Here is a 112,352-nt window from a genome sequence, read left to right on the forward strand (position 1 = left end):
GGTCGGCCGGGTGCGCCCGCCGGCCGGCGCGGGCAGCGGCAGGGCCCGCCCACCCCGGCCGGAGCGGGTGCCGGAGCCTTCGGCGGTCAGGCGCCGGGTGCCCCGCAGGGTCTGCGGGCGGCCGGCGGACCGGGCGGACCGGAGCAGGACCTCTTCGGCGGCCGTGCCGCGGTGCCCCCGCAGCGCGGCAGCGGCGCCGACCAGGGTCGGCCGCCGCAGCTGCCGCCGCGCGGCGGGCCGCGGGCCGAGCTGCCGGGCGGCAACCCGCAGCCGCGCACGCCGAGTTGGGGCGACGAGAACGCGCCGCCGCTGTCCCGGGCCTCGCTGGACGCACCGCGCGGCCATGACGAGCAGGACGACGCGGCGCAGACCTCGCGCATGCCGCGGTTCGAGGACCGTGAGGGCCCTGGTTCGACGGCGGAGATACCGGCGATACCGGCGGCCGACGCCCCGCAGGGTCCGGGCGCCACCGGCGAGTTGCCCCGCCGGAACTTCACCGGTGTGAACGGCTCCCAGAACACCGGCCCGTTGGCCCGCTCCGGCTTCGACGGCTTCGACGCCCCGCAGAACGGCGGCCGTTCGGCCCGGCCGGGCGGACCCGGCCAGCAGGGTTCGGGCCAGTTCGTCCGCTCCGATGTCTTCGGCGCGCCGACCGGTCGACAGGACGCCCCCGCCACGGGCCGGTTCGCCGCCCAGCAGCCGTACGACGGCGGTCCCGCCGGCCGGTTCGACACGCCGGGCGCTGACAACGACGGCGGCTCCACGGGTCAGTTCGGCACACCGAACCACGACAACGGCTCCACCGGACAGTTCCCGACGCCGAACCACGACGGCGCCTCCACCGGACAGTTCCGGACGCCGGACTACGACGGCGCCTCCACCGGGCAGTTCCCGGCACCGGTTCGCGACAACGGCTCCACGGGGCAGTTCCCGGCGCCGGGCTATGACAACGGCTCCACCGGGCAGCACGCGCTGCCCGTCCGGCAGAGCCAGCAGCACACGGGCCAGTTCGAGCGACCGCAGACGGACGGCCGGGGCACCGACTTCTCCGGGCAGCGCCCGCCGGCTCCGCCACGGCGCGCGCCCCGCCAGGAGCCGGAGGCGCTGCCCCCGGCGAGTGGTCCCGGTGACGGTCGTACACCGCTGTACGACAACCTGGAGACCAACTGGTTCCACGGCGGCCCGCAGGAGCGGCAGCAGGGCGACGGCTCGGCTCCGGCCGGACCGGGGCCGCAGGGCGGACCGGCTCCTGCCACGGGTCCGCAGCGTCCCGTCACCAGTTCCTGGCGCAGCTCCCCGAACGACGAACTCGTCCGGCAGGCCGAGCGGGTGCGACAGCCCGCAGCGGGCGGGGTCACCACCTCCGGCCTGCCGCGCCGGGTGCCCCGGGCGAACCTCGTCCCGGGTACGGCTCAGCAGCAACAGCACCAAAGCGGTCCGCAGGTCTCGCGCGCACCCGACGACGTGCGCGGCCGGCTGACCAATCTCCGTCGGGGTATCGCGCAGGGTCGTCAGGCCAACAACGGCCAGGGCGACAGCTTCCCGAGCCCCACTCACCAGCAGGAGCGTTAGTTGAGCCAGATGAGCCAGGCGGCACAGAACCTCAACTGGTTGATCACCAACTTCGTGGACAACACCCCCGGGGTGTCCCACACCGTCGTCGTGTCCGCCGACGGACTCCTTCTGGCGATGTCGGAAGGGTTTCCCCGGGATCGCGCCGACCAGCTCGCGGCCGTCGCCTCCGGGCTCACCTCGCTGACGGCCGGGGCCTCCCGGATCTTCGAGGGGGGCAACGTGGCGCAGACGGTCGTCGAGATGGAGCGCGGGTTCCTCTTCCTCATGTCCATCTCGGACGGCTCGTCCCTCGCCGTCCTGGCCCACCCCGAGTGCGACATCGGTCTCGTCGGCTATGAGATGGCGCTCCTCGTCGACCGCGCGGGCGCCGTTCTCACGCCCGACCTGCGCGCCGAACTACAGGGCAGTCTGCTCCACTGACCGGCCCCGGATCCACCCAGCTCACCAAATCACCGTCCGGCCGCCACAATCCCCACACCGGCCCGTCAGACGGCACGACTGACCGAACTGCTGTCCCGCCCGGAGGATTCATGACCCCGCCCACCGCCCATCATGATCCGTACGCGGAGCCGTACGGGGACGAGGGCGACCAGCCGCTGGTACGTCCGTACGCGATGACCGGCGGCCGGACCCGGCCGCGCTACCAGCTCGCCATCGAGGCGCTGATCAGCACCACGGCCGACCCGGCAGCGCTCATGGGGCTGCTCCCGGAGCACCAGCGCATCTGCCACCTGTGCCGCGAAGTGAAGTCCGTGGCCGAGGTGTCCGCGCTCCTCACCATGCCCCTGGGCGTGGCCCGGATTCTGGTCGCCGACCTCGCCGAGGCCGGCCTGGTCGCCATCCACCAGCCGGGTGGCGACGAGAACAACGGCGGTGCACCGGACGTGACACTGCTCGAAAGGGTGCTCAGTGGACTTCGCAAGCTCTGACGGGGGGCGGGCCACCACCTCCGCGAAGATCGTGGTGGCGGGTGGCTTCGGCGTCGGCAAGACGACCTTCGTCGGTGCCGTCTCCGAGATCAACCCGCTGCGCACCGAGGCCGTGATGACGTCCGCCAGCGCGGGCATCGACGACCTCACCCACACCGGGGACAAGACCACCACCACGGTGGCCATGGACTTCGGCCGCATCACGCTCGACCAGGATCTGATCCTCTACCTGTTCGGCACCCCCGGCCAGGACCGGTTCTGGTTCATGTGGGACGACCTGGTGCGCGGCGCCATCGGCGCGGTGGTCCTGGTGGACACCCGCCGGCTGGCCGACTGCTTCCCCGCGGTCGACTACTTCGAGAACAGCGGTCTGCCCTTCGTCATCACGCTCAACGGTTTTGACGGCCACCAGCCGTACACCCCCGACGAGGTCCGCGAGGCCCTGCAGATCGGGCCGGACACCCCGATCATCACGACGGACGCCCGGCACCGGGCCGACGCCAAGTCCGCGCTGATCACGCTGGTCGAACACGCGCTCATGGCACGGCTGAGGTAGCACTCAAGTCGAAAGTGACATACGGCAGTTGTCGTACATACAGTGGAGCCGGCTGTGGCCTTTGACACGGTCGGCTCCACTGTTCATAACGTTTCGGCAGAGGAATCAGATGGTATGGCCACGCGTCGCGGTCGGCCGATGCCGCTGTGCTCACAAATGCCCCGCCTTTTGACGGGGCTCGCTCTTTATGACCGTTTTATCTGCGGTTTACATCACTCGGAATCCGCGGTTCCCACTGTTTGGAAGTGCGCTGGTCGTCGTGCTGGAATGCCTGAACTGCCCTTTAGTCGAAGACGTACTCAGTAGCTGAGGGGTCGTCCCCGACCTACGGGGCGCTGAGAGACTGCGGCACGACGTAGGTGCCCGCCGCCGAGAGGTTGTTGGTCGAGTGAGGCGAAGCAAGAGCGGTCCCGAGTCGTCGGCCCGCGGCAACTTCACCCCGCCGCGCGCCGCGGCCCCCCCTCGCGCGCCCGGTCGGGAGCGGTCGGCGGCTCCCGCCCCGCGCGGCGGCCGTCTCTCTCCCCAGAACTGGCGGGTGCCGACCCGGCTGAACGCGATCCTGCTGATACCCGTGGTGGTCGGTCTCGTCATGGGCGGCTTCCAGGTGAAGAGTTCGTTCGACACCTGGCAGCAGGCGCGGGACGCGGAGAGCACCGCCCGCCTGGTCCGCGCCGCCCTCACCTATGCCGACGCCCTCTACGTCGAGCGTGATGTCACCGCGGCGCCACTGCTGCTGAACAACGACAAGAACACGGTCACCGAGGCCCGCGCCAAGACCGACCAGGCGGCCGAAGCCTTCGACCAGGCCGCGCAGAGCATGCCGCACAAGGCCGGCCTGGAGCGCCGTCTACAGCTGTTCCGCCAGGAGGAACCCAAGCTCCAGGGCCTGCGCACGAACGCCTACACCACCAAGCTCACCGGCGTGAACACCGAAGAGGGGTACGTCGGGATCGCCCACCCCCTGATGGAGTTCGCCAACGAACTCGGTCTGGGCACGGGCAGCGTCACCTCCTACGGCCGTACCGTCTACGCCATCTCGCTGACCAAGGCCGCGCTGTCGCTGGAGCGGTCCATCGGCATGCATCTGCTGGTCAAGCCCGGCCCGGACGCGCCGAATCTGGCCACCCAGCGGGTCGCCCTCTCCTCGTACGCCTACCTGGAGCGGATCGCCATCGAGGAGTACCGCGCCGGTGGCACCGAGGCGGACGCGCAGCGGCTCACCGACGCCGAGAAGAAGATCAAGGCCGACGGCGCCGCGATGGTCCAGGAGACCAAGGCCAAGGACCCGAAGTACGTGGCCCCGCCGTCCAACACGGCCACGATGGTCTCGGCCGTGGCCACGCTGGAGGACACCAGCCCGCTGGCCCGTGAGCAGCTCGCCCAGCAGGGCGTCACCGCGCAGAACTGGTGGGCGGTCAACACCCTCAAGTTCAACGGGTACCGCCAGGTCGAGGCGGACCTGTCCGACAACGCGGTGAGCGAGGCATCCCGTATCGCCACCGACGCCCGGACCTCCGCGATCGTCACGGGTGCCGCGATCGTGGTCGCCCTGCTCGTCGCGTTCATCCTGGCCGGTGCGGTCGCCCGGCAGATGAGCCGCTCGATGCGGCGGCTGCGCAACGCCGCCTTCGGCATCGCCGAGCAGCGCCTGCCGACGCTGGTCGACCAGCTCTCCCGTACCGACCCCGGCCGGGTCGACACCCGGGTCGCGCCGATCCCGATCGCCTCGACCGACGAGATCGGCGAGGTCGCCCGCGCCTTCGACCAGGTCCACCGGGAGGCCGTCCGGCTCGCCTCCGAGCAGGCCCTGCTGCGGGGCAACATCAACGCGGTCTTCACCAACCTCTCGCGCCGCAACCAGTCGCTGATCGAGGGCCAACTGACCCTGATCACCGACCTGGAGAACAACGAGGCCGACCCGGACCAGTTGCAGAACCTGTTCCGGCTGGACCACCTGGCGACCCGGATGCGCCGCAACGGCGAGAACCTCCTCGTCCTCGCCGGCGAGGAGCCCGGCCGCCGCTGGGACCAGCCGGTCCCGCTCGTCGACGTGCTGCGCGCCGCCGCCTCCGAGGTGGAGCAGTACGAGCGCATCGAACTGTCCGGGGTGCCGGAGGCCGAGATCCACGGCCGCGCGGTCACCGACCTCGTGCATCTGCTGGCCGAGTTGCTGGAGAACGCCACGACGTTCTCCTCCCCGCAGACCAAGGTTCGTGTCACCGCCACCCGGCTGCCGGACGGTCGGATCATGATCGAGATCCACGACAAGGGCATCGGGCTGACCGCCGAGGACTTCGCGGACATCAATCACAGACTGGCCAATCCGCCGACCGTGGACGCGGCGATCTCCCAGCGCATGGGCCTGTTCGTGGTCGGCCGGCTGTCCGACCGGCACGGCATCCGGGTCCAGCTGCGGCCCTCCGGCGAGCAGGCCGGCACCACCTCCCTGGTCATGCTCCCCGACGCCATCACACACGGCGGTGGCGGCGAACAGCCGCTGGACCGCGAGGAGTTCACGGTCTCGCAGATCATCCCGGAGCAGCAGCTCCCGGGCGAGAACTTCAGCCAGCCGCCGCCGCTGCCGATGCGCACCGCGGCGGAACTCGGCTTCGACGACAGCCGCTACGCCGACGTCCCCGACGACATCCGCCAACTGGACCCGGTGGGCCGCTCGCTGAAGCGCGAGGAGCGCCGCGCGGCCCTGGAGTCCCCGGCGCAGGATGCCCTGGAGTCCCCGGCACAGGCCCCGGCCCAGCCCGCCCAGGGGCAGCAGGCGACGCCCGAGGCGCCCGCCTATGCCGAGGGGTTCGACGCCCACGGCTACGACGCCGGCCGTACCGGCTACCAGGAGCAGCCCGCGGCCTACGACCCGCAGCCGGCCTACGAGGAGCCGAGCCGCACGGCGTACGACCCTCAGCCGGGCCGCACGGCGTACGACGAGCCGGGCCGCACGGCGTACGACGAGCGGTACGTCGCGCCGGGCGGCGGCCTCCCGCAGGGCGACGGCTTCGCCTCGCCCGGCGGCTACCCGGAGCCGTCGTATGCGGAGCCCGTCCAGCAGGAGCAGACCGGCACCCACGCCGCCGCGGCCGACTCCTTCGGCGGTTTCGGGGAGCCGTCCTACCAGGACGGCTGGGCGCAGCCGGACGGCTACCAGAACGGATATCCGGCCCCGTACTCCCCCGAAGCGGAATCCACGCAGGCCGGTCACGTGACGGAGCGGGACCGCGTAGGCTTCGAACATCCGGGACCGGCACCCTCCGCCGTCCACGAGCTGACCGACGCCGGGCTGCCCCGCCGCGGATCCGTCCCGAGCGGTCCGAACGACGACGGCGCGAGCGGTGCGGTGGGCGGTGCGGCGGGCGGCCATCAGGAACCGTCGGCTCCCACGCCGGAGAACAACGGTGACGGCGACTGGCGTTCGGCCAACGACGAGCGCTGGCAGCAGGCATCTCAACTGCGCAAGCCCAAGGCGGGCGGGGTCACCTCCTCCGGCCTGCCGCGGCGGGTGCCCAAGGCCAATCTGGTCGAGGGCGCCGCCGAAGCCACCCCCCAGGGAGGCCCACAGGTCTCCCGCGCCCCGGAGGACATCCGGGGCCGGCTGAGCAGACTGCGTCGGGGTGTCCAACGCGGACGCGACGCCGGCGCGGGCAGTGAAACGAACGGCCAGGGCTTCGGTCCTGGCAGCACCTACGACCAGGAGCGTTAGTGTGAGCCCGATGAGCCAGGCGGCACAGAACCTGAACTGGTTGATCACCAACTTCGTGGACAACACCCCGGGGGTGTCCCACACGGTGGTGGTCTCCGCCGACGGACTCCTTCTGGCGATGTCCGAAGGCTTCCCACGCGACCGCGCCGACCAGCTCGCGGCCGTCGCCTCCGGTCTGACGTCTCTGACGGCAGGCGCCTCCCGGATCTTCGAAGGGGGCAGCGTGAATCAGACGGTTGTGGAGATGGAGCGGGGATTCCTCTTCCTCATGTCCATCTCCGACGGCTCATCGCTCGCGGTCCTGGCACACCCGGAGGCGGACATCGGTCTCATCGGGTACGAGATGGCACTTTTGGTGGACCGGGCGGGCACGGTTCTCACCCCGGATCTCCGCGCGGAGCTTCAGGGCAGCCTTCTCAACTAACAGACAGACGGTGCGTTTTCGGGTCCCGGGGCCGTAAGGTTTCGGGACGCGGCTCCCCAGGAGCGAGTGCCCGGCACAGTCGGAGGAGGAGAAAGTGGCAACACCCCCAAGCGGTTCGTCAGCAGGCAACTGGTCGTACGGCCCTGCCCAGGACCAGGGTGACGGTTCGACGAACCGGTACAACTTCCCCTCCACCCCGAGCCATCGGCAGCCATACGCACCGCAGGGCCCCGGCCCTTCGCCGTACGACCAGCCGCCGACACCGCGCATCCAGCCGGTGCAGCCGCAGCGCCGTCCCGAGCCGGCGCCCGCCCCGGCGGCGAACAACCACTTGGTGCGTCCGTACGCCATGACCGGCGGCCGGACCCGCCCGCGGTACCAGCTCGCCATCGAGGCGCTGGTGCACACCACTGCGCAGCCGCACCAGATGCAGGGCCAGTTGCCCGAGCATCAGCGGATCTGCCACCTGTGCCGAGAGATCAAGTCGGTCGCCGAAATCTCGGCGTTGCTGACCATCCCCCTCGGCGTGGCCAGGATCCTCGTCGCCGACTTGGCGGAGGCGGGCCTGGTCGCCATCCATCAGCCCGGCGGCGACGAGAACGCCGGCGGCCAGCCAGACGTGACACTGCTCGAAAGGGTGCTCAGTGGACTTCGCAAGCTCTAGCGGCGGTCCTTCCCGCTCCACCACCTCCGCGAAAATCGTGGTGGCGGGCGGCTTCGGCGTGGGTAAGACCACGTTCGTCGGTGCTGTCTCGGAGATCAACCCGCTGCGCACAGAGGCCGTCATGACGTCCGCTTCGGCAGGCATCGACGATCTCACCCACACCGGGGACAAGACGACCACGACGGTCGCCATGGACTTCGGCCGCATCACCCTGGACCAGGATCTGATCCTCTACCTGTTCGGCACCCCCGGCCAGGACCGGTTCTGGTTCATGTGGGACGACCTGGTGCGCGGCGCCATCGGCGCGGTCGTGCTGGTCGACACCCGTCGGCTGGCCGACTGCTTCCCCGCGGTCGACTACTTCGAGAACTCGGGTCTGCCCTTCGTCATCGCCCTGAACGGCTTCGACGGCAGCCAGCCGTACTCCCCCGACGAGGTGCGCGAGGCCCTGCAGATCGGGCCGGACACCCCGATCATCACGACGGACGCCCGGCACCGCGCGGACGCCAAGTCCGCGTTGATCACTCTCGTGGAGCACGCGCTGATGGCCCGGCTCCGCTGAGCCTGTCCACCGGACCTGTTGCGGCTACTGGGCTGCCACTGGCGGTTGTACGCCGTCTGCGGGTGGTTGGTGGTTGATCGCGCGCGCGGCGGAGCCGCACATCGACACAGCCCCGCGCCCCTTTGGGGGCGCATGAAAGTGGGGCCCCTCCGGAGAGGGGCCCCACTTGGTCTTTGAGTCTGCTGAGCGGCGCAGCCTAGCCGTGCCAGCTGTGCGGGGCCCGGAAGCCGGGCTCGCGGTCCAGGCGGCGCCAGCCGGCCTTCGCACGGCCTCGGTACGCGGGGGCAGCCTCGGAGCTGCGGGCGGCTGCGCGGGCCAGCAGGATCGCCGTTATGGCGGCGACCTCTTCGGGCTCGGCATGGCCCTTCTCGACGCGGATGTCGGGAGTGTTCATGGCTGTCAGTCTCCGTGAGAGAGGTGTCCGCGGGGACAGGTGGGTCACCGCGGATCCGCCGGGGTCACTGCGGGGGGTTGCCGTGCTTGCGCGAGGGCAGGTCGGCGTGCTTGGCATGCAGCATCGCCAGGGACTTGGCCAGCACCTCGCGGGTCTCGGCCGGGTCGATGACGTCGTCGACCAGACCACGCTCAGCCGCATAGTACGGGTGCATCAGCTCGGCCTTGTACTCCTTGACCATCTTCTGCCGCATGGCCTCGGGGTCCTCGGCTCCCGCGATCTGCCGACGGAAGATGACGTTGGCCGCGCCGTCCGCACCCATCACGGCGATCTCGTTGGTGGGCCAGGCGTAGGTGAGGTCGGCACCGATGGACTGGCTGTCCATGACGATGTAGGCGCCTCCGTACGCCTTGCGGAGGATCAGCGAGATCCTCGGCACGGTCGCGTTGCAGTACGCGTACAGCAGCTTCGCACCGTGCCGGATGATCCCGCCGTGCTCCTGGTCGACACCGGGGAGGAACCCCGGGACGTCCAGGAAGGTGACGATCGGGACGTTAAAAGCGTCACACATCTGGACAAAGCGCGCAGCTTTTTCACTCGCCTCGATGTCCAGCACGCCCGCGAGCACCTGCGGCTGGTTGGCGACGATGCCGACGACCTGTCCGTCGATGCGGGCCAGCGCACAGATGATGTTGCGGGCCCAGCGCTCGTGGACCTCCACGTACTCGCCGTCGTCGACGATCTCCTCGATGACCTTGGCCATGTCGTACGGCCGGTTGCCGTCCGCCGGGACCAGGTCGAGCAGGGCATCGCTGCGCCGGTCCACCGGATCGGTCGACTCCACGCGCGGCGGGTTCTCCCGGTTGTTCTGCGGCAGCAGCGACAGGAGGTAGCGCACCTCCGCGATGCAGGTCTCCTCGTCGTCGTAGGCGAAGTGGCACACGCCGGAGGTCTCGGCGTGCACGTCCGCGCCGCCCAGGCCGTTCTGGGTGATCTCCTCGCCGGTGACCGCCTTGACCACGTCCGGCCCGGTGATGAACATCTGCGAGGTCTCCCGGACCATGAACACGAAGTCCGTCAGCGCCGGGCTGTAGGCGGCGCCGCCCGCGCACGGGCCGAGCATCACGCTGATCTGCGGGATGACCCCGGACGCCTTGGTGTTGCGCTGGAAGATGCCGCCGTAGCCGGCCAGCGCGGAGACACCCTCCTGGATCCGGGCGCCGGCGCCGTCGTTGAGGGAGACCAGCGGGGCACCGGCCGCGATGGCCATGTCCATGATCTTGTGGATCTTCGTGGCGTGGGCCTCGCCGAGCGCACCGCCGAAGATCCGGAAGTCATGGGCGTAGACGAAGACCGTACGGCCCTCCACTGTGCCCCAGCCGGTGATCACACCGTCCGTGAACGGCTTCTTGGCCTCCAGGCCGAACCCGGTCGCCCGGTGCCGGCGCAGCTGCTCGACCTCCTGGAAGGACCCCGCGTCCAGGAGCAGTTCGATCCGCTCCCGGGCGGTCAGCTTGCCCTTGGCGTGCTGCGCCTCGGTCGCCTTCTCGCTGGGGCCCGCCAGCGCCTGCGCACGGATGTCGTGCAGCTCGGCGACCCGCCCGCGCGCGTCCGTCGGTTCGCCGGCCGGCTCACCCGTCGCCTCTTCCAAAACGGTCATGTAGCGACCTTACGAAGGACAACAAGAAAAGCGAGCCGTCGACTCCGTACAGTCTCCGGCCCGTTTTCCTGGTAGCACTGAACAGAACCCCACCACCATGCAGCCGTTCCGACTGTTCAGAGGGTGTCGGGCTTGTGGAGATGACACAAAGTCGTCACCCGAGAGCCGTCTCACATTCGCACCCGGAACATGCCATCCCCGGAGTGACAGAGAGCCCCGAACGGCGGTCCGCCAAGAGCGCCTCGACGATGTCGTCGGCCCGAATGACCGACCGCGCCGACCACACCGGCCGGTCCCGGACGATCTCCGGCGGGGGCACTTGTGCGGGTGGCTCGCTCACGCGGAGCCTAGCGGTACACCGATACCGCCGGAGCGGCACACCCGCCCCCACGGAGGCGAGAACGCGTGCGACACACCGACGGATGATGTTGAACATTGAACAGAATGGGTCTACCTTCTTCCATGTCGACCTCATTGAACATTCAACATCAATGATCTCTTCATCCCCGATCTCTTCGTCCCCAAGGAGCACGACATGGGCATCTTCGGCCGCAGGAACGCCGACGAGACGACCGGCACCACCGCCGCGGCTCAGGCCGCGGTGAGCCCCGGCCTGGCCTCGGTCACCGGCGACTACACGATCGACCCGGCGCACACCACGATCGGCTTCGTCGCCCGCCACGCCATGGTCACCAACGTCAAGGGCAGCTTCACGGAACTGTCCGGCACGCTGCACCTCGACGGCGCCGACCCCGCCAGGTCGACGGCCTCGCTGGACATCACGATGGACAGCATCGAAACCGGCAACGCCGACCGCGACACCCACCTGAAGTCGGCGGACTTCTTCAGGACCGACGAGTTCCCGACGATGACCTTCCGCTCCACCAAGGCCGAGGCCCTGGGCGGGGACGACTACCGCATCACCGGCGACCTGACGATCCTCGGCGTCACCGGGCCGCTCGCCATCGACCTTGAGTTCAACGGCTCCGCCAAGGACCCCTTCGGCAACGAGCGCGTCGGCTTCGAGGGCAAGGCGGAGATCCTGCGCTCCGAGTGGGGTCTGACCTGGAACGCGGCCCTGGAGACGGGCGGTGTCCTGGTCTCCGACAAGATCAAGCTGAACTTCGACGTCTCGGCGATCAAGAACGCCTGAGACCGTCAAGTCTCCCTGCAGCCACGGAACTCAGACCACACGACTTTGCCCGGATCCCGTTCTGCCACGCCCCAGTCGTCGGCCAGCGCGGCGACGAGCAGCAGACCCCGGCCGTGTTCCGACTCCGGCCCGGTGTCCGGGGTGCGGATCTCACCGGGGCCGCTGTCGTGGACCTCGACGCGGAGGGCTCCGTCGGTCGTGAGGGTCAGGCAGAACCGGAAACAGCGGCCCGGCGGGACGCCGTGCAGGAGGGCGTTGGTGGCGAGTTCGCTCACACAGAGCAGTACGTCGTCGCTCCGCCGGGACAGGCCCCAGTCGGCGAGGGTGATACGGGTGAGGTCGCGGGCGACGGCCACCGACCTGCGGTCGCGGGGGTAGAGGGCGGTGCGGGCGTGCAGGAGTTGGGCTTGGGGATTCACGGGGCGACTGTCACAGGGGGTGACTAGAGTGGGGCAGCGAGTGAAGTCCTAGTTCTCACAACTACGACCTCACTGCGAGGAATTCGTGTGTCTACGGTGGAAGGGGGACAGCCATGCACACGGCCAAGAAGCCCAGGAAGGGCAGTTCATGGCGTGCGGTGGGGGCGGTGCTGGCGCACTTGCGGAAGCAGGCCCGGCTGACTCAGGAGCAGCTCGCCGAGCGGGCGCACATCAGCGTGGACACGGTGGCGTCCATCGAGCAGGGACGGCTGGCGTTGCAGCCGGATCGGGCCGAGCAGTTCGATGAACTGCTGGGTACCGGTGGAGTGTTGGCCGTACTGGTGGCCGAGATGCCGGTGCGGGAGAAGGTGGTGCAGTTCGCGCAGTCGTTGGTGGAGCATGAGCAGGAGGCCGTCAGCATCCTGTCGTACCAGAGCCTTGCGATTCCCGGACTGCTTCAGACCCGGGACTACTGCCGGGCCGTCTTCGACTATCGCTACCCGGCCATCGGCAGCGAGACGGCCGAGCAGTGGGTGAGTGCTCGTATGGAGCGGCAGTTGGTCTTCGAGCGGGAGCGGCCTCCCGTGTGCCACTTCATTATCGAGGAGAGCATCCTGCGACGGCAGGTCGGCGGTCCGGAGGCGATGCGGGAGCAGTTCCGCCAGATTCTGGAGTACACCGAGCCCGTCCACATGAGCTTTCAGATCATGCCGATGGATCGGGTGCCGCATGCCGGTCTCGACGGGCCGATGGTGCTTCTGGAGACGCCCGAACACGAGCGCCTGGCCTACCTGGAGGTCCAGCGTGTCAGCTTCCTCGCCGATGGTCCCGAGGAGGTCAGCGACTATCACCACAAGTATGGAATGCTGCGGTCACAGGCCCTCTCACCGGATGAGAGCGTGCGCATCATGCACGGACTGCTAGGAGACCGATGAGCACCGCACTTCAGTGGTTCAAGTCCAGCTACAGCGGCAGCGAGGGCGGCGACTGCGTCGAGGTCGCCCACGACTGGCGCAAGTCCAGCTACAGCAGCGACGCGGGCGGCAACTGCATCGAGGTCGCCCACGACTGGCGCAAGTCCAGCCACAGCAGCAACGAGGGCGGCAACTGCATAGAGGTCGCCACCCACCCCGCCGCCATCCACATCCGCGACTCCAAGAACGACCCCGTCACCGGGGCGATACTCACCGTCTCCCCCGCCACCTGGACCGCGTTCCTGAGCGCCGGTGTCGTCGGGCGTTCCTGAGCGGCGCGTCGATGCCGAGAGCGTCAGGCGGGAGATCCTGGACGAGGGCGCGGGCGGGCGGCCGTATCTGCTGCGCGACGCCCGTGTCACGGGGGCGCTGCTGCTCGACGGGGCCGAGATACGGCGTGCGGTGCGGTTCGAGGGGTGCCGGTTCGACGCGGCGGTGACGCTCGAAGGGGCGAGCACGCTTGCGTTCGAGGTGGTCGAGTGTGTGCTGTCGGGGGTGCGGGCCTCAACCGCCCGGATCGGCGGGCGACTTGATCTTCGGCGGTCGACCATCGGGCAGCCCGACGGCGTGGGCAGCGCCGTGGATCTGGTGCATGCGGACATCGCGGGCGGGCTGCGGCTCGACGGGGCCCAGCTGATCGCGCCGGGGCGGGTGGCCCTGGAGGGCGGCGGGCTTGTGATGCGGGGCGGGGTGTTCTGCGAGGACGGGTTCGTCGCGGAGGGCGAAGTCGGGTTCCCCGGGGCCGAGTTGCCGGGCGGGCTGTGGATGCGCGGGGCGCGGATCACGGTCGGGGAGGCGGATCGGTTCGCGTTCCACGGGGACAACCTCAAGGCGTCGACCGTACGGCTGTCGAAGGGGTTTCAAGCGGATGGCAGGGTGCGGTTGCGCGGGGCGCGGATAGAGGACCTCGTGACCTTCCACGAGGCCGAACTCCTGGGGCACGGCTCGTCGTTGATGTGCGTGGGAATGCGGGCCGAAGCACTCGACCTGCGGTTCGCGCGCAGACCGGCGGGGACCGTGAACCTGCGCAACGCGCACGCGACCCGCATCCAGGACCATCCGTCGACCTGGCCCGGGTCACTGGGGCTCGACGGACTGACGTACGACTGGCTCCACAGGACCGCCGACGCGCGCCGCGAGGACGTCACGAACCGGCTTGCCTGGCTGCGCCACCAGCCGGTCTACGCGCCGCAGCCGTACGAGCAACTCGCCTCCTACTACCGCCGGTCGGGGCACGAGGACGAGGCGCGGCGCGTGCTGCTCGTGCGGGAGCGGTGTCGGCGGGCGACGCTGGGCCCGGCGGGGCGGGTGTGGGGCTGGCTGCTCGACGGCGTGGTGGGGTACGGCTACCGGCCGTGGCTCGCCGGGATCTGGCTGGCGCTGCTCACGCTGCTCGGCTCGCTCGTCTTCCATGCGTCCACGCCCGTACCGAACAAGTCGGGCGGGGGCGCACCGTTCAACCCGGTCGTGTACACCCTCGATCTGCTCGTCCCCATCGGTGGACTCGGGCAGCGGGACGGCTGGCACTGGGCCGAGGCGGGCGTGCAGTCACTCGCGTACGGGCTGATCGGCGTCGGATGGATTCTGACGACGGCGGTGGTCGCGGGCGTGACGCGGACGCTCAGCAGGAACTGACCGCACGGGAACCGCACTTCCGAGAACCGCACTTCCGGGAAGTGCGGTTCCCCGAACCTAGCCGGGCCCGGACGCCCGCTCGCCGATGTCACTCGGCCGGTGCGACCCCGGCCCGCAGCAACCCGTACGTGTAAGCGTCCTCCAACGCCTGCCAGGACGCGGCGATGACGTTCTCCGCGACGCCCACCGTGGACCACTCGCCGCTGCCGTCGGACGTGGAGATCAGGACCCGGGTCGTGGACTGGGTGCCGTGCTTGCCCTCCAGGATGCGGACCTTGTAGTCGACCAGGTCCAGCTTGGCGAGCTGCGGGTAGATCTTTTCGAGGGCTACGCGCAGGGCACGGTCCAGCGCGTTGACCGGGCCGTTGCCCTCCGCCGTGGCGACAATGCGCTCCCCCTTGGCCCACAGCTTGACCGTGGCCTCGTTGGCGTGGGTGCCGTCGGGGCGGTCCTCGACGATGGCCCGCCAGGACTCGACGCGGAAGTAGCTCAGCGGCTTGCCGTCGACCTCCTCGCGGAGGAGAAGTTCGAAGGAGGCGTCGGCGGCTTCGTAGGTGTAGCCCTTCAGCTCGCGTTCCTTGACGCGCTCGACAACCCGGCCGACCAGTTCGCGGTCGCCGCCGAGGTCGATGCCGAGCTCCCGGCCCTTCAGCTCGATGGAGGCGCGACCGGCCATGTCGGAGACCAGCATGCGCATGGTGTTGCCGACCCGTTCGGGGTCGATGTGCTGGTACAGGTCCGGGTCGACCTTGATCGCGGAGGCGTGCAGGCCCGCCTTGTGGGCGAAGGCGGAGACACCGACGTACGGCTGGTGGGTGGAGGGGGTGAGGTTGACCACCTCGGCGATGGCGTGCGAGATGCGGGTCATCTCACGCAGCCGGCCCTCCGGCAGGACCTGCTTGCCGTACTTCAGTTCCAGGGCCGCGACCACCGGGAACAGGTTGGCGTTGCCGACCCGCTCGCCGTAGCCGTTCGCCGTGCACTGCACATGGGTGGCGCCGGCGTCCACGGCCGCGAGGGAGTTGGCCACCGCACAGCCCGTGTCGTCCTGGGCGTGGATGCCGAGCCGGGCGCCGGTGTCCGCGAGGACCGTGGAGACCACGGCCTGGATCTGGGCCGGGAGCATGCCGCCGTTGGTGTCGCACAGCACCACCACGTCCGCGCCGGCCTCCGCGGCAGCCCGGACGACCGCCTTCGCGTACTCGGGGTTGGCCCGGTAGCCGTCGAAGAAGTGCTCGCAGTCGACGAACACCCGGCGGCCCTGCGCGCGCAGATGCGACACGGTGTCGCGGATCATCGCCAGGTTCTCGTCCAGCGTGGTGCGCAGCGCCAGCTCCACATGCCGGTCATGCGACTTGGCGACCAGCGTGATGACCGGGGCGCCGGACTCCAGGAGCGCCCTGACCTGCGGGTCGTCGGCGGCCTTGATCCCGGCGCGACGGGTCGAGCCGAACGCGACGAGCTGGGCGTGCCGGAAGTCGATCTCCTGCTGGGCGCGGGCGAAGAACTCGGTGTCCCGGGGGTTCGCACCGGGCCACCCGCCCTCGATGAAGCCCACGCCGAAGTCGTCCAGGTGCCGTGCGATGGCGAGCTTGTCCGCGACGGTGAGGTTGATGCCCTCGCGCTGCGCGCCGTCACGCAGCGTGGTGTCGAAGACGTGGAACGAGTCGTCGAGCTCGCTGGTTTCCGTCTCGGTCATGGTCTCAAGGCTCCTGTTTGGGATCTCGGTCTTACCGGAATGACCGGCTCCACCATCCCCCCATACTCCCTCGCGCTCCGTTCCCGGCTGAAGGTGGGCCAGGAAACGAAAAAACCTCTCGCGGGTGCGAGAGGTCTGCGCGCGGGTCGAGGACGACGGTGGCCACCCGTACCTGGTCGTACGTGGTGGTCACTGCGGACCGGCGCGCCTGCTGCCAATAATCATGGCGAACGAGAGCACGGGGGCAGTGTGGCACAGTCCGCGCCCGGCTCACCGTCCGTCTCAGGATGCGGTCGTCACAGGTGCCGCCTCGCGAGATGTCACCCGGGTCAGATCCAGGTCCTTCGTCTCCCGCATGGTGAGGTACACCACGAGGGACACCGCGGCACAGCCGCCCGCGCCGGTTCGGTCGACAGGGCGGGGCCGCCCCGGACTTCGTGTCCGGGGCGGCCCCTGCGCCGCGCGTGAGGGGGGTGAGCCCGTCGGGAGGGGGCCGTCCCGGGTGGGCTCAGCCGAGCGGGTGCATCCAGCCGTGCCGGTCCGCGGTGATGCCGCGCTGGATGTCCAGGAGGGCCTGGCGGAGTTCGAGGGTGACCTTGCCGGGTTCGCCGTCCGACTGCTTCCACTCGGCGCCCGCGCGCTTGACCGTGCCGACCGGGGTGATGACGGCGGCGGTGCCGCAGGCGAACACCTCGGTGAGGGTGCCGTCCTCGGAGTCGCGCTGCCACTGCTCGACGGAGACCTTGGACTCCTCCGACTCGTAGCCGAGGTCACGGGCCACGGTCAGCAGGCTGTCGCGGGTGACACCCTCCAGGATCGAGCCACTGAGGGTCGGCGTGACGATCTTGTTGCCGTACACGAAGTACAGGTTCATGCCGCCGAGTTCCTCGACCCACTGGTGCTCGACCGCGTCGACGTAGCAGACCTGGTCGCAGCCCTCGGCCGCGGCCTCGGCCTGGGCGAGCAGGGAGGCGGCGTAGTTGCCGCCCGTCTTGGCGTCGCCCATGCCGCCCGGGACGGCGCGGACCCGGTTCTCGGAGACCCAGATGGAGACCGGTTTGACACCGCCGGCGAAGTACGCGCCGGCCGGGGAGGCGATGACGAGGAACAGATACTCGCCGGCCGGCTTCACGCCCAGGCCGACCTCGGTCGCGATCATGAAGGGCCGTAGATAGAGGGACTCCTCGCCACCGTGTGCGGGCACCCAGTCCCGGTCCTGCCGGACCAGGGCGTCACATGCCTCGATGAAGGTCTCCACCGGTAGTTCGGGCATCGCGAGCCGGCGGGCCGAACGCTGGAAGCGCTTGGCGTTCTGGTCCGGGCGGAAGGTGGCCACGGAGCCGTCGGGGCGGCGGTATGCCTTGAGTCCCTCGAAGATCTCCTGCGCGTAGTGCAGGACGTTGGTGGCCGGGTCGAGCGGGATCGGCGCGTACGGAACGAGCTGGCCGTCGTGCCAGCCCCGGCCCTCGGTCCACTTGATCGTCACCATGTGGTCGGTGAAGTGGCGGCCGAATCCGGGGTTGGCCAGAATCGCCTCCCGCTCCGCTGCGGGCAGCGGGTGGGCGGAGGGCTTGAGCTCGATCGTGGGCGTCGTCATGAGTGGTAGTCCTTCACCGGTTGTAGTGACGGGCCGCGCTCACGTCCGCCCGGCCGACGGCCGGTGCTAGGACGTCCGAGCATTCCCTCATGCCGCGGCTCCGCGTTCGATTATCTCGCGGGGCAGGGGCGGGAAGGAATCGAGGTGACTGCGGCCCAGGGGTCGATGGTGGCACCCGGCGGGGACAGGGGGAAGCCGCCGGGCGCCTGAGCCACCCGACGGCTTGATGCAGCGCGGCGGGGCTCAGCCGGCTACGCGTACCCGGAGCGCGTCGCCGATCTCCGAGGTGCTGCGGGCGGGTCCCGCGGCGCGCTCCGCGAGGTCGGCGGAGACGGCGTCCTCGATGCGGGCCGCCTCGGCTTCGTGGCCGAGGTGGCGCAGCAGCAGTGCGACGGACAGGACGGTGGCGGTGGGGTCGGCCTTGCCCTGGCCCGCGATGTCCGGCGCCGAGCCGTGGACCGGCTCGAACATGGACGGGAACGCGCCGCTCGGGTTGATGTTGCCGGAGGCGGCCACGCCGATGCCGCCGGAGACGGCCGCGGCGAGGTCGGTGATGATGTCGCCGAAGAGGTTGTCGGTGACGATGACGTCGAACCGCTCGGGCTGGGTGACCAGGTAGATGGTGGCGGCGTCGACGTGGATGTACTCGGTGGCGACCTCGGGGAACTCCTCGGCCACCTTGTTGAAGATGTTCGTCCACAGGTGCCCGGCGAAGGTCAGCACGTTGTTCTTGTGGACCAGCGTGAGCTTCTTGCGCGGGCGGGCCTGGGCACGGGCGAAGGCGTCGCGGACCACGCGCTCCACACCGAAGGCGGTGTTGACGGAGACCTCGGTGGCGACCTCGTGCGGGGTGCCCGTGCGGATGGTGCCGCCGTTGCCCGTGTAGGGGCCTTCGGTGCCCTCGCGGACGACGACGAAGTCGATCTCGGGCTGGCCGGCCAGCGGGGTGGCGACACCGGGAAGCAGCTTCGACGGACGCAGGTTGACGTGGTGGTCGAAGGCGAAACGGAGCTTGAGCAGGAAGCCGCGCTCCAGGACGCCGGACGGGACCGACGGGTCGCCGATCGCGCCGAGCAGGATGGCGTCGTGCTGCTTGAGCGCGTCCAGGTCGGCGTCGGTGAGGGTCTCACCGGTGGTGTGGTAGCGCCTGGCGCCGAAGTCGTACTCCTTGGTCTCCAGCTTCACATCCTGCGGAAGGACGGCGGCCAGGACCTTCAGACCTTCGGCCACGACCTCCTGGCCGATACCGTCGCCGGGGATCACTGCGAGATTGAGGCTGCGAGACATGACGGCACCCTACTCCCCGTCCCATGAGATGACATGGACTGTCCGCCATACGGACATGCGCCACTCCGACGAGTGACCGGGGCGGCGCTTTGACGGACGTTCACCCAGAAGTGGGGCAAAGGTCGGCGGCCGGTGGGAAGTTCACCGTCATGGAGACCCCCGACTTCGGTATCCCGCGGCGGCTGGCGAGCCGGCTGAGCATGGCCGAGCAGCATGAGTATCTGCGGACCCGGCTGTCCCGCCGCCGCATCCTGGTGACGGCGGGTGCGGTGGCCGGCGGGCTGCTGAGCGGCTGCTCGGGGCCGTCCGGCCCGGCGTCCACGCCCGCCTCCGGTCCCGCCGCGGCGACCTCGCGGGTCGCGGGCGCCGCGATCGCCCCGTTCGGCCGCCATCTCGCCTTCGGCGCCGACCCGAAGACCGGGATGCGGATCTCCTGGCAGGTGCCGCTGGCGGTCCGCCGGCCCTTCGTACGGGTCGGGTCGCGCCCCGACGACCTGAGCCGCCGGATCGACGCGGAGCTACGCGATCTGCACACCCCGGGCCTGGAGGGGGTGCGCCCGGCGGTCGAGCAGTACTACGTGCACGCGGCCCTGGACGGTCTGCGCCCCGGCACGACGTACTACTACGGCGTCGGCCACGACGGCTGGGACCCCGCCTCCCCCGCCCACCGCTCGACGATCGCCTCCTTCCGCACCGCGCCCGCCACCCCGGAGCGCTTTGTCTTCACGGCCTTCGGCGACCAGGGCGTGGGCAGCGGCGCGAGTGCCAACGACGACCTCCTGCTGCGCCGGCCGCCCGCCTTCCATCTGCACGCGGGCGACATCTGCTACGCGGACGCGAACGGCACCGGCAGCACGTCGGACGGTTACGACCCGCGGTACTGGGACCTGTTCCTGAAGCAGACCGAGCCGGTCGCCCGGTCCGTCCCATGGATGGTGACCACCGGCAACCACGACATGGAGGCGTGGTACTCCCCGGACGGCTACGGCGGCCAGCTCGCCCGTTTCGCCCTGCCGGACAGCGGCTTCGATCCGCACGGGACACCGGGCGCGTACGCCTTCGTCTACGGCAACGTCGGCTTCGTGGCGCTGGACGCCAACGACGTGTCGTACGAGATCCCCGCCAACCTCGGCCATACGGACGGGCGGCAGACGAAGTGGCTGGACCGCACCCTCGGTGAGCTGCGCTCGGCCCGGGACGTGGACTTCGTGGTCGTCTTCTTCCACCACTGCGCGTACTCCACCTCCGCGCACGCCTCCGACGGGGGCGTGCGGGACGCGTGGCTGCCGCTGTTCGCCCGGCACCAGGTGGACCTGGTGATCAACGGCCACAACCATGTGTACGAGCGGACCGACGCGGTGCGCGGCGGCGAGGTCGGCCGGGCGGTGCCGATCGGCGGATCCACGGATCCGACCCGGGACGGCACCGTGTACGTCACCGCGGGCGGCGGCGGCCGGAACCTCTATTCGTTCCCGTCCGGGGTCAAGGACAGCTACGAGGGGCACCTCACCCGGCACGACGCGGTGCGGAGTTTCCACTGGACGAGGTCCCGGACCACCGAGGCGGAGACGGTGGAGTGGTCGCGGGTGCGCTACACCGGCTTCTCGCTCCTTGAGGTGGAGGCTCAGCCGGGCACGGCTCCGCGGCTGACGGTGTCGGCGCTGGCGCAGAACGGCGACCGGATCGACCACTTCGAGGTGCGGCGCGGCCGGTAGGGCCGCGGCGCCCCCCCCGCGGGGGGCGCACCCCGCGGCGGGGGGGGGGCGCCCCCCCCCGGGCGCCCTTCGCCCCAGCTGGGGGGGGGGGGGGCCGGGGGGGGCCCCCCCCCCACCCCGTGCGGGTGCGGCTCCCGGCTTCGGGGGGTCAGCGCGCCGCGCGGGCCCGGTTCAGTGGCCGGTCTGGCCGCCGTTGTCGCGGCGGTCGAGGGCGCGCTGAAGGGCGGCGGCGGCGTTCTTGCGGTCGGACTCGCTCGTACGGGACACGTGGCGGACTCGGCGGCGGACGGTCGTCTCGGCCATGGGGATCGACTCCTTCGGGATACACCTGGAGTACGGAAAACGAGATACACCTGGAGTACGGAGAAAAGGGGTTACGAGACGCCGGAGGGGCGGGGAGCGGTGCCGCAGGGGTTGCCTGCACTTGCCCGGCTCACGACCGCCATTCGCTGGATCGAGCGAGACGTTCGGCTGCTACAAAACTAAGTGAGGAGCGCTCTCCTGTCTGCATAGTTAGTCGGACTTCCTACTATCTGAGACGACGGATCGGGTCACACGCCCGTGACCTGCGGATTCTCCATCCGTGAGTCAGAGCACATCCCCGTCATCCGTGAGTCAGAGCACATCCCCGTCGCGCCAGTCGAAGACCAGTTCATGGCCGGGGTCGGGCGGTGCGGCCAGTGCTGGGCGCACCAGCAGGTCGCCCTCCTCGTCCGGGAGCCGCACGATCCCGTCCGGCGAGAGGGCGTGGATCCGGCCGACCCAGGGCCGCCAGCCGCGGGGCCCGTAGAGCAGGGCGCCGTCCTCGCTCGCCGACAGCGCGCCGAGGTCGTACGCCCGGTCGACCACCCGCTCCAGGGCGCCCATCACCTGCCCGCCCAGGCCCCGGCGGCGCTCGGCGGGCCGTACCACGACGGCCTCGACGTATCCGACGCGCAGCCACCGCCCGCGGTGCCGCGCCCGCCGCATGACGACCGAGCCGTGCGCGACGATTCCGTCGTCGCCGTGCACCAGGGCGTGCATACCGCCCAGCGCGTGCTCGAAGTCCGCGTCACCGAAGTCACCGTCGAAGCCGTCGTGCAAGAGCGAGCGGACGGCGCGGAGTTCGGCGGGGGCCAGCTCGGCGGTGTGTGCGGTGCGCAGGGTGAAGGTCATGGATCAATCATCGGCCGCACGCCCGGACACCGTCAGCGCGTCGGCGATCGCCGTCCGGAAACCCTCCGGGTCGTCGGTCCACGGCAGGTGCCCGGCGTCCGGCAGGACCACCCGGCGGACCCGGGGCAGGGCCCGCTCCAGGGAGTCCACGGCGGAGCGCGGGCGGATGTCCCGGGCACCGTCGACGATCACGACGGGTACGTCGAGGGCGGCGCAGGCCGCCGCCAGTGCGGGCGTGCCCCAGGTCCGCGCGCGCTGTTCGTTCAGGCCCCGGTTGCACGCGTCGTTGATTCCGAACCACGGGTCGGCCATGCGCCGGGCGGGCTCCAGCGCCCCCTCCCGGTCCTCGAACTCGACCGACCACTGGAGCACCGCCCGCTCCCGCTCCTCGTCCTCGCCGCGGTGCGGACGGTCCGTCAGTTCCTGCCAGCGGGCCAGGCGTTCGGGGTGGTCGGCGAGCCGGGCGCGGAAGTTCTCCCGGTAGGCGGGGTGCCAGTCGGCGTCCGGGCCGATGCCGGTGCCGGCCACGTACACCAGTGTGCTCACCCGCTCCGGGTGGGCCAGCGCATAGCTCAGCGCGAGTTGCGCGCCCCAGGAGTGGCCGAGCAGCGCCATGCGCTCCAGTGCGAAGTGGTGCCGCACGGCGTCCAGGTCGGCGACGAAGCGCGCGCTCGTCCACGGTCCCGTGCAGCGCTCGGAACGTCCGCAGCCGCGCTGGTCCCAGCGGATCACCGGGGTCACGTCCGCCAGGAGCCTGGCGAGGTCGCCGAACATGTCCCACAGGCCCGGCCCGCCGTGGCACAGCACCAGCGGTGCGCCGGGCCCCGTGCGGGCCGCCCACAGACGCACCCCGTCGTCGGCCTCCACCGTCTCGCTTCTCATCCTGACCATGACAGCAGTGTGCCCCGGGCGGACAGGGTGCCCACGGCGGACAGGGAGACGGGCCGGGAAGTCTGCTCGGGGGAGGGCAGGCTTCCCGGCCCGCGTGCGGGGGGCTCGTCAGCCCATGTGCGGGTACGTGTAGTCGGTCGGCGGGACCAGCGTCTCCTTGATGGCGCGGGTCAGGGTCCAGCGCAGCAGGTTCTGCGGGGCGCCGGCCTTGTCGTCGGTGCCGGAGGCACGGCCGCCGCCGAAGGGCTGCTGGCCGACGACGGCACCGGTCGACTTGTCGTTGATGTAGAAGTTGCCCGCGGCGTAGCGGAGCTTGTCCATCGTGTACGCCGCCGCCGCACGGTCGCCCGCGATGACCGAGCCCGTGAGGGCGTAGTCGGAGACCGACTCCATCTGGGTCAGCATCGCGTCGTACGCGTCGTCCTCGTACACATGGACGGCGAGGACCGGGCCGAAGTACTCGGTACGGAAGACCTCGTTCTCCGGGTCGGTGCACTCGATGACGGTGGGGCGGACGAAGTAGCCGACCGAGTCGTCGTAGCTGCCGCCCGCCACGATCGTGCAGGCCGGGTCCTGCTGGGCGCGGTCGATCGCCGCCTTGTTCTTGGCGAAGGCCCGCTCGTCGATCACGGCGCCGATGAAGTGCGTCAGGTCGGTGACATCACCCATGGTCAGCTGGTCGACCTCGGCCGCGAACTCCTCCTTGAAGCCGGAGTTCCACAGGGACGCCGGGAGGTAGGCGCGGGAGGTGGCCGAGCACTTCTGGCCCTGGTACTCGAAGGCGCCCCGGGTCAGGGCGGTCTTGAGGACCGCGCGGTCGGCGCTCGGGTGGGCGACCAGGAAGTCCTTGCCGCCGGTCTCGCCGACCAGCCGCGGGTAGGAGCGGTACTTCTCGATGTTCTCGCCGACCGTCTTCCACAGGTACTGGAAGGTCCTGGTCGAGCCGGTGAAGTGGATGCCGGCCAGGTCGCGGTGGACCAGGGCCACCTCGGAGACCTCGACGCCGTCGCCGGTGACAAGGTTGATGACGCCCTTGGGCAGGCCCGCCTCCTCCAGGAGCCGCATCAGCAGCACGGCGGCGTGGGTCTGGGTCGGGGACGGCTTCCAGACGACGACGTTGCCCATCAGCGCGGGCGCGGTGGGCAGGTTGCCCGCGATCGCCGAGAAGTTGAACGGCGTGATCGCGTAGACGAAGCCCTCCAGCGGGCGGTGGTCGAGGCGGTTCCACACGCCCGGGGAGTTGGCCGGGGGCTGCTCGGCCAGAATCCGGCGGGCGTAGTGGACGTTGAACCGCCAGAAGTCGACCAGCTCGCACGGGGTGTCGATCTCGGCCTGCTGGACGGTCTTGGACTGGCCGAGCATGGTGGAGGCGGCGATCGTCTCGCGCCAGGGACCGGCCAGCAGCTCGGCGGCGCGCAGGATGATCGCGGCGCGGTCGTCGAAGGACATGGCACGCCAGGCGGGCGCGGCGGCCAGGGCCGCGTCGATGGCGTCCCGGGCGTCCTGCCGGGTGGCGTTGCGGAGCGTGCCGATGACCGCCTTGTGGTGGTGCGGCTGGACGACCTGGAATGCCTCGCCGCCGCCCATCCGCCGCTCGCCGCCGATGGTCATCGGCAGCTCGATCGGGTTCTCGGCCAGCTCCTTGAGCTTGGCCTCAAGACGGGCACGCTCGGGCGAGCCGGGGGCGTAGCCGTGCACCGGCTCGTTGACGGGGGTGGGGACCTGGGTCACAGCGTCCATGAGATCCGGAACTCCTTGACTTGAGCGGTGTGGTTCAGCCCTTGGTGATCATGCTGCGCGCGAAGAACCGAAGGTTGGCCGGCTTCTCCGCGAGGCGCCGCATGAAGTAGCCGTACCAGTCGGTGCCGTACGCGGTGTAGACGCGCATGCGGTGGCCCTCGGCGGCGAGCCGCAGATGCTCCTCGCTCCGGATGCCGTAGAGCATCTGGAACTCGTACTCGTCCAGCTTGCGCTCGGCCTTGCGCGCGAGCTCCTGGGCGATGGAGATCAGCCGCGGGTCGTGGGACCCGATCATCGGGTACCCCTCGCCGTCCATCAGCGTCCGCAGAATCCTGACGTACGCCTTGTCGATCTCGTGCCGCTGCTGGTAGGCGACCTCGGCGGGCTCCTTGTAGGCGCCCTTCACGAGCCGTACCCGGCTGCCGCTCGCGGCGAGCCTGCGGGCATCGGCCTCGGTGCGGAAGAGGTATGCCTGGATGACGCAGCCGGTCTGCGGGAAGTCCTGCCGCAGCTCCTCGTGGATCGCGAACATCGAGTCGAGGGTGGTGTGGTCCTCGGCGTCGAGGGTGACGGTCGTACCGATGGCGTCGGCGGCCTCCACGACGGACCGTACGTTCTTCAGCGCCCGTTCCTGGCCGCCGTCGAGGGACTGGCCGAACAGGGAGAGCTTGACGGACATCTCGACCTTCCGGCCGAGCCGAAGTTCCCGGAGGCGGCCGACCAGTTCCAGATAGGCGTCCCGGGCGGCGCCGGCCTGCTCGGGGGTGGTGATGTCCTCGCCCACGACGTCCATGGTCAGTTCGAGGCCCCGGGCGGTCAGGTCCTTGATGATCGGGACGATGTCGTCCACGGTCTCGCCGGGGATGAAGCGGTCGACGACCTGACTGGTCACCGGGGCCGCCGAGATCAGACGGCGCATCCGGTCGCTGCGCGACGCGGCGAGAATCACGGGACCCAGCACGGGGCACCTCCACAACAAAGCCGAAGCTGCCGACAGCCGACGATGTGGCTACGGCACGGAGAACCACCGTGAAAACTAAGGATCCCTCCGATCGTCGGCCATCGACAGCTGTCACGCATCCGCTCATCGGATCTCAGACAAATGTATGAAGGCGGCGCGGAAATGCGGGAGAATGCCCGGGTGACGGCGGATTACAAGGGTGACCATCAGGAACTGGTGGACGAGATCTCGGAGCTGCTGGGCGCGCCGGCGACCCTGGAGAGCCGGGACTTCGAGCTGATCGCCTTCGGCGCGTACGACAGCGAGGGCGAGCTGGACGCGTCGGCCCTCGACCCGGTCCGCACCCGGTCGATCCTGACCCGGCGCTCGACGACGGCGGTCCGCACCTGGTTCGAGGGCTTCGGCATCACCCGGGCGACCGGGCCGGTGCGCATCCCGCCCACCCCGGAGGCCGGGGTGTACCGGGGCCGTATCTGCCTGCCGGTACGCCATCGGGGTGTCGTCCTCGGGTACGTCTGGCTCCTGGACGACGATCCGGGCCCGAGCGAGCGGCAACTGGCCGCGGCGATGGCGGTCACCGCCCGGATCGGCGCGCTGCTCGCGGACGAGGCGCAGGCCGGGGCCGATCTGACCCGGGAACTGTTGGCGGTGCTGACCGCGGAGCGGGACTGGCAGCGGGACATGGCGGTGGCGGAGCTGCGCACCGCCCTGGGCGCCCGCTCGGACGGCCCGCACACGGTGGTGTGCGTGGCCCCCTGGCCGTCGCCGGATCCGGACGACGCCCCCTCGGTCCGTACGCTGCCGGGCGCGACCGCGCACTGCACGGTGCCCTGGGGCACCGCCGAGCAGTCGCTCGCGCTGCTGGTGCGGCTGCGGTCGACGGACACGGTGGGGCCGGCGGTGTCGGCGGCGGGGCGGCTGCTGGAACGGGCGGGCGGCAGGCGGCGCGGCCGGGGCGGCACGCCGGACGACACCGCGGGCGGGCGGCGGGCGGCCGGGATCGCGGCCGCCCGGACCGGGCTCACCGAACTGGGGGTCGCCTGGCGGGAGGCGGTCGGGGCGGCCCGCGCGGCGCTGGCCGAGCCGGGGCTCGGGCCGGTCGCCGAATGGGCGCGCATCGGACCGTACCGCCTGCTGACCTCCCTGCCGCACGAAGCGGCGCGGGATCCGGCGGTCGCCCCGCTGCTCGTCCCCGCCCACCAGGAACTGGCACGCACCGCCGAGGTGTTCCTCGACTGCGCGGGCCAGGCAGGCCGCACGGCCGCCGAACTGGGCATCCACCGCCAGACCCTCTACTACCGGCTGTCCCGGATCGAGCATCTGACAGGGCTGGACCTGGACGACGGCGAGGACCGACTGCTCCTGCACATGACACTGAAGGGGGCGCGCCTCTGAGCAGGTAGCGCCCTGAAGGGGCGCGGGGAACTGCGCGATCAACCACGACGGCGCCGCGGCCGACCGCGGAGGGTGTGGGGCTGTGCCCCGAAAGGGGCGCGGGGCTGTGTCGATATGCGGCTCCGCCGCGATGGGGGTCCCCCTGTTCGAGCGAAGCCGAGAACTAGGGGGAGCGACCAGCCACAACAGTGCCGCAGACGACCGACGGCACATCGCGGCGCTTCCAGCGGAGCGCTCGGCGCAAGGAAAACGCCGGACGGGCTGACCAGGTCAGCCCGTCCGGCGTTCGAGGACGAGACCGTTCGGGCCGAAGCGGGGCCCGGGGGGCGCCAACCCCCGACGGCGACTGCGGCCGTACGGCCACTTCGGGCAGTCGGCCGGCTCAGACCAGGTTCACCGAGCGGGCGAACGTCGCTCCGATCTCCGCCGCGACCTCCGCCAGCACACCCGCACCCACCGTGTCGTCCACGGTCAGCACGGCCAGCGCCTCGCCGCCCGCCGCGGCGCGGGCCACCTGCATGCCGGCGATGTTGATGCCCGCCTCGCCGAGGATGCGGCCGACGGTGCCGACGACACCCGGACGGTCGTCGTACCGCAGCACGACCATGTGGTCGGCGAGGGCGAGGTCGACGTCGTACTCACCGACGGCGACGATCTTCTGCGCGTTCTTCGGGCCGGCCAGCGTGCCGGAGACCGACACCTCCTCGCCACCCGCGAGCGTGCCACGCACGGTGACGACGTTACGGTGATCCGTCGACTCGGAGCTGGTGGTCAGGCGCACCTCGACGCCCCGCTCCTGGGCGAACAGCGGCGCGTTCACATACGACACCGTCTCGGCGACGACATCCTCGAAGACACCCTTGAGGGCGCTCAGCTCCAGCACCTTCACATCGTGCTGGGTGATCTCGCCGTACACCTCGACGTCGAGCCGGACGGCGACCTCGCCGGCCAGCGCGGTGAAGATCCGGCCGAGGCGCTCGGCGAGCGGCAGGCCGGGCTTGACGTCCTCGGCGATGACACCGCCCTGCACATTCACCGCGTCGGGGACCAGCTCACCGGCGAGGGCCAGGCGCACCGACCTGGCGACCGCGATGCCCGCCTTCTCCTGGGCCTCGTCGGTGGAGGCGCCGAGGTGCGGGGTGCACACGACCTGGTCGAACTGGAACAGCGGGGAGTCCGTGCACGGCTCCTTGGCGTACACGTCGAGGCCGGCTCCGGCGATCCGGCCCTCCTTCAGCGCCGCGTACAGCGCCTCCTCGTCGACGATGCCGCCGCGCGCCGCGTTGACGATGCGCACGCTCGGCTTGACCTTGCGCAGCGCCTCCTCGCCGATCAGCCCGAGGGTCTCGGGGGTCTTCGGCAGGTGCACGGTGATGAAGTCGGACACCTCCAGCAGCTCGTCCAGGGACAGCACCCTCACACCCATCTGGGCGGCCCGGGCGGGCTGGACGTAGGGGTCGTACGCGACGACCTTCATGCCGAAGGCGGACATGCGCTGCGCGACGAGCGCGCCGATGCGGCCGAGGCCCACGACGCCGAGCGTCTTCTCGGCCAGCTCGACACCGGTGTACTTGCTGCGCTTCCACTCGCCGTTCTTCAGCGCGGCGTTGGCCTGCGGGATGTTGCGGGCGGTGGCGACGATCAGGCCGCAGGCCAGCTCGGCCGCGGTGACGATGTTGGAGGTGGGGGCGTTGACGACCATCACGCCGGCCTTGGTGGCGGCGGAGACGTCGACGTTGTCCAGGCCGACGCCGGCTCGCGCGACGACCTTCAGCTTGCGCGCGGCGGCGATGGCCTCGGCGTCGACCTTGGTGGCGGAGCGGATCAGGATCGCGTCGACCTCGGCGATGGCGGGGAGCAGTTCGGCTCGGTCCGCGCCGCTGCAGTGCCGGATCTCGAAGTCGGGGCCGAGCGCGTCCACGGTCGCGGGCGACAGCTCTTCGGCGATGAGTACGACAGGTTTCGAGCTCACGTGAGTCCTCACAAGTCCAAAGCGTGCGGACGGCCGTCCCGACGGCCGCAGGCGGAGGAGGGGGCTAGCCGCGGAAGACGCACGACGCTGTGGGCCTGGCGCGTTGTTGTGCAGCAGTCTAGTGGCGTGGCCAAGGCCGTTCTGCGCCTCTGCGGAAGGATCACCCGTCCGGGGCTGGACGGGATGGACAACGGGGCCGGAGCGATTCGCCCCGGCCCCGTTTCATGAGGCTTACGCCTCCTCGTTCACCCAGCTCATCAGCTTGCGCAGCTGCTTGCCGGTGGTCTCCAGCAGGTGCTCGGAGTCCTGCCGCTTGTACTCGTTGTACTTCTTCAGACCGCCGTGGTACTCGTCCATCCAGTTCTTGGCGAAGGAGCCGTCCTGGATCTCGGCGAGGACCTGCTTCATCTCGGCCTTGGTGGCGTCGGTGATGATCCGCGGGCCGGTGACGTAGTCCCCCCACTCGGCGGTCTCCGAGATCGACCAGCGCATCTTCTCCAGGCCGCCCTCGTACATGAGGTCCACGATCAGCTTCAGCTCGTGCAGGCACTCGAAGTAGGCGATCTCCGGCTGGTAGCCGGCCTCGGTCAGGGTCTCGAAGCCCGCCTTGACCAGGGCCGCGGTGCCACCGCACAGGACGGCCTGCTCGCCGAACAGGTCGGTCTCGGTCTCCTCGGTGAAGGTCGTCTTGATGACGCCCGCGCGGGTGCCGCCGATACCCTTCGCGTACGACAGGGCCAGCGCGAAGGCGCCCCCGGAGGCGTCCTGCTCGACGGCGGCGATGCAGGGAACGCCGCGGCCCTCCTCGTACTGGCGGCGCACCAGGTGGCCCGGGCCCTTCGGGGCGACCATGCACACGTCCACGCCGGCCGGGGGCTTGATGAAACCGAAGCGGATGTTGAAGCCATGGCCGAAGAACAGCGCGTCGCCGTCCTTCAGGTTCGGGGCGATGGACTCCTCGTAGACCTGGCCCTGGATCGGGTCCGGCACCAGGATCATGATGACGTCGGCCTCGGCGGCGGCCTCCGCCGGCGTCACCACGCGCAGGCCCTGCTCCTCGGCCTTCGCCTTGGACTTCGAGCCCTCGTGCAGGCCGACCCGGACGTCGACACCCGAGTCACGCAGCGACAGGGCGTGCGCATGGCCCTGGCTGCCATAGCCGATGACCGCGACCTTGCGGCCCTGGATGATGGACAGGTCGGCGTCAGCGTCGTAGAACAGCTCGGCCACTTTGGGTTCTCTCCTTGGTGTGCAGGTGTTGCTTCCACCGTATGACGGTGGCGGGAAGGGACGATTCGGGGTCTCGGCATACGGGCGGCCGGTTTCCCCCGACCGCCCGATGCGTCGTTACGCCTTTATGCCGTTATGCCGACCGGTCGAGTGCGCGCAGCGACCGGTCCGTGATCGAGCGGGCGCCGCGCCCGATCGCGATGGTGCCGGACTGGACCAGTTCCTTGATGCCGAACGGCTCCAGCATCTTGAGCATGGCGGACAGCTTCTCGCCGGACCCGGTGGCCTCGACGGTCACGGCCTCCGGCGAGACGTCGACCGTCTTCGCGCGGAACAGCTGGACGATCTCGACGATCTGGGAACGCGTCTCGTTGTCGGCGCGCACCTTCACCAGAACGAGTTCGCGCTGCACCGCCTGCGCCGGCTCCAGCTCGACGATCTTCAGGACGTTGACGAGCTTGTTGAGCTGCTTGGTCACCTGCTCCAGCGGCAGTTCCTCGACGCCCACCACGATGGTGATGCGGGAGATGTCGGGGTGTTCCGTGACACCGACCGCGAGCGAGTCGATGTTGAAGCCGCGGCGGGAGAACAGGGCGGCGATCCGGGCGAGGATGCCCGGCGTGTTCTCCACCAGGACGGAGAGCGTGTGCTTGGACATGTCGGTGGTCTTCCTGGCTCAGTCGTCTTCGTTGTCGCCGAAGTCGGGGCGGACGTCCCGGGCGGCCATGATCTCGTCGTTGGAGGTGCCGGCGGCGACCATCGGCCAGACCATCGCGTCCTCGTGGACGATGAAGTCGACGACGACCGGGCGGTCGTTGACCGCGTTCGCCTCCTCGATGACCTTGTCCAGGTCCTCCGGGGACTCACAGCGGATCGCGTGGCAGCCCATCGCCTCCGACAGCTTCACGAAGTCGGGGACGCGGGTGCCCGCGCTCGGCTTGCCGTCCTCCCCCGGGCCGGAGTGCAGGACGGTGTTGGAGTACCGCTGGTTGTAGAACAGCGTCTGCCACTGGCGGACCATCCCGAGGGCGCCGTTGTTGATGATGGCGACCTTGATCGGGATGTTGTTCAGGGCGCAGGTGGTCAGCTCCTGATTGGTCATCTGGAAGCAGCCGTCGCCGTCGATCGCCCAGACCGCGCGGTCGGGCCGGCCGGCCTTGGCGCCCATCGCGGCCGGGACCGCGTAGCCCATGGTCCCGGCGCCGCCGGAGTTCAGCCAGGTGGCGGGCTTGTCGTACTCGATGAAGTGCGCGGCCCACATCTGGTGCTGGCCGACGCCCGCCGCGAAGATCGTTCCCTCGGGTGCCAGCCGGCCGATCCGCTCGATGACCTGCTGCGGGGAGAGCGAGCCGTCGGCGGGCTGGTCGTAGCCCAGCGGGTAGGTCTCGCGCCAGCGGTTGAGGTCGTTCCACCAGGCGGTGTAGTCGCCCGTGCGACCCTCGCTGTGCTCCTTCTGCACGGCCTGGACCAGATCGGCGATGACCTCGCGGGCGTCACCGACGATCGGCACGTCGGCTTCGCGGTTCTTGCCGATCTCCGCGGGGTCGATATCGGCGTGGACGATCTTGGCGTGCGGGGCGAAGCTGTCCAGCTTGCCGGTGACGCGGTCGTCGAAGCGGGCTCCGAGGGCGACGATCAGGTCGGCCTTCTGCAGAGCCGTGACAGCGGCCACCGATCCGTGCATGCCCGGCATGCCCAGGTGCAGCGGGTGGCTGTCGGGGAATGCGCCGAGCGCCATCAGGGTGGTGGTGACGGGCGCTCCGGTGAGTTCCGCGAGGACCCTCAGCTCGGTGGTGGCCTGCGCCTTGATGACGCCGCCGCCGACGTACAGGACGGGCCGCCGGGCGGAGGTGATCAGCTTGGCCGCCTCGCGGATCTGCTTGGCGTGCGGCTTGGTCACCGGGCGGTAGCCGGGCAGGTCCATGACCGGCGGCCAGGAGAAGGTGGTCTGTGCCTGGAGGGCGTCCTTGGCGATGTCGACCAGGACCGGTCCCGGCCGGCCGGTGGCGGCGATGTGGAACGCCTGCGCGATCACCCGCGGGATGTCCCCGGGGTCGGTGACCAGGAAGTTGTGCTTGGTGATCGGCATGGTGATGCCGACGATGTCCGCCTCCTGGAAGGCGTCCGTGCCGATCGCCTTGGACGCGACCTGGCCGGTGATCGCGACCAGCGGGACGGAGTCCATGTGCGCGTCGGCGATCGGCGTGACCAGGTTGGTGGCGCCGGGGCCCGAGGTGGCCATGCACACGCCGACCTTGCCGGTCGCCTGCGCGTATCCCGTGGCCGCGTGCCCGGCACCCTGCTCGTGGCGGACCAGCACATGGCGGACCCGGGTGGAGTCCATCAGCGGGTCGTAGGCGGGCAGGATCGCACCGCCGGGAATGCCGAATACGGTGTCGGCGCCGACCTCCTCAAGCGAGCGGATCAGGGACTGCGCACCCGTGACGTGCTCGATGGGCACGGACTGCTGTCCTCCGGAACGGGGCCGCGGCTGCGGATGGGGGGCCCCGGTGGCCTGCTCGGTCATCGGCATTCTCTTCTCGATGCTGAGGGTTTTTGCGAGGTTCGTGCGGTGTCGGTCTGCTGTACGGCGGGTGCCCGTGCAACAAAAAACCCCTCGTGCCGTAGGGCAAGCGAGGGGAGCGCGCCGGTGAGGTCGCTGGGGTTTCCGGATCGTCCTCCGGTGGGTCCCAGCTCAACCGACGCGCTGTCCAAGTACGAGAATTCGGGTGCGCATGGTGCGACCCTCCCCCCGGCACGCATCACGTGTCAAGTGGGTGGGACGGGAGTCTCATTATGTGAGCGTAGGGCACTTCCGCCCCCTAACACGGCGGACACACCACCGGCGAGCGCCGGTACGGTCGGCCCGTGCGGCACCGGATACTGGCCGGATCCGAGCGCCCGGCGCAGCCGGTATTCCTCCAGTGGCCCGGCGAACGCCATGCCCTGCCCATGGGTGCAGCCCATCGCACGCAACGCCACGACCTGCTCCGGAAGGTCCACGCCGTCGGCCACGGACTGCAGCCCGAGGTCGGTGGCGATCCGCAGCAGCCCACTGGTGATCTTGTGCAGCCGCGCGGACTCGATGACGCCGTCGACCAGGCTGCGGTCGAGTTTCAGCACATCGACGGGGAGTCTACGCAGGGCCGTGATCGCCGCATAGCCGCTGCCGAAGCCGTCCAGGGCGATCCGGACACCGAGCCGCCTGAGCGCACCGAGCCGACGCTCCAGCTCGTCGAGGGAGACCCGGGGGTCGGTGTCCGCCAGCTCGATCAGCAGGGACCCCGACGGCAGCCCGTGCCGGGTCAGCAGGGCCTCCACCGAGCCGTGCGGCATCGACCGGTCCAGCAGCCGCCGCGCGGACATCCGCACCGCCACGGGTACGGCGAGTCCGGTCGCGGCCCGCTCGGCGGCCTGGGCCACCGCCTCCTGAAGGATCCAGCGCTCCAGCTCCGAGGTCCGGTCGCTGTCCTCGGCCACCCGCAGAAACTCGGCCGGGGTGAACAGCACCCCCTGGGAGGAGCGCCAGCGCGCCTGGGCGGAGGCCGACATGACCCGGCCGCTGCCCAGGCACACCACCGGCTGGTGCAGCAGGGTGAACTCGCCGTCGTGCAGCGCGGCGCGCAGCCGGGTGGCCAGCTCCGCCTTCCGTACGACGTCCTGCTGCATCTGCGGCTTGTACAGCTCGACACGGCCCTTGCCTGCCGACTTGGCCCGGTACATCGCCAGGTCGGCGTTGCGCAGCAACTCGCCCGCGCCGAGGCCCGGATCAGCGAAGGCGACACCGATGGAGGCGTTGACCCGGACATCGTTGCCGTCGATGAGATACGGCTGGGAGAGGGTCGCTCTGAGGCGGTCGGCCAGCTCCAGGATGTTCCGCTCCCGGGCACCGCGGTCCCGGGTGCCGTCCCCGACGATCAGGGCCGCGAACTCGTCGCCGCCCAGCCGGGCCGCGGTGTCCCCCTGCCGGACCGCGTCCTGGAGTCTGCGGGCGGCCTGGACGAGCAGTTCGTCCCCGGCCTGGTGCCCGATCGTGTCGTTGACTGCCTTGAAGCCGTCGAGGTCGATGAAGAGGACGGCCGTGCCGTGCGGGACGGCGGCGCGGTCGGAGGCGCGGCGGCCGGACAGGGCCTGCTGCACGCGCCGGGTGAACAGGGCGCGGTTGGGCAGGTCGGTGAGCGGGTCGTGCTCCGCGCTGTGCTGCAGCTGTGCCTGTAGGCGCACTCTGTCGGTCACGTCCCGGCTGTTGAAGATGAGGCCGCCGTGGTGACGGTTGACGGTCGACTCCACATTGAGCCAGCCGCCGGCGCCGGACCGGAAGCGGCACTCGATGCGGGTGGTGGGTTCTTCGAGGGGGCCGGCGGTGAGGAAGCGACGCACCTCGTGCACCACACAGCCCAGGTCCTCCGGGTGGATGAGGGCGGCCAGTTCGCTGCCCACCAGGTCCTCCGCGGGCCGCCCGTAGACCCCGGCGGCGGCCGGGGAGACGTACCGGAGGATGCCGTTGGGCGCGGCGATCATGATGACGTCGCTCGACCCCTGCACCAGGGAGCGGAAGTGGTTCTCCTTCTGCGCCAGTTCCTGGGTGAGGGTGATGTTGTCGAGCAGCATGATGCCCTGGCGCACGACGAGCGCGAGCACCACGCAGCCGGCGGTGACGAGGACGACGTGGTCGGGGCTGCGGCCGTTGAGAACGTTGTACAGGATGCCCAGGGTGCATACCGCGGCGGCCAGATAGGGGGTGAGCGCGGACAGCGAGCCGGTGAGCGGCCGGCCGGCCGGATACCGGCTGTGCTCGTCCACCTGGCCGGGCGGCGGCAGTTGCGCGTGGTCGCCGGACCGCGGTCCTGGCGGGTGCGGGTGGACCGCGCGCGCGTGCCCGCCGCCGGACCGGTCCGGTACGTGCTGTCCCTGGCGCGGGGGCGCCGCCCAGGGGGCGTAGGCGAGCAGCAGTGAACCGGCGAACCAGCCCGCGTCGAGCAGCTGCCCGGAGCGGTAGTTGCTGTGCAGCAGCGGCGAGGTGAACAGCGCGTCGCACATCACGGTCAGGGCGAGCGCGCCGATCGCCGTGTTGACCGCCGTGCGGTTGCCCGGTGAGCGTCGGAAGTGCAGCGCGAGCACCATGCTGACCAGGACGATGTCGAGCAGCGGGTACGCCAGTGACAGCGCGGCGTGCGCCACGCTCGGCCCGTCGAACCCGGCGGCCTGCGCGAGCGCGAGACTCCAGGACAGCGTGAGCAGCGAGCCACCGATCAGCCAGGCGTCCAGCGCCAGGCACATCCAGCCCGCCTTCGACACCGGCCGCTTGGCGAGGACCAGCAGGCCCACGATGGCGGGCGGCGCGAAGCACAGGAAGAACAGGTCGGCGAAGCTGGGGCTGGGCATGGGCCGCCGCAGCACGACCTCGTACCACCCCCAGACCGTGTTGCCCAGGGCCACCATCGCCGAGGAGAGGGCGAACAGCAGCCAGGCGGTTCGAAACCGGACACGACGGCGGTGGGCGTAGACCAGACACGAGACGGCGGCGGTGCCTGCCGCCGCGGCCAGCCCGAAGTCACCCATGATCAGCGCGATTTCGCTCGAACCCCAGTCGAGCGCGGAACCGACGGCGTATCCCGCGCACAGCAGGGCCAGAACGAACTGGCGGACCACACTGGACCCGCCGCCGACGGCCGGCGGACGGGGCAGCGGCGGTCCTGCCGAGTGCTGTGTGCGCAGCGCTCCGCGCAGGGTGGTCGTCACCGAGGGTGGCGAGCTCACCGGTCCCTCCCGGTGCGTACCGATCCCGGGTCCCGGGGGTCCAGGTGCGCGTGCCTCCTGTGCCCGCTGTACCTGCGGTGGTGACTGGTGTGATGGCCGCGTCTGTGCGCCGCCGTGCGCCAGGGCCGCCGTCGGCGGCCCCGCCGCGTCGGATCGTTCGTCCATAGGCCGTGCATCGCCCGTCGCCCCCCTCACATCTCTGAAATGTCCATCCCCGGCGCCGAACGGTGCACGGCGCAGCCCCTGTCGGGACGATACACCAGTCTCGTCACTCAGGGACATAGCTCCTCTACGCTCAGTGACGGACCGTGAGATGTGCGCACCCTCCGCGTCCGAAAAGCTGCGGAGGGTGCCTGAAATGGATTACTCGTCCACCACGTCGGCCGTCACGCGCCCGTGGAGCCCGAGCCGGTGGAGCCCGTGGAGCCCGAGCCCGTGGAGCCCGTGGAGCCCGTGGAGCCCGTGGAGCCCGTGGAGCCCGTGGAGCCCGTGGAGCCCGTCGTAAGGATCACGTTGTGCAGTGACTCCCGGTTCACGAAACGGTTCAGCTGGTCCACCAGCAGCCGCTTGGCGCGCGGCAGGAAGGCCGACGTGGGCCCGCCCACGTGCGGGCTGATCAGCACGCCGGGCGCCTGCCACAGGGGATGGCCCGGCGGCAGCGGCTCCGGGTCCGTCACATCCAGGGCGGCCGTGATGCGGCGGCTCTCCAGCTCCGCGAGCAGCGCCTTGGTGTCGACGACGGGGCCGCGGGCGACGTTGACCAGCAGCGCTCCGTCCTTCATCCGCGCGAGGAAGTCGGCGTCGACCAGGCCCCGCGTGGTCTCGTTCAGCGGCGTGGACAGGATCACGACATCCGCCTGCGGAAGCAGAGCGGGCAGTTCGGTGAGCGGATGCACCGGACCGCGCTCCGAAGTGCGCCCGGAGCGCGCGACGCGCGCCACCCGCGCGAGCTCAAATGGCGCGAGCCGGTCTTCGATGGCCGCGCCGATGGAGCCGTAACCGACAATAAGGACATTCTTGTCGGCGAGGGCCGGATGGAACCCGCCGTGCCACTCCCCTCTGTCCTGGGCGCGCACGAAGTCCGGGATGCCGCGCAGCGAGGCGAGGGTCAGGGCCAGCGTCAGCTCGGCCGTGCTCGCCTCGTGCACCCCGCGCGCGTTGCACAGCAGGACGCCCGGCCGCAGCTGCCCGAGACCCGGCTGCACATGGTCGATGCCCGCGGACAGCGTCTGGACGACCTGCACACCGCTCATCTGCGGCAGCGGACGGACGCAGAGGTCGCTGGGCTTCATGTAGGGCACGACGTAGAAGACGCAGTCGGCCGGGTCCGCCGGGAACTCCTCTCCCCCGTTCCAGTACAGGTAGTCGGGCCCGTCGGGAAGCCCCTCGATCTCCTCCGACGGTATGGGCAGCCACACATCAGCAGTCATGGTCAGGAGGCTATGTCAGGCTCGGAAACAGGCAGAGGCTAGGTTGGGGACCGAAGAGGGAGGTTCACGACCAGGTGGAGCGCAGGACGATCGGCGCGGGGGCGCTCGCGGTGGGGGCCGTCGGACTCGGCTGCATGCCGATGAACTGGGCGTACAGCGGGTCGCGGCAGCGCGGGGACGAGTCGCTCAGGACCGTGCACCGGGCCCTGGACCTCGGCTCCACGCTCCTGGACACCGCCGACATGTACGGCCCGTTCACCAACGAACTGCTGATCGGCCGGGTGCTCAAGGAGCGGCGCGCGGAGGCCGTCGTGTCGACCAAGGTCGGGCTGCTGGTGGGCGAACAGCACATCGTGGCCAACGGCCGCCCCGGCTATGTGCGGCGGGCCTGCGACGCCTCGCTGCGGCGGCTGCAGACCGATGTGATCGACCTGTACCAGCTGCATCGCGCCGACCCGGAGGTCCCGGTCGAGGAGACGTGGGGCGCGATGGCGGAGCTGGTCCGGGCCGGGAAGGTTCGCGCCCTGGGCCTGTGCGCGGTGGGCGCCCGCGGTGGGCGCCGCTCGGGAACCGGGCTGCACGACGCGACGCTGCGCCAGCTCCGGCGCGTCCAGCAGGTCTTCCCGGTGAGCGCGGTGCAGGCGGAGCTGTCGGTGTGGTCGCCGGAGGCACTGGAGGCGCTGCTGCCGTGGTGCGAGGAGCGCGGCGTCGGCTTCCTCGCCGCGATGCCGCTCGGCAACGGCTTCCTGACCGGCACGCTGACCCCGGGCGAGGGCTTCGAGCCGGACGACGTGCGGGCCCGCCATCCGCGTTTCACGGCCGAGATGATGGCCGCCAACCAGCCCATCGTGGCCGGGCTGCGCCGGGTGGCCCGGCAGCACGGCGAGCACGTCACACCGGCCCAGGTGGCCCTGGCCTGGACCCTGGCGCAGGGCCGGCACGTGGTCCCGGTGCCGGGTACGAAACGGGAGCGCTGGGTGACGGAGAACGCGGCCGCCCCGTCCGTCTCCCTGACCCCGGACGACCTGACGGAACTGACCCGGCTCCCGTCGGCCCGGGGTTCCTGGGACTGACACCGCGGATGTCTTCGGGCTTATGGGAACTCGGGCGGCGTGAGCGGTGTAAGAGATAGAGAAGCCGCTGCCAAGACCGCCGCGTCGAAGGGACCATGATCGTGCAACGTCGAGCCGTGTCAGCCGTGCTGGCCGCAACCGCGCTCCTGCTGACGGCCGGCTGCTCCTCCGACGGAGGCGGCCCGCCGGGTGGGAGCGGGAGTACGACCGCGCAGGGGGCGACGTCGGGCGCCTCCCCGTCCGCTGGGTCGACCGATCCGACCCCGCCCGCCAAGGGCTCGGTGAAGGTGGTGCGGACGGTCACGGAGAACCTGAAGTCCCCCTGGGGCCTGGCTCCCCTGCCCGGCGGCGGCCTGCTCGTCTCCTCCCGGGACGACGGGACGATCACCCGGGTCGACGAGAAGACGGGCAAGCAGACCGAGCTGGGCAAGGTCTCCGGGGTGTCCCCGGCCGGCGAGGGCGGTCTCCTGGGCATCGCCCTCTCCGCCGACTACGCCTCCGACCACATGATCTACGCGTACTTCACCTCGGCCTCGGACAACCGGATCGTCCGTATGTTGTACGACGAGCGGAAGCCGGCCGGCGAACAGCTCGGCGCGCCCGACACGGTCTTCCGGGGCATCCCCAAGGGCTATATCCACAACGGCGGCCGCATCGCCTTCGGCCCGGACGGCATGCTCTACGCGGGCACGGGCGAGAGTGGCCAACGGGGTCTGTCCCAGGACCTGAAGTCCCTGGGCGGCAAGATCCTGCGGATGACCCCGGAGGGCGAGCCCGCCCCCGGCAATCCGTTCAAGGACTCCGCCGTGTACACCTACGGCCACCGCAATGTGCAGGGCCTCGCGTGGGACGACAAGCAGCGTCTGTTCGCCTCGGAGTTCGGCCAGGACACCTGGGACGAGCTGAACGCGATCAAGCCGGGCGACAACTACGGCTGGCCGGACGCCGAGGGCAAGTCGTCCGACGCCCGGTTCCACAACCCGCTGGCCCAGTGGCACACGGACGTCGCCTCCCCCAGCGGCATCGCCTATGTGAACGGTGCCATCTGGATGGCCGGACTCAGAGGCCAGCGACTGTGGCGCATCCCGCTGAAGGGCACGGAGGCCGCGGCGGAGCCGCAGGCGTTCCTGAAGGGCACCTACGGCCGGCTCCGTACGGTCGTCGCGGCGGGCGGCGACAGACTGTGGCTGGTCACGAACAACACGGACGGCAGAGGCAAGCCGAAGAAGGGAGACGACCGAATCCTGGAACTACGGGTGAAGTGAGGCCCACACCGACCGGCGCCCCGTCTCGCGTCTGCCGTCCGAAGTCCCGTCTGCCGTCCGAAGTGCCGCATGCCGCATGCCGTCTGCCGTCTGCTACGGACGTGGCCGCGCGCTGAGCCGGTCATCCACCCCGGGCGGCAGCGGCGGAAACAGCCCCAGCCGATGAGCCAGGGCCGCCGCCTCACCCCGTCCCGAGACACCGAGCTTGCCCAGGATGTTGGAGACGTGGACGCTCGCGGTCTTCGGGGAGATGAAGAGTTCCTCGGCAATCTGGCGGTTGGTGCGGCCCGCGGTGACCAGGCGGAGCACATCACGCTCCCGGCTGGTGAGGCCCAGCGCCTCGACCGGGTCGGCCGGGGCGGGCGTCCGCCGCGGGGCGCAGGTCAGGGTGAGACGGGCGCGCTGGGCGAGCAGCGCGACGGAGTCGGTGAGCGGGCGGGCGCCCAGGTGACCGGCGACGGCTCCGGCCAGCCGGAGCAGTTCGGTGGCGCGGTCCCGCTCGCCGTCCCCGCCGACGGGCGGATCTCCCGGACGTCTGCCGCCGGGTGACAGCAGGGCCGTCGCGAGCCGGTGGCGGACGCGGGCGAGATCGTAGGGCCGGTCAAGGGACTCGAAGGCGGTGACCGTCTCGGACCAGGTGTCGGGGGTGTCCTCGCCCGCGGCGCGCCGGAGTTCGGCACGGACCCATGCGTCGTGGGCGAGCCACACGGGTGCGCCGGTGGTGAGCTTCTTGGCCGCGGCGGCGATGCGGTCGAGCGCCTCGGCCCGGCCGGGTTCCGCCGCGGGCAGGGCGCGGGCGTCGGCCTCCGCGGTGGCGGCGGCCCTGACCAGCGGCCAGGCGTAGCGGTGGCTGCCGGGCGGGACGCCGGCGTCCAGGGCGCGGTGCAACTCGGCGCGGACATCGAACAGGCGGCCCTCTGCCGCGGCGACGCCGACCGCGACACGGGCCAGCGGCAGCCACTGCTGGGGCATGATGTCGTGGGTGCCGAAGTAGCCGCGGGCTGCGCCGAGTTGGCGGGCCGCCCCGGTCAGGTCACCCCGGCCCAGCGCGAGGCGCGCCAGGGACAGCGCGGCCGAGCCCAGGGGCTTGGTGCCGGGGCCGCGGCGGGTCGCGTTCGCGGCGGCGGACTCGGCCTGTCGCCAGCGGCCGAGGGCGTACTGGGACTCGGCGAGGTTGGCCCACAACCATGCCTCGGAGCCGAGCAGGCCGAACCTTTGGGTGTAGCTGATCCCTTCGTCCAGGATGGGGACGGCCTCCCGGGAGCGGCCGACCGCTTCGAGTTCGGCGGGCAGGTTCACATAGGCGCGGCCCGCGACATGGGGGTAGCCCTCCTGCACGGAACGGTCCTTGACCCGGCGCAGCTCAGCGAGCCCGGCCTCGACGTCGCCCGCGTCGACCCGGAGGGCGCCGAGGGTGATGCGCGCGTCCAGTTCGATCTCGCGGGCGCCGACCATGCGCGTGTACTCCACGGCCCGTTCGGCGGCGGCGAGGGCCTCGGGGCCCGGCTCGTGCAGCATCGACCAGTTGGCGACGCCGGCGAGCACGTCGGCGTGCACCTCGGAGGGGGGCAGTCCGCGTACCAGGTGCTCGGCGGTGGCCAGTTCGTGCCGTCCGTCGCCGCGTCCCAGTGTCTGGACGAGGTTGGAGCACTGGGTCCAGAACCAGGCGGTGCGCAGCGGTTCGTCCTCGTTCTCGAGGAGTTGCAGCGCCCGCCTGGTGATCTTCAGGGCGCGTTCGCGCTCACCGCATCTGCGTCCGGCGACGGCAGCCTCCGCCATCAGGTCGAGATAGCGCAGCGGGGTGGCGGTGGCGTCGCAGGGCGGGTACACCTCGGCGCAGTCGACGGGTCGCAGTGCGGCCCGGACCGGGTCGGGGGCGGTGTCCCACAGTTCCATCGCCCGCTCCAGGAGCCGTAGTTGCTCGCTGTAGGCGTACCGGCGGCGGGCGACGACGGAGGCGTCCAGGACGGCGGGCAGGGCCTTGGCGGGGTCGTGGGCGTGGTACCAGTGGCTGGCCAGTCGCATGACGCGTTCGTCGGCGGGGACGAGCGCCGGGTCGTTCTCCATGGCTTCGGCGTAGCGGCGGTTGAGGCGGGAGCGTTCGCCGGGCAGCAGATCGTCGGCGACGGCCTCGCGGACCAGGGAATGGCGGAAGCGGAAGCCGTCGCCGCCGGGGGCGGTGCGGAGGATGTTGGCGTTCACGGCGGCGCGCAGGGCTTCGATCAGGTCGTCCTCGGCGAGCTGGGCGACGGCGGCGAGGAGCGGGTAGGCGACCATGGCGCCGCCCTCGGCGACGATCCGGGTGACCCGCTGGGCGGTCTCGGGCAGCGCCTCCACCCGGACCAGGAGCAGGTCGCGCAGGGAGTCGGTGAGGCCGGTGCGGCAGCCCTCGCAGGCCGCGACGGCCAGTTCCTCGACGAAGAAGGCGTTGCCGTCGGAGCGTTCGAAGATCTCGTCGACCTGGGCGGGGTCCGGTTCGGCGGCGAGGATACCGGCGATCTGACGGCCGACCTCCTCGCGGTTGAAGCGGGCGAGTTCGACGCGGCGGACGGTGCGCAGCCGGTCGAGTTCGGCGAGCAGGGGGCGCAGCGGGTGGCGGCGGTGGAGGTCGTCGCTGCGGTAGGTGGCGAGGACGACGAGACGGCCGGCGCGCAGGGTGCGCAGGAGGTAGGAGAGCAGGTGGCGGGTGGAGGCGTCGGCCCAGTGCAGGTCCTCCAGAGCGAGGACGACCGTGCGGTCGGCGGCGACGTGTTCCAGCAGGCGGGCGGTGAGTTCGAAGAGACGGGCCATGCCCTCCTCGTCGTGCCGCCCCGGGGCGCGGGCGGGGGTGGCCTCGCCGAGTTCAGGCAGGAGCCGGGCCAGGTCCTCCTCCTGGCCCACGGCGGCTGCGGCGAGTTCGTCGGGCAGGGCGCTGCGCAGAGCGCGCAGGGCGGTGGAGAACGGGGCGAACGGCAGTCCGTCGGCGCCGATCTCGACGCAGCCGCCGAGTGCGACGACGGCGCCCTGACGGCCGGCGGCGGTGGCGAACTCCTCGACCAGCCGGGTCTTGCCCACGCCTGCCTCGCCGCCGACCAGGAGCGCCTGGGGTTCGCCGGCGGCGGCACGGGCGAGCGCGTCGTTCAAGGTGTGCAGTTCGTCGGTGCGGCCGACGAACACGGGGCTGACGGTCCTGGTCTCCACGGGTCCGAGCATCGCACGGCGGTCCGACAGCACGGCAGCTGTTTTCCATCGGGAGGGCGGGGGCGTTCCCAGGTCAGGCGCGGGTGGGCGGGTGGCGTGGCGGGCCGGGCGCGGTCGCCCGCGGGGCGGGAGTGGGCGGGCGTCGCCCGTGCGGACGCCCGCCCCCGCCGGGGTGCTCACGGGGTGCTCACGCGGTGCGGGGAAGCCGATGGCGGCCCGGCCGCCCGGTATCGGAAGGAGCGTCGCGGGCGGCGCGGCGGGCGGCGCGGCGTCCGCGTAGCGCCTCGCGGGCCAGGCGCTCGTGCGTGGCCCGGCGGTGCAGCTCGATGGCGCGGATCCGGTGGAGTTCGTACTCGATCATGTCGGTTCCCCTGGGAGGGTCGGGTTTCGGCATCGATTGCAGCGATGCCGCCACCTTCGTCGGCCAGGGGGCGCGGCGCATCGGGAGAGTTCCGCATCTTCCGGCGGGCGGTGGGCTCCGGAGGCGCGTAAGGGGCCTCAAGGCGCTCCGTAAGGGTGCTTACGGAGTCCCGTATACGGTGCTTACGGAGTTCCGTGCGGTGCTTACGGTATCCCAAGGCCCCTGGTGAGATGGGCTGGTTCAGCTGGTCGAGGGCAGTCCGAGGAGTGCGTCGGAGTACTTGAGGACGGCCAGCAGCAGGCCGAGGACGCCGAGCGAGACACCGGCCCAGGCGACCGACTTGATCCAGGCGGCCTGCGGCCTGCCGGGGGCGCCGAACGCGGGCCGGGCCAGCACGACGACGCCGGTGATCAGTGCCGCCAGCGCGAACGCTCCGGCCCAGAGCGCGGTGGTCTGCCAGGCGTCGCCGTAGACCGCCCGCACCTGCGTGGCGACGCTCGCCTTCGACGAGGTCTCCAGCTGGCCGATCAGGGTCTCGCGCGCCGCGGCCACGGTGCCGATCCAGCCGCCGGTCAGCGAGACGAGGCCCAGCACGGCGGAGACGACGGCTCCGGCGCCCTGGCCGACCCCGGACGGACCGTCCTCCGCCCCTTCCTCGACCGAAGCCTCGGCCGTCCCGCCGACCGTCTCCCCGGCCGTCCCGTCGGTCCGGTCTGCGGCTGCGGTCCCGGTGTCCGCGGCCTCGTCGGCCCTGCCGGTGTCCGCCACCGTCCCGTCGGTCCTGGTCTCGGTGGCCGCCACCGCCTCGTCGGCCTCGGTCTCTGTGCCGGTCACGGTCACGGTCTCGTCACCTGTCTTCGTTCCCATGCACGGCACGGTACGGACGCCATCTGAGAGGTCCCTTAATGATCGTTGTGAGCGGCACGCGCGTGTGCGGCGCGCCACTCGTCGGCGAGCACCGACCACACCTCGGTGTCGTGCCGGATGCCCCGATGGAGGTGGTTCTCGCGGAGCACCCCGTCCCGGGACATCCCCAGCCGCCGCGCGACATTGATGCTCGGCCGGTTGCCGGACGCCGCGTGCCACTCCACCCGGTGGATGCCGCGCTGCTCGACCGCCCAGTCGATGAGCACGGTCGCGGCGCGGGTGACGAGCCCGCGCCCGGCCGCGGCGGGCTCCAGCCAGCAGCCGACCTCGCAGCTGCCCTGCTGCGCGTCGAAGGTCCGGAACAGCACCCCGCCGACCAGCTTCCCGTCCAGCCAGATGCCGTGCATGCCGCCGCTGTCGGTGGTGCGCTTGTCGGCGTAGGCGGTGAGGATGTCCCGTGCGGAGTCGACGTCCGTCGCGCGGGCGCCGAAGGCGATGTACTGCCCGATGAACTCGCGGCCCCGGTCGAGGTGCGCGAGGAACTCCTCGGCGTCCCAAGGGTCCAGGGGCCGCAGTTCGGCTCCGTCGTCACCCAGGGTTATCGCGTACATCCTGATGTCGCTCCTTCTCCAGTTCCACCACGACGGCGTCGAGCCTCTCATGGGCGGCGCGGCATTCGGGCGGTTCGATGCTGATCCTGGGCAGGCGACGGTCGAGCCAGCCCGGCAGCCACCAGTTGGCGCCGCCGAGCAGGTGCATCAGGGCGGGCACCAGCAGGGTCCGCAGGACGAAGGCGTCGAGGGCGACGGCGGCGGCCAGCGCGATGCCGAACATGGCGATCACACGGTCACCGCCGAGCACGAAGGCGAGAAACACCGAGATCATGATGACGGCCGCGGAGTTGATCACGCGGCTGGTCTCGGCGAGGCCCACCCGGACGGCGCGCCGGTTGTCGCCCGTCTCCAGCCATTCCTCGTACATCCGGCTGACCAGGAAGACCTGGTAGTCCATGGAGAGCCCGAAGAGCACCGACACCATGATCACGGGAAGGAAGGGCTCGATCGGTCCGGCCCGGCCGAGCCCCAGCGGTTCGCTGCCCCAGCCCCACTGGAAGATCGCGACGACGATGCCGAAGGCGCCCGCGACGGCGGCGAGGTTCATCGCGGCGGCCTTCAACGGGATGCCGATCGACCGGAAGGCGAGCAGGAGCAGCACACAGCCGAACCCGATGACGACGCCGACGAACAGCGGCAGCTTGCCGACGATCACGCCGGCGAAGTCGTCGTAGCTCGCGGTCACTCCACCGACGTGTACGTCGAGCGAGGTGCCCTGCTCCGCGCGTGGGAGGACCTGCTGGCGCAGCCGGTCGACCAGGTCGCTGGTCTGCCGTGACTGCGGCGCGGAGTCGGGCACGACGGTCAGATACCCGGTGTCGCCCGCGGTGTTGAACCGCGCGGGTGTCACGGACGCGACGCCCGGTGTGGCGCGCAGGGTGGCGTCGAGGTTGTCGAGGGCGAGCCGGGCGTCGGCCCCGTCGACGCGTGACACCAGCGTCAGCGGTCCGTTGACGCCGGGGCCGAAACCGTCGGCGATGAGGTCGTACGCCTGCCGGGTGGTCGAGGTCCTGGGGTCGTTGCCCTGGTCGGAGGTGCCGAGGCGGAGGGTGAGGGTGGGCAGCGCGAGCAGGGTGACGACGGCGAGGGCGACCGAGCCGAGCAGCCTGGGGTGGCGTTCGACGAATGCGGACCAGCGGGCGGCGAGGCCGGTGGGCAGTTCGGGCTGCGGACCGTGCTCGGCGAGCCGCTGTCGCTCGCGTCGGCTCAGCGCGCGGTCGCCGATGAGGCGGAGCAGGGCGGGCAGCAGGGTCACGGAGGCGGCGACGGTGAGGACGACGGTCAGCGCGGCGGCGACGGCGACCCCGTTGAGGAAGCTCAGCCGCAGGATCAGCATGCCCAGCAGGGCGATGCACACGGTGGCGCCCGCGAACACGACCGCGCGTCCGGTGGTGGCGACGGCCTCGGTGGCGGCCTCGGTGACGGAGAGTCCGCGTTTCAGACCGCGGCGGTGCCGGGTGACGATGAACAGCGCGTAGTCGATGCCGACGCCGAGCCCGATGAGCAGGCCGAGCATCGGCGCGAACGCGGCGACGGTCATGGCGTGGCCGAGCAGCGCGATGGCGGCGTATGCGGTGCCGACGCCGACCAGGGCGGTGGCTATGGGCAGCAGGGAGGCGGCGAGCGAGCCGAAGGCGAGGAAGAGCACCACGGCGGCGACGACCACGCCGACCGCCTCGGCGACATGCCCGCTCGACGACTCGGTGAGCCCGATGGCGCTGCCGCCCGACTCGACCCGCAGCCCGTCCGTCTCGGCGGACTCGGCGGTGCGGACGACGGCCTCGGCCTCGGATCTGGCGATGTGCTCGACCGGCCGGTCGAAGGTGACGACGGCGTATGCGGTCCGCCCGTCGTGGCTGATCTGCCCGGTGACCTGGCCGTCGTAGGGGCTGGTGACCGAGGAGACCCCGGGCAGGTCCGCGATCTCGTCCAGGGTGCGGCTCATCGTCTGCTCGACGTCGGCGGCCCGGACGCCGCCGGATCCGGTGCGCCACACGACGGTGTCGCTGTCACCTCCCAGGCCCGGGAAGCCCGCGCTCAACAGCTCGCCGGCCCGGCCCGACTCGGTGCCGGGGACCTGATAGCTCTCGGAGTATGCGGAGCCGGTGACGGCGGCGGCAGCGGTGACGCCGCCGAAGGCGAGCAGCCAGAGCAGAACGGCGACCAGACGGTGCCGGACACACCAGCGTGCGAGGGCTGCCACGAACCTGCTCCAGGGATGATGTGCGGATCTTTGACCGGGAACGCACGTCCATGGACGAAACAGCCCGCAAAGAACACTGAGCAACAAAGGTCACTCTTGCAGCTGAAGGAGATCGTTTGTCGGGTTCGTGGGCTTCTTCACAAGCGGCGAAAACCGGGAACTTCCGCGGGTCGTCCGGTTGCGGTAGCGCCGGGACGGGTGAGTCGCGGGGGCGCCGGTGACGAAAGCGCCCTGGGGGGACGCATCGTGGCGATGCGTCCCCCCAGGGGCGGTTGCCGCACGCGGTGGCTCAGCCCTCGCCGACGCCCAGCTTCTGAAGGATCAGCTCCTTGACGCGGGCCGCGTCGGCCTGGCCGCGGGTGGCCTTCATGACCGCGCCGACCAGGGCGCCGGCCGCGGCCACCTTGCCGCCGCGGATCTTGTCCGCGATGCCCGGGTTGCCGGCGATGGCCTCGTCGACGGCCGTGCCGAGCGCCGAGTCGTCGGAGACGACCTTCAGACCGCGCCGCTCGACGACCTCGTCCGGGGTGCCCTCGCCCGCGAGGACGCCCTCGATGACCTGGCGGGCCAGCTTGTCGTTCAGGTCGCCCGAGGACACCAGCCGGGTGACGCGGGCGACCTGCTCGGGTGTGATCGCCAGCTCGTCCAGTGCCTTGCCCGACTCGTTGGCGCTGCGCGCCAGTTCGCCCATCCACCACTTGCGGGCGGAGGCGGCGTCGGCACCGGCGTCGATGGTGGCGACGATCGGGTCCAGCGCACCGGCGTTGAGGATCGCCTGCATGTCGGTGACCGAGATGCCCCACTCCGCGAGGAGGCGGCTGCGGCGGGCCAGCGGCAGCTCGGGCAGCGCGGCGCGGATCTCCTCGACCCACGCGCGCGCGGGGGCCACCGGGACCAGGTCGGGTTCCGGGAAGTACCGGTAGTCCTCGGCCTCCTCCTTCACCCGGCCCGAGGTGGTCGACCCGGTGTCCTCGTGGAAGTGCCGGGTCTCCTGCACGATCGTGCCGCCGGACGACAGCACGGCCGCGTGCCGCTGGATCTCGAAGCGCGCGGCACGCTCCACGGACCGCAGCGAGTTGACGTTCTTCGTCTCGGAGCGGGTACCGAACTTGTCGGCGCCCTTGGGCATCAGCGACAGGTTGACGTCGCAGCGCATCTGGCCCATCTCCATGCGGGCGTCGGACACGCCGAGCGCCTTGATGACCTCACGCAGCTCACGGACGTAGGCCCGGGCGACCTCGGGGGCGCGCTCGCCGGCCCCGACGATCGGCTTGGTGACGATCTCGATGAGCGGAATGCCCGCGCGGTTGTAGTCGAGCAGGGAGTGGGACGCGCCGTGGATACGGCCGGTCGCGCCACCCACGTGGGTGGACTTGCCGGTGTCCTCCTCCATGTGGGCGCGCTCGATCTCCACGCGGAAGGTCTCGCCGTCCTCCAGTTGTACGTCGAGGTAGCCGCCGAAGGCGATCGGCTCGTCGTACTGGGAGGTCTGGAAGTTCTTCGGCATGTCCGGATAGAAGTAGTTCTTCCGGGCGAAGCGGCACCATTCGGCGATCGAGCAGTTCAGCGCGAGCCCGATCCTGATCGCGGATTCGACGCCGGTCGCGTTGACGACCGGGAGCGCGCCGGGCAGGCCGAGGCAGGTCGGGCAGGTCTGCGAGTTGGGCTCGGCGCCCAGCTCGGTGGAGCACCCGCAGAACATCTTCGTCTTGGTGCCGAGTTCGACATGGACTTCGAGGCCCATGACGGGGTCGTACGACGCCAGCGCGTCCTCGTACGACACCAGGTCGGTCGTGGTGGTCACGGTGAAACTTCCCTCTCAGCCCAGCAGGACGTCGTCGTCGCCCATCCGCTTCAGCTCGCGGTAGAGGAGGGCGAGGCCGGTGACGATGGCGACGGCGGACACGGTGGCGTCGATCAGGCGCAGCGTGTCGTGCTCGGCGCGGGCCTTCTTGATCTGCTTGACGACGCCGACCGCGCCGAACGCGGTGGTGCCCATGGACAGGTACGTGCCGGACTTCGACTTCTTGAAGCCCTTGGCCTTGGACAGTGCCTTGCTCACAGCGACGGAGCCTCCTCCAGCAGCGGATGCCCCCACTGTTCCACGAAGGCGGCCTCGACGGCGGCGCCGACCTTGTACAGCCTGTCGTCCTTCATCGCCGGAGCGATGATCTGGAGGCCGACGGGCAGGTTGTCCTCCGGGGCGAGACCGCAGGGCAGCGACATGGCCGCGTTGCCCGCCAGGTTGGCCGGGATGGTGCACAGGTCGGCGAGGTACATGGCCATCGGGTCGTCGGCGCGCTCGCCGATCGCGAAGGCGGTGGTCGGGGTGGTCGGCGAGACGATCGCCTCGACCTGTTCGAAGGCCCGCTCGAAGTCGCGCGTGATGAGCGTGCGGACCTTCTGCGCGGAGCCGTAGTACGCGTCGTAGTAACCGCTCGACAGGGCATATGTGCCGAGCATGATGCGGCGCTTGACCTCGGGACCGAAGCCCGCCTCACGAGTGAGGGAGGTGACCTCCTCGGCCGAGTGACCGCCGTCGTCGCCGACCCGGAGGCCGTAGCGCAGGCCGTCGAAGCGGGCCAGGTTGGAGGAGCACTCGGACGGCGCGATCAGGTAGTACGCCGACAGGGCGAGATCGAAGGACGGGCAGTCCAGCTCGACGATCTCGGCGCCCAGCTCCTTCAGCAGCCCGACGGCCTCGTCGAAGCGCTGGATGACACCGGCCTGGTAGCCCTCGCCGCGGAACTGCTTGACCACACCGATGCGCATGCCCCGCACCGAGCCGTTGCGGGCGGCCTCGACGACCGGCGGGACCGGGGCGTCGATGGAGGTGGAGTCCATCGGGTCGTGTCCGGCGATGACCTCGTGCAGGAGGGCCGCGTCCAGCACCGTGCGGGCGCAGGGGCCGCCCTGGTCGAGGGAGGACGAGAAGGCCACCATGCCGTAGCGGGAGACGGCGCCGTACGTCGGCTTCACACCGACGGTGCCGGTGACGGCGGCCGGCTGGCGGATGGAGCCGCCGGTGTCCGTGCCGATGGCGAGCGGCGCCTGGAAGGAGGCCAGCGCGGCGCTGGAGCCGCCGCCGGAGCCACCGGGGATCCTGGTGAGATCCCAGGGGTTGCCGGTCGGTCCATAGGCGCTGTTCTCCGTCGAGGACCCCATGGCGAACTCGTCCATGTTGGTCTTGCCGAGGATCACCACGTCGGCGGCCTTCAGCCGCTGGGTGAGCGTCGCGTCGTACGGCGGGATCCAGCCTTCGAGGATCTTCGAGCCGACGGTCGTGGGGATGCCCTCGGTGGTGAAGATGTCCTTGAGCGCGAGGGGGACACCGGCCAGCGGGCCCAGCTTCTCGCCGCGCTCGCGCTTCGCGTCGACGGCGCGGGCCTGGGCGAGCGCGCCCTCGCGGTCGACGTGCAGGAAGGCGTGCACCTTCTCGTCGACGGCGTCGATGCGGCCGAGGTGGGCCTCGGTGACCGCGACGGCCGTCAGCTCGCCGGAGGCGATCTTCGCGGCGGTCTCGGCGGCCGTGAGCTTGATGATGTCCGTCATGGTCAGTCCTCCCCCAGGATCTGCGGCACCTTGAAACGCTGCTGCTCCTGGGCCGGGGCGCCGGACAGCGCCTGCGCGGGGGTGAGCGAGGGACGGACCTCGTCCGCGCGCATGACGTTGGTCAGCGGGAGCGGGTGCGAGGTCGGCGGTACGTCTTGGTCGGCGACCTCGCTGACGCGGGCGACCGCGCCGATGATGTCGTCCAGCTGGCCCGCGAAGTGGTCGAGTTCTTCGGGCTTCAGCTCCAGACGCGCCAGCCGGGCGAGGTGGGCGACCTCCTCGCGCGTGATGCCAGGCATGCAGCGATCCTCTGGGGTGAGTGCGTGCGGTTTGGGGCCAATCCTATGGGGCGGGCCCCGGTGCGCGTGAAACGGTGTGCAGGGGACCCGTCGCCAGCCCCGCCTCGCCTCCCCCGCCTCGCCTCCCCCGCCTCGCTTCCATTGCCCCCGTTCCCCTGCCTCGGTTCTCCGTACGCGAAGCGCCGGGCAGGCCGCACGCCTTCGCCGCCGTGCCCGGTCACCGGGTCGGGGCCACCGGGTCCGGCGTCACGAGGCCCGGCGTCACGGGTTGGGCGCCACCGGGTCCGGCCGTGACGAGGCCCTCGCCGGAGCGGATGTCGGCGGCACCGTCGCGCGGGAAGAACAGTTCGGCGAAGTCAGCGAAGTCGAACGGGCGGACGGGCGGACGGACGGGCGAAGGCGAACGGACGGACGACGGACGAACCGGCGGACGGACGAACCGGCGGACGGGCGACGGACGGACGGGGTCATTCGGCGGCCGGCAACGCGGCACGCGGCCGCTGCCACCCTCTGGACCCCCGCGCCCGCAGCCATGCCGTCGTCTCCTCGGGCGGCATCGCCGCTGCGACCAGCCACCCCTGTACGGCGTCGCAGCCGAGGTCCCGCAGTCGCTCCCAGGTCTCGTCGTCCTCCACGCCCTCGGCGACGACCAGAAGCCCCAGCGAATGCGCCAGGTCGACGGTGCAGCGCACGATCTCCGCGTCCTCGTTGTCCACGGCCAGCCGGGCGACGAAGGACCGGTCGATCTTCAGCTCGCTCACCGGCAGCCGACGCAGATGCACCAGCGAGGAGTACCCGGTTCCGAAGTCGTCCAGGGACATCTTCACGCCGTGCCCGGTGAGCCCGGCGAGGGTGTCGGCGGCCCGCTGCGGGTCCTCCAGCAGCACATGCTCGGTGATCTCCAGCTGGAGCGCCGCCGCGGGCACTCCGTGCCGGGCCAGCCGGGCGGCGACGGAGCCCGCGAAGCCGGGTGTGTGGACGTCACGCGGGGAGACGTTCACGGCCACCGGCACCCGCAGCCCCTGGGCCCGCCACTTGGCGACCTGCCCGAGCGCCGTCTCCAGCACGTACTCGGTCAGCTGGGGCATCAGCCCCGAGGACTCGGCGATCGCGATGAACTCGTCCGGGGGCACCTTCCCGCGCTCGGGGTGCACCCAGCGCACCAGCGCCTCCAGGCCGGCGACCTGCCCGTCGAAGCGGACCTTCGGCTGGTAGTGCAGCTGCACCTCGTGCGCTTCCAGCGCCCGGCGCAGATCGCCCAGCAGTCCGAGCCGGTCCGGGGTGTTGGAGTCCCGCTTGGACTCGTACGCCTCGACGCCCGTGCGGTCCCGCTTCGCCTGGTACATCGCCACGTCCGCGCGGCGCAGCATGCCTTCGGCGTCGAGCGCGTGGTCCGGGAAGACGGCGACGCCCGCGCTGGCCTCCAGGACGAGGGTGAGCCCGTCGAGGTCGAGCGGCGAGCTGAGCGCGGTGACGAGGCTGCGGGCGACCCGGGTGGCGGACGTCGTGGAGTCGGCGACCGGCAGTAACACGGCGAACTCGTCACCGCCGAGGCGCGCGGCCTCCGCGCCGCGCGGCAGCGCGAGGCGCAGCCGGTCGGCGATCTGGAGCAGCAGCCGGTCCCCGGCGAGATGCCCGAGGGTGTCGTTCACCGAGCGGAACCGGTCGAGGTCGATCAGCATGAGCGCGGACCGGGCGCCGATGCGTTCGGCGTCGTCGAGGGCCGTCCAGATGCGTTCCAGCAGCCACTGCCGGTTGGGCAGTCCGGTCAGCGGGTCGCGCAGCTGCTCCTCGGCCCGGGCCCGGGCGATCCACAGGGTGGAGTCGAGGGCGATCAGCGGGATGGCGAAGAGCGGGAGCAGCACCGGGTGGGCGGCCGCGACCACGCAGATCAGCGGTGCGATGCCGAGCAGCGCGACCGCGACGAGGCCCTGTCTGACCAGGGCGGTGCGGGCGACGGTGGGCAGGCCGCCGCCGCGCGGGGCGCTCAGGTACCACAGCAGGACGCGGGTGACGGCGAGGTAGGCCGTGGCGACCAGCACCACCTCGGGGACGGTGGTGAGGTTCCAGTGGTCGGGGTTCCAGGGGTCCTCGACGGTCGGTACGCGGCCGAAGGCGCCCAGCAGCAGGGCGGCGGCGCCGATGCCGAGGATGTCCACCGCGCCGTGCAGCACGCCCTGCCGCCAGCGGTGCCTGCGGGCGATGCCGACCAGGACGACGACGGTGAGGCTGACCAGGCCGGCGGGCACCCAGCCGTACAGCAGCAGGACGGCCAGGGTGAGGGCGGAGCCGGAACCGGTGCCGCCCCACCAGCGGGCCCGGCCGAGCATGACGAGGTGGCCGACGATGACGCTGGTGAGCATGGCCAGCGACCAGCCGACGGTGCCGGACGGGAAAAGGGCGTGGTGGTCGGTGAACGCCTGGTAGAAACCGGCGCCGAGCGCGAACCCGGCCGCCGCCACGACGGCGGCGGGCAGCGCGGGCCAGGCCGGTTGCTGGTGCTCGGAACCGAGCGGCACGGGGGTGCCCGCAACGCCCAGGGGCACGGCGCTCGGCTGCAACGCCGAGCGCGGTGCGGTGGCGCGTCCGGCGTCGCCCGGTCGCTGCGCGGCCCCGCCCGGCCACCGGCTCCCCCGCCAGGCGAGCGCCCTGCGGCGCAGGCGCAGCCAAGCGTCCGGGGCGGCGCTCTCGGTCGGTTCCATTCCCGTCCCTCTCACAGCCGGCGGTGCCCACGCCACGCGGCCCGACGCCCGACGTCCGTCGACGGTTCCGCATGGGAACAACCCTTCCCCGTGCTGCTTCGGGCGCACGGGGATGCCCCGACCGCAGTTGGGCACGGCAGGCGCACAGCTCAACAGTAGGCCGCGGAAGGCTTTCACGGGCAGCGGTCGTCAGTGGTTGCCCGAATGCGCCCCGGCCGCCCGCATGCATCTGGTATGCGCCGATCGGGTGGCCTTCAACCGCTACTCATCGGTGGGCAGGGCGACTTCGGCCGCCGCCTCGGGCCCTTGTGCCAGCAGGACTTCGAAGCCGTCCTCGTTCAGGACCGGCACCTTGACCTGCATGGCCTTGTCGTACTTCGATCCCGGGTTGTCACCCACGATGACGAACGAGGTCTTCTTGGAGACCGCTCCGGTCACCTTCGCGCCGCGGCTCTGCAACGCGTCCTTGGCTCCGTCGCGGGTGAACTGGTCCAGTGTCCCGGTCACGACGACGGTGAGCCCTTCCAGGGGGCGCGGGCCCTCGTCCTCGCCCGACGACTCGTCCTCCAGGGGGACTCCGGCCGCCTTCCACTTGCGGATGATCTCGCGGTGCCAGTCCTCGGCGAACCACTCCTTGAGCGCGGCGGCGATGATCGGGCCGACGCCGTCGATGCCCGCCAACTCCTCCTCGGATGCCTGCTCGATACGGTCGACGGAACGGAACTCGCGGGCGAGCGCCTGGGCGGCGACCGGTCCGACGTGGCGGATGGAGAGCCCGTTCAGGAACCGGGCGAGCGGACGCTCCTTGGCCGCCTCGATGTTCTGCAGCAGCGCGAGGGTGTTCTTCTTCGGCTCGCCCTTCTGGTTGGCGAAGACCGTGACGACCTTCTCCTGGCCCGTCTTGGGGTCCCGCTTGGGCAGTCCGCTGTCCGGGTCGAGCACATACGCCTTGATGGGCAGCAGCTGCTCCACCGTGAGGTCGAACAGGTCGCCCTCGTCGGTCAGGGGCGGGTCGGCCGGCTCCAGCGGCCGGGTGAGCGCCGCCGCGGCCACCTCGCCGAAGTTCTCGATGTCCAGGCACTCCCGGCCCGCGAGGTAGGAAACGCGCTCGCGCAACTGGGCAGGGCACGCGCGCGCGTTGGGGCAGCGCAGATCGATGTCGCCCTCCTTCATGGCGCGCAGCGGCGTGCCGCACTCCGGGCACTCGGCGGGCATCACGAACTCCCGCTCGGTGCCGTCACGCAGGTCGACGACCGGGCCGAGGATCTCCGGGATGACATCACCGGCCTTGCGGATCACCACGGTGTCACCGATCAGGACGCCCTTGGCCTTGACCACGTCCTGGTTGTGCAGGGTGGCGAACTCGACCTCGGAGCCCGCGACCGTGACCGGCTCGACCTGTGCGTACGGCGTGACGCGGCCGGTGCGACCGACGCCCACCTTGATGTCGATGAGCTTGGTGTTGACCTCCTCCGGCGCGTACTTGTACGCGATCGCCCAGCGGGGGGCGCGGGCGGTGGAGCCGAGGCGGCCCTGGAGGCGGATCTCGTCCAGCTTGACGACCACGCCGTCGATCTCGTGCTCCACGGAGTGGCGGTTCTCGCCGTAGTGGGCGATGAACTCCCGTACGCCGTCGAGGTCGTCGACCACCCGGTTGTGCGGGGAGGTGGGCAGGCCCCAGCCCCCCAGCAGGTCGTACGCCTGGGAGAGGCGGGTGAAGCCGGAGTGGCCCGCCAGGGCGCCGATGCCGTGGACGACCATGTGCAGGGGCCGGGTGGCGGTGACGCGCGGGTCCTTCTGGCGCAGTGAACCGGCGGCCGCGTTGCGCGGGTTGGCGAACGGCTTGTCGCCGGCCGCGACCAGTCGCTCGTTCAGCTCCAGGAACTTCTCCATCGGGAAGTAGACCTCGCCGCGGATCTCCACGACGTCGGGGACGCGTTCGCCGTGCAGCCGGTCCGGGATCTCGGCGATCGTACGGACGTTGGGTGTGATGTCCTCGCCGGTGCGGCCGTCGCCGCGGGTCGCCGCGCGGGTGAGCCGGCCGTGCTCGTAGGTGAGGTTGACCGCGAGGCCGTCGACCTTCAGCTCGCACAGGAAGTGGTACTCCTGCTCGCCGAGTTCGCGGTGGATGCGGTCGGCCCAGGCGGCGAGTTCCTCGTCGTTGAAGGTGTTGTCGAGGGAGAGCATGCGCTCGCGGTGCTCGACCGCGGTGAAGTCCGTCTCGTACGACCCGGCGACCTTCTGGGTCGGCGAATCGGGTGTGCGCAGCTCCGGATACTTCTCCTCCAGCGCCTCCAGGGTGCGCAGGAGCCTGTCGAACTCCGCGTCGCTGATGACGGGAGCGTCCTTCACGTAGTACCGGAAGCGGTGCTCCTCGATCTGCTCAGCGAACCGCGCGTGCTGGTCGCGTGCCTCGGCGGGCACCGTCGTCTCCGCTTGCTTGTCGCCGGCCACCGTATTGTCCTCCCGTTACTCTGGGTTGTCCGCGAGGGATCTCGCCGCCCGGACGCAGTGGGCGAGCGCCGCGCGGGCATACGCGGGGGAAGCGCCCGCGAGACCGCATGACGGGGTGAGCGTGACCGCGTCCGCGAGAAGCCCCGGAGACAGCCCCAGCCTGCGCCATAGCGTCCTGACACCCATGACGCTACCGGCAGGGTCTGACAATGGGCCGTCCGTGGCCGGCACGACACCGGCGAACAGCCGCGTGCCGCCCTCCACGGCCTCCCCGATCACCTCGTCGTCACGCTCGGTGAGGAGTGCGAAGTCGAACGAGACGGCGGCGGCGCCCGCGCGGCGCAGCAGGGCGACCGGGACGTCGGCCGCGCAGGAGTGGACGACGACGGGGCCTGCGCCGTGCGCCCCGACGGTGTCCCGCAGGGTGGCCTCCACGACCTGCCGGTCCACGGCCCGGTGGCTGCGGTAGCCGCTGGCCGTGCGGACCTGTCCGCGGAGTACGGCGGTGAGGGACGGCTCGTCGAGCTGGAGCACGAGCCGGGCGCCCGGGACGCGGCGCCGTACCTCGGCGAGGTGCAGGCGCAGGCCCTCGGCGAGCGAGGCGGCGAGGTCACGGCAGGCGCCGGGGTCGGAGAGGACGGCCTCGCCGTTCTTCAGCTCCAGGGCGGCGGCCAGGGTCCACGGGCCGACCGCCTGTACCTTGAGGTCGCCCTCGTAGCCCTGGGTGAACTCCTCCAGCGCGTCGAGGTCCTCCCCCAGCCAGGACCGCGCCCGTTTGGTGTCCCGGCCCGGACGGTCGCCGATCCGCCAGCCGCTGGGCTCCACGCGCGCGTACAGCTCGGCGAGCATTCCCGCGGTCCGCCCGATCATGTCGGCGCCGGGTCCGCGGGCGGGCAGCTCGGGCAGATGCGGGAAGTCCTCGAAGCTGCCGGTGACGGTCTTGGCCGCCTCCCGTGCGTCCGCGCCGGGCAGGGACCCGACACCGGTGGCTCCCGGAAACCTGAACTCGTTCTCACTCACCCCGGAAGGGTAAGCGCTCCGCTTGGGGCTCCCATTCCTCGCCCACCTACCCACCCGACTCGCCCCGCCGAGAAGTGCCCCCACCGGGGGGAGCACCGACCCCGGACCACTGCAGACCGCGCACGGCCCGCGCCCACCAGCCCGATCGGTGGCCGAGGAGGATGTTCCGTTCAGGTCGAAGGCGGAGGGCTGAGGGCGGCCCCCAAGAACAGGACGGGCAGGAGCGACGGCCGCCGGGCCGACACCGGAGCGGCACGAACGGGGCCGGCGCCCGGGGCGGGACGGCGGGCCCGGAGCCCGGGGCGGGGCGACGGCTCCGGCGCCGGGGCGGGGCTGATCGGGCAAGGTCCGCATTGAACAGACCCTCCGGCGTTTGAGGACTAGGCCCGTTCAGGGACGAAGCGGGGGCTCGAAGACGGCACCCCCAGAACGGGACGGGCAGGAGCGACGAACACGAGCCTGGCACCAGAGCGGCGCGAACAGGTCCGGAGCCCGGAGCGGGGCGGCGGGGCCGACGTTCGGGGCGACGCGACGGCCCGGCGTCGGGAGCGAGGCGGCGGGTTCGGCATCCGGGGTGGCGCGATGGGTTCGGCATCCGGGGTGAGGCGGGGGACGGCGTTCAGGGTGGGGGTGATGGGGCGAGGGTCGTATTGGGCAGGCCCTCCGGGCGGTGAGGACGAGGGGCGTCAGGGGCGGGGGTCGGGAGGTAGAGGCAGCCTGCTCCGGGGGGCGGGTGGTCAGAGGGCCGGGCGGACCGTCAGGTCGGTGATTGTCGCGTCCCGTGGCAGGTCCAGGGACGTCAGGATCGTCGTTGCGACCGACTCGGGGTCGATCCAGCGGGCCGGGTCGTACTCCTTGCCCTCCTGCTGGTGGACCTTGGCCTGCATGGGGCTGGCGGTGCGGCCGGGATACACGGAGGTGACCCGGACCCCGTTGCCGCGCTCCTCCTCGCGCAGGGCGTCGGCGAGCGCCTTCAGGCCGTGCTTGGAGGCGGCGTATGCGGACCAGCCGGCGTGGGCGCCCAGGCCCGCGCCGGAGTTCACGAAGACCACGTGCCCGCGGGCGGCGCGCAGCTGGGGCAGGAAGTGACGGGTCAGCTCGGCGGGCGCGACCAGGTTGACGTTGAGCTGGTGCCGCCAGGACTTGGGGGTCAGCTCGTCCACGCCCCCGAGGTCGACCACGCCCGCGACATGCAGCAGCGAGTCCACCCTCTCCGGGAGCGACTGGTGCGAGAAGGCCCAGGACAGCCGGTCCGGGTCGGCCAGGTCACCGACGAGGGTGCGCGCCCCGGGGAACTGAGCGGCAAAGTCCTTCGCACGGCCCGCGTCACGCGCGTGCAGGACGAGTTCGTCCCCGCGCGCGTGGAGGCGTCGCGCCACGGCCGCGCCGATGCCGGAACCCGCGCCCGTGATCACATGAGTAGCCATGCGGGCCATGGTCGCATCAGCGACATGTCACTCGATGCCGCGGCTCTCCTCCAGGTACGCCATCGCCCCGACCGGCTCCTGGGCGAAGAACACCAGGTCGCTCAGCGGTCGGGGCAGGAAGCCCTCGGCCTCCATGCGGCGGAACTGCTCCTGGAGACCGTCGTAGAAGCCCGCGGTGTTGAGCAGCACGACCGGCTTGTCGGTGTGCCCGTGCTTCTTCAGCTCCAGGATCTCGGTGGCCTCGTCGAGCGTCCCGGTGCCGCCCACCATGATCACCACGGCGTCGGCGTGCTCCAGCAGCAGCCGCTTTCGCTCGGCGAGGTCATGGGCGACCACCATCCGGTCCGCGGCGCGCCGCGTCTTCGCCGCCAGGAACTCCACGGAGACGCCGAGCAGCCTGCCGCCCGCCTCCTGCACGCCGTCCGCGACCACCTTCATCAGACCGACGTCGGAGCCGCCCCACACCAGCGTGTGGCCGCCCTTGCCGATCAGGGTCGCGAAGTCGCGCGCGGGGCGCGTGTAGCGGTCGTCGAGGTCGGCGGCGGAGAGGAAGACGCAGATGTTCATGGGCCTCACCGTACGCGGGAAGAAGTCGGGGCGGACGGGCGCTGTTCGGATATGGCCGAAGGACACACCATCACCATCGAACAGGGCGGGCAGCACGTGCGCGTGGTGCACGGGGACCAGGTGCTCGCCGAGACGGACCGCCCGCTGCTGCTGCGCGAGACCGGGTGTCCCGTGCGGTACTACATCCCGGCCGAGGACGTGCGCCTCGACCTTCTCACCCCGTCCGACACCCACTCCTACTGCCCCTTCAAGGGCACGGCGTCCTACTGGTCGCTGCCGGACGCGCCGGACCTCGTCTGGGGCTATCCGGAGCCCAAGCACGACGTGGCCCGGATCAAGGACCACATGTGCTTCTACGAAGTGGAAGTGTCGCCCGCTGAAGTGGCGTGACCGAAGTGTCTGACCGATGACCGGCGTGCCGGATGGCAGTCTGCACAGGCATGGACAAGCAGATGATTTCGCCTGACGGCACGCCCATCGCATACGGACGCTCGGGAGCGGGCCCTGCCGTGGTCCTGGTGAGCGGCGCGATGTCGACGGGCGGGACGCTGGCCCCGCTGGCCAAGCGGCTCGCGGACCGGTTCACCGTCGTCGTGTACGACCGCCGGGGCCGCGGCGCGAGCGGTGACACGGCGCCGTACGCCGTCGCCCGCGAGGTCGAGGACCTGGCGGCGCTGATCGAGGCGGTGGGCGGTGCGGCGGCGCTGTACGGCGTCTCGTCGGGCGGCGCGCTGGCATTGGAGGCGGCGGCGAGCGGCCTGCCGGTCCGTCGGGTCGCCGTGTACGAGCCGCCGTTCGCCCAGCCCGGCGGGGAGAAGGAACGCGCCGAGTACACCGAGCGGCTCACCGAGGCCCTCGCCCGCGGGCGGCGCGGGGACGCGGTCGAGCTGTTCCTGCGGCTCACCGGGCTGGCCGAGCAGATGATCCAGGGTGCCCGGCAGTCCCCGATGTGGGCCGACATGGAGGCGATCGCGCCGACCCTGGCGTACGACGACGCCGTCATGGGCGGCGGTGTGCTGCCGCGCGAGCGGATCGCGTCGATCGGCGTGCCGGTGCTGGCCGTGGCGGGCGGGGCGAGCCCCGACTGGCTGCGTACATCGGCCGCTCAGGCCGCGCAGACGGCCCCCAAGGGCACATTCCTCATCCTGGAGGACCAGACCCACATGATCGACCCGGACGTCCTCGCGCCGGTCCTGGCCGAGTTCTTCGCCGACTGAGCCGACTGGGTCGACTGGGTCGACTGAGCGGGCTGAGCGGGCTGAGCCGACTGAGCCGACTGAGCAGGGCGTTGGGGGGCGTGGGGGGCGGCCGACTCCGATGCCGCCGTGCCCGGCCAACGGCGCGTCACGGCCCTCCCGGCGGAGCGCTCCGGACGGACCGGCGGCACCCTCCCGGAGTCCCGGAGCCGCCGGGCCGTGGCTACACCGTCGCGGCCGACGCGCGCGTGGTCGACGCGATCGTCGCCGAGCCCACCACGCGCGTGCCGTCGTACAGGACGATCGCCTGGCCGGGGGCGACGCCGCGGACCGGCGCCGTGAACGACACCTCCAGGGCGCCGTCCACCAGTTCGGCGGTCACCTCGGTCTCGTCGCCGTGCGCGCGCAGCTGGGCCGAGTAGCCGCCGGGGCCGTCGGGGGCGGCGCCGCACCAGCGGGGCTTGATCGCGGTCAGCGCGGTGACGTCCAGGGCGGCGGCCGGGCCGACCGTCACGGTGTTGGTCACCGGGGAGATGTCGAGGACGTAACGGGGCTTGCCGTCGGGGGCCGGGGTGCCGATGCGCAGCCCCTTGCGCTGGCCGATGGTGAAGCCGTACGCGCCGTCGTGGGTGCCCACCCTGGTGCCGGACTCGTCGACGATGTCGCCCTCGGCCCTGCCGAGCCGCCGGGCGAGGAAGCCCTGGGTGTCGCCGTCGGCGATGAAGCAGATGTCGTGCGAGTCGGGCTTCCTGGCGACGGCGAGCCCGCGGGACTCGGCCTCGGCACGGATCTCGTCCTTGGTGGTCACCGTGTCGCCCAGCGGGAACATCGCGTGCGCCAGCTGCCGGTCGTCCAGCACACCGAGCACATACGACTGGTCCTTGGCCAGGTCCGAGGCGCGGTGCAGCTCCCGGGTGCCGTCGGGGAGCGTCACGACCTTCGCGTAGTGGCCGGTGCAGACCGCGTCGAAGCCCAGCGCCAGCGCCTTGTCCAGGAGCGCGGCGAACTTGATCTTCTCGTTGCAGCGCAGGCAGGGGTTGGGGGTGCGGCCGGCCTCGTACTCGGCGACGAAGTCCTCGACCACGTCCTCCCGGAAACGGTCGGCGAGATCCCAGACGTAGAACGGGATGCCGATGACGTCGGCGGCACGGCGGGCGTCGCGGGAGTCCTCGATGGTGCAGCAGCCCCGCGCGCCGGTGCGGAACGACTGCGGGTTCGCGGAGAGCGCGAGGTGGACGCCGGTCACGTCATGCCCCGCCTCGGCCGCGCGGGCGGCGGCCACGGCGGAGTCGACGCCGCCCGACATGGCGGCGAGGACGCGGAGGGGACGGGTGCGCTGCGGGATGTCAGTCATAGCCCTTCCAGAGTACGGGGACGCGGGAACCGGAGCCCGCGGGTATCCGTTGACGATCACATGGGGGAGAAGAAGCGGGATGGGGACCGGCAGCTGGGCAGGCGTGCCCTGCTGGTCGGCGGCGCGGTGGCGGCGGTGGGCACGGCCGTGCTGGCCCGCGAGGAGCTGTCGCATCTGTGGTGGCGCCTCCCGGGGATGGAGAAGCCGCGGGTGGCGGGCGCGGTGGACTTCCGGGGCGCGCGCTGGGTGGCGGCGTCCACGGCGAACTACCGGCGGGCGGACCGGCCTGCCGATTACCGGATCGACCGGGTGGTGGTCCATGTCACGCAGGGCGGCTACCGCAGCGCGGTGCGGGTCTTCCAGGACCCGGGGCACGGGGCGGCCGCGCACTACATCGTCCGCGAGGATGGCCGGATCACCCAGCTGGTGCGCGAGCTGGACGTGGCGTTCCACGCGGGGAACCGGGAGTACAACGAGCGCAGCGTCGGCATCGAGCACGAGGGCTTCGTGGAGCGCGCCTCCTCCTTCACGGACGAGATGTACGCGGCCTCCGCGCGGCTGACGGCCGCGATATGCGGGCGCTACGACATGCCGGTGGACCGGAAGCACATCATCGGTCATGTGGAGGTGCCCGGTACGGACCACACGGACCCAGGGCGCCACTGGGACTGGGACCGGTACCTGCGACTGGTGCGCGAGGCAACGACCGACCGGGGCGAGGCAACAGCAACAGCAACAGCAACAGCAACAGCAACAGCAACAGCAACAGCAACAGCAAGATGATGCCTGCCGGTGCGTTCGCTTGGGTGAAGTTGATCGGCGCGCCGGGCCTGCGGCTAGGTGAGGCCGGCTGCGCGGGCTCGTTCCACCGCGGGGCCGATGGCCTTGGCGACGGCCTCCACGTCGGCCTGTGTGGAGGTGTGGCCGAGGGAGAAACGGAGGGTGCCGCGGGCCAGGTCCGGGTCGCTGCCGGTGGCCAGCAGGACGTGGCTGGGCTGGGCGACGCCCGCGGTGCAGGCGGAGCCGGTGGAACACTCGATGCCCTGGGCGTCCAGCAGGAGCAGCAGCGAGTCGCCCTCGCAGCCGGGGAACGTGAAGTGGGCGTTGGCCGGCAGGCGGTCCACGGGGTCGCCACCGAGGATCGCGTCCGGCACCGCCGAGCGCACGGCGGCGACGAGTTCGTCGCGCAGGGCGCCGATCTCCCGGGCGAACCAGGCGCGCTGACCGGCCGCCAGCCGGCCGGCGACGGCGAAGGAGGCGATGGCGGGAACATCGAGGGTGCCGGAGCGTACATGCCGCTCCTGGCCGCCGCCGTGCAGCACGGGTACGGGGGTGTACTCACGGCCGAGGAGCAGGGCCCCGATGCCGTACGGGCCGCCGATCTTGTGACCGGAGACGGTCAGCGCGGCGAGCCCGGAGGCGGCGAAGTCGACCGGGACCTGACCGAATGCCTGCACCGCGTCGGCGTGCAGCGGGATGCCGAACTCACCCGCCACATCGGCCAGTTCACGGACCGGCAGGACGGTGCCGATCTCGTTGTTGGCCCACATGACCGTGGCCAGGGCGACGTCGTCGGGGTTGCGGGCGATGGCCTCGCGCAGGGCCTCCGGATGGACGCGGCCGTATCGGTCGACGGGGAGGTACTCGACGGTGGCACCCTGGTGTTCGCCGAGCCAGTGGACGGCGTCGAGGACCGCGTGGTGTTCGACGGGGCTGGACAGGACGCGGGTGCGGGCCGGGTCGGCGGCACGGCGGGCCCAGTACAGACCCTTGACGGCGAGGTTGTCGGCCTCGGTACCGCCGGAGGTGAAGACGACCTCGCTGGGGCGGGCGCCCAGCGCCTCGGCGAGGGTTTCCCGGGACTCCTCGACCGTGCGGCGGGCCTGCCGGCCGGAGGCGTGCAGCGAGGACGCGTTGCCGGTGACGCTCAGCTGGGCGGTGAGTGTCTCCGCCGCCTGCGGGTACATCGGGGTGGTCGCGGCGTGGTCGAGGTATGCCATGGTGAAACCGATTCTACGGCGCCTCCCCCGGCGGTCTCGGGGGGTGTCCGGCTCCTCTCAGCCAGTCAGGGACGACGGGCCCGACCCGCCCCCGACCGCTCACCCCGCGACGCCGGGACCGTGCCGCACCACGGGCGGAACCGTGCCGCACCACGGCGGGACCCTGCCGCACGACAGTGAGACTGTGCCGCACCACACCGGGACCCTGCCGCACGACGCTGGGACCGCCCCGCGACGCCGGGATCCTGCCGCACCACGGCGGAACCGTGCCGCACGCCGGAACCCTGCCCCACGGCGCCGGAACCCTGCCGCGCGTCGTCGGCGGGTGCCCGGCTCAAAAGCTCCGGGGGACCGTGCGGTCGGCCTGTGTGAAGGCCAGCAGGACCAGCAGGTCGGCGACGCCCAGGGTGCGGTCGAGGACGACGCGGCCTGGGCGGGCGGTGCCACGCCACAGGGCGACACCGGCCGACGCGATGGCGAGAGCCGAGGACGAGGTTGAGGCCGAACAGGCCAGCAGGCCGAGGATGAAGGGGGCGGCGGCCGTGCCGTCGGCGTCGTGGCGGAGCGGGACGGCGTGCAGCCGTTGCGCGCGCCGTCCGGGGGCCAGTTGGCGCGGTTCGCCGAGGAGGTGAGGAAGTGCAGGCCGAGCCGGCCAAGAAGCCGGAGGCCGCGGGCTGGAGCGACGACGGCCTGTTGATGCCGGCCCACCGCTACGTCGACCAGATGCTCAACACCGCCTCGCTGTTCCCAAAGACTCTTCAGGCGCCGGACGCGTCGGAGGCGGAGCGCGAGCGGGTCATCCGGGGGGGCGACCCGCCGACTCCCGCTGATCGGCATCGGCCAGCCGGTACTGGCGGAACTGACCCGCACCCGGCGGCGGCCCTCCCGGGCCCGGCGACCGGGGCGGGCCGCACCCCGCGGTGGCCCTACCGGGCCCGGCGACCGGAACTGACCCGCGCCCCGGGCAGCCGCGCGGACCCGGCGGCTCAGCCGGGCCCGACGCCCTCTGCCCGGTGGCGGGCCGTGGCCGAGGTCCGGTAGAGGGCCGTGACCGAGCGGGCCGCCTCCGTCAGCTCGGCGCGCACCTCGGGCGGGGCGAGCACCTCCACCCGGTCGGAGAACGCGAGCAGTTGGCGGGCGGCGCGCACCGCCGGGAACGTCAGCCGGACGGTGGCCGGGCCATCGAGGCCCGGGGTGTCCGGGCCCGAGGTGTCCGGGCCCGGGGTGTCCGGGCCCGTGTCGTCGGCGGGCCCGGTCAGCGACGGGGCGAACAGCCGCCGGAACATGTCGAGATGGTCGCGCCGCACGCGCACGGTGACCTCGATCCCGTCGGTGCGCTCCTCCACTGTGCGGCGCAACACCTCCCAGGCGTCGGCGAGTTCGACGCCGGGCCGACGGCGCACCGGTTCGTCAAGGAGTCGGGCCGAGCGCACCCGGTCGGCCCGGAAGAGCTGCGGCTTCGCCCGCCGGTCGGCGACCAGGTACCAGACCCCGGCCTTGGCGACCAGACCGTACGGGTCGACGGTGTACGTCCGCGCCTCCCGCTCCCCGCTGTGCCGGTAGCGCAGTCTGAGCCGCCGGTCGGCGAACACCGCGTCCTGTAGGACTTCCAGGTCGACCGCCTGCCGCGGCCCGCACTTCCAGCGGGTGGCGTCGACCAGGATACGTCGGCTGGCGGCCTCGGCGGCCGGCCGGTGGGGCGCCGGCAGGGCCGCCATCACCTTGCGCAACGCCGAGCCGAGGGCCGCGTCCAGGCCGAGCGCGGCATGCGCGCCCGGCGCGGCCAGGATGAACAGGGCCCGCGACTCGTCGGCGGTCAGGCCGGTGACGTCCGTACGGAATCCGGCGAGGAGCGCGATGCCGCCGTGCCGGCCGCGCTCCGCGTACACGGGGACGCCGGCGGCCGACAGGGCCTCGACATCGCGGTAGACGGTCCGCACCGACACCTCCAGCCGGTCGGCCAGTTCATGTGCGGGGACGCGGGCCCGGTTCTGCAGGAGCAGCAGGATCGACAGCAGGCGGTCGGACTTCACGCTCTCAAGGATCCCGCCAGACGAGGGACCGCCACAAATGTTGACGGCGGGTGTCAGGTTATCCGGTGATCCTGGTCGCACCGACTCACGGAAGGCACCTCATGACCAGCGACATCCCCCGGACCGCCGGACTCGACCCGCGCCCCGTCTACGCCCGCGCCACCGAGCAGGTGGCGGCGCTCATCGCGACCGTGCGGCCCGAGCAGTTGACCGGTCCGACCCCGTGCGCCGAGTTCGATGTGCGCGCCCTGCTGAGCCACATCGTCGGCGGCACCCGGCGTATCGCGGTGGTCGGCGAGGGCGGCGACGGCCTCGCGGTCGCCGCCCTCGCGGACGGCGTCCCCGACGACGGCTGGGCGGCGGCGTACGAAGAGGTCCGGATCCGGGTCCTCAAGGCATGGGAGAGCGACGAGCGGATGACGGCGCCGGTGCGGGTGCCGTGGGGCGAGGTCCCGGGGCGCGATGCGCTCTCCGGCTATGTGATGGAGATCGTGACGCACACCTGGGATCTCTCCGAGGCCCTCGGGCATCCGCGCGAACTCGCCCCGGATCTCGCCGAGTTCGCGCTGGCGATCGCGCTGCGGGTGCTGCCGGAGTCCCGGCCGCGGGGCGCGGAAACCCCGTTCGACGCGGCGGTCGCGGCTCCCGAAGAGGCCGACGCCTACGGCCGGTTGGCGGCCTGGCTGGGGCGCGAGCCGCTCAGTCGAGCCTGACCCGGGCCAGCTGCCGCGACTGGGCGACCAGTCGGTCCGTGCCGTCCCAGACCTCGGCGTCCTCCTCCAGGAAGCCCCCGGCCAGATTGCGGGTGGTGATCGACACCCGCAGCGGGCCGGGCGCCGGGCGGTGGCGCACATGCACGGTCAGCTCGACCGTGGGGACCCAGCCGGACAGGCCGAGTTCGAAGGCGGTGGGCGGCAGGGCGTCGACCGCGAGCAGCAGTGAGAAGGGGTCGGCGTCCCGGCCGTCCGCGAGGCCGAACCAGGAACGCATCTCCCCTTTGCCGGAGGGCGCGCCGAACGTCCAGCCATGGGTGGCGGGGTCCAGCTTCAGCATCAGCCGGTCGGCGATGGTCGAACCGCCGCCCAGGGGGGTCGGGCCGTCCTGGAGGTCGCGGCACTGGTCCATGGGCGGGAGCGCGGGCGGCGCCGCCGTCGTACGGACGTCGTCCGGGAGCGTGTCGAGATCGCCGTAGGAGGCGAGGACCCGGATGCGCTCGACCTCGTCGCCGCGTTCGTCGCGCTGGTAGAGGGATGCCTGGCCGGTGGAGAGGGTGCGACCGGTGCGCACGGTCTCGGTGCGCACGACGGCCGGGCCGGGCCGGGAGGCGGTCAGATAGTGCGCGGAGAGGGTGAACGGGTCGGGATGCGGAAGGGTGTCCGCGAGGGCCCGGCCGACAACGGCCAGCAGATAGCCGCCGTTGACCGCGTTGTCCACCGTCCAGCCGGCGCGGAGGCCGATGCCGTAGACGCCGGGCTCGCGCCGGGTGACGGCCGTGTCGCGGTCGAACTCGCTGTCGCCGGGCACAGCCCGCCGCTCGGATGCGATCGCTGATTCTGGCATGCTTGAACCGTACAGCATAAAACTACTAAGCGGTTGCTTTCGGGGCTCCGATCGGATCACATGACGATCCGCCTGCCAGGTGAGGTTCCGGCAATTTCTCGGTAAGTGTCCGGACACGTCCGTGACCTGGCGCCTCTCTTTCCCCTCTATGGGGACATGAGCCTCACCGGGACTCCGTTCCTCTACACGACCTTCGCGCTGAGCGTCGTCGCTCTCATACTGCCGCTCGCCCTGTGGTCGCGGACACGGGGGCCGAGGGCCCTGCGCGTCGCCGTCCGGGTGCTGATGCTGCTGTTCGCCCAGGCCACGGCCGTGACCCTGGTCTTCGTCCTGGTCAACAACTCCAACAACCTGTACGACAACTGGTCCGATCTGCTCGGCACCGGCAACCACGTGCAGCAGGCCGCCGACCTCGGCCGGGACGGCACCGGCGGGATGGCGCTCAAGCGGCTGCCCAAGGTGAAGCAGGTGTTCCAGGCGGCCGATGGCCCCGGGATGCGCGCGGCCGGCGGGGTGCGCGTGACCCAGCTCAAGGGCCAGGTGTCCGGGGTGAACGCGGAGGTCTACGTCTGGCTCCCGCCGCAGTACGGCCAACCCGCCTACCGGCACCGGAGGTTCCCCGTGGTGGAGCTGCTGCCCGGCTACCCCGGCTCGGCGAAGGCGTGGTTCGGGTCGCTGAAGGTGCACGAGCAGGTGCTGCCGCTGATGAAGAACGGCCAGGTCGCGCCGTTCATCCTGGTGGCACCGCGCACCAACCTGCTGGCCGGGGTGGACACGGGCTGCGCGAACATCCCCGGCACGGTGAACGCCGACACCTGGCTGAGCATCGACGTGCCCAAGATGGTCATGGACAACTTCCGCGCCGAGGCCGAGCCGGCCGGCTGGGCGGTCGCCGGGTACTCGGCGGGCGCGCACTGCGCGGTCAAGCTGGCCGTGGCCCACCCTGACCGCTACCGGGCCGCGGTGAGCCTGTCCGGCTACAACGACCCGATCGGCGAGCGGAACTCGCTGACGGCGCAGAGTCCGGCCATGCGCGCCCGGAACAACCCCTATCTGCTGCTGAGGAAGGCCCCCGTGCCGCCCAGGATCGCGCTCTATGTCTCCGGCGGGTCCGGCGACGGCTACCAGGCCGGTGTCGCCCTTGAGTCGGTGGCCAAGGCGCCGACGACGGTGCACGTGGTGTTCCTGCCGCGCAGCGCCGGCGGCCACACCATGGCGCTGTGGCGGCCCCAGGTGCCGACCGTGTTCCGCTGGCTGACCGTGCAGATGGGCCAGAGCCGGGTCGGCGCAGCTACTCCTCCGCCACCGTCGACCGCCGGTTCCAGGCGCGCGGCGCTCGCCAGTGGAAACGCATCGCGAGCAGGCGCAGCACAAAGGCGGTGACGGCGGCGAGCCCGCTGGTGAACGGGTTCAGCACGTCGTAGCGCAGGCACAGCACCACCAGGGTGGCGCCGACGATCGCCGGCACCGCGTACAGGTCGCGGTCCCAGCGCAGCAGGGAGGGAACCTCGTTGGCCAGCACATCGCGCAGGACGCCGCCGCCGACCGCGGTGGCCAGGCCCAGCGCCGCGGACGCGGTCAGGCCGAGCCCGTAGGCGTACGCCTTCGTCGTCCCCGCCACGCAGAACAGCCCGAGGCCCGCCGCGTCGAAGACGTTGACCGCGACCTGGATGCGCTCCACCTGGGGGTGCAGGAAGAAGACCAGCAGGGCGGCGAGCAGCGGTGTGCTGAAGTACCCGAGGTCCGTGAAGGCGGCCGGCGGGACGGCGCCGATGACCAGGTCCCGGAACAGCCCGCCGCCGAGCGCGGTGACCTCGGCGAGCACGGCGATGCCGAAGACGTCGAAGTTCTTGCGCACGGCCAGCAGCGCACCGGAGATCGCGAACACGAAGATGCCGACGACATCGAGGGTGTGCTGGACGGACGGGCTGAAGAGTTGCTGAACCACCCCGACATTCTCACCCGCGGCGGACGCGGGCCCGGCACGGCCGGGGCCGGACCGGTCCCCGCACGGGCCGGACGGGAGGACGCGCCCCGCACACCCTCCCGTCCGGCCCGTCGGCGGCCTCGACCGACCGCCCGACAATGCGCCCTTATGCGACCTTATGTGCCGTTATACGTCCTTCGACCCCGGCGTCTCGTCTGCCGCCGTCTCGTCGGCGCCGTCACGAGCGGCCTCCCGGGATCCGCCGTCGGAGGTCTCCCCGGACCCGCCCCCGGACGCGGGGGTGTCCACCGCGGAGGTGTCCACCGCGGACTCCGCCGCGCTCGGCGCGGTCGCCTTCGCCGACCCCGCGCCCGCCCCGGTGGTCTTCTCGACAGCCGCCTCCGCGGTCTCCTCGGCGGGCGCGTCCGCGCCCGCGCCCTCCCCCGACACCGCCGCCGCCACCGCGGCCGATGTCTCCGCCGACTCCTCCAGGACCGTGTCCGGGACGAGTTCCCCGGCTTCCTTCGCCGCGGACAGCAGGACCGTGTCCTGCGGCGCCTGGTCGGCGAAGTTCTCCGGGTGGTGGCAGGCGACCCGCTGACCCGGCTTCAGCTCCACGAGCTGCGGCTCGGTCGTACGACAGATCTCCGTGGCCTTCCAGCAGCGGGTGTGGAAGCGGCAGCCGCTCGGCGGGGCGATCGGCGAGGGGACGTCCCCCTTGAGCAGGATGCGCTCGCTCTTGGCGTTCCGCCGCCTCGGGTCCGGGATCGGCACGGCCGACATCAGCGCCTTGGTGTAGGGGTGCATCGGCGCCTTGTACAGCGACTCGCGGTCGGCCAGCTCCACGATCTTGCCGAGGTACATCACCGCGATCCGGTCCGAGACGTGCCGGACCACCGACAGATCGTGCGCGATGATCACGTAGGTCAGGCCCAGTTCCTGCTGGAGGTCGTCCAGGAGGTTCACGACCTGGGCCTGGATCGACACGTCGAGGGCCGATACCGGCTCGTCCGCGACGACCAGCTTCGGGTTGAGCGCGAGCGCACGGGCGATGCCGATGCGCTGGCGCTGACCGCCGGAGAACTCGTGCGGATAGCGGTTGTAGTGCTCGGGGTTGAGGCCCACGACCGACAGCAGTCGCTGCACTTCCTTCTTGATGCCGCCCTCGGGCGTGACGCCCTGGAGCTTGAAGGGAGCGCCGACGACGGTGCCGATGGTGTGGCGCGGGTTCAGCGACGAGTACGGGTCCTGGAAGATCATCTGCACATCGCGGCGCAGCGGACGCATACCGCCGACGCCGAGGTGCGTGATGTCCTTGCCCTCGAACTCGATCGTCCCGGCGGTCGGTTCGAGCAGCCGGGTGATCAGCCGGCCCATCGTCGACTTGCCGCAGCCCGACTCGCCCACCACGCCGAGCGTCTCGCCGGAGCGCACCTCGAAGTCGAGGCCGTCGACCGCGCGCACCGCACCGACCTGCCGCTGGAGCAGGCCCTTCTTGATCGGGAAGTGCTTCTGGAGCCCGGTCACCCTCAGCAGGACCTCGCCGGGGGCGGCGCCCTTGTCCCGGGTGGCCGTCCCCGCGGGCTGCGCCGCCGCACCCTCGCTCTGTGCAGGGATGCTCACTGCGTTGTTCTCTGCGTTGTCCTCTGTGTTCTCACTCACAGCTTCGGCGCAATCTCTTCGGTCCAGATCCGCTCCCGCTGCTCCTGCGACATATGGCAGGCGGCCCAGTGCCGGCTGCCGACCTCGGTCAGCTCGGGGCGGACCGTGCGGGTGGCGTTGTCCTTCGGGACATCGGCGTACGGGCAGCGCGGGTTGAAGGCGCAGCCGGACGGGACGTTGATCAGCGAGGGCGGGGCGCCCTTGACCGGGATCAGCCGCTCCTGCTGCTCTCGGTCCAGGCGGGGCATCGAGCCCAGCAGGCCCCAGGTGTAGGGGTGGCGGGGCTCGTAGAACACCGTCTCGGCCGGGCCCCGCTCGACGCAGCGGCCGCCGTACATCACCAGGATGTCGTCGGCCAGTTCGGCGACGACGCCCAGGTCGTGGGTGATGATGACGACCGCGGAGCCGAACTCCTTCTGCAGGTCCCGGATCAGGTCGAGGATCTGCGCCTGGACCGTCACGTCGAGGGCGGTGGTCGGCTCGTCCGCGATCAGCAGTTCGGGGTTGTTGACCAGCGACATCGCGATCATCGCGCGCTGGCGCATACCGCCGGAGAACTCGTGCGGGTAGCTGTCGGCCCGCTTGTCGGGCTGTGGGATGCCCACCCGGTCGAGCATCTCGACCGCACGCGTCCTGGCGGTCTTCTTGTCGACGTCGTGGTGGATCCGGTACGCCTCCACGATCTGCTGGCCGATCGTGTAGTACGGGTGCAGCGCGGACAGCGGGTCCTGGAAGATCATCGCCATCTGCCGGCCGCGCAGCTTGCGGACGTGGTCCGGGTCGGCGGACAGCAGCTCGGTGCCGTCCAGCCAGATCTCGCCGGAGATCCGCGCCTTGCGCTTGCCGTACTGGCCCGCGGTGTGCAGGCCCATGATGCCGAGCGAGGTCACCGACTTGCCGGAGCCCGACTCGCCCACGATGCCGAGGGTCTTGCCCTTCTCCAGCTGGAAGCTGAGCCCGTCGACGGACTTGACCAGGCCGTCGTCGGTCGGGAAGTGCACCTTCAGGTCCCGCACTTCCAGGAAGGCGGTGGGGCTGGGCGAGGCGGCGGTGGGCTCGCCCACGGCCGCTCCGCTCTTGCTGAGTTCGGTCATGCGAGCCTCACTCGGGGGTCGATCACGGCGTAGAGGACGTCCACGACCAGGTTGGCGATGAGCACGGCGAGCGAGGTGATCAGGACGACGCCCAGGATGATGGGCAGGTCCTGGTTCTTGATCGCGTTCAGCACGGCCTGGCCGAGGCCGGGCAGGTTGAACGTGGTCTCGGTGAGGACCGCGCCGCCGATCAGGGCGCCGAGGTCCATGCCGAGCATGGTCAGGATCGGCGTCATCGTGGAGCGCATGGCGTGCTTGCCGATGACCGTCTGCTCCCGCAGGCCCTTGGCGCGGGCCGTGCGGATGTAGTCCTCGCCGAGGACCTCCATCATGGTGGCCCGGGTGATCCGGGCGTACATCGCCGCGTAGAGGAACGCGAGACTGACCCAGGGCAGGATCATGCCGCCGAGCCAGCCGGTGAAGCTGTCCGCGAGCGGGACGTACTGGGCGTCGAGCCAGCCGAGTCCGTAGGAGAAGATCGCCAGGACCAGCAGACCGGTGAAGTAGATGGGGAGCGAGACACCCGCCAGCGCGACGACCATCGCGCCGCGGTCCCAGATGCTGCCCCGCTTGAGCGCGGAGAGGACACCCGCCGCGACGCCGAAGATCAGCCACAGGACGGCGGCGCCGAGCGCGAGACCCAGGGTCACCGGGAAGCGGTCGGTGAGCACCGGCCAGATGGCCTGCTCGCTGCGGAAGGAGTACCCGAAGCAGGGCGCGGCGCAGTGGGTGACGTCGCCGCCGGCCGCGTAGGTGCGGCCCGCGAAGATGCCCTTGAAGAACTCCCAGACCTGGACGTAGATCGGGTCGCTCAGGCCCAGCTTCACCCGCACGGCCTCGACGGCCGCGGGATCCGCCTGCTTGCCCACGAAGCTCGCGGCGATGTCGACGCCCGCCCACTTCGGGACGAGGAAGAAGATGCCGAAGACCACCATGATGATGACCACGAGCATCACTGCGGCGGCGAACAACCGCCTGATGAGGTAAGCGAGCACAGCTATCGGCCCGCCGCGGGCCGCGGGCCACCTCCGGTCTCCCCCACCGTCTTATGGACGTGGGAGCAACCCCCAGGTGGCCCGCGATCACGCGTCGCCGGCCTTCACCTGCCTTTCGTGCCTTTACGGCGGGTGTGCCGGGTTACTTCGGGTTCTTCAGGCCGAGGTTGACGAAGTCGTAGAAGCCGGCGTAGGCATCGCTGGTGTAGACGTTCGCCAGGTTGCTGGAGCGCCAGTTGATGAACTTCTCGAACACGAAGGGCAGGTAGTAGCCGCCCTCCATGACCTTGTGGTTGATCTCCGTGGCGATCTTGGCCTTGCCTGCGGCGTCCAGCGTGTTGACGTAGTCGTCGAACAGGCCGTCGATCGCCTTGTCCTTGATCAGAGCGTAGTTGTTGTTACCGCTCTCCAGGATGTACTTGCTGTTCCACAGCGGCAGACCGTAGCCCTGGACGGACGAGAAGTCCGGGCCCCAGCCCATGATGATGATGCCGTAGCCCTTCTTCTTCACGTTCGAGGGGCTGCCGATGATGCCGGGGGACTGCGAACCGTCGTACTGGTCGATCTCGGCGGTGATGCCGATCTTCTTCAGCGACGCCTGGAGCGACTGAGCGGTGGCCACCTCGACCGGCTTGTTGTTGCGGACGGCGATGGTGGTCTTGAAGCCGTTCGGCTTGCCGCAGGCTTTGAGCTCTTCCTTGGCCTTGGCGGCGTTGCCGTTCTTGTCGGCACCGGACAGCTCGTACGGGTCGTAGCTCTGGCCCTCGGAGCCGGGCACCGCCGGGGGCAGCATGTTGGTGCCGATGTCACCACCGGCGAGCGGGCCGCCGCGCGCGGTCTGCAGCGACACATGGTCGGCGCCGTAGATGACGGCCTTGCGGCAGTGGATGTCGTCGAACGGCTTCACGCTCTGCGGGAAGGACGCGTAACGGATGTAGCCGGAGACCGGGTTGTCCAGGTTGGCCTTGTGCTGCTTCAGGGCGGTGGTGCGGCCCTGCGGGGACATGCCGGTCTGGTTGAGGTCCACGTCGAGGTCACCGTTGATCAGGCGCTGGTCAAGATCGTTGGCGTTGGTGAAGAACTTGACCGTGATCTTGTCCGGGTACGCCTTGCGGACCGGGTCCGAGGACTGCTTCCACTCCGTGTTGCGGACCAGGGTGAGGTCCTTGCCCGGGTTGTAGGAGTCGAACTTGTACGGGCCCGAGGAGAACGGGTGCAGCTGGTACTTGGACTTGGTGTCCTTGTCCTGGCGGACCGGGGAGGCCGAGGTCAGGGCCAGCATGTCCTCGAAGTCCGAGTTGGCCTTCGGCAGATGGAAGACGATGGTCTTGTCGTCCGGCGTCTCGATCGCCTTCAGGCCGAGCTTGTCCGCGGACTTGTCCTTGTACGGACCCTGGTACTCACCCTTGGGGTCGAGCACCTCCTTCAGGTACGTCGGACCGCCGGAGAGCACGTCCTGTGCCCACACCCGCTCGATGCCGTACTTGACGTCCTTCGAGGTGATCGGCTTGCCGTCTTCCCACGTGATGCCGTCGCGCAGGGTGTACGTGTAGGTCTTGCCGTCGTCGCTGATCTTGGCGAGTCCGGTGGCCAGGTCCGGGGTCACCTTGGCGCCTTCCTTACCCGCGGCCGGCTTGCTGGTGACGAGCTGACGGCTGTAGTAGCGCGCGAAGTCCCACATGAAGCCGTAGTAACCGCGGGTGGTGTCCCACGAGTCGGCGTCCTGGGCACCGCCGAACCTCAGCGTGCCACCCTTCTTGGCCAGCGACGCCTGGGCGACCTTGTTGTTGGCGGCGTCGAAGCCCGCGGCGCCGCCCTTCGAGCCCTTGTCGCCGCTGTCGCCGCCGCCGCACGCTGCCGTGGTCAGCAGCGCGGCGACCACGGCGGCAGCGGCCACGGTCTGATTGCGCCGCCGTGAGGTGCGTTGGGTAGTCACGATCTCGGATCCTCCGGATGGATGGTGATGAGAGATCCCGTGTAGGAGCCACGGGTCGCTTGGGGTACGGCAGTTCAGCGAGATTCAGCGGGATCCCTTCGGGTCCAGCGCATCGCGCACGCCGTCGCCGAAGAGGTTGAAGGCAAGGACGGTGATGAAGATCGCCACGCCCGGCACCACCATGTACATGGGGTCCGAGTCGTAGTAGTCGATCGCGCTCGACAGCATCTGTCCCCAGGAGGCCGTCGGCGGCTTGACGCCCACGCCCAGGAAGCTGAGCGCCGCCTCGGTGAGGATGTTGGTGGGGATCATCATCGTCGTGTAGACGACGATAGGCGCGACGAGGTTGGGCAGCAGTTCCTTGAAGAGGATGTACAGCCGTCCCGCGCCCAGCGATCGGGCGGCCTCGACGTACTCCCGTTCGCGCAGGGACAGCGTCTGGCCGCGCACCACGCGTCCGATGTAGGGCCAGCCGAAGAAGCCGATGACCAGGATCATCACGAACACGCGCACGCTCGTACCGGTCAGCCCCAGCATCTCGCGCGGCATGACGGAGACGAGGGCGATGATGAAAAGCAGTTGCGGGAAGGCCAACAGGCCGTCCATGACCCGGCTGACGACGGAGTCGACCCAGCCGCCGAAGAAGCCCGCGAGGATGCCGAAAACGGTGCCCAGGAGCACGGCCACGACCGCGGACAGGAAGCCGACCAGCAGCGAGATGCGGGCGCCGTAGACGATGCGCGCGAAGATGTCGCGGCCGTTGACCGGCTCCACGCCCAGCAGATGGTCCCCGCTGATCCCGCCCAGCGAGCCGGTCGGGGTGCCGAACAGCGGGTCGATCAGATCCTCGTGGTAGAGGTCGGGGTCCTGCCCGACGAGGCTCGTGATCACGGGCGCGAGCAGGGAGATCGCGATGAGCACCAGGACCACGACGCCGCCCGTGAGGGCGAGCTTGTCCCGCTTGAGGCGTTCCCAGGCGATCCGCCCCAAAGAGCGTCCCTGGACGGCCTTCGTGCCGGCGCTGACTGCCGCCGCTTCCTCGGCCGCGCTCGGGGCCGCTTCCGCGGTCGGCTCGTGCAATGGTGCCGTCATCTGGCAGGGACCCCTCTCAACCGGCGGTAGCCGGCCCGCACTTGCCGCTGTGGCGGCATGATCAGTCCGTCGTACAACGGGGCAACAGACCCCTGGTGCCGGAGTCTTCAATGCCTGGGCGATCCGCTGCCAGAGTTCTCGGTGAAAGGATGCGTAAACGTGATGCTGTCTGGAGGGTTCCGTTATCCGGACAGTGGGTAACGGGGTTCGGACGGGGAGGAGTTGGGTCAACGCGACAGAGACGGACTTTTCCACCCGCTCTACACGCGAAGATCCGCTTCCTGCCGTTTCCGGCACCCGGTTTTCCGTCCGTCGGCGCCACGACGGCGCCGCGGTCAGTACCTGCCCTGGACCGGGGGATAGCCGTACCCGGCGGCCGGGGCGGGCGGCTGGGCGGCGTGCGCGTCGCGGTCGTAGAAGGGGCGGGCGCCGGCTCGCATCCACAGGACGACCGGGTCGTACGCGTCGGTCATCGCGACGGTCGACACCGGCAGCCCGTCCGGGACGGCGCCCATCGACTGCTGCATCATCGCGCGGACCGAGTCCACCGCGGGCGGCGAAGTGTCGTACACGTCCAGGCCGATGGCGAGATAGGGCGCCCCGAGGGCCGGTTGCACCCAGGCCCGGCGCAGCGAGCGGACGGCCGGGGTGCGGTGGGCGTTCTGCGCGAGCAGGGCGTAGAACTGCGGGATCTCGATGCCCGGTTCGGACAGTCGGAGCGGCCCGGACGGCTGGCGGTCCAGGCCGGTGGCGATGCGGCGCAGGTCGAGCCAGGGGACGCCGACGCCGCCGCCCGGGGCGTGCGGGTTGAGCCAGAGGCCGAAGTGTTCCGGGTAGAGGGTGCGGGCGACATCGACCCCGTCGACCACCTCGTACGAGCGGTTCCAGCCACTGGCGGACAACTCCTGGGCGGAGGTGACGCACGGGACGTAGCCGTGGCCGTCGACCTCCATGGTTCCGTACTGGGCGTCGGGGGAGCCGGCCTGGCCGTGCCACAGGAGCATCCAGACCTGGCCGGAGCCGGGCGTCGCGAGCGCGCGCAGCAGCGCCTCGTAGGCGTCGTAGCGCCCGGGCGTGACCTGGCGCAGCGTGTGCTCGACGCTGCCGCTGAGGCTCGCGCTCACCTGACTTACCGCCTCTTCTTCGAATACCCCACGTTCGGAAGACAGCTTAAGCGCCCGGCGCCCCGAGGCCCCGTGTCCGTCGACAGGCGAGGGTAGGTCGGCGGGCGCGGGTAGGTCGGCGGGCGCGGGTGCATCGGCGGCCGCGCACGCCCACGCGACACCACCGCCCACCGGGACGGTCCACTGTGGCCCGGCAGCGCCCCAAAGGGGCGCGGGGCTGTAATAAACATGCGGCTCCGCCGCGGTGGGGGTCCCCCCTGTTCGAGCGGAGCCGAGAACTTGGGGGAGCGACCAGCCACAACGCCGCCGCACCCAACCATCAACAGCACCCGATAGGGGCGCGGGGCTGTACAAATATGCGGCTCCGCCGCGGTGGGGGTCCCCCCTGTTCGAGCGGAGCCGAGAACTTGGGGGAGCAACCAGCCACAACGCCGCCGCACCCGACCGACACCCCACCACGGCCCACCCCGCGGAGCGGCTCAGTGGCCGTACTCGTAGAAGGGACGCACGTTCGTCCTCAGCCAGTCGCCCACCGGGTCCTCGGCGACGTCCAGCAGGACCAGGTTGACCGGCCAGCGCACCGGGACCTGTGCGAGGGCCCGGCCCAGTGCCGCCAGCGGCAGCGCCCGCAGATCGCCCTCGCACTGGGTGAGTTCGACGCCCACGAACAGCGCCGGATCCGCCGTCTCGACGGCCGCGAGGCACCGGCGGGCCGTGCGGACCACACCGGCCGCGGTGAACTCGGCGGAGGCGGCGGACAGGAAGTCCACCGGGTCGTCCTGCCAGTCGGGTTCGAACAGCCGTACCCGGCCGCCGCTCGCCGGTCCGTCCAGTTCGGTGCGGCCCGTCCGGCACAGTTCGGCCACCGCGTCCGGCGGAAGCGGGGCGCCGACCACGCCGCCCGGGTTGAGGGCGATGCCGACCTGCGGGGGCAGGCCGCGGGCGAACTCCGCGGCGGGGGCGATGGTGTACGACATATGGGAGCCGACGACCTGGCGGAACTGCTCCTCGGAGCTGAAGACCGGGACATGGACCTGCCCCTCGACATCCACGGTGGGCAGGTCGAGGGGCCCGCTGCGCGGGCCGCCGCCGCTCGGCAGCGGGATCCAGAGGAAGCTGCGGCCCAGGACCTCGATGATCCGGCCACCGGCCGCCGGGACACCGAGGGATGCCGAGAGCACCTCCTCCAACTCGTTGCCGGGCCAACCGCCGTGCGGGTGGGGGTGCGTCTGTGCCGGGAAGTCCGCGGGAATGTCCGCCGGGAAGTCCATCTGCCTACCGCCTGCTGGGAACCGCTGCTGTGGCTGAAAAGGCTAGCGGGTGGCGGCGAGGGGCCCGCACCGTGCGAAGCCGATCCGGTGCAGTACGTCCGCCGCGTCCCGGTCGAGCAGCACCGCCGAGCCGCAGCCCTCGGGCAACTCCCCCCGCTCCACGGCGCGCAGCAGCCGGGCCGCCGCCCTGCGGTGGCGCAGGAAGGCGTAGCGGGAGACGCCCCGGCCGCGCTCGCGCTGGCCGTCGAGCGCCGTGCCGGGCGGGACGTCGAGGAGGATCACGTGCAGGGTGCCGCCGCGGCGGCGGGCCTCGCGGGCCAGCCAGCCACGCACCCAGGACTGGGTGCCGCAGTCGTGCACCACGGCGCCCTCGCCGGTGCGCAGCGCGCGGCGCAGCGCGGCGTAGTGGGCGAGGCGGACCAGGGGGCGGTAGAGCGCGTAGGGCAGGAGGCGCGGGACACGGGCGTCCCAGCGGTCCCTGGTGTCCTGGGAGTCGATACGGATGCCGTCGACCGAGCGGTCCATCAGGGTCGACTTGCCGCTGCCGGGCAGGCCGGTGACCACGGCCAGGTCGTGTGGGCCGAAGAGGAGGGCGTGCGGGCTGCGGCCGGCCCGCGCGCGCAGGTCGCGGACCACCGGGGCCGGGCGGTCCGCGCGCTGCTCGACGGCGGGGGCGGCCCGCCGCCCAGGTAGTGCGAGGCCCGTGTTCGTGGCGTATGCCGTGGTCCTGTTCACCGTGATCGTCCTCCCCTTGGGTCCGGACATCCCCATCCCCGTCGAGTGTAAAGAGAAGGTAATGCGGAGTGCCTCACGGTGTCATGCGCGTTCTGCCACAGCCCGGTCACGGATCGGGCCTGCCGTGCGGCGGCGATGCGTGCAATGATGTGCCCGCCAACTGCATACCGGCCGTTTGAATCCGCGCGGGAGAGTTCCCAGCAGCCTCGCTGGGACGCCGAAGGAGCAAGTCCCTCCCTTGAATCTCTCAGGCCCCCGTTACCGCGCGGGCGAGGCACATCTGAAAAGCGGGCCGCCGTCCGGTGGCCCCACCCAAGGTGCAAGCCGTGATCACGCATGTGGTCAGGGCGAACCTCTCAGGTTCCGATGACAGATGGGGAGGACTCACCTCGCCTTCCCCACACCCTGGGAGACATCCGTCCGATGAGCAGTACCGCACTCCGTCATACCGCGCTGGACGCGCTGCACCGCTCGCTCGGTGCGACGATGACCGACTTCGCCGGCTGGGACATGCCCCTGCGCTACGGCTCCGAGCGCGAGGAGCATCTGGCCGTGCGCACCAAGGCCGGTCTCTTCGACCTCTCCCACATGGGCGAGATCGCGGTGACCGGTCCCGAGGCCGCCGCCCTGCTGGACTTCGCCCTGGTCGGGAACCTCACCTCGGTCGGTGTCGGCCGCGCCCGCTACACCATGATCTGCCGGGCCGACGGCGGCATCCTGGACGACCTGATCGTCTACCGGCTCGCCGAGCACGAGTACCTGGTCGTCGCGAACGCCGCCAACGCCCAGGTCGTGCTAGACGCGCTGGTGGAGCGCGGCGCCGGCTTCGATGCGGAGGTCCGCGACGACCGCGACGGCTACGCGCTGCTCGCCGTCCAGGGCCCCGAGTCCCTCGGCATCCTCGCGTCCCTGTCCCCCAAGGTCTCGACCGCGCTCGACCAGGAAGGTGCCCCCGACGCCGATCTGGCCGGCCTGAAGTACTACGCGGGCCTGCCCGGCACCGTCGCCGGCGTGCCCGCGCTGATCGCCCGCACCGGCTACACCGGCGAGGACGGCTTCGAACTGTTCGTGCGGCCCGAGCACGCCGTGGAGCTGTGGCAGGCGCTGACCGAGGCCGGCGCGGGCGTCGGCCTCGTCCCGTGCGGGCTGTCCTGCCGGGACACACTGCGTCTGGAGGCGGGCATGCCGCTGTACGGGCACGAGCTGTCGACCTCGCTCACGCCCTTCGACGCCGGGCTCGGCCGGGTGGTGAAGTTCGAGAAGGAGGGCGACTTCGTCGGGCGCGAGGCGCTGCTGGCGGCGGCCGCCCGCGCCGAGCGGAACCCGCCGCGCGTGCTGGTCGGCCTGGTCGCCGAGGGCCGCCGGGTGCCGCGCGCCGGGTACCCGGTCGTCGCGGACGGCACGGTGATCGGCGAGGTCACCTCCGGCGCCCCCTCGCCCACGCTGGGCCGGCCCATCGCCATGGCGTACGTCGACGCGGCGCACGCGGCGCCGGGCACGACGGGCGTCGGCGTGGACATCCGGGGCAGCCACGAGCCGTACGAGGTCGTGGCACTCCCCTTCTACCGGCGGCGGAAGTAGACACTGAACCCGCGGGGCAGGCGGCGGCCCCGCCCCCGCCCCCGCTGTGATGCCGGGCACACCACCCCGCGCACCTGCGCCTTCCGTCCTCCCCTCGTCATCAGCACTCCCTCGCGTACAGGAGAATTCAGGCCATGAGCAACCCCCAGCAGCTGCGCTACAGCAAGGAGCACGAGTGGCTGTCGGCCGCCGAGGACGGCGTCTCGACGGTCGGCATCACGGAGTTCGCGGCCAACGCGCTCGGCGATGTCGTCTACGCCCAGCTCCCGGAGGTCGGCTCCACCGTCACCGCGGGCGAGTCCTGCGGTGAGCTGGAGTCGACCAAGTCGGTGTCCGATCTGTACTCCCCCGTCACCGGCGAGGTCACCGAGATCAACGAGGACGTCGTGGACGACCCGTCGCTGGTCAACTCGGCCCCCTTCGAGGGCGGCTGGCTGTTCCGGGTACGTGTCGCCGCGGAGCCGGCCGAGCTGCTCTCGGCCGACGAGTACGTCGCCTTCACCGCCGGCTGAGGAGTCGAGGACCCCATGTCGTTCATGAACACCCCGCTGCACGAGCTGGACCCGGACGTGGCCGCCGCGGTCGACGCCGAGCTGCACCGTCAGCAGTCCACCCTGGAAATGATCGCCTCCGAGAACTTCGCGCCGCTCGCGGTCATGGAGGCGCAGGGCTCGGTGCTCACCAACAAGTACGCCGAGGGCTACCCGGGCCGCCGCTACTACGGCGGCTGCGAGCACGTCGACGTGACCGAGCAGATCGCCGTCGACCGGGTCAAGGAGCTGTTCGGCGCCGAGTACGCCAATGTGCAGCCCCACTCGGGCGCCTCCGCCAACCAGGCCGCACTGTTCGCGCTGGCCCAGCCCGGCGACACCATCCTCGGCCTGGACCTCGCCCACGGCGGCCATCTGACCCACGGAATGCGGCTGAACTTCTCCGGCAAGCAGTTCGACGTGGTCGCGTACCACGTGGACGAGGCCGGTCTTGTCGACATGGCCGAGGTCGAGCGGCTGGCCAAGGAGCACCGCCCCAAGGTGATCATCGCGGGCTGGTCTGCCTACCCGCGGCAGCTGGACTTCGCGGAGTTCCGCCGGATCGCCGACGAGGTCGAGGCGTATCTGTGGGTCGACATGGCCCACTTCGCGGGTCTGGTCGCCGCCGGTCTGCACCCCAACCCGGTGGAGTACGCCGATGTCGTCACCTCCACCACCCACAAGACGCTCGGCGGCCCGCGCGGCGGCATCATCCTCGCGAAGAAGGACTTCGCGAAGAAGCTGAACTCGTCCGTGTTCCCCGGCTTCCAGGGCGGCCCCCTGGAGCATGTGATCGCCGCGAAGGCGGTCTCCTTCAAGGTCGCGGCGTCACCGGAGTTCAAGGAGCGCCAGCAGCGTACGGTCGAGGGCGCCCGGATCCTCGCCGAGCGGCTGACCGCGCCGGATGCCCGCGAGGCCGGTGTGAACGTGCTGTCCGGCGGCACCGATGTGCATCTGATCCTGGTGGACCTGCGCGCCTCGGAGCTGGACGGTCAGCAGGCCGAGGACCGGCTGCACGAGGTCGGCATCACGGTCAACCGCAATGCCGTCCCGAACGACCCGCGCCCGCCGATGGTCACCTCGGGCCTGCGTATCGGCACCCCCGCGCTGGCCACCCGCGGCTTCGGGGCCGAGGACTTCGCCGAGGTCGCGGACGTCATCGCCGAGACGCTGAAGCCGTCGTACGACGCGTCCGCCCTGAAGGCGCGGGTGCGGGCGCTGGCCGCCAAGCACCCGCTCTACCCCGGCCTGGGCCAGTAGTTCCGCCCCGGGACGGGGTGCCGCGCACCCGCGTCGCCGAGCGCGGCGCCCCGTCCCGCACCATCCCTTTGGAGGAGGCACCGTGGCCATTTCGGTGTTCGACCTGTTCTCGATCGGCATCGGCCCGTCCAGCTCCCACACGGTCGGCCCGATGCGCGCGGCGCGCATGTTCGCCCGCCGGCTGCGCAACGAGGGCCTGCTCGGCTCCGTGGCGTCGGTCCGTGCCGAGCTGTACGGCTCCCTCGGCGCGACGGGCCACGGCCATGGCACGCCGAAGGCCGTGCTGCTCGGCCTGGAGGGCGCCTCCCCCCGGACGGTGCACGTGGAGGGCGCCGACCAACGGGTGGCGGACATCCGGGAGTCGGGCCGACTGCTGCTCCTCGGCGAGCACGAGATCGCCCTCGACGCCGACGCGGACCTGGTCCTGCACCGGCGCAAGGCCCTGCCGTACCACGCCAACGGCATGACCCTCGGGGCGTACGACGCCGAGGGCGCCGAGGTGCTGACCAAGACGTACTACTCGGTGGGCGGCGGCTTCGTCGTCGACGAGGACGCGGTCGGCGCGGACCGGATCAAGCTCGACGACACGGTGCTCAAGTACCCCTTCCGCACGGGCGACGAGCTGCTGCGCCTGACCCGCGGGACCGGACTGTCGATCTCCTCGCTGATGCTGGAGAACGAGCGCGCCTGGCGCACCGAGGAGGAGATCCGGGCGGGCCTGCTGGAGATCTGGCGGGTGATGCGGGAGTGCGTGGCGCACGGCCTGTCCCGCGAGGGCATCCTGCCGGGCGGCCTGAAGGTACGGCGCAGGGCCGCCGTGTCGGCCCGCCAGCTGCGCGCCGAGGGCGAACCGCTCGCCCGCGCGATGGAGTGGATCACGCTCTACGCGATGGCGGTGAACGAGGAGAACGCGGCCGGCGGGCGGGTGGTGACCGCCCCGACGAACGGCGCGGCCGGCATCATCCCGGCGGTCCTGCACTACTACCTCGACTTCGTGCCCGGCGCCGACGAGGACGGCGTGGTCCGTTTCCTGCTCGCGGCCGGCGCGATCGGCATGCTGTTCAAGGAGAACGCATCCATCTCCGGCGCCGAGGTCGGCTGCCAGGGCGAGGTCGGCTCCGCCTGTTCCATGGCGGCGGGCGCCCTCGCGGAGGTGCTGGGCGGCAGCCCCGAACAGGTCGAGAACGCCGCCGAGATCGGCATGGAGCACAACCTCGGCCTCACCTGCGACCCGGTCGGCGGCCTGGTCCAGATCCCCTGCATCGAACGCAACGGCATGGCCGCCGTCAAGGCCGTCACCGCGGCCCGCATGGCCATGCGCGGCGACGGCTCCCACAAGGTCTCCCTCGACAAGGTCATCAAGACCATGAGAGACACGGGCGCGGACATGTCCGTCAAGTACAAGGAGACGGCCCGCGGCGGGCTCGCGGTGAACATCATCGAGTGCTGAGGGGGCGGCGGCTGGTCGCTCTGCCCTTCAGGTGTCCTCAGCCGATCGGATTGTCGAACTCTCCGTCCCCCGTGCTGCATTCGGGAGCCGCAGCAACAGTGGAGGATCCCTGAACCTGGGTGGCCGTGATGTGGCTGCCGTGAATGTAGCGCCCGGATTCGGACGTGTCTGTCGCATCGGGGTTGCAGCCGAGATGCTGGAACTGGTCGGTGGATCCGGTGACGGTCAGGTTGTAGCCGTGGGGGTGGCCGCGGTCCGTGCGCAGGGTGACCGAGGCTGTCAGTCGGGCGTTGGCGGGAACGCGGAGGTGGATCCAGTTGATGCGATCGCTGGAGTCCGAGGTCCACTCCCGGCCGCTGTTCACATCCCGCAAGGTCAGCGTGTAGTCGTTCGGCTGGACCTTCTTGTCCCACTGAGCCGGCTCCATGCCGGTCGGTGTCACCACGGCCGTCAACCACTGGCTGTCCTGCTGGATGCCCTCCAGTTTCGCCGGGGAGGTAAATGTGTAGTCGTCGGGCGCGCCAGTCCGGCCGCCGTCCTGCGGTGTGTCGACGACCATGAACGAGGTGTCGTCGGCCTTGTCCCCGGTCTCGCCGTTCAGCAGCTGGGCCTGCCGCTTGGTGTACTTCTCGAACAGCCCGTAGGGACGAGTCCCGCCCTTGCGCGCGGCTCCCTCCTTCACGCGGGTCACATTCCCGTCGCACAGGTAGTTGCCGTCGTTGTCGGGCGGGCAGGTGAAGTTCACGGCGTCGAGGGGGCCGAGGGGACCCAGCGGCCCCACGGGCCCGAGGGGACCCAGCGGCCCGTTGGGTGCGAAGACGCCGCCGGCCTTCAGCTGGACGCCGCACGGGTAGTAGTTGGTCGGAGGGCTGTACGCGCTCCAGTTGTAGGCGGCCAACGGGCCCACGGGTCCCAGCGCGCCGTTCGGACCGAGGGGATCACTCAGGCTCGGCAGCTGCGGCCAGGGAAAGACCGGGTCGAGGTCCTGCCCGAGGGGACCCAGGTCGCTCAGCGGCCCCCAGGAGCCGATCGGCCCGAAGTAGCCGAGTGGGCCGTCGGCCTCATTCATCTCCTGGCATCGTTCCCGGCCGTCGTCGATCTGCCACGGGAGACGGCCGTACGGCTGGCCCGCGAGGGAGAACGGCCCGACATCGCTGAAGTCGCTCCCGAGTGCTTCGACACTGCTCGCGGTGACGTACAGCTCGTCCTGCAGCGGCTCGGCCGCCGCCCAACCAGCCTGGCCGCCGGAAGTAAGGGACACTCCCGCCGCTAAGGCCGCTAATCGCAGCCCCCATCGCGCTCGTCCGCCATGCCCCGAGGCGCTCGCGTGCCCCGTCCCTCGCGTCAGTTCCTCAGTCATGCGATCACTCCTTGTGAGTTGTGCCCGGAGTTCCGCCCCGGACCCTGAACACAACCTATGGATCAACGGTGCTCCGGCGCGAAGGCCAGGTGTTTGCCCGGGGCGAATTGGGCCATGTCGGCCGCGGCCATGGTCACCTCCGCAACCATCCTGTTCACCCCCGGGGAAGTGTCCAGCAGGTCCAGCACCAGGCGGAACGAGACCGACGCTTCCTCAATGCGAGCCGTCAACCGATCGACAGCATTGGGCAGTTGATCACCTTGGTCGAGAAAGCGGCACGCCAGGAAGCCGTGGCGCTCACGGAAGTGGCCGGTCAGCGTCGGGCTCGGCCCGGGGACCTTGTTACGCAGACGGCGCTTGGCCAGGTCGGCCAGGATTCGCGGGTCGCGTTGGCCGCCGATCAACGCCTTTGCCTGGCGCGTGCCCGGCCGGATCGCCCGTGCGACCGGAGACGACCGCAGACAGCTCGATGGCGCGATCGGCCGCGGACAGCCGCGGTCGGCCGCGTCGTCACCGGCTCGGTGACGCGCGGCGAGGTGGGCGGTGCCGGGTCAGCCGTACCACCGGCGCCTCCGGCGCGGTCGGCGGCGGGCGTACGCCACCCCGCAACTCCTGGACGCGCGCGAAGGGATCGGGCGGGTCGAGGCGGGGCATACAGCAGGCAACTCCTGTCACCCCACTGACGTGTGAGGAAGTCCCCGGGATGTTGCACGGCATCGATGTGAGCGCGTATCAGTCCTCGTCCTATGACACGGACGGCGTCTCCTTCGTCTTCATCAAGGCGACGGAGGGGCGGTCCTACGTCAATCCGAAACTCAGTGCCCAGACCGAGCGGGCCCGTGACGCGGGGCTCGTCGTCGGCTTCTATCACTTCCTGTGGCCCGGCAACCTCGGGGCCCAGGCGGAGCACTTCGTCCAGCACGCCCCGCAGAAGGCGGGCGACATCCTCGCCGTCGACTGGGAGACGACGAGCGAGGGGACGCACGCGAGCAACGCCGAGAAGGACCTGTTCCTCCGGAAGGTGAAGGACCTGCGGCCGAGCCACCGGGTCGTGCTGTACGCGGGCCGCCACTTCTGGCTGAACGTCGACACCACCTCGTACGCGGGCGACGGCCTGTGGATCGCCGACTATGTCACCGCGGGCGAGCCCCGTATCAGGGCGAAGTGGCGCTTCCACCAGTACACCAGCGAACCGCACGACAAGAACGTGGCGGACTTCGCGGACAAGGCCGCCCTGCGGGCCTGGGCCCACACATAGGTGCCGGTGTCGCGCACGGCGACGCCCTCGGCCGCCCCGTAGGAACGGCGGTCGCCGGCATGTGCGCGTCGAGCGCCCGGCGGGAGAACGGGGGCGTCCGGCCGGGCGCCCCCGTTCCGCTCAGGTCACTTGTTCAGGTAGGCCCAGAACTCGTCGAACGACAGCACCTTGTCGCCGTTGAGGTCCCGGGTCCTGATGATGGCCTCGGCCACCGCCTCGGTGACGTTCCAGTCGCCCTCCTGAGCCAGGGCGGTCTTGAACTCCGCGGCGGTGATGAAACCGTCGCCGTTCGCGTCGATCCGCTCGAAGTGCTTGCGTGCCTCGTCGATGTCCGCCACCGATCCGCCCCTTTTGTTCGTGTTTCTCGTGCCGTGTCGGCGTAGTGCCGCGGGTCAGATTAACCGCCCGCGCGCGCCCGCAGCGCGGCGACCACCCAGGCGAACTCCTCCTGGTGACGCGGGGGCTCCTGGTGTCCGGCGACGGCGGCGGCCAACTCGCGGTAACGGACGACCTGGGCGCCGAGGTCGATGCGGCGCAGCACCGCCGCGTGATCGGCGTCCTCGCCCAGCAGTTCGGTCAGCACGGCGTCGGCCTCCGGGCCCTCGGGCGTGACGCCGCGCGCCCGCGCGGCTGCGACCAGGTCGACGAGGCGCCGGAAGAACCACAGGGACGCGCCGGACGGGGTGTCCGGGCCGCGGTCGGCCGCGTTGAGCTCGATGTTCCGGCGCATCGCGGCCCGGAACTCCCGGTCCTGGAGCAGTTCGGCCAGCTCCACCCAGGCGTCGACCTGATCCGGGGTCGGGTCGTCGGGCAGGTTCACCCCGATGTGCCGCATCCGCTCCCGGATCGCGGGGTCGGCGGAGTCGAGCCCGTGGAAGGTCTCGTCCACGAACTCGTCGACGATCCGCTGCCGTTCGGCGGCCGAGAGCCGTGCCAGCTTGTTCATGAGTGTCATCTCCTCAGCGGTCGAGCCACGTCGTGCCACGGTCGACAACACCGCCCTGGTCACCCTCAGCGAACGCATCTGGGCGTCGAGGGCCGCCACATGCGCGGCCGCGACCTCCGCCACCGTCCGCTCGCCGGAGAGCACCTCGCGCACATGCGCGAGGCCCAGGCCCAGTTCGCGCAGGGTGCGGATCAGCTCCAGGCGGGCGACGGACGCGGAGTCGTAGAGCCGGTAGCCGCCCGTGGAGCGGGCCACCGGGTCGAGGACGCCCTCGTCGGACCAGTAGCGGATGGTGCGCACGGTCAGTCCGGTGGACCGGGCCAGCTCGCCGATGGTGAACAGGCCGGTGCCGTCGTACTGGGGGTCTGGGGGGTCTGACCCCGGGCGGTGCTGCATATCTGCGAGTCTGGGCCTTCCAGTGGGTGGAGACTCAAGGAGTACAAGGAGTACAAGGAGTACCGGGAGTGCGGGCGTGACACAGACCCTGCGGGACCTTCTCGACGCGGCGGCCAGGGGCGTCTTCCCGCCGGAGGACGGCGGTACGACCGTGGTGCCGCAGCACACGCACCGTCACGCGGGGGTGATCGCCTTCACCGCGCACGCCGTGGTGTTCACGGACGAGGACGAGCGGTGGGTGCGCGGGGCGCTCGACGCGGTCGACTGCGATCCGCTGGCCGCCGCCGTGCATCCGCGCTTCCTGGCGGACTTCATGGCGCGCACGGGGCGCGACCACGACACGGTCGACGCGCTGCTGGTCGGCGCCGCCCTGCCGGGTCGGCCGCCGCTCGCGCTGCGGGAGATCACGGACTGGGGTCATCCCCGGATCGCCTACGCCCGCGGGCGCCGCGACGAGGTACGCGCCTGGACCGCGGACGGCGGGGTGGTGACGCTGGGCCGCGGGGTGGCCGGGCGGCTGGAGGTGTCGGTGGAGGTGAACAAGAGGGGCGCCGCGGCGCGCCGCCGGGGGCTGGGGCGGGACCTCGTGGCGGCGGCGCTGCGGCTCGCCGACGAGCCGGTGTGGGCCCAGGTGTCGCCGGGGAACGCCCGCAGTCTGCGGGCGTTCCTGGCGGCCGGTTACCGCCCGGTGGGGGCGGAGGCGCTGCTCAGTGCCAGGGCACGTGGTGCTGCTCAGTGCCAGGGCACATAGTGCGGGTTGCTCCGGCAGTCGCTCATGATCTCGGTCTTGGTCGTCTTGTCGACCGGGCAGACGCCGATGATGTAGGTCCGCTGGATGCCGCCGGGGAAGGCGACCTCCACCTGGTCGGCCCACTTGTGGGTGTCGCCGATGGTCTTGTTCACGTCGACGCCGCCCGGAGCGTCGATGTAGTAGTTGTAGCCGGACTTGTACCAGGTCTTGTACAGGTCGTGGTCGTAGGTCGTGGAGACGTACGGCGAGGGCTGGTTGACGAGGACGTACTTCTCGACGTCGTACTGCCCGTTCACCACGTCCTTGGGCCTGAAGCCCTCCTCGAAGACGACGGACGGGGCGCGGCTGTCGCTGCGGTACAGGGTGCCGCAGGTGGTGCGCCACACCGGCTTCGGCGTGATCCGGTCGACGTCGACGCGGCGGTCGGCGGCGGCCTTGATCCGGTCCTCGAACTGGGGGCAGGCCGGGGCGGCCTGGGCGGCGGCCCGGGCGGGCGCCTTCGCGGGGGCCGGGGCGGCCGGGGCCGCGGCCGCGGTGGCGAGGACGGCGGCGAGGGAGAGGGCGGCGGCAGTGGCGCGGCGCCGTGGGCGAATGCTGGTCATGGGGTGACGATCCCGGTTCCAAGGCCCTGGAGCCGGGATCGTCACCCCTTCGGGGGCGTGTCCAACTGAGCGTGTTTCAGCGGAAGATGCCGGTGTGCCCGAGGGAGTAGCGGCCCGGCTGCGGATAGACGGCGAGTCCGTGCGGGCCGTTGCCGACCTTGATGCGGGCCAGCTGGGTGCCGGTGCGGGTGTCGATGGCGTACACCTCGGAGTTGTAGCGGCCGGACAGCCACAGCACCTTGCCGTCCGCGGAGACGCCGCCCATGTCGGGGCTGCCGCCGCCGGGCAGATGCCATTTCCCGGTGAGCCGGTCATGGCCGAAGTCGAAGAGGGAGATGGTGCCTTCGCCCCGGTTGGAGACGTACATCACGCGGGAGTCGCGGCTGACGTACAGTCCGTGGGCGCCCTTGCCGGTGGCCAGGAACCGCGGCTTGTCGAAGGTGTCGCCGTTCAGGATCCACAGCCCGTTGGCCTTCATGTCGGCGATGTAGAACAGCTTGCCGTCGGGCGACATCTTGACGTCCTGGGGCATCGCGCCCTGGAACGGCAGTTTCTGCTGCGCGACCACCTGCATCCGCGCCGTGTCGACCTTCAGCAGTTCGCCGCTGAACTCGCAGGAGACGATGAAGTAGCGGCCGTCGAGGGAGAAGTCGGCGTGGTTGACGCCGTAGCAGCTGACCGGGACGGTCTTGGCGGTCTTCATGGTGTGCGCGTCGCGGAAGACCAGTTGGCGGTCGAGGGAGGCCATGACGATCGCGTACTTGCCGTCGGGTGTGAAGTAGAGGTTGTACGGGTCGTGCACGGGGACCGGTGTGCCCGCCTTCCCGGTCCTGGGGTCGATGGGGGTCAGGGAGTTGCCCCGGTCGTTGTTGACCCACAGCGTCTTCAGGTCCCAGGAGGGGACGACGTGCTGGGGCTGGACGCCGACCGGGATCGTCTCGATGACCTTGTATGTCTTCGGGTCGATCACGGTGACGGTGTTGGAGTTGGTGTTGGGGACGTAGACCCGGGACGGGAAGTCCTTGACCGCCGGGGAGAACAGGCCGGGGCGGTCGGCGGCGTAGACGTCCTTCGGGTCGAGCACGGGCGGCATGCCGGGCAGCCCGTCGCCCTGCCGCCGCATCGGCCGGTCGGGGACGGGCACCTTGCTGGCGATCGCCGTGTCCGTGCGCTGCTCGGTCGCGCTGTCGCAGGCGGACAACAGGCTCAGGGCGGACAGGGCGGCACCGGCGGCCAGGACGCGGGCGGCGAGGGTGGGTTGCATCAGCTCAGCAGCTCCGTGGTGGTGACCGCGTGCAGTCCGCGGCGGTCGAGTTCTTGCAGGACGTCGGGGAAGGAGGTCACCGTGTCCGGGTAGCCGAAGTGCAGGCTGACCACTGATCCGCCGGTGACCTCGGCGAGGACCTTGCGGGTGACGGCGGGTGCGCCCGGGCTGGTGTAGTCGAGCGAGTCGACGTCGTACGACAGCACGTGCGGGTAGCCGGCGGCGCGGGCCAGCCGTTCGACCAGCGGGGAGGCGGTCTGGGCCCGGGACGGGCGGAACCAGCTGCCGATCGAACCGGTGAGCCGTTTCAGCCGGTCCGCGCAGCCGGTGATCTCGGCGCGGGCGTCGGGCTCGGACATGGTGTTGATCGAGATGTGCCGCTGGGTGTGGTTGCCGAGGTCGTGGCCGCCGTCGAGAATGCGGCGGGCCATCTCCGGGTGCTCGTCCAGCCAACTGCCGACGGCGAGCACGGTGACGCGGGCGCCGCGCCGTTCGGCCTCGGTGAGCAGGGCGTGGGCGAGCGCCGGGTCGCCCTGGCCGTGGAAGGTGAGGGCGACTCGCGGGTGGTCGCGCGGGCCGTGGGCGATCTGGGCGGGCTGCCGGGGGAAGGCCCGGGGTGCGGGGGCGGTGCGGGGCGTGGCCTTCGCGGGGCCGGGCGAAGGGGTGGCGGTCGTGGTGGGGCGTGGGTGTGCGGGCTGTCCGGAGCCCGCGGCGGACGCGCACCCGGCGGCGAGGACGCCGCCGGTGACGAGCCCGGCACCCGCGCGCAGCGCCCCGCGGCGGTCGGTCGTGGTCACGTGCACCATTTAAGAGGCGTGCGGTATGAAAAACGCCGATTGCGCCCAACGAGGGACAGTTGTCCGGGTCGCACCGCACTGCGCTCCGCCCACGGGCGGTGGTGGGCAGGCCGCACTGCGACCCGCCCACCGGCGGTGGCGACCGCGCCGCACTGCACTCCCCCACCCGCCATGGCGGACGCGCCGTCAGCGGTCGACCACCCGCGAGCGCGAGCATGCCGCACTGCACCCCGCCCACCGGCGGTGGCGGACGCGCCGCACCATGCTTCACCCACGCGCGGTGGCGGGCCTGCTTCACTACGCCCCACCCACCGGCAGTGGCGGGCGTGCCGTCAGCGGTCGGCCACCCCCCGCGGCGGTGGGCGTGCCGCACTGCACCCCGCCCACCGGCGGTGGCGACCGCGCCGCACCACGCTCCCCCACCCCCGCCATGGCGGACGCGCCGTCAGCGGTCGGCCACGCGCATTTCGAACCAGGTCGTCTTGCCGCGCGGCAGCAGGTCCACGCCCCATCGGTCGGACAGCTTGTCCACGAGGAACAGGCCTCGGCCGCTGATGTCCAGTTCCCGGACCGGCATCAGACAGGGCAGGCCGCGGGAGGGATCGCGGATCTCGACCCGGATCCAGCCGCGGCGGCGGCGCATGCGCAGGCCGAAGACGCGCGCGCCCGTGTGACGCACGGCGTTGCCGACGAGTTCCGAGACGAGCAGGACGGCGTCCTCGGTCAGCTTCGGGGTGAGCCCCCACTGGCGCAGGACGACGACCTGGGCGAGTCGGCGCGCGGTGGCCGCCGACTCGGGGCGGGACGACAGCGGGACCTCGGTCTCGGCGGGATTGCCGAACAAGTCGAGTGCCTTGAGCGCCTGTTCGTCCTCGACCGCAGGCGACCAGCGCGCCGTGGTCGCACGGCCGTGTCCCCGCGGCTGATCGATGCCCTCCAGCCCCGCCATGCCCCCATCATGGCCGCCGTGGCAGCCGTCCGTGGCCGTTCCACCGGAATACACCCCTGGAGAACTTCCCGTTTCCGACATTCGTTCGGCATATGCCAAGGACATTTCAGGGCTGGTGGCAGCCCGGTTGACCTGCGGAGACGATTCACTCCCGGGCAAGAGACATGCCTCCTCGACAAGGCAGGCTTAAGGCTGTCTTAAGCCTGCCATAACCCGCCCCGCCGAGGGACCCGGATGAGACATCGCGTCAACTGCAAGTGTTACCGCGGGAAATCCTCAGAGGAACCTGGCCTTGCCCGGACCGTCCTCCACAAAGCTGCGCATGCCCCGCTCGCGGTCCTCGGTGGCGAACAGCCCCGCGAACCATGTCCGTTCGACGGCGAGCCCGGTGTCGAGGTCCGCCTCAAGGCCGGTGTCGATCGACTCCTTCGCCGCGCGCAGCGCGATCGCCGGTCCCTGCGCCAGCCTCGCGGCCCAGGCGTACGCCTCGGCGTAGACATCGGCGGCCGGGACGACCCGGTCCACCAGGCCGATGGCCAGCGCCTCGTCGGCCCTCACCTGACGGCCGGTGAAGATGAGGTCCTTGGCCTTGGCGGGGCCGACCAGCCGCGGCAGCCGCTGGGTGCCGCCGGCGCCCGGGATCAGGCCGAGCAGGATCTCCGGCTGGCCCAGCTTGGCGTTGTCCGCGGCGATGCGGTGGTCCGCGCACAGCGCCAACTCACAGCCCCCGCCGAGCGCGTACCCGGTGATGGCGGCGACCACCGGCTTGGGGATGCGGGCCACGGCGGTGAAGGAGTCCTGCAAGCCACGGGCGCGCAGGACCATCGCGGCGTGGTCCATGGCCCGCATCTCCTTGATGTCCGCGCCCGCCGCGAACACCTTTTCGCCGCCGTAGAGCACCACGGCGCGCACATCGTCGCGGCGCGTGACCTCCTCGGCAAGCTCCTTGATCCGGTCCTGCACGGCGATGTCCAGCGCGTTCATCGGCGGGCGGTCGAGCCGCAGCGTGCCGACGCCTTCGGCGACTTCGAGATGTACGGTCATGCTCCGCAGGTTAGCGGGCGTTCACGCGCCGGGGGACGGCCGGTGCGCGACCGGCTGCCGCCCGCGGCCGGTAGCCACCCGTGACCGGCTGCCGCCCGCGGCCGGCTGCCGACCACCACGCGGTGGAGCCGCGTATCGATACGGCCCCGCCCCCCGAGCGGGCGTGGGGCTTCGGCCCTACGCCTTCCACTTCTCCCAGGACATGTTCCAGCCGTTGAGCCCGTTGTCCGGGGCCACCGTGCGGTCGTCGGAGTTCTTGACGACCACCACGTCGCCGATCATCGAGTGGTTGAAGAACCAGGCCGCCGGGACGCTCCCGTCCCCGCCACCGCGCACATCGCGCAGGCCCACGCAGCCGTGGCTGGCGTTGTAGTTGCCGAAGGCGCCGCCACCCCAGTAGTTACCGTGGACGAAGGTGCCCGAGGTGGTCAGGCGGATGGCGTGCGGCACGTCCTTGATGTCGTACTCGCCGCCGTAGCCGACGGTCTCGCCGTTCATCCGGGTCACCGTGAGCTTCTCGCTCATGACCATCCGGCCGTTCCAGGTGTCGTAGCCGGGCTTGCCGGTGGTGACCGGGATGGTCTTGATGACCTTGCCGTCCTGGGTGACCTTCATCGTGTGCTTCCTGGCGTCCACGACGGAGACCTGGTCGCGGCCGATGGTGAACCTCACGGTCCTGGTCTGCTTGCCGTAGACGCCCGGCCGGCCCTCGACGCCGTCGAGGTCGAGCCGGACGGTGACCTTCGTGCCCGCCTTCCAGTAGTTCTCGGGGCGGAAGTCCAGACGGTCGTTGCCGAACCAGTGGCCCTCGACGTCGACGGCCGGCTCGGTCGTGATGCTGATGGCCTTCTCGACGTCCTCGGGGTGCGTGATGCCCCGGGTGAAGCGGAGCGAGAACGGCATTCCCACGCCGACCGTGGAGCCGTCCTCGGGGGTGAAGGAGCCGACGAAGGTGTTCCGCGGTGTCAGCGTGGTGAAGCCGGAGTCCTCGGCGGCCTCGCGGCCCTCGGAGTCCTTGGCGACCGCGTGCACCGAGTACGTGGTGGCGGCGGCCAGATGGGTGGCGGGCGTCCACCGGGTGCCCCCACCGGTGATCGTGCCGTCGACCGTCCTGCCCTTGGCGTCCTTGACGACGACCTCGGTCAGCTTGCCCTTGGCCGCCGCGACCTTCAGGGCCCCGCTGGTGCCGACCGACCTGGCGCCGTCCTCGGGGGCGATGGTGACGACGGCCTGCGACTGCTTGCTCGCTTGCGTCGAGGAGTCCTTGCCCTTGCCGTCCCGGGAACCGGGCCCTGAGTCCGTCCCTGAACCACCGCACGCGGTGACGGCCATGAGCAGGACGCCGGCTATGAGCGCCGGCAGTCCCGCCCGCCGCCGTCCACCGCCCCTCTTGTCCGTCCGCCGCCGCGCGTCAACCGACGCCCCCGATATCGGCCGCACGTTCAACTCTGCTCCCCTCGCCGGGCCCGGTCAGGCCCCCGCCCCGGTGCGTCCGCGCGCACTCTGGCGCATAGTAACCGCAGGGATTTGAGCTGTGTGTCCGGCAAAGGTCACCGTTCCGTCGCAACTTCCGCCGGTACCGTTCCGTCGCAACTTCCGCCGGTCGCGACCACCTTGTCGGCCGTCCCGACCGGCCTGCGCACCCCGTCAGGTGACCGCGCCGCCCGCCTTCCACTCCTTCCACCCCATGTTCCATCCGCTCAGCCCGTTGTCGGGCGAGACCGTCTTGTCATTGCTGTTGACCACCTCGACGACGTCACCGATGAGGCTGCGGTCGAAGAACCAGCCCGCGGGCGTGCGCGAACTGCCGCCCTGGACATCCCTCAGCCCCACGCAGCCGTGGCTGACGTTGGACTCCCCGGGGGCGTCCGGAGCCCAGTAGTTGCCGTGCAGATAGGTGCCGGTGTCGGTGAGCTTCATGGCGTGCGGGACGTCGGGGATGTCGTACTCGCCGCCGAAACCGACCGTCTGGCCGTTCATGCGGGTCACCTCGTACATCTCCATGACCACCATCTTCCCGTTGTAGGTGGTGGTCTCCGGGGCCCCGGCCGTGATCGGCACGGTGGACGGCGGTTCGCCCTCGCGCCGCACCTCCATGGTGTGCGCCGCCGCGTCGACCAGCGAGACCTGGCTGCGTCCGACGGTGAACTCGACCGTCTTGCGCTGCAGTCCGTAGACGCCGCGCGCCCCTTCGACATCGCGCAGCGCCAGATCGACGGTGACCTTGGTGCCGGGCTTCCAGTACCGCTCGGGGCGGAAGTCGAGACGGTCCTTGCCGAACCAGTGCGGGCGGATTTCGACGGCGGGCTTCGCCGTGACGCGGACGGCGCGTTCGACGGCGGCGCGGTCGGTGATCTCCCGGTTGAAGCTCAGCGAGACGATCATCCCGGTGCCCACGGTGGAGCGGTTCTCCGGGGTGACGTACGCGATGAACCGCTCTGCCGGGACCTGGGTGGTGAACTCGGTGTGCCGGGCCGCGCGGCGTCCGTGCCCGTCCAGGGACACCACGTCCACCGTGTACTTGGCGGCGAGCGCCAGCGTCGGCTTGTCGGGCTCCCAGACCATGCCGTCGCCGGAGATGTGCCCGGCGACCGGGGTGTCCTGGGCGTCCTGGTGCTTGACCACGCGCACCGATTCCAGACGTCCGCTCGCCACCCGTACCCGCAGCCGGTCACCGGGGCGCACGTTCTTGCCACCGTCGTCCGGGACGACGCGGATGGCCTCCTCGGGGGTCGGCGGCTTGCCGAACAATCGGTCGATGCCGAGGTCGTGCGCGCCACCAGAGGTGCAGCCGGCGGCACCCGCCAGCAGCCCTGCCCATGTCAACACCGCGGCCAGTGCGGCCGTCACGCGCCGTGCGCGCCTTTGTCCATGCCTCACATGTGACTCAACGACGGCCACGCCCTGGGGAAACGTGAGTGCGACGCACGCTCTGGGCAGAACAGGGGGGAGGACGACGAGATGGGAGCCGCCGCGCCCGCGCGTGCCGCCGCGGGTGCGCCGTGTCATACGGGCCGGTGCGCCGTGGCCCCGGGGGTTGGGCGCGCTGTGGACCCGGAGGTCGGGCGCGCCCGGCCGATGGCGCGGGCCGGGTGCGCGCCGTGGCGGACGAGCCGACGCAGAGGGGCCGACAGGGTGACGAGCGCAGCCGAGCAGCGGGCAGCGGCTCAGGAGCGGGCCGGTCAGGGCGGCCGGCCGGCCGCCGCGACGAGCGGTGCCCGGCGGTCGGAGCCGCCCGCCCCTGCCGTCTGGCCGGGCGCCCCCACGCCCCTCGGGGCCCGCTACCGGCCCTCCGCCGACGGGGCCACCGGGACCGCCGGAACCGCCGGAACTGCCGGGACAGCCGGAACCGCCGGAACCGCCGGGACCAACTTCGCGCTCTGGGCGGGCGGGGCGGAGGCGGTCGAGCTATGCCTCTTCGACGACGCCGGCCGGGAGACACGGGTGCGGCTGACCGAGCAGACGCACGGGATATGGCACGGCTTCGTACCGGACGTGCGGCCCGGCCGGCGCTACGGCTACCGGGTGCACGGCCGCTGGGACCCGTGGACCGGCGCCCGGTGGAACCCGGCCAAGCTGCTGCTGGATCCGTACGCCCGCGCGGTGGACGGCGACTACGCCTCCTTCGGACTGTCGCCCGAGCTGTACGGGCATGTGCGGGACTGGCCGGAGCAGCAGGTCGCCGACACCGTGCGCGACGACCGGGACTCGGCGCCGTTCGTCCCCAAGGGCGTCGTCGTCCACGATGACGACGACTGGGCCGACGACCGCCGGCCCAAAACGCCGTGGGCGGACTCGGTGATCTACGAGCTGCATGTGCGCGGCTTCACCCGGCTGCACCCGGGCATCCCCGAGGAACTGCGCGGCACCTACGCCGGGCTGGCCCATCCGGCGGCGGTCGAGCACCTGGTGCGGCTGGGCGTGACCGCCGTGGAACTGCTGCCCGTGCACCAGTTCGCGCACGAGGACCATCTGCTGCGCCGTGGCCTCGGGAACTACTGGGGCTACAACTCGATCGGCTACTTCGCCCCGCACGGGGCCTACGCCGCCTCCGGTACCACCGGCGAGCAGGTCGGCGAGTTCAAACGCATGGTCCGCGCCCTGCACGCGGCCGGCATCGAGGTCATCCTCGACGTGGTCTACAACCACACCGCGGAGGCCGGCGAGCTGGGCCCGACGCTCTCGCTCAAGGGCATCGACAACCGCGGCTACTACCGTCTCCAGGACGACGCCCGCCGGTACGCCGACTACACCGGCTGCGGCAACACCCTGCATGTCATCCAGCCGCAGGTGCTGCGCCTGATCACCGACTCGCTGCGCTACTGGGTGACGGAGATGGGCGTGGACGGCTTCCGGTTCGACCTGGCGGCGGCGCTGGCCCGCTCGATGCACGACGTCGACATGCTCTCCCCGTTCCTCGCGGTGATCGCCCAGGACCCGGTGCTGCGCCGGGTCAAGCTCATCGCCGAGCCCTGGGACATCGGCTCGGGCGGCTACCAGGTCGGCGCCTTCCCACCGCTGTGGACGGAGTGGAACGACCGCTATCGGGGCGCCGTCCGCGACTTCTGGCGCGGCGCGCTGCCCGACGTGCGCGACCTCGGCTACCGCCTGTCGGGCTCCAGCGACCTGTACGCCTGGGGCGGCCGCCGCCCCTACGCCTCGGTCAACTTCGTCACCGCGCACGACGGTTTCACCCTGCGCGACCTGGTGTCCTACGAGAGCAAGCACAACGAGGCGAACGGCGAGCAGGGCCGGGACGGCTCCGACGACAACCGCTCGTGGAACTGCGGGGCCGAGGGCGAGACGGACGAGGAGCGGATCCGGGCGCTGCGGCGCCGACAGATGCGCAACCTGCTCAGCACACTGCTGCTGTCCACGGGGGTGCCGATGCTGGTGGCCGGCGACGAACTGGGCCGCACCCAGCGCGGCAACAACAACGCCTACTGCCAGGACAACGAGATCAGTTGGCTGGACTGGTCGCTGCTGGCGGAACCCGGCTGGCGGGCCCTGTTCGAGCTGACGTCCCGTCTGGTCGCCCTGCGCCACCGGCATCCGGTGCTGCGCCGCCGCGCGTTCTTCTCCGGGCGCGCCCATTCGGCGGACGGTCTGCGCGATCTGGCCTGGTTCAGCTCGCGGGGCGAGGAGATGACCGAGGGCGACTGGTACGCCCCGTCCGCCTCGCTCGGCATGTACCTCTCGGGGCGTGATATTCCGGGCCGCGACGAGCGGGGCGCGCCGGTCCTGGACGACAGCTTCCTCGCCGTGCTGCACGCCGGGGACCGCCCGGCGCCCTTCGTCCTGCCCGGCCCGCCGTGGGCGGATCGCTACGAGGTCGTCGTCGACACGTCCCGGGAGGACCAGGCGGCGGCACCGGGGGTGGTGCACCGGGCGGGCACGACGATCACGGCGCCGGAGCGGACGGTGTTGCTGCTGCGCGTGCGGTGAGCTCCGCTGGTTGAGCCGTTGTGCGCCGTTTCGTGTGCGGAGCGTCGTTCGTGTGCTGCGCCGTCGTGGCTTGTCGCGCAGTTCCCCGCGCCCCTACAGGGCGCATCCGTGCGCCCCACCGTGCCACCGGGTGCTGCGCGGAGCGAACGCGCTGGTCGTAGGAGCAGTGGCGGAGGGGAGCCCGGCTGAAACTCGGTGGGCGTTGTCCGTGTCGATCCGTAGGCTCCGTGTGATGCCCACGACACATGCACCCGCCAAGGACCGTCCCGACCGTTCCGCCGTGCGCACCCTGCTGCGGCTGTGGCCCTATGTACGCCCGGTGCGGGCGCGGCTGTTCACCGCCGCGTTCGTCGCGATCGTCGCCTCCTGTGCGGGGCTGGTGATTCCGCTGGTCCTGAAGTGGATGGTGGACGGGCCGGTCGCCGACCGGGATGCGGCGGGCGTGTGGCTGGGCGCGCTGTACCTGCTGTTGCTCGGGGTCGCGGAGGCGGGGCTGTTCGGGTTGCGGCGGTGGCTGGTGGCCCGGCCGCTGTCGCACGTCGAGGCGGAGATGCGGGCGGAACTGTACGGGCATCTGCAACGGCTGCCGGTGGCCTTCCACGACCGCTGGGCCTCGGGCCAGTTGCTCTCCCGGGGCACCACCGATCTGATGCTGCTGCGCCTGTTCCTCGCCTTCCCGTTGACGTTCCTGCTGGTCAACGGCGTGACCATACTGGTCGGCGTGGCGATCATGGTGTCCCAGGACTGGCTGCTGGGGCTGGTCGTCCTCGGGCCCGCGGTGCCCGTGATGTGGACCTGCGTGGTCTTCGAACGGCGGTACGCCCATGTGGCGCGGCTCGCTCAGGACCAGGTCGGCGACCTGACGACGGTCGTCGAGGAGAGCGTGCTCGGCATCCGCATCATCAAGGGGTTCGGCCGGCACCGCAGTCAGGCGCGGGCGTTCCGGGAGCTGTCGGGGACGCTGCGCGGCACGGAACTGCGCAAGGCGCGGCTGCTGGCGACGATCTGGGCCGTCATCGTGACGCTGCCGGAGGTCGCGATCGGGGCGGCGCTGGTGCTGGGGACCGTGCGGGTGGCGGACGGGGAGCTGTCCGCGGGGACGCTGGTCGCCTTTCTGAGCACGGCGCTCGCGCTGCGCTGGCCGGTGGACTCGATCGGGTTCCTGCTCGCGATGACGCAGGAGGCGGCGACGGCGACGGAACGGTACTTCGAGGTTCGGGACGCGCGGGTGGAGGACCCGGAGGGGTCCGGCGGTCCACACCGAGAGCCCGGGCCCGCAGCGGGCGGACTCCGCTTCCACGGCGTCCGGTTCCGCTATCCCGACGCCCCGCCCGGCTCCCCGCCCACCCTCGACGGCATCGACCTCCACATCCGTCCCGGCGAGTCCATGGCCCTGGTCGGGGCGACCGGCAGCGGGAAGACCACCCTCACGGCGCTCATCCCCCGGCTGCACGAGATCACCTCCGGGCGGATCACGCTGGACGGGCGGGACATCACCGCCATGCCCCGCGAGGAACTGCGGGCGAAGGTGGCCGTCGCATTCGAGGAACCGACGCTGTTCTCCGCGTCCGTCGGGGAGAACGTGCTCATGGGCGGCGACGGGAGCGTCGGCCGGCCGGACCTGGAGCGGGCGCTGTCGGTCGCGCAGGCCGAGTTCGCGCACGCCCTGCCGCAGGGCACGGACACCCGGGTCGGCGAGCAGGGGCTGAGCCTGTCCGGCGGACAGCGGCAGCGGCTCGCGCTCGCCCGGGCGGTGGTGGGTCGGCCGAGCTTCCTCGTGCTGGACGACCCGCTGTCCGCCCTCGACGTGCACACCGAGGCCGCCGTGGAGGCCGCGCTGCGCCGGGTCCTCGTGGACACCACCGCGCTCATCGTGGCCCACCGTCCCTCGACGGTGCTGCTCGCCGACCGCGTCGCGCTGCTCTCACGGGGCCGCATCGCCGCGGTCGGCACCCACCACGAACTGCTCCGCGACAACCCGGAGTACGCCCATCTGATGTCCGGCGAACAGCGCGAGGACGGCGCAGGCGGACGGGTCGGCGAGCCCCCGAAGGCGCAGGCCGGGGAACGGACCGGAGGCGATACCGGGCAGGAAACCGGCCAACCTCCCGAAAACCCACCCGAGCCACAGACCGACCAACGGGCAGACGACCAGACCGGGGACCGGGCCGGAGAACAGGCCCCGGAGCAGGCCGGGGACCGGTCCGGAGAGCAGGCCGACCGGCGGGCAGGAGAACGAACCGAGCCCCAGGCCGCAGAACAGGCCGACGGACAGGCCGGCGAGCAAACCAAGGACCAGGCCGACGGACGAACCAAGGACCAGGCCAGAGACCAGGCCGGGGGCCGGGTCGGTGGGCCCGAGTCCCGTGGTGCGTCGGTCGGGGAAGCGGAGGACGCACGATGACCGCTCCCGCCTCGTCGGCGCCCCCGCCCGCCGCCTCCGTGTCCCCGCCGGACCCGGATGACGCTCCGCTCCGGTCGCAGGACGTCGGGGATCCCTTCGACCAGGACGTGCTGCCCACGCCGCCCGGTGCCACGGCCGCCCTGCTGCGCGCGCTGCTCGCCCCGATGAAGGCCCGTGTCGCCGTCACCACGCTGCTGCTGCTGTTCCAGCAGGCCGCCGTGCAGGCCGGTCCGCTGCTGGTGGCGTACGCCATCGACAGCGCCGTACCGGCGCTGCGTCGGGACGACCACGGCCCGCTGATCGCGGTCGGCGTCGGCTATCTGCTGTGCGCGCTGCTCTCCGGCGGCCTCCAGTTCGCGTTCATCGAGGCGTCCGCGCGCGTCAACCAGGACGTGCTGCTCGATCTGCGCGGCCGCATCTTCCGGCACGCGCAGGCGCTCAGCGTCGACTTCCACGAGCGGTACACCTCGGGCCGGCTCATCTCACGCTCCACCACGGACGTGGAGTCGCTGCGCGAACTGCTCAGCGAGGGGCTCCAGGAACTCGTCACGGTGATCCTGTCCTTCGTCTACATCTCCGCGATGCTGCTCTGGCTCGACCTGGGCCTCGGCACGGTCGCGGTGGCCTCCTTCGTACCGCTGTACCTGCTCGTACGGCTCTACCAGCGACGCGCGGGGCGGGCGTTCCGGCTCCGGTCCACGGCCATCGCGGCGGTGATCGTGAAGTTCGTGGAGACGATGAACGGCATCCGTCCGGTACGTGCCTTCCGCCGGGAGGCGGCGAACGACGCCGAGTTCCGCGTCCTCAACCGGCGCCACGAGCGGACGAACGGCGACGCCCTGCTGGAGATGGCCCGCTATGTCGTCGGCTCCCGACTGGTCGCCAACACGGCGGTCGCGGCGATCGTGCTGTGGGGCGCCCAGCGGGTGGTGTCCGGCTCGCTGGCGCTCGGCGTGCTGGCGGCCGCGGTGCTGTATCTGCGCCGCCTGTACGACCCCATCGACCGGCTGGGCATGTTCCTCAACTCCTACCAGTCGGCCGCCGCCTCGCTGGAGAAGATCGCGGGCCTGCTGGCGCAGACCCCGTCGGTGCCGGAGCCGACCGCGCCCCGTCCGCTGCCGGCCCCGGCGACCGCCGACCAACCCGGCCGCGAGGTCGTCTTCGACGGCGTCCGGTTCGCCTACCGCACCGGCGGCGAGGTGCTGCCCCGCTTCGACCTCACGATTCCGGCTGGTCAGACGGTCGCCGTGGTCGGTTCGACGGGCGCGGGCAAGTCGACGCTGGCCAAGCTGCTCGCCCGGTTCTACGACCCCTCCGACGGCCGGGTCCTGCTCGACGGCGTGGACCTGCGGGAGCTGTCCTCGCCCGAGTTGCGCCGCGGGGTGGTGATGGTGACGCAGGAGGCGTTCCTGTTCTCGGGCACGGTGGCCGAGAACATCGCCATCGGCCGCCCGGAGGCCACCCGTGCGGAGATCGAGCGGGCGGCGAAGGCGATCGGGGCGCACGAGTTCATCGACGCGCTGCCGGACGGATACGACACGGACGTACGCAAGCGGGGCGGCCGTATCTCGGCCGGTCAGCGTCAACTGGTCGGCTTCGCACGGGCGTTGCTCGCCGATCCGGCGGTGCTGATCCTCGACGAGGCGACCAGTTCGCTGGACGTGCCCGGGGAGCGGGCGGTGCAGCGGGCCATGTCGACGGTGCTGCGGGGCCGTACGGCCGTGGTGATCGCGCACCGGCTGTCGACCGTGGAAATCGCCGACCGGGTGCTGGTCATGGAGCACGGCCGGATCGTCGAGGACGGCGGTCCCGACGAACTGATCGCCGGGACGGGCCGGTTCGCGGACCTGCACCGGGCCTGGCGGGACAGCCTGGCGTAGCACGCCGTATGTAGGTTCCGCATTCTGACGGACACTGACCATGTGAAATGGACAGCGATTGGGCACTTTCGCCATTCTGCGGGCACTGGCTGCGGTGAGTAACTACGGTCGTCCGTACGGTGGTTCAGAGTCCCGACTGAGTGCACGGTCAACTGGTCGCTGCGGTGAGCCAACCGGTCCTGCTCGGTTGATCACGTGCTTGAGGAAAACAGGTCCAAGCCTGCGCGCATGGTTGGTGTCTTCGAATCGCTCCGTTCCAGCGGGACAACCCGCAGGCGCTCACCGGGCCGAACGGCTACGACAGCCAGGCGTGATGTCAAGTCCTTATGAAATACGGCTGACTCGGACTCCGTTCCCGGTCCGGATTTCTCGATCCGAAGGGAACAGACAGCCTTGCTCACCAGAAGTTCGTACAGGCGGACGAGTTCGTCTCCGTCCTCATCATCGCGGTGGCCGGTGAAGACTCTGGATTCGGATTCCGAGAGCACTACCACCGAGGCGTCGGACAGGATGTTCTCGGCCGCGGACGGGGTCTCCCGCTCGAAGCCGACGATCTCCCCGGAGAGATGTTCCGCGTCTGTCCAACGGTGGTCTTCTCCCTTGAGGGAGTAGTACACCTCGCTGGCAACGAACCCGTCGTCCCTGCGGTGGAGAAGGAGGACGAACCCGAGGTCACCGTCGATCCAGACGTCGACGGCGACGGGGCCCTCGCCGAGGTCCGGCAGGTGCGTGTCCGGAAGCTCGCCGCCCGGAGTGCGCGGTCCTTGGTCGAGCGCTGCAGCCGCGATATCGGCCATGGGTTTCTTCATGTGTTCGGCCTTGGTGAAGGGTGTGTTGAAGTGGCGGATGGGTGCGGCGCACCCAGAGTCGGGTGCGCCGCGTTTCCATCCGGTCACAGGTGCTGTGTCAGGTCATCTCGCCCTGCAGGATGACACCATGTCGGCCACGAAGCCCCTCCAGCCGAAGACGGCCACGGCGCCGTACGTCCAGACGATGGTTCCCGGTTTGACCTGGACGTTGTAATGCACGGCCCAGGACAGCTTGAGCGGGTTCATCCAGGAGCCCTTGGACTGGAGCTTGACCAGCTTTCCTCGCTTTCCCGCCGAGCCAGCCGTAGCGCGTGGTGGTCTGGCCGGTGCGCGGGTTGCCGTACTCGTCCGAGTCGAACGCGAGGGGAGCCTCACCGGCGTCCAGCGGGAGTTGCAGGGCGACGTCGCCATGGAGGTTGGTCAGTTGGAGGACGACGTGGCCGGTCTTGCCGGTGGCGGCCGTGATGTCTCGTCGATGGGCAACCGCTCTCACCCTCGGTAACCTCCAACACCACCCACCAGACCAAGATTGCGTACCGCCGCCCGACACCGGCATTGCGCACGAAGCCCGGAATTCAGCGTTTCCGCTGAAGCCAGTGCCAACGATCAAGAGGAACCTCACGCAACGGGACGGGAGCATGGATGATCGACGCGTACGAGGATCCAGGGACACCCGACACACGCGGCGGCTGGCGGTTCCTGTGGTGGCTGGTGCGGTGCCAGCCGGGCCGGTCGCTGGCCGGGGCGCTGCTGGCCAGCGTCTGGCTGGTGCTGATGGCGGCGGCACCGTATCTGATGGCCCGGGCGGTCGACGACGGGCTGGTGACGGGTGACCTGGGCGCGCTGGCCGGGTGGACCGTGGTGCTGTTCCTGGTCGGGTCGGTCAACTCATGGCTGAGCATCATGCGCCACCGCACGATGACACGGGTCCGGATGGACGCCAACTTCCGCACGGTCAAGGTGGTCGTCGGGCACGCGGTGCGGCTCGGGGCCGCGCTGCCGCGGCGGGCCGGGGCCGGGGAGATCGTCACGGTCGGCGTCGGTGATGTGCAGACGATCGCCCAGTCGCTGACCGTCGTCGGGCCCGGGGTGGGTGCCGTGGTGGTCTACCTCGTGGTGGCCGGGGTGCTGTTGTCGATCTCGCCGCCGCTGGCCGCGGTGGTGCTGCTCGGGATGCCGGTGATCGCGCTGGTCGGGGGTCCACTGACGGTGCGGTTGCAGGCGGCGGAGACCGGGTACCGGGAGCGGCAGGGCGTGCTGACCGCGCGCATCGGCGATCTGGCGGGCGGGCTGCGGGTCCTCAACGGCCTCGGCGGCAAGGGGCTGTTCGCGGACGCGTTCCGGCGCGACTCGCAGCGGCTGCGGGCGCAGGGCTACCGGGTGGGCACGGTGGCCAGCTGGGTGCAGGCGCTCGGAGTGGGTCTGCCGACCCTGTTCCTTGCGGTGGTGACCTGGCTCGCGGCCCGGATGGCCGCCGAGGGTGAGCTGAGCGTCGGCGAGTTGGTGGCGGTGTACGGCTATGTCGCCGTGCTGGTGGGTCCGGTGGCCTTCTTCCTGGAGATGGGCTACCAGCTCAGCCGGGGCGTGGTGGCCGCGCGCCGGGTCGTGGCGCTGCTGCGGCTCGCCCCGGAGCCGGACGAGGGGACCCGTGCCGCACCGGCGGAGCCGGCCGCGCTGGTCGATCCCGAGTCGGGGGTGCGGGTGCCGCCGGGGCGGCTGACCGCGCTGGTCGGTGCCCGGCCCGCGGACTGCGCGGCCGTGGTCGACCGCCTCGGCCGTTTCGCACCAACCGCCGTCACCTGGGGCGGGGTACGGCTCGACACGATCCCGCTGGCCGAGGTGCGGGCCCGGATCCTGGTCTGCGACAACGAGGCCGACCTGTTCGCGGGGACGCTGCGGGAGGTGGTGGCCGGGCACCGGGAGTGCGACGACGCGGCGCTGGGGCGGGCGGTGCACGCGGCCGCCGCCGACGACATCGTGCAGGGCCTGCCGGACGGGCCGGACTCGGCGGTGTCCGCGCAGGGCCGCAGCCTGTCGGGCGGCCAGCGTCAGCGGGTGCGGCTGGTCCGGGCGTTGCTGGCGGAACCGGAGGTGCTGCTCGCGGTGGAGCCGACGTCGGCGCTGGACGCGCATACGGAGGCCACGGTCGCCCGTCGGCTGCGGGCCGCGCGCGCGGGCCGCACCACGGTGGTGACCACGACCTCCCCGCTGATGCTGGACCGCGCGGACACCGTGCACTATCTGGTGGACGGCAAGGTCGCGGCCACCGGAAGCCACCGCCGACTGCTCGCGGACGAGCCCGGCTACCGGGCCCTGGTGGCCCGCGACAACGTCGCCCAGGAGGTGGCGCGGTGACAGCGTCCACGAAGCAACTTCCCCTCGCTGCCCAGGAGGTGGCACGGTGACAGCGTCCGCCGAGCAACTTCCCATCGCCACACGCGCCGAGGTACGCCGGGCGACCGTACGGCTGGTGCGAGCCGACCGGCGGTCCTTCGCCGCCGCACTGCTGCTGAACGCGCTGGCCGCCGCGGCCGGGCTGGCCGGGCCGTGGCTGGTCGGCCGGATCGTGGACGAGGTCAGGGCCGGGGCCGGTGTCGGGGTGGTGGACCGGCTGGCGCTCGGCATCCTGGTGTGCGCGCTGGCCCAGCTGCTGCTGGCCCGCTGGGCCCGGTACGTGGGCTACCGGTTCGGGGAGCGGACGCTGGCCCGGGTCCGCGAGGAGTTCGTCGACCGGGCCCTCGCACTGCCCGCGTCGGCGGTGGAGCGGGCCGGCACCGGTGACCTCACCGCGCGCGGCACCGCTGATGTGGCCACGGTCGGCACAACGCTCCGGGATGTGGGACCCGAGCTGCTGGTCAGCTCCGTCCAGGCGCTGTTCGTACTCGGCGCCGTGATCCTGCTGGACCCGCTGCTGGGCGCGTTCGGGGTACTCGGGATGACCCCGATCTGGTGCGCGCTGCGCTGGTATCTGCGCCGGGCCCGGGACGGCTATCTCGCCGAGGGCGCGACCACCTCGCAGGTCGCGGAGATCGTCGCGTCGACCGCATCCGGGGCCCGGACCGTGGAGGCGTTCCGCCTTCAGGAACGGCGGATCGCGGCGAGCCGGGGCACGCTGGAGACGTCCCGGCGGACCCGGCTGTACACGCTGTATCTGCGCACGGTGTTCTTCCCGGCCGTCGAGGTGTCGTACACGATCCCGGTGGCGGGGGTGCTGCTGGTCGGTGGGGTGCTGCACGCGCGCGGGGCGGTGGGCCTGGGCGCGGTGGTGGCGGCAGCGCTGTATCTGCGGCAGCTCGCCGAACCGCTGGACCAGATCCTGATGCGGATCGAGCAACTGCAGAGCAGCAACGCGTCGTTCGCCCGGGTGGAGGGGCTGGCCCGGGCGCCGCGTGCGGTGCCGGACGGCGACGCGGCGACCCCGGCGGACGACCGGATCGACGTGTCCGGGGTGCGGTACGCCTACGAGCGGGGCGGGGAGGTGCTGCGCGGGGTCGATCTGACGGTGCGGCCCGGCGAGCGGCTGGCGGTGGTCGGGCCGTCCGGCGCGGGCAAGACCACGCTGAGCCGACTGCTCGCGGGCGTCGACGCGCCGGGGGCGGGCACGGTGTCGGTGGGCGGGGTACCGATCGCGGGTCTGGAACCGGAGCGGCTGCGCCGACAGGTGGTGCTGGTCACCCAGGAGCACCATGTCTTCCTGGGTACGGTCCGGGACAATCTGCGGATCGCCGAACCGGCGGCCACGGACGAGGAGTTGTGGACGGCGCTGGCCGCGGTGGGCGCCGACGCCTGGGTGCGCGAGCTGCCGGACGGCCTCGACTCCCGGCTGGGTCCGGGCGGGACGGCCACCGACGGTTCGCAGGCCCAACAGCTCGCCCTGGCCCGGGTGGTGCTGGCCGACCCGCACACACTGATCCTGGACGAGGCCACGGCCCTGCTGGATCCGGCGACCGCGCGGCACACCGAGCGCGCCCTGGCCGCCGTCCTGGCGGGCCGAACCGTCATCGCCATCGCCCACCGCCTGCACACCGCCCACGACGCGGACCGGGTGGCCGTGATGGAGGAGGGCCGACTCACCGAACTGGGCACGCACGACGAACTGGTGAAGACCGACGGGGCGTACGCGGCACTGTGGCGAACGTGGCACGGAGACGGCACGCCGTGAGCGGCGGGCGGCGCAGACCCACGGGAACGTGAACGGCCGGGCCGCGCAGACCCGGCCGGAACGTAGACGGCCGGGCTGCGCATGCCCACTGAAACGTAGACGGTCGGCCCGCGCAGGCCCGCCAGAACGTAAGCCGTCAGGCCACGCACCCTCCGGTACATGAGCCGTCAAGCCCACGCAGGCCCGCCAGAACGTAAGCAGTCGGGCCACGAAGACCCGACAGAACATGGGCCGTCAGGCCGCGAAGACCCGGCGGAACATGAGCAGTCGGGTCCGCGCAGGCCCCTCCGGAACGTGAGCGATCGGGCCCGCGCAAGCCCCCCGGCCCGGAACCTAAGCCGTCAGGCCCGCGCGAGCCCCCGGAACCCGAGCAGTCGGCCGCGCCGGCCCGCGGGAAGCTGTCGACGGCGGCCGTGCGACGCTCGCCGTCGGCGCCGCGCGAGCAGCTCGGCGAGGCGGTCAGCGAGCAGCTCGGCGAGGCGGTCAGCGAGCAGCTCGGCGAGGCGGTCGGCCAGCCGGTCCGCGGGCCCGGTTCCGACCCCGGGGAACGGTTCGTATACCGAACAGGAACATCCGGTCAACGAACCGATTCCGGCCAAACTTTCGACGCAGCCCTGGCAGGCGATGTGCTCTCCTGCCACTCTTCCCCACAACCGACTCAGCGCACTCCACGGCGCCGCCCCTGGCACCCGAGCCGGCCCTGCACCTGGTTTCGCGGCACGCCCGTTCTGCCCGGACGGCCCGGCCCGGCCTCCGGTTCCCCCGGCCGCACACGACCGCGGCCATGCAGCAGGAGGCAGCGTTGAGAAGCAGTGCACCGCACGGACGCGCCGCGCCGAAATCACCGACCGGGACCCGACGGTCGAGGACCGGAACCCCTGTCCGCGCGGCGTCGACAGGCCCGGCGACCGGAGGCTGACGTCCACGCGAACCGGGCCCGCCCACGACGGGAACGGCACGCCACTTCCGGGCGCGTCCCCCGGGAGCGGCCCGGGTTCACTTGCCCGGGTCCACTTCCCCGCACCGTTTCCCGGACAGCCGCTTTCCGGCCAACATCGCTCCGGGGTCCTGACATGTACACATCCCAGATGTCACTCTTCCTTCACCCGCCGCAGCACACCAAGTTCACCCCTCCCACCGGTCAGCGACCCCGTACTGCCCGGACTCCCCCCACTTGAAGGAGCTTGAGTGAGCCCCCGCTACGCGCGTCACAAGCGCACCACCGTGGCCATCGCCACCGCTGTCGCCGCCAGCACCCTGTTCTCCACCGGCCTGACCACCAGCGCCTCCGCGCAGACCCCGGCCGGGGCCGCCGCCGCGAAGCCGCTCGCCGCCGCCCCGACCGCACTGTCCCCCGCGGCCCGTGGCGAACTGATCCGTCAGGCACGGTCCGACGCCGCCGGGACCGCCCGCGCCATCGGACTCGGCGCCAAGGAGAAGCTGGTCGTCAAGGACGTCGTGAAGGACGTCGACGGCACCGTCCACACCCGCTACGAGCGCACCTACGCGGGCCTGCCGGTGCTCGGCGGCGACCTGGTCGTGCACACCTCCAAGGCCGGCAGAACCGAAGGCGTCACCAAGGCCACGAAGCACGCCATCAAGGTGGCCTCGCTCACGCCGAAGATCGCCTCCGCCAAGGCCGAGAAGCAGGCGCTGACCGCCGCCAAGGCGGCCGGCTCGGCCAAGACCGAGGCGGACGGCGCGCGCAAGGTGATCTGGGCCGGCTCCGGCAAGCCCGTCCTCGCCTACGAGACGATCGTCGGCGGCCTCCAGGACGACAGCACCCCCAACGAGCTGCACGTCATCACCGACGCGGTCACCGGCAAGAAGCTCTACGAGTACCAGGGCATCGAGAACGGCACCGGCAAGACCCTCTACTCGGGCGAGGTCACCCTGGGCACCACGCAGTCGGGGTCGACGTACGAGCTGAACGACACCACGCGCGGCGGCCACAAGACGTACAACCTGGCGCACGGGAGCGACGGCACCGGCACCCTGTTCACCGACGACGACGACGTCTGGGGCACCGGCACCGCCTCCAGCTCCGACACGGACCAGACGGCCGCCGCCGACGCCGCCTACGGGGCCCAGGAGACCTGGGACTTCTACAAGAACACCTTCGGCCGCAACGGCATCAAGGACGACGGCCAGGCCGCCTACTCGCGCGTCCACTACGGCGACGCCTACGTCAACGCCTTCTGGGACGACGGCTGCTTCTGCATGACCTACGGCGACGGCGAGGGCAACACCCACCCGCTGACCGCGCTGGACGTGGCCGGCCACGAGATGAGCCACGGCGTCACCTCCAACACCGCGGGCCTCGAATACTCGGGTGAGTCCGGCGGTCTGAACGAGGCCACCTCCGACATCTTCGGCACCGGCGTGGAGTTCTACGCCGACAACGCCTCCGACGTCGGCGACTACCTCATCGGCGAGAAGATCGACATCAACGGTGACGGCACCCCGCTGCGCTACATGGACAAGCCCAGCAAGGACGGCGGCTCGGCCGACTACTGGTCCTCCGGCGTCGGCGACGAGGACGTGCACTACTCGTCCGGTGTCGCCAACCACTTCTTCTACCTGCTGTCGGAGGGCAGCGGCCCGAAGACGATCAACGGGGTGTCCTACGACTCCCCGACGTCCGACGGCTCCACGGTCACTGGCATCGGCCGGGACAAGGCGCTGCAGATCTGGTACAAGGCGCTGACCACGTACATGACGTCCACGACCGACTACAAGGCCGCCCGCAAGGCGACCCTGGACGCGGCGTCCGACCTGTACGGCGCCGACAGCGCCGAGTCCACCGCGGTGGCCGCCGCCTGGACCGGGCTCAACGTCGCCTGATCCGAGGACAGACAGCCGGGCGGCCCCCAGGAGGAAGACATTCCGGGGGGCCGCCCTACCCTTGGGTGCCATGTCTTTGGCAGACTTCACCTACGAGCCGGTCGGCGCGACCCGCGAGGACCTCACCGCCTGCCCGCCCGGCTTCCACCCCCTACATGTGCGCACGCGCATCGGCGAGGGCGAGCAGGTGTTCCGCCGGGCCGCCGAAACGCTCTTCACCTGGGAGATGCACCGCGCGCTGGGCGTGGGCATCGACGCGGGCGCCGACCGCGCGGCCCCCGGCGTCGACGTCACGGTCACCCTGGCCGGCCTGGTCAAGGCACCCTGCCGCGTCGTATGGACGGTGACGGAACCCCGCCGGGCCGGCTGGGCGTACGGCACCCTGGAGGGCCATCCGGAGTGCGGCGAGGAGGCGTTCGTGGTCGACCGCACCGGCGACGGCACGGTCTGGCTGACCGTCGCGGCCTTCAGCCGACCCCACGCGTGGTACGCCCGCGCGGGCGGCCCGGCAACCCGCGCCCTCCAACAGGCATACGCACGCCGCTGCGGAACCGTACTGAGAAAGCTCACCGGCGAGAACACCTGACCACCCCCAAAGGGGCGCGGGGAACTGCGCAACCAACCACGACGTACCCGCACCCAAAAACCCCACGCAACCCACCCATAGGGGCGCGGGGAACTGCGCACCCCCCCACGACATACCCGCACCCAAAAACCCAGCGCAACCCACCATAGGGGCGCGGGGAACTGCGCAACCCCCCACATCCAACCCGCGGCCAGCGCACCGCGTGCCAGGACCAGCGCAGGTTGCGCGCCAGATCGCTCAGGGGCCGGACGATCCGCGATCCCCGAACGCCCCCCGGGCCCCGGACGTGTCCCGACCGGTCCGGATCCGGCCATATCCGCGCGCGTACGCCAAGGGCGTCGTGCCGTGCGCGAACGGGCCGTCGGCCGAACTCCCCTGGGTACTAGGGGTGTTGGCGGCGCCGCAGCGCCCGCAGAACCGCTCCCACCGGGCGGGGCCGACCCTGTGCGCGGACATACGCGCGAGTAGTTAACCAAAGTGCCGGATTGCTCACCCGAATAGGGTGGGAAGGCTCCTGCGGTACGCCCCGCAGGCGCACCGCAGCCACCCCGCAGGACCCACCTCCCCACAGCCATCCGCCCACACACCCACGTTGACGCGGACAGGAGCGGTCATGCCCGCCACACATCATTCGTCACCATCCCCGGCCAGCAGCAGGAACGGCTTGACGGACGGGCCGCCGGAGCGAACGGCCGCTCCCGTGACACCGACGGGTCGCGGCGGCACCCGGCCGCCCTCCCGGGAGCGGCCCCCCAGCGGGAACACCGACAGGGACACCAGGGGAGACACCGGCGGGGACACCGCCGTCGGCCGCATACCCGTCCTCGACGTCCGCCCGGTGGTCCAGGGCGGACGCCGGCCCGCGAAGGCGGTCGTCGGGGAGACGTTCCAGGTGTCCGCGACCGTGTTCCGCGAGGGCCATGACGCGCTGGGCGCCAATGTGGTGCTGTGCGATCCGCAGGGCCGGCCCGGCCCATGGACCCCG

General features: G+C 71.3%; 93 protein-coding genes, 2 pseudogenes and 2 riboswitches. Of the genes and pseudogenes, 36 read left to right on the forward strand and 59 right to left on the reverse strand.

The genetic code is table 11. From position 1 onward, the window contains the following. From ACWEKM_RS07770 to ACWEKM_RS07805, 8 genes and pseudogenes are all read left to right on the forward strand, one after another. Nucleotides 1–1,572: pseudogene (locus ACWEKM_RS07770) on the forward strand (nitrate- and nitrite sensing domain-containing protein); the annotation flags it as partial. Nucleotides 1,573–1,581: 9 nt separating this feature from the next. Beyond that, a complete protein-coding gene (locus ACWEKM_RS07775; RefSeq protein WP_030382516.1) occupies nucleotides 1,582–1,995 on the forward strand; it encodes a roadblock/LC7 domain-containing protein in 414 nt (137 codons plus the stop codon). 110 nt (nucleotides 1,996–2,105) lie between these two features. After that, the gene (locus ACWEKM_RS07780; RefSeq protein ID WP_030168425.1) at nucleotides 2,106–2,504 is read left to right on the forward strand and encodes a DUF742 domain-containing protein; all 399 of its coding nucleotides are present in this window, start codon (nucleotides 2,106–2,108) and stop codon (nucleotides 2,502–2,504) included. Further along, on the forward strand, nucleotides 2,485–3,060 hold the full coding sequence (locus ACWEKM_RS07785) for a GTP-binding protein (RefSeq protein WP_388712543.1): 576 nt from the start codon (nucleotides 2,485–2,487) through the stop codon (nucleotides 3,058–3,060). The genes ACWEKM_RS07780 and ACWEKM_RS07785 overlap by 20 nt, the downstream gene beginning before the upstream one ends. A 388-nt stretch (nucleotides 3,061–3,448) precedes the next feature. After that, nucleotides 3,449–6,769 (forward strand): nitrate- and nitrite sensing domain-containing protein, encoded by a 3,321-nt coding sequence (locus ACWEKM_RS07790; protein ID WP_451620273.1) that lies wholly within the window; start codon nucleotides 3,449–3,451, stop codon nucleotides 6,767–6,769. 10 nt (nucleotides 6,770–6,779) lie between these two features. Then, nucleotides 6,780–7,193, forward strand: coding sequence for a roadblock/LC7 domain-containing protein (locus ACWEKM_RS07795; RefSeq protein ID WP_030948713.1), 414 nt, complete (start codon nucleotides 6,780–6,782; stop codon nucleotides 7,191–7,193). Nucleotides 7,194–7,287: 94 nt separating this feature from the next. Continuing rightward, nucleotides 7,288–7,857, forward strand: coding sequence for a DUF742 domain-containing protein (locus ACWEKM_RS07800; RefSeq protein WP_451620274.1), 570 nt, complete (start codon nucleotides 7,288–7,290; stop codon nucleotides 7,855–7,857). Continuing rightward, nucleotides 7,838–8,419 (forward strand): GTP-binding protein, encoded by a 582-nt coding sequence (locus tag ACWEKM_RS07805; protein ID WP_451620275.1) that lies wholly within the window; start codon nucleotides 7,838–7,840, stop codon nucleotides 8,417–8,419. Before ACWEKM_RS07800 ends, ACWEKM_RS07805 begins: the two co-directional genes overlap by 20 nt. Before the next feature lie 196 nt (nucleotides 8,420–8,615). Here the strand turns inward: ACWEKM_RS07805 and ACWEKM_RS07810 are convergent, their stop codons facing one another. Next, entirely contained in the window at nucleotides 8,616–8,813 is a 198-nt protein-coding gene (locus ACWEKM_RS07810) for an acyl-CoA carboxylase subunit epsilon (RefSeq protein WP_451620276.1), read from the reverse strand. A gap of 64 nt (nucleotides 8,814–8,877) precedes the next feature. Next, nucleotides 8,878–10,473, reverse strand: coding sequence for an acyl-CoA carboxylase subunit beta (locus ACWEKM_RS07815; RefSeq protein WP_451620277.1), 1,596 nt, complete (start codon nucleotides 10,471–10,473; stop codon nucleotides 8,878–8,880). A gap of 535 nt (nucleotides 10,474–11,008) precedes the next feature. Here ACWEKM_RS07815 and ACWEKM_RS07820 point away from each other — a divergent pair. After that, nucleotides 11,009–11,626, forward strand: a complete 618-nt coding sequence (locus ACWEKM_RS07820; protein ID WP_451620278.1) for a YceI family protein — start codon at nucleotides 11,009–11,011, stop codon at nucleotides 11,624–11,626. 5 nt (nucleotides 11,627–11,631) lie between these two features. Here ACWEKM_RS07820 and ACWEKM_RS07825 read toward each other — a convergent pair whose 3' ends face one another. Next, complete coding sequence (locus tag ACWEKM_RS07825) at nucleotides 11,632–12,045, reverse strand: ATP-binding protein (RefSeq protein WP_451620279.1); 414 nt, start codon at nucleotides 12,043–12,045, stop codon at nucleotides 11,632–11,634. Nucleotides 12,046–12,158: 113 nt separating this feature from the next. Between ACWEKM_RS07825 and ACWEKM_RS07830 the strand changes: the two genes are divergently transcribed. From ACWEKM_RS07830 to ACWEKM_RS07840, 3 genes are read left to right on the forward strand one after another with little or no spacing between them, the layout of a single operon-like run. Further along, nucleotides 12,159–12,980 (forward strand): helix-turn-helix domain-containing protein, encoded by an 822-nt coding sequence (locus ACWEKM_RS07830; protein ID WP_451620280.1) that lies wholly within the window; start codon nucleotides 12,159–12,161, stop codon nucleotides 12,978–12,980. Continuing rightward, entirely contained in the window at nucleotides 12,977–13,291 is a 315-nt protein-coding gene (locus ACWEKM_RS07835; protein ID WP_451620281.1) for a DUF397 domain-containing protein, read from the forward strand. Before ACWEKM_RS07830 ends, ACWEKM_RS07835 begins: the two co-directional genes overlap by 4 nt. Further along, nucleotides 13,272–14,654 (forward strand): oxidoreductase, encoded by a 1,383-nt coding sequence (locus tag ACWEKM_RS07840; protein WP_451620282.1) that lies wholly within the window; start codon nucleotides 13,272–13,274, stop codon nucleotides 14,652–14,654. Before ACWEKM_RS07835 ends, ACWEKM_RS07840 begins: the two co-directional genes overlap by 20 nt. An 88-nt stretch (nucleotides 14,655–14,742) precedes the next feature. On the opposite strand, the gene cimA is transcribed toward ACWEKM_RS07840, so the two are convergent. The 3 genes from cimA to ACWEKM_RS07855 form a co-directional block, all read right to left on the reverse strand. Then, complete coding sequence (gene cimA / locus ACWEKM_RS07845; RefSeq protein WP_451620283.1) at nucleotides 14,743–16,353, reverse strand: citramalate synthase; 1,611 nt, start codon at nucleotides 16,351–16,353, stop codon at nucleotides 14,743–14,745. A gap of 508 nt (nucleotides 16,354–16,861) precedes the next feature. Next, nucleotides 16,862–17,950 (reverse strand): branched-chain amino acid aminotransferase, encoded by a 1,089-nt coding sequence (locus ACWEKM_RS07850; protein WP_451620284.1) that lies wholly within the window; start codon nucleotides 17,948–17,950, stop codon nucleotides 16,862–16,864. Nucleotides 17,951–18,193: 243 nt separating this feature from the next. Beyond that, a complete protein-coding gene (locus ACWEKM_RS07855) occupies nucleotides 18,194–19,237 on the reverse strand; it encodes a 3-isopropylmalate dehydrogenase (RefSeq protein WP_451620285.1) in 1,044 nt (347 codons plus the stop codon). Nucleotides 19,238–19,386: 149 nt separating this feature from the next. On the opposite strand from ACWEKM_RS07855, the gene ACWEKM_RS07860 reads away from it, so the two are divergent. Next, nucleotides 19,387–20,952, forward strand: coding sequence for a purple acid phosphatase family protein (locus ACWEKM_RS07860; RefSeq protein WP_451620286.1), 1,566 nt, complete (start codon nucleotides 19,387–19,389; stop codon nucleotides 20,950–20,952). 171 nt (nucleotides 20,953–21,123) lie between these two features. On the opposite strand, the gene ACWEKM_RS07865 is transcribed toward ACWEKM_RS07860, so the two are convergent. The 5 genes from ACWEKM_RS07865 to ACWEKM_RS07885 form a co-directional block, all read right to left on the reverse strand. After that, complete coding sequence (locus ACWEKM_RS07865; RefSeq protein ID WP_086025501.1) at nucleotides 21,124–21,255, reverse strand: hypothetical protein; 132 nt, start codon at nucleotides 21,253–21,255, stop codon at nucleotides 21,124–21,126. 312 nt (nucleotides 21,256–21,567) lie between these two features. Then, a complete protein-coding gene (locus tag ACWEKM_RS07870) occupies nucleotides 21,568–22,107 on the reverse strand; it encodes a GNAT family N-acetyltransferase (RefSeq protein ID WP_451620287.1) in 540 nt (179 codons plus the stop codon). 3 nt (nucleotides 22,108–22,110) lie between these two features. Then, entirely contained in the window at nucleotides 22,111–22,998 is an 888-nt protein-coding gene (locus tag ACWEKM_RS07875; RefSeq protein WP_451620288.1) for an alpha/beta fold hydrolase, read from the reverse strand. A gap of 108 nt (nucleotides 22,999–23,106) precedes the next feature. Next, entirely contained in the window at nucleotides 23,107–24,738 is a 1,632-nt protein-coding gene (gene pruA, locus ACWEKM_RS07880) for an L-glutamate gamma-semialdehyde dehydrogenase (protein WP_451620289.1), read from the reverse strand. A 34-nt stretch (nucleotides 24,739–24,772) separates the two neighbouring features. Next, nucleotides 24,773–25,699, reverse strand: coding sequence for a proline dehydrogenase family protein (locus ACWEKM_RS07885; RefSeq protein WP_451620290.1), 927 nt, complete (start codon nucleotides 25,697–25,699; stop codon nucleotides 24,773–24,775). Nucleotides 25,700–25,861: 162 nt separating this feature from the next. Here ACWEKM_RS07885 and ACWEKM_RS07890 point away from each other — a divergent pair, with 162 nt between their 5' ends. Beyond that, entirely contained in the window at nucleotides 25,862–27,094 is a 1,233-nt protein-coding gene (locus ACWEKM_RS07890) for a PucR family transcriptional regulator (protein ID WP_451620291.1), read from the forward strand. A gap of 382 nt (nucleotides 27,095–27,476) precedes the next feature. On the opposite strand, the gene serA is transcribed toward ACWEKM_RS07890, so the two are convergent. The 6 genes from serA to ACWEKM_RS07920 all read right to left on the reverse strand — a co-directional run bounded on the left by serA (nucleotide 27,477) and on the right by ACWEKM_RS07920 (nucleotide 37,486). Beyond that, nucleotides 27,477–29,066, reverse strand: coding sequence for a phosphoglycerate dehydrogenase (serA, locus tag ACWEKM_RS07895; RefSeq protein WP_451620292.1), 1,590 nt, complete (start codon nucleotides 29,064–29,066; stop codon nucleotides 27,477–27,479). A gap of 231 nt (nucleotides 29,067–29,297) precedes the next feature. Next, the gene (gene ilvC, locus ACWEKM_RS07900; protein WP_451620293.1) at nucleotides 29,298–30,296 is read right to left on the reverse strand and encodes a ketol-acid reductoisomerase; all 999 of its coding nucleotides are present in this window, start codon (nucleotides 30,294–30,296) and stop codon (nucleotides 29,298–29,300) included. Between the two features lie 133 nt (nucleotides 30,297–30,429). Further along, nucleotides 30,430–30,954, reverse strand: coding sequence for an acetolactate synthase small subunit (gene ilvN / locus ACWEKM_RS07905; protein ID WP_451620294.1), 525 nt, complete (start codon nucleotides 30,952–30,954; stop codon nucleotides 30,430–30,432). 18 nt (nucleotides 30,955–30,972) lie between these two features. Then, a complete protein-coding gene (locus tag ACWEKM_RS07910; RefSeq protein WP_451620295.1) occupies nucleotides 30,973–32,823 on the reverse strand; it encodes an acetolactate synthase large subunit in 1,851 nt (616 codons plus the stop codon). A gap of 242 nt (nucleotides 32,824–33,065) precedes the next feature. Then, complete coding sequence (locus ACWEKM_RS07915) at nucleotides 33,066–36,056, reverse strand: putative bifunctional diguanylate cyclase/phosphodiesterase (protein ID WP_451620296.1); 2,991 nt, start codon at nucleotides 36,054–36,056, stop codon at nucleotides 33,066–33,068. Between the two features lie 386 nt (nucleotides 36,057–36,442). Next, entirely contained in the window at nucleotides 36,443–37,486 is a 1,044-nt protein-coding gene (locus ACWEKM_RS07920; protein WP_451620297.1) for a 2-hydroxyacid dehydrogenase, read from the reverse strand. A 74-nt stretch (nucleotides 37,487–37,560) separates the two neighbouring features. Here ACWEKM_RS07920 and ACWEKM_RS07925 point away from each other — a divergent pair, with 74 nt between their 5' ends. Together ACWEKM_RS07925 and ACWEKM_RS07930 are read left to right on the forward strand one after the other, a co-directional pair. Then, a complete protein-coding gene (locus ACWEKM_RS07925; RefSeq protein ID WP_451620298.1) occupies nucleotides 37,561–38,559 on the forward strand; it encodes an aldo/keto reductase in 999 nt (332 codons plus the stop codon). 95 nt (nucleotides 38,560–38,654) lie between these two features. Further along, nucleotides 38,655–39,824 carry a PQQ-dependent sugar dehydrogenase gene (locus tag ACWEKM_RS07930; protein ID WP_451620299.1) on the forward strand — a complete coding sequence of 390 codons (1,170 nt, stop codon included), beginning with the start codon at nucleotides 38,655–38,657 and terminating at the stop codon, nucleotides 39,822–39,824. Nucleotides 39,825–39,917: 93 nt separating this feature from the next. Here the strand turns inward: ACWEKM_RS07930 and ACWEKM_RS07935 are convergent, their stop codons facing one another. The 14 genes from ACWEKM_RS07935 to ACWEKM_RS08000 form a co-directional block, all read right to left on the reverse strand. Then, nucleotides 39,918–43,016: a helix-turn-helix transcriptional regulator gene (locus tag ACWEKM_RS07935; protein ID WP_451620300.1), complete on the reverse strand. Its 3,099-nt coding sequence runs from the start codon at nucleotides 43,014–43,016 to the stop codon at nucleotides 39,918–39,920. 175 nt (nucleotides 43,017–43,191) lie between these two features. Further along, nucleotides 43,192–43,365, reverse strand: coding sequence for a hypothetical protein (locus tag ACWEKM_RS07940; RefSeq protein WP_451620301.1), 174 nt, complete (start codon nucleotides 43,363–43,365; stop codon nucleotides 43,192–43,194). A 240-nt stretch (nucleotides 43,366–43,605) separates the two neighbouring features. Beyond that, nucleotides 43,606–44,232 (reverse strand): hypothetical protein, encoded by a 627-nt coding sequence (locus ACWEKM_RS07945; protein ID WP_451620302.1) that lies wholly within the window; start codon nucleotides 44,230–44,232, stop codon nucleotides 43,606–43,608. Between the two features lie 35 nt (nucleotides 44,233–44,267). Then, complete coding sequence (locus tag ACWEKM_RS07950) at nucleotides 44,268–44,843, reverse strand: GNAT family N-acetyltransferase (RefSeq protein WP_451620303.1); 576 nt, start codon at nucleotides 44,841–44,843, stop codon at nucleotides 44,268–44,270. After that, nucleotides 44,821–47,049: an MMPL family transporter gene (locus ACWEKM_RS07955; RefSeq protein ID WP_451620304.1), complete on the reverse strand. Its 2,229-nt coding sequence runs from the start codon at nucleotides 47,047–47,049 to the stop codon at nucleotides 44,821–44,823. The genes ACWEKM_RS07950 and ACWEKM_RS07955 overlap by 23 nt, the downstream gene beginning before the upstream one ends. Before the next feature lie 289 nt (nucleotides 47,050–47,338). Then, on the reverse strand, nucleotides 47,339–48,853 hold the full coding sequence (gatB, locus tag ACWEKM_RS07960; RefSeq protein WP_451620305.1) for an Asp-tRNA(Asn)/Glu-tRNA(Gln) amidotransferase subunit GatB: 1,515 nt from the start codon (nucleotides 48,851–48,853) through the stop codon (nucleotides 47,339–47,341). Nucleotides 48,854–48,868: 15 nt separating this feature from the next. Next, on the reverse strand, nucleotides 48,869–49,111 hold the full coding sequence (locus tag ACWEKM_RS07965; protein WP_451620306.1) for a hypothetical protein: 243 nt from the start codon (nucleotides 49,109–49,111) through the stop codon (nucleotides 48,869–48,871). Next, nucleotides 49,108–50,601: an Asp-tRNA(Asn)/Glu-tRNA(Gln) amidotransferase subunit GatA gene (gatA, locus tag ACWEKM_RS07970; protein ID WP_451620307.1), complete on the reverse strand. Its 1,494-nt coding sequence runs from the start codon at nucleotides 50,599–50,601 to the stop codon at nucleotides 49,108–49,110. Before gatA ends, ACWEKM_RS07965 begins: the two co-directional genes overlap by 4 nt. A 2-nt stretch (nucleotides 50,602–50,603) precedes the next feature. Next, nucleotides 50,604–50,900 (reverse strand): Asp-tRNA(Asn)/Glu-tRNA(Gln) amidotransferase subunit GatC, encoded by a 297-nt coding sequence (gene gatC, locus ACWEKM_RS07975; protein ID WP_018544665.1) that lies wholly within the window; start codon nucleotides 50,898–50,900, stop codon nucleotides 50,604–50,606. Nucleotides 50,901–51,367: 467 nt separating this feature from the next. After that, the gene (locus ACWEKM_RS07980) at nucleotides 51,368–53,602 is read right to left on the reverse strand and encodes a putative bifunctional diguanylate cyclase/phosphodiesterase (protein ID WP_451620308.1); all 2,235 of its coding nucleotides are present in this window, start codon (nucleotides 53,600–53,602) and stop codon (nucleotides 51,368–51,370) included. Between the two features lie 261 nt (nucleotides 53,603–53,863). Beyond that, entirely contained in the window at nucleotides 53,864–56,056 is a 2,193-nt protein-coding gene (gene ligA, locus ACWEKM_RS07985) for an NAD-dependent DNA ligase LigA (protein WP_451620309.1), read from the reverse strand. Nucleotides 56,057–56,071: 15 nt separating this feature from the next. Then, nucleotides 56,072–57,076, reverse strand: a complete 1,005-nt coding sequence (locus tag ACWEKM_RS07990) for a methionine synthase (RefSeq protein WP_451620310.1) — start codon at nucleotides 57,074–57,076, stop codon at nucleotides 56,072–56,074. Between the two features lie 737 nt (nucleotides 57,077–57,813). Further along, entirely contained in the window at nucleotides 57,814–58,512 is a 699-nt protein-coding gene (locus tag ACWEKM_RS07995) for an SDR family oxidoreductase (RefSeq protein ID WP_451620311.1), read from the reverse strand. Nucleotides 58,513–58,530: 18 nt separating this feature from the next. Further along, on the reverse strand, nucleotides 58,531–59,070 hold the full coding sequence (locus tag ACWEKM_RS08000; protein ID WP_451620312.1) for an LOG family protein: 540 nt from the start codon (nucleotides 59,068–59,070) through the stop codon (nucleotides 58,531–58,533). A 51-nt stretch (nucleotides 59,071–59,121) separates the two neighbouring features. Here ACWEKM_RS08000 and ACWEKM_RS08005 point away from each other — a divergent pair, with 51 nt between their 5' ends. Further along, entirely contained in the window at nucleotides 59,122–59,460 is a 339-nt protein-coding gene (locus ACWEKM_RS08005; RefSeq protein ID WP_451620313.1) for a DUF427 domain-containing protein, read from the forward strand. A gap of 50 nt (nucleotides 59,461–59,510) precedes the next feature. Further along, on the forward strand, nucleotides 59,511–60,287 hold the full coding sequence (locus tag ACWEKM_RS08010) for an alpha/beta fold hydrolase (protein ID WP_451620314.1): 777 nt from the start codon (nucleotides 59,511–59,513) through the stop codon (nucleotides 60,285–60,287). 202 nt (nucleotides 60,288–60,489) lie between these two features. Here ACWEKM_RS08010 and mnmA read toward each other — a convergent pair whose 3' ends face one another. Next, nucleotides 60,490–61,620 (reverse strand): tRNA 2-thiouridine(34) synthase MnmA, encoded by a 1,131-nt coding sequence (gene mnmA, locus ACWEKM_RS08015; protein WP_451620315.1) that lies wholly within the window; start codon nucleotides 61,618–61,620, stop codon nucleotides 60,490–60,492. A gap of 60 nt (nucleotides 61,621–61,680) precedes the next feature. On the opposite strand from mnmA, the gene ACWEKM_RS08020 reads away from it, so the two are divergent. Beyond that, nucleotides 61,681–62,403: an N-acetylmuramoyl-L-alanine amidase gene (locus ACWEKM_RS08020; RefSeq protein ID WP_451620316.1), complete on the forward strand. Its 723-nt coding sequence runs from the start codon at nucleotides 61,681–61,683 to the stop codon at nucleotides 62,401–62,403. A 53-nt stretch (nucleotides 62,404–62,456) separates the two neighbouring features. Here ACWEKM_RS08020 and ACWEKM_RS08025 read toward each other — a convergent pair whose 3' ends face one another. After that, on the reverse strand, nucleotides 62,457–63,620 hold the full coding sequence (locus ACWEKM_RS08025) for a cysteine desulfurase family protein (RefSeq protein ID WP_451620317.1): 1,164 nt from the start codon (nucleotides 63,618–63,620) through the stop codon (nucleotides 62,457–62,459). A 636-nt stretch (nucleotides 63,621–64,256) separates the two neighbouring features. Here ACWEKM_RS08025 and ACWEKM_RS08030 point away from each other — a divergent pair. Then, the gene (locus tag ACWEKM_RS08030) at nucleotides 64,257–64,661 is read left to right on the forward strand and encodes a hypothetical protein (protein ID WP_451620318.1); all 405 of its coding nucleotides are present in this window, start codon (nucleotides 64,257–64,259) and stop codon (nucleotides 64,659–64,661) included. Here the strand turns inward: ACWEKM_RS08030 and ACWEKM_RS08035 are convergent. After that, nucleotides 64,607–65,653 carry a helix-turn-helix transcriptional regulator gene (locus tag ACWEKM_RS08035; protein ID WP_451620319.1) on the reverse strand — a complete coding sequence of 349 codons (1,047 nt, stop codon included), beginning with the start codon at nucleotides 65,651–65,653 and terminating at the stop codon, nucleotides 64,607–64,609. The two genes, ACWEKM_RS08030 and ACWEKM_RS08035, sit on opposite strands and share 55 nt — an antisense overlap. Nucleotides 65,654–65,754: 101 nt before the next feature. Here ACWEKM_RS08035 and ACWEKM_RS08040 point away from each other — a divergent pair, with 101 nt between their 5' ends. Next, nucleotides 65,755–66,366: a TIGR03086 family metal-binding protein gene (locus ACWEKM_RS08040; protein WP_451620320.1), complete on the forward strand. Its 612-nt coding sequence runs from the start codon at nucleotides 65,755–65,757 to the stop codon at nucleotides 66,364–66,366. Here ACWEKM_RS08040 and ACWEKM_RS08045 read toward each other — a convergent pair. After that, complete coding sequence (locus tag ACWEKM_RS08045) at nucleotides 66,353–67,213, reverse strand: thioesterase family protein (RefSeq protein WP_451620321.1); 861 nt, start codon at nucleotides 67,211–67,213, stop codon at nucleotides 66,353–66,355. The two genes, ACWEKM_RS08040 and ACWEKM_RS08045, sit on opposite strands and share 14 nt — an antisense overlap. Nucleotides 67,214–67,369: 156 nt before the next feature. Between ACWEKM_RS08045 and ACWEKM_RS08050 the strand changes: the two genes are divergently transcribed. After that, nucleotides 67,370–68,596, forward strand: coding sequence for an alpha/beta hydrolase (locus ACWEKM_RS08050; protein WP_451620322.1), 1,227 nt, complete (start codon nucleotides 67,370–67,372; stop codon nucleotides 68,594–68,596). Here ACWEKM_RS08050 and ACWEKM_RS08055 read toward each other — a convergent pair. From ACWEKM_RS08055 to ACWEKM_RS08095, 9 genes are all read right to left on the reverse strand, one after another. Beyond that, nucleotides 68,505–69,161 carry a trimeric intracellular cation channel family protein gene (locus ACWEKM_RS08055; RefSeq protein ID WP_451620323.1) on the reverse strand — a complete coding sequence of 219 codons (657 nt, stop codon included), beginning with the start codon at nucleotides 69,159–69,161 and terminating at the stop codon, nucleotides 68,505–68,507. The two genes, ACWEKM_RS08050 and ACWEKM_RS08055, sit on opposite strands and share 92 nt — an antisense overlap. Before the next feature lie 165 nt (nucleotides 69,162–69,326). Then, nucleotides 69,327–70,763: an ABC transporter ATP-binding protein gene (locus ACWEKM_RS08060; protein ID WP_451620324.1), complete on the reverse strand. Its 1,437-nt coding sequence runs from the start codon at nucleotides 70,761–70,763 to the stop codon at nucleotides 69,327–69,329. A gap of 35 nt (nucleotides 70,764–70,798) precedes the next feature. Further along, nucleotides 70,799–71,896: an ABC transporter ATP-binding protein gene (locus ACWEKM_RS08065; RefSeq protein ID WP_451620325.1), complete on the reverse strand. Its 1,098-nt coding sequence runs from the start codon at nucleotides 71,894–71,896 to the stop codon at nucleotides 70,799–70,801. Continuing rightward, the gene (locus tag ACWEKM_RS08070; protein WP_451620326.1) at nucleotides 71,893–72,891 is read right to left on the reverse strand and encodes an ABC transporter permease; all 999 of its coding nucleotides are present in this window, start codon (nucleotides 72,889–72,891) and stop codon (nucleotides 71,893–71,895) included. Before ACWEKM_RS08070 ends, ACWEKM_RS08065 begins: the two co-directional genes overlap by 4 nt. Nucleotides 72,892–73,033: 142 nt before the next feature. Then, on the reverse strand, nucleotides 73,034–74,827 hold the full coding sequence (locus ACWEKM_RS08075) for an ABC transporter substrate-binding protein (RefSeq protein ID WP_451620327.1): 1,794 nt from the start codon (nucleotides 74,825–74,827) through the stop codon (nucleotides 73,034–73,036). Between the two features lie 84 nt (nucleotides 74,828–74,911). Continuing rightward, complete coding sequence (locus tag ACWEKM_RS08080) at nucleotides 74,912–75,919, reverse strand: ABC transporter permease (protein ID WP_451620328.1); 1,008 nt, start codon at nucleotides 75,917–75,919, stop codon at nucleotides 74,912–74,914. Between the two features lie 335 nt (nucleotides 75,920–76,254). Further along, on the reverse strand, nucleotides 76,255–77,043 hold the full coding sequence (locus tag ACWEKM_RS08085) for an enhanced serine sensitivity protein SseB C-terminal domain-containing protein (RefSeq protein WP_451620329.1): 789 nt from the start codon (nucleotides 77,041–77,043) through the stop codon (nucleotides 76,255–76,257). 479 nt (nucleotides 77,044–77,522) lie between these two features. Beyond that, nucleotides 77,523–78,314: an enhanced serine sensitivity protein SseB gene (locus ACWEKM_RS08090; RefSeq protein ID WP_451620330.1), complete on the reverse strand. Its 792-nt coding sequence runs from the start codon at nucleotides 78,312–78,314 to the stop codon at nucleotides 77,523–77,525. Nucleotides 78,315–78,356: 42 nt separating this feature from the next. After that, nucleotides 78,357–79,049 (reverse strand): AAA family ATPase, encoded by a 693-nt coding sequence (locus tag ACWEKM_RS08095; RefSeq protein WP_451620331.1) that lies wholly within the window; start codon nucleotides 79,047–79,049, stop codon nucleotides 78,357–78,359. A gap of 176 nt (nucleotides 79,050–79,225) precedes the next feature. After that, nucleotides 79,226–79,323, forward strand: a riboswitch (glycine riboswitch). Next, a riboswitch (glycine riboswitch) is annotated at nucleotides 79,324–79,432 on the forward strand. A 40-nt stretch (nucleotides 79,433–79,472) separates the two neighbouring features. On the opposite strand from ACWEKM_RS08095, the gene gcvT reads away from it, so the two are divergent. The 4 genes from gcvT (at nucleotide 79,473) to ACWEKM_RS08115 (ending at nucleotide 83,870) form a co-directional block, all read left to right on the forward strand. Beyond that, nucleotides 79,473–80,630: a glycine cleavage system aminomethyltransferase GcvT gene (gene gcvT, locus ACWEKM_RS08100; protein ID WP_451620332.1), complete on the forward strand. Its 1,158-nt coding sequence runs from the start codon at nucleotides 79,473–79,475 to the stop codon at nucleotides 80,628–80,630. 134 nt (nucleotides 80,631–80,764) lie between these two features. Next, nucleotides 80,765–81,142, forward strand: a complete 378-nt coding sequence (gcvH, locus tag ACWEKM_RS08105) for a glycine cleavage system protein GcvH (RefSeq protein ID WP_451620333.1) — start codon at nucleotides 80,765–80,767, stop codon at nucleotides 81,140–81,142. 15 nt (nucleotides 81,143–81,157) lie between these two features. Then, complete coding sequence (locus tag ACWEKM_RS08110; protein WP_451620334.1) at nucleotides 81,158–82,420, forward strand: serine hydroxymethyltransferase; 1,263 nt, start codon at nucleotides 81,158–81,160, stop codon at nucleotides 82,418–82,420. An 82-nt stretch (nucleotides 82,421–82,502) separates the two neighbouring features. Beyond that, nucleotides 82,503–83,870 carry an L-serine ammonia-lyase gene (locus tag ACWEKM_RS08115; RefSeq protein ID WP_451620335.1) on the forward strand — a complete coding sequence of 456 codons (1,368 nt, stop codon included), beginning with the start codon at nucleotides 82,503–82,505 and terminating at the stop codon, nucleotides 83,868–83,870. A gap of 37 nt (nucleotides 83,871–83,907) precedes the next feature. Here ACWEKM_RS08115 and ACWEKM_RS08120 read toward each other — a convergent pair whose 3' ends face one another. Continuing rightward, a complete protein-coding gene (locus ACWEKM_RS08120) occupies nucleotides 83,908–85,131 on the reverse strand; it encodes a hypothetical protein (RefSeq protein ID WP_451620336.1) in 1,224 nt (407 codons plus the stop codon). A gap of 161 nt (nucleotides 85,132–85,292) precedes the next feature. Continuing rightward, entirely contained in the window at nucleotides 85,293–85,634 is a 342-nt protein-coding gene (locus ACWEKM_RS08125) for a hypothetical protein (RefSeq protein ID WP_451620337.1), read from the reverse strand. Between the two features lie 299 nt (nucleotides 85,635–85,933). Here ACWEKM_RS08125 and ACWEKM_RS08130 point away from each other — a divergent pair, with 299 nt between their 5' ends. Then, nucleotides 85,934–86,488 (forward strand): glycoside hydrolase family 25 protein, encoded by a 555-nt coding sequence (locus ACWEKM_RS08130; RefSeq protein WP_451620338.1) that lies wholly within the window; start codon nucleotides 85,934–85,936, stop codon nucleotides 86,486–86,488. A 125-nt stretch (nucleotides 86,489–86,613) separates the two neighbouring features. On the opposite strand, the gene ACWEKM_RS08135 is transcribed toward ACWEKM_RS08130, so the two are convergent. Both ACWEKM_RS08135 and ACWEKM_RS08140 read right to left on the reverse strand, forming a co-directional pair. Then, nucleotides 86,614–86,826, reverse strand: a complete 213-nt coding sequence (locus ACWEKM_RS08135) for an EF-hand domain-containing protein (protein WP_451620339.1) — start codon at nucleotides 86,824–86,826, stop codon at nucleotides 86,614–86,616. A gap of 59 nt (nucleotides 86,827–86,885) precedes the next feature. After that, complete coding sequence (locus ACWEKM_RS08140) at nucleotides 86,886–87,830, reverse strand: MerR family transcriptional regulator (protein WP_451620340.1); 945 nt, start codon at nucleotides 87,828–87,830, stop codon at nucleotides 86,886–86,888. Nucleotides 87,831–87,906: 76 nt separating this feature from the next. Between ACWEKM_RS08140 and ACWEKM_RS08145 the strand changes: the two genes are divergently transcribed. Beyond that, a complete protein-coding gene (locus ACWEKM_RS08145) occupies nucleotides 87,907–88,581 on the forward strand; it encodes a GNAT family N-acetyltransferase (protein WP_451620341.1) in 675 nt (224 codons plus the stop codon). On the opposite strand, the gene ACWEKM_RS08150 is transcribed toward ACWEKM_RS08145, so the two are convergent. The 7 genes from ACWEKM_RS08150 to ACWEKM_RS08180 form a co-directional block, all read right to left on the reverse strand. Continuing rightward, nucleotides 88,563–89,183: an ADP-ribosyltransferase gene (locus ACWEKM_RS08150; RefSeq protein ID WP_451620342.1), complete on the reverse strand. Its 621-nt coding sequence runs from the start codon at nucleotides 89,181–89,183 to the stop codon at nucleotides 88,563–88,565. The genes ACWEKM_RS08145 and ACWEKM_RS08150 overlap by 19 nt on opposite strands. Nucleotides 89,184–89,259: 76 nt before the next feature. Next, a complete protein-coding gene (locus ACWEKM_RS08155; RefSeq protein ID WP_451620343.1) occupies nucleotides 89,260–90,447 on the reverse strand; it encodes a YVTN family beta-propeller repeat protein in 1,188 nt (395 codons plus the stop codon). Beyond that, nucleotides 90,447–91,253: a polysaccharide deacetylase family protein gene (locus ACWEKM_RS08160; protein WP_451620344.1), complete on the reverse strand. Its 807-nt coding sequence runs from the start codon at nucleotides 91,251–91,253 to the stop codon at nucleotides 90,447–90,449. Before ACWEKM_RS08160 ends, ACWEKM_RS08155 begins: the two co-directional genes overlap by 1 nt. Before the next feature lie 436 nt (nucleotides 91,254–91,689). After that, nucleotides 91,690–92,193: an ATP-binding protein gene (locus ACWEKM_RS08165; RefSeq protein WP_451620345.1), complete on the reverse strand. Its 504-nt coding sequence runs from the start codon at nucleotides 92,191–92,193 to the stop codon at nucleotides 91,690–91,692. Between the two features lie 276 nt (nucleotides 92,194–92,469). Next, entirely contained in the window at nucleotides 92,470–93,237 is a 768-nt protein-coding gene (locus tag ACWEKM_RS08170) for an enoyl-CoA hydratase/isomerase family protein (protein WP_451620346.1), read from the reverse strand. A 177-nt stretch (nucleotides 93,238–93,414) separates the two neighbouring features. After that, nucleotides 93,415–94,683: a L,D-transpeptidase gene (locus ACWEKM_RS08175; protein WP_451620347.1), complete on the reverse strand. Its 1,269-nt coding sequence runs from the start codon at nucleotides 94,681–94,683 to the stop codon at nucleotides 93,415–93,417. A 201-nt stretch (nucleotides 94,684–94,884) separates the two neighbouring features. Beyond that, nucleotides 94,885–96,117, reverse strand: a complete 1,233-nt coding sequence (locus tag ACWEKM_RS08180; protein ID WP_451620348.1) for an Ig-like domain-containing protein — start codon at nucleotides 96,115–96,117, stop codon at nucleotides 94,885–94,887. Nucleotides 96,118–96,372: 255 nt separating this feature from the next. Here ACWEKM_RS08180 and glgX point away from each other — a divergent pair, with 255 nt between their 5' ends. The 3 genes from glgX (at nucleotide 96,373) to ACWEKM_RS08195 (ending at nucleotide 102,966) form a co-directional block, all read left to right on the forward strand. Continuing rightward, the gene (gene glgX, locus ACWEKM_RS08185) at nucleotides 96,373–98,682 is read left to right on the forward strand and encodes a glycogen debranching protein GlgX (protein ID WP_451620349.1); all 2,310 of its coding nucleotides are present in this window, start codon (nucleotides 96,373–96,375) and stop codon (nucleotides 98,680–98,682) included. 232 nt (nucleotides 98,683–98,914) lie between these two features. Continuing rightward, complete coding sequence (locus tag ACWEKM_RS08190; protein WP_451620350.1) at nucleotides 98,915–101,086, forward strand: ABC transporter transmembrane domain-containing protein; 2,172 nt, start codon at nucleotides 98,915–98,917, stop codon at nucleotides 101,084–101,086. Next, entirely contained in the window at nucleotides 101,083–102,966 is a 1,884-nt protein-coding gene (locus tag ACWEKM_RS08195) for an ABC transporter ATP-binding protein (RefSeq protein ID WP_451620351.1), read from the forward strand. Before ACWEKM_RS08190 ends, ACWEKM_RS08195 begins: the two co-directional genes overlap by 4 nt. A gap of 191 nt (nucleotides 102,967–103,157) precedes the next feature. Here the strand turns inward: ACWEKM_RS08195 and ACWEKM_RS08200 are convergent, their stop codons facing one another. The 3 genes and pseudogenes from ACWEKM_RS08200 to ACWEKM_RS08210 all read right to left on the reverse strand — a co-directional run. Then, nucleotides 103,158–103,775: a hypothetical protein gene (locus ACWEKM_RS08200; protein WP_451620352.1), complete on the reverse strand. Its 618-nt coding sequence runs from the start codon at nucleotides 103,773–103,775 to the stop codon at nucleotides 103,158–103,160. Nucleotides 103,776–103,877: 102 nt separating this feature from the next. Then, nucleotides 103,878–104,021 carry a hypothetical protein gene (locus ACWEKM_RS08205; RefSeq protein ID WP_451620359.1) on the reverse strand — a complete coding sequence of 48 codons (144 nt, stop codon included), beginning with the start codon at nucleotides 104,019–104,021 and terminating at the stop codon, nucleotides 103,878–103,880. 28 nt (nucleotides 104,022–104,049) lie between these two features. Further along, nucleotides 104,050–104,244: pseudogene (locus tag ACWEKM_RS08210) on the reverse strand (hypothetical protein); the annotation flags it as partial. A 173-nt stretch (nucleotides 104,245–104,417) separates the two neighbouring features. On the opposite strand from ACWEKM_RS08210, the gene ACWEKM_RS08215 reads away from it, so the two are divergent. Together ACWEKM_RS08215 and ACWEKM_RS08220 are read left to right on the forward strand one after the other, a co-directional pair. Further along, a complete protein-coding gene (locus ACWEKM_RS08215) occupies nucleotides 104,418–106,130 on the forward strand; it encodes an ABC transporter transmembrane domain-containing protein (protein ID WP_451620353.1) in 1,713 nt (570 codons plus the stop codon). A 46-nt stretch (nucleotides 106,131–106,176) separates the two neighbouring features. Beyond that, complete coding sequence (locus ACWEKM_RS08220) at nucleotides 106,177–107,937, forward strand: ABC transporter ATP-binding protein (protein WP_451620354.1); 1,761 nt, start codon at nucleotides 106,177–106,179, stop codon at nucleotides 107,935–107,937. Between the two features lie 341 nt (nucleotides 107,938–108,278). Here ACWEKM_RS08220 and ACWEKM_RS08225 read toward each other — a convergent pair whose 3' ends face one another. Further along, nucleotides 108,279–108,518, reverse strand: coding sequence for a hypothetical protein (locus ACWEKM_RS08225; protein ID WP_451620355.1), 240 nt, complete (start codon nucleotides 108,516–108,518; stop codon nucleotides 108,279–108,281). A 607-nt stretch (nucleotides 108,519–109,125) separates the two neighbouring features. On the opposite strand from ACWEKM_RS08225, the gene ACWEKM_RS08230 reads away from it, so the two are divergent. The 3 genes from ACWEKM_RS08230 to ACWEKM_RS08240 form a co-directional block, all read left to right on the forward strand. Beyond that, nucleotides 109,126–110,781, forward strand: coding sequence for a M4 family metallopeptidase (locus ACWEKM_RS08230; protein ID WP_451620356.1), 1,656 nt, complete (start codon nucleotides 109,126–109,128; stop codon nucleotides 110,779–110,781). A gap of 70 nt (nucleotides 110,782–110,851) precedes the next feature. Further along, nucleotides 110,852–111,367, forward strand: coding sequence for a DUF1990 domain-containing protein (locus ACWEKM_RS08235; protein WP_451620357.1), 516 nt, complete (start codon nucleotides 110,852–110,854; stop codon nucleotides 111,365–111,367). A gap of 613 nt (nucleotides 111,368–111,980) precedes the next feature. Beyond that, the coding region (locus tag ACWEKM_RS08240) for a maltotransferase domain-containing protein (protein WP_451620358.1) at nucleotides 111,981–112,352 on the forward strand (372 nt) is incomplete at its 3' end.

Source organism: Streptomyces sp. NPDC004752 (assembly GCF_053601275.1).

Bases quoted from the DNA above. Each gene is read 5' to 3' on its own strand.
- ACWEKM_RS07775 (WP_030382516.1), top strand. From the start codon at position 1,582: ATGAGCCAGGCGGCACAGAACCTCAACTGGTTGATCACCAACTTCGTG.
- ACWEKM_RS07780 (WP_030168425.1), top strand. From the start codon at position 2,106: ATGACCCCGCCCACCGCCCATCATGATCCGTACGCGGAGCCGTACGGG.
- ACWEKM_RS07795 (WP_030948713.1), top strand. From the start codon at position 6,780: ATGAGCCAGGCGGCACAGAACCTGAACTGGTTGATCACCAACTTCGTG.
- ACWEKM_RS07810 (WP_451620276.1), bottom strand. From the start codon at position 8,813: ATGAACACTCCCGACATCCGCGTCGAGAAGGGCCATGCCGAGCCCGAA.
- ACWEKM_RS07815 (WP_451620277.1), bottom strand. From the start codon at position 10,473: ATGACCGTTTTGGAAGAGGCGACGGGTGAGCCGGCCGGCGAACCGACG.
- ACWEKM_RS07820 (WP_451620278.1), top strand. From the start codon at position 11,009: ATGGGCATCTTCGGCCGCAGGAACGCCGACGAGACGACCGGCACCACC.
- ACWEKM_RS07830 (WP_451620280.1), top strand. From the start codon at position 12,159: ATGCACACGGCCAAGAAGCCCAGGAAGGGCAGTTCATGGCGTGCGGTG.
- ACWEKM_RS07835 (WP_451620281.1), top strand. From the start codon at position 12,977: ATGAGCACCGCACTTCAGTGGTTCAAGTCCAGCTACAGCGGCAGCGAG.
- cimA (WP_451620283.1), bottom strand. From the start codon at position 16,353: ATGACCGAGACGGAAACCAGCGAGCTCGACGACTCGTTCCACGTCTTC.
- ACWEKM_RS07850 (WP_451620284.1), bottom strand. From the start codon at position 17,950: ATGACGACGCCCACGATCGAGCTCAAGCCCTCCGCCCACCCGCTGCCC.
- ACWEKM_RS07855 (WP_451620285.1), bottom strand. From the start codon at position 19,237: ATGTCTCGCAGCCTCAATCTCGCAGTGATCCCCGGCGACGGTATCGGC.
- ACWEKM_RS07860 (WP_451620286.1), top strand. From the start codon at position 19,387: ATGGAGACCCCCGACTTCGGTATCCCGCGGCGGCTGGCGAGCCGGCTG.
- ACWEKM_RS07865 (WP_086025501.1), bottom strand. From the start codon at position 21,255: ATGGCCGAGACGACCGTCCGCCGCCGAGTCCGCCACGTGTCCCGTACG.
- ACWEKM_RS07870 (WP_451620287.1), bottom strand. From the start codon at position 22,107: ATGACCTTCACCCTGCGCACCGCACACACCGCCGAGCTGGCCCCCGCC.
- ACWEKM_RS07875 (WP_451620288.1), bottom strand. From the start codon at position 22,998: ATGGTCAGGATGAGAAGCGAGACGGTGGAGGCCGACGACGGGGTGCGT.
- pruA (WP_451620289.1), bottom strand. From the start codon at position 24,738: ATGGACGCTGTGACCCAGGTCCCCACCCCCGTCAACGAGCCGGTGCAC.
- ACWEKM_RS07890 (WP_451620291.1), top strand. From the start codon at position 25,862: ATGCGGGAGAATGCCCGGGTGACGGCGGATTACAAGGGTGACCATCAG.
- ilvN (WP_451620294.1), bottom strand. From the start codon at position 30,954: ATGTCCAAGCACACGCTCTCCGTCCTGGTGGAGAACACGCCGGGCATC.
- ACWEKM_RS07910 (WP_451620295.1), bottom strand. From the start codon at position 32,823: ATGACCGAGCAGGCCACCGGGGCCCCCCATCCGCAGCCGCGGCCCCGT.
- ACWEKM_RS07920 (WP_451620297.1), bottom strand. From the start codon at position 37,486: ATGACTGCTGATGTGTGGCTGCCCATACCGTCGGAGGAGATCGAGGGG.
- ACWEKM_RS07930 (WP_451620299.1), top strand. From the start codon at position 38,655: ATGATCGTGCAACGTCGAGCCGTGTCAGCCGTGCTGGCCGCAACCGCG.
- ACWEKM_RS07935 (WP_451620300.1), bottom strand. From the start codon at position 43,016: ATGCTCGGACCCGTGGAGACCAGGACCGTCAGCCCCGTGTTCGTCGGC.
- ACWEKM_RS07940 (WP_451620301.1), bottom strand. From the start codon at position 43,365: ATGATCGAGTACGAACTCCACCGGATCCGCGCCATCGAGCTGCACCGC.
- ACWEKM_RS07945 (WP_451620302.1), bottom strand. From the start codon at position 44,232: ATGGGAACGAAGACAGGTGACGAGACCGTGACCGTGACCGGCACAGAG.
- ACWEKM_RS07950 (WP_451620303.1), bottom strand. From the start codon at position 44,843: ATGTACGCGATAACCCTGGGTGACGACGGAGCCGAACTGCGGCCCCTG.
- gatA (WP_451620307.1), bottom strand. From the start codon at position 50,601: ATGACGGACATCATCAAGCTCACGGCCGCCGAGACCGCCGCGAAGATC.
- gatC (WP_018544665.1), bottom strand. From the start codon at position 50,900: ATGCCTGGCATCACGCGCGAGGAGGTCGCCCACCTCGCCCGGCTGGCG.
- ACWEKM_RS07980 (WP_451620308.1), bottom strand. From the start codon at position 53,602: ATGGAACCGACCGAGAGCGCCGCCCCGGACGCTTGGCTGCGCCTGCGC.
- ACWEKM_RS07995 (WP_451620311.1), bottom strand. From the start codon at position 58,512: ATGGCCCGCATGGCTACTCATGTGATCACGGGCGCGGGTTCCGGCATC.
- ACWEKM_RS08000 (WP_451620312.1), bottom strand. From the start codon at position 59,070: ATGAACATCTGCGTCTTCCTCTCCGCCGCCGACCTCGACGACCGCTAC.
- ACWEKM_RS08005 (WP_451620313.1), top strand. From the start codon at position 59,122: ATGGCCGAAGGACACACCATCACCATCGAACAGGGCGGGCAGCACGTG.
- ACWEKM_RS08010 (WP_451620314.1), top strand. From the start codon at position 59,511: ATGGACAAGCAGATGATTTCGCCTGACGGCACGCCCATCGCATACGGA.
- mnmA (WP_451620315.1), bottom strand. From the start codon at position 61,620: ATGACTGACATCCCGCAGCGCACCCGTCCCCTCCGCGTCCTCGCCGCC.
- ACWEKM_RS08020 (WP_451620316.1), top strand. From the start codon at position 61,681: ATGGGGGAGAAGAAGCGGGATGGGGACCGGCAGCTGGGCAGGCGTGCC.
- ACWEKM_RS08025 (WP_451620317.1), bottom strand. From the start codon at position 63,620: ATGGCATACCTCGACCACGCCGCGACCACCCCGATGTACCCGCAGGCG.
- ACWEKM_RS08040 (WP_451620320.1), top strand. From the start codon at position 65,755: ATGACCAGCGACATCCCCCGGACCGCCGGACTCGACCCGCGCCCCGTC.
- ACWEKM_RS08045 (WP_451620321.1), bottom strand. From the start codon at position 67,213: ATGCCAGAATCAGCGATCGCATCCGAGCGGCGGGCTGTGCCCGGCGAC.
- ACWEKM_RS08050 (WP_451620322.1), top strand. From the start codon at position 67,370: ATGAGCCTCACCGGGACTCCGTTCCTCTACACGACCTTCGCGCTGAGC.
- ACWEKM_RS08065 (WP_451620325.1), bottom strand. From the start codon at position 71,896: ATGACCGAACTCAGCAAGAGCGGAGCGGCCGTGGGCGAGCCCACCGCC.
- ACWEKM_RS08080 (WP_451620328.1), bottom strand. From the start codon at position 75,919: ATGACGGCACCATTGCACGAGCCGACCGCGGAAGCGGCCCCGAGCGCG.
- ACWEKM_RS08090 (WP_451620330.1), bottom strand. From the start codon at position 78,314: ATGGACTTCCCGGCGGACATTCCCGCGGACTTCCCGGCACAGACGCAC.
- gcvT (WP_451620332.1), top strand. From the start codon at position 79,473: ATGAGCAGTACCGCACTCCGTCATACCGCGCTGGACGCGCTGCACCGC.
- gcvH (WP_451620333.1), top strand. From the start codon at position 80,765: ATGAGCAACCCCCAGCAGCTGCGCTACAGCAAGGAGCACGAGTGGCTG.
- ACWEKM_RS08110 (WP_451620334.1), top strand. From the start codon at position 81,158: ATGTCGTTCATGAACACCCCGCTGCACGAGCTGGACCCGGACGTGGCC.
- ACWEKM_RS08130 (WP_451620338.1), top strand. From the start codon at position 85,934: ATGTTGCACGGCATCGATGTGAGCGCGTATCAGTCCTCGTCCTATGAC.
- ACWEKM_RS08140 (WP_451620340.1), bottom strand. From the start codon at position 87,830: ATGCAGCACCGCCCGGGGTCAGACCCCCCAGACCCCCAGTACGACGGC.
- ACWEKM_RS08150 (WP_451620342.1), bottom strand. From the start codon at position 89,183: ATGACCAGCATTCGCCCACGGCGCCGCGCCACTGCCGCCGCCCTCTCC.
- ACWEKM_RS08155 (WP_451620343.1), bottom strand. From the start codon at position 90,447: ATGCAACCCACCCTCGCCGCCCGCGTCCTGGCCGCCGGTGCCGCCCTG.
- ACWEKM_RS08160 (WP_451620344.1), bottom strand. From the start codon at position 91,253: ATGGTGCACGTGACCACGACCGACCGCCGCGGGGCGCTGCGCGCGGGT.
- ACWEKM_RS08165 (WP_451620345.1), bottom strand. From the start codon at position 92,193: ATGGCGGGGCTGGAGGGCATCGATCAGCCGCGGGGACACGGCCGTGCG.
- ACWEKM_RS08170 (WP_451620346.1), bottom strand. From the start codon at position 93,237: ATGACCGTACATCTCGAAGTCGCCGAAGGCGTCGGCACGCTGCGGCTC.
- ACWEKM_RS08190 (WP_451620350.1), top strand. From the start codon at position 98,915: ATGCCCACGACACATGCACCCGCCAAGGACCGTCCCGACCGTTCCGCC.
- ACWEKM_RS08195 (WP_451620351.1), top strand. From the start codon at position 101,083: ATGACCGCTCCCGCCTCGTCGGCGCCCCCGCCCGCCGCCTCCGTGTCC.
- ACWEKM_RS08200 (WP_451620352.1), bottom strand. From the start codon at position 103,775: ATGAAGAAACCCATGGCCGATATCGCGGCTGCAGCGCTCGACCAAGGA.
- ACWEKM_RS08205 (WP_451620359.1), bottom strand. From the start codon at position 104,021: ATGAACCCGCTCAAGCTGTCCTGGGCCGTGCATTACAACGTCCAGGTC.
- ACWEKM_RS08215 (WP_451620353.1), top strand. From the start codon at position 104,418: ATGATCGACGCGTACGAGGATCCAGGGACACCCGACACACGCGGCGGC.
- ACWEKM_RS08235 (WP_451620357.1), top strand. From the start codon at position 110,852: ATGTCTTTGGCAGACTTCACCTACGAGCCGGTCGGCGCGACCCGCGAG.